This is a genomic window from Aquibium pacificum, assembly GCF_040839445.1.
In the GTDB taxonomy this organism is placed as follows: domain Bacteria; phylum Pseudomonadota; class Alphaproteobacteria; order Rhizobiales; family Rhizobiaceae; genus Aquibium; species Aquibium pacificus.
Genome location: NZ_JBDPGJ010000001.1, coordinates 164,047 through 279,389, shown reverse-complemented (window position 1 = coordinate 279,389; position 115,343 = coordinate 164,047). Strand labels below are relative to the sequence as shown.

The window sequence follows — 115,343 nt, the reverse complement described above, 5'->3', positions numbered from 1 at the left end:
AGGCTTTGGAGATGACGCCGCCCCTGTTGGCAGCCCCCACGACGAGCGTCTGCGCCCCGGCGCCGCGCGCGTCGGCGATCGTCATGTCCGGCAGCTTCACGTCTGCCCTGCAGCCCTCCAGCCTCAACTGGCCGACCGCGAATTCGGGCCGCCAGTCGCGGATGCCCTGCGCCACCTTGGCCGCGAGCTGGTCCGGCGCGTCTCCGAGGAAGAGCAGATAGGGGGTCTTGAGCATGATGACATCCGCGCGATTTTTCGGATCGAATAGGAGCGGTGTCGGTCCGCTGGTGTCAAGGCCGGCCCCGTCGCGGAATGAACTCGGGCTGGCCCGTCACCCCCGCGACCGTTCCCGCCAGGCGATGACGAGCGAGCCGCCGATGATCAGAATCGCTCCGATCACGGTGTTGATGCCGGGGCGCTCGCCGAAGACCGCGTAGTCGTAGAGTCCGGCAAAGACCAGCGCCGAGTAGAACAACGGTATCACGAAACTGGCGTCGCCCCGCTTCAGCGCCTGCAGCAGCAGCGCCTGCGCCGCGACCATGGCAAAGCCGATGCCCGCGAGCAGCATCCACTGCATGGGCGTCGGCCAGATCCACACGAAACTGGCGGCGCCGACCGCCAGGACCCCGCCGATCATGTTTCCGATGGCGAGGATCCTCAGTGGCGTCTCGATGTTGGTGAGCCGCTTCACGAGCACGACTTCCAGCCCGACCAGCAGGGCCGCCAGCAGCGCGAGCAGGGCAGCCGGCTGGAACGCGTCCGTCCCCGGCCGGACGAGCACCACCGCCCCGATGAAGGCCACGAAGGCCGCGCCCCAGCGCCATCGGCCTACGGTCTCGCCGAGGATCGGGATCGCCAGCACCATGGCGACGATCGGATTGAGGAAGCCAATGGCGGTGGCGTCCGCCAGCCGCATGTAGGCGGCGGCGGCAAAGAGACAGGTGACGCCCGACCAGCCTGACGCCACGCGCAGCATGTGATTTCCCCACGCCGCACCCCGCAGGGGCGGCCGGTACCACGCGATCACCGGCGCGAGCGCCACCAGCGCGAAGATGTAGCGGCCCGCCGTCACCTGCAGCGGGTGGATAGGCGGACCGTCGACGGCGCGGCCAAGCATCTTTGCAAAGAGCATCGTCGCGGCGACCAGCGCGCAGGCGAGGATCATCATCGCCACCGGAACCAGGACGGCGCGCCGCCGGTCGCCGGGGCGTGATGCGAGCACGTCGCCGGGGGCGGCGGCGCTGCGTTTTGCCGGGGAGCTATTTGACATGTTCCCGCACTGTCCTGTTCTTTTCCCGCGCGAGCACCCGCGCCCGGCCCGGCCGCCGGCTTGACGCCAACCCGCATTGGGCGGAACCTGCGGGCGTCGTTCGAGCGACGTGTGACCACCATGGGTCTTAACGCGGTCATCGCCTTTGGCACAGAGCGCTATCCCGAAAAGGTGGCGCGCCGGCTGCGCGCCGTGAACATCACCGCCTGGCTCGCCGCTGCCGGCATGGCGCTCTTTGCCATCAAACGCCCGACCGACCCGGACCCGTTCACCATCGTGACTGCCTTCTGCGTCGCGTCGACGCCGCTCTTGCACCGCTTCTCTCCGGTCGCCGCCCCGCTGGCGCTGGTTTGCCTCGGGTTCGTGCACGCGACGCGCCTCATCCTGACCATCGGGACCGGCGACGGCATATTCCTGCTTTTTCTGACAAGCGCACCGCTCAGCCTGCTGCTTTTGGGCGTCGAGCGCTACAGACTCGCCGCAGCGCTGTCCGCGGCCGGGGTCGTGCTGGTCATCGTGCTGAACTTCACCGTGCCGCACGACACTGGCGACATTCCCCCGCTGGCGCTGAAGATCAATTTTTCACTCAACTTTGCGCTGAACATGATGCTCGTCTTCGCGGTCGTCCTGTACGTAGCCCGGCAGGCCGCGCGCGCAGAGGCGGCAGCCGAGCGCGAGTTCGAACGGTCCGAAGGCTTGCTGCGCAACATACTGCCGACAAGCATAGCGGAGCAATTGAAGGACGCTCCGGGTGACGTGATAGCCCGGCGGCACGACGAGGTCTCGGTGCTCTTCGCGGACATGGCGGGCTTCACCGCACGCGCCGGATCGATGTCGCCCGACCGGCTGGTGCGGCTGCTCAACGGCGTCTTTTCCGAATTCGACCGGCTGGCGGAAATCCATGGCGTGGAAAAGATCAAGACCTCCGGCGACGCCTATATGGCGGTCAGCGGCGCACCCGTTGCAAGGCCTAATCACGCAGAGGCGCTTGCCGCGTTGGCGCTCGATATGCTGGAGACGGCGCCGCGGCTGCAAGACGGCGTTCCGATCCGCATCGGCCTCGCCTGCGGTCCGGTCGTTGCCGGCGTCGTGGGCTCGAAGAAATTCTTCTACGACGTCTGGGGCGATGCGGTGAACGTGGCCGCGCGGATGGAATCCACCGGCGTCGCAGGGCGCATCCAGGTTTCGCCCGCTTTCCGGGAACGGATATCGGGGGATTTCCTGTTCGAGCCACGCGGCAAGATAGAAGTCAAGGGCAAGGGGCCGATGGAAACGTGGTTCCTGCTCGGCCGGAAGGACGCTGCGGCCGCGCAATCGGTGGCCGAATAGCGCACCGCTCGCCCCCGGGCGTTCAGGCCTCCAGCTTCCGCCTGGCCGCTTCGTACTCGCCAGCCAGCCGGTCGACCAGTTCCGCCGCCGTCGTGACCGCGTCGACCGCGCCGATGCCTTGCCCGCAGCCCCAGATGTGCTTCCAGGCCTTGGTCTTGTCGCTGCCGAAGTTCATCTTCGAAGGATCGGAGACCGGCAGATCGTCGGGGTCGAGCCCCTGGGCCCGGATCGACCCCTTGAGGTAGTTGCCGTGCACGCCAGTGAAGAGGTTCGAATAGACGATGTCGGCCGCCTTCGAGTCGACGATCATCTGCTTGTAGGCGTCGTCGGCGCGCGCCTCCCGCGTGGCGATGAAGGGTGAACCGATATAGGCCATGTCGGCGCCCATGGCCTGCGCGGCCAGCACCGCGCCACCATTGGCGATGGCGCCCGACAGCAGCAGCGGGCCGTCGAACCACTGCCGGATCTCCTGGACGAGCGCGAAGGGCGACAGCGTGCCGGCATGGCCGCCCGCACCGGCCGCCACCGCGATCAGCCCGTCGGCGCCCTTCTCGATCGCCTTGCGCGCATGGCGGTCGTGGATGATGTCGTGGAGCACGATGCCGCCATAGGAGTGAACCGCCTGGTTCACCTCCTCGACCGCTCCCAGCGACGTGATGACGACCGGCACCTTGTATTTCACGCACATCTGGAGATCGTGCTGCAGGCGGGTGTTGGACTTGTGGACGATCTGGTTCACCGCGAAGGGTGCCGCCGGGCGCGCCGGACCGGACTGGTCATGCGCGGCGAGGTCCTCGGTGATCTGCGCCAGCCATTCGTCGAGCTGGGCTTGGGGCCGCGCATTGAGCGCAGGAAACGATCCGACGATGCCCGCCTTGCACTGCGCGAGCACCAGCGGCGGATGCGAGATGATGAAGAGCGGGGAGCCGACGACGGGTATACGCAGGTTCTTCTTCAGGATTTCAGGCAAGGCCATGCGGACGATTCCCGGCAAGTGTTGACGTTTCCGTAAACGTCGCTTCTAGCAGAATGCGGCTTGGCGGCAACCGCATCGAGCCGATGCTTTCACTCCGCGCAACCGGCTGGCGACCCGCGCGTTTCGGCGAGAGCCCGGCACCGCTGTTGATTGCGCCGACCCGTCCGGCTAACGATGTCGGGCGGGGATGCGAGGAACCTGAATTGAACCCGATCGAAAAGACGATCAGGAGCGCGCTCGAAAAGGGCGACGCGGCTGATCGCGCCTTCCGCGAGAAGGTCTATCGCTCCGTGCATGCGGCGCTGGAGCGAAGCATCGCCAACAACCCGCAACTCGAGGACGAGACGATACGGCAGCGGCGCCAGATGCTGAAGGCGAGCATCAGCACGGTCGAATCCGAATTCGTCCTGGCGACCCTTCCCCCGCAGGACGCCCAACCGGCAGCGCCCGAGAATGTGGAGCCGGAGGAAGACGGAGCCGAACCGGAGGAAGCAGCGGGACCGACGGAACCGGACGACGCTTCGGCTGACGGGAAAGACTCCTCCGAAGCGCCGGCCGCCGAACAGGAAGCGGAAGATGTTCCTTCCGTCGAGGTTTCGGATGACCGGACCTATCGGTCCGTGCGGCAAGACCCGCCCGAAGACGCGGCACAAGATCGGCCCGACGCGGACGTGATGCTCGACATCGAGCCCCGCATCACCGGCGACGACGGGGAACTGCATTCGCAGGGTCCCCGACGCAGTCCAACGCCGGGAAGAACGCGTGCTCAGCGAAGCGAGCCTGTTTTCGAAAGTGACGAAACGGCGGAAATGCTCTCCGCCTCCGCGGAACCGTATTCGTCCGGATTGCAGGGCGAATACCGGGCCGTGCCGAAGCGCCGGCGCGGCCGCGCCTATGCGATGGCCTTCCTGTCGCTGACGCTGCTGGCGGCGGCGGCGATGGGTGTGTGGTGGACGGTGGACCAGGGCCTCTTCCTGTCCGCCGAAGACCGCGACACCAGTGTTCCCAATCCGCCGCTCGCCCTCGAGGCAGAAGAGTTCGCGCCGGAAGGCGCTGCCCCTTCGCCGCCGATCACGGGCGTGGCAGACGATACGGCCGACTGGGTCACGATCTTCGATCCATCGGATCCGACGCGCGTCACGACCCCGCCCGGCGCCGAGGCCGCGGTGATCGATTCCGATGGCGGACCGCTGCTTCGGATACGTACCGCCTCGGCGGAGGAGCCGGTGGTCTTCGACGTCGGCCAGGGCATCCTCGACGGGATCGCCGGGCGGCGGACCGTGTTCAACGTCGTCGCGGCAGCCGAGGAAGGCCAGCCGACTCAGATCTCGGTCACCTGCGACTTCGGCGTTCTGGGCGATTGCGGCCGCAACCGCTACGACGTGACCGCGGAACAGACCGATCTCCTGTTCGACCTCGACATTCCGGCAGGCACTCCCGCCGGCGGAGGCACGATCTCGATCGTCTCCGACGTCGAGGATAAGGGCCGCGCCGTCGACATCCGGGACATCCGCGTATCGGTCCAGGAGTAGGCCTGCCGGTCAGTCGAGAAGTGCCTGCAAGGTTTCGAGCCGGTCCGCTTCCGCGGCCGGCTTGTCCCAACGCAGCCGCGAGACGCGCGGGAACCGCATCGCGACCCCCGATTTATGCCGCTGCGACCGGTTCAGCCCCTCGAATGCGATCTCCAGCACGAGCCCGTGCGTGGTGTCCGCCCTGACGGAGCGGACCGGACCGAAGCGCTCCACCGTGTTGTCGCGGACATACTTGTCGATCTGCCGCAGTTCATCGTCGGTGAAACCGAAATAGGCCTTCCCGACCGGCACCAGTTCCGGCTTCTCTTCCGGACCGGTCCAGACGCCGAACGTGTAGTCCGAATAGAAGCTCGACCGCTTGCCGTGGCCGCGCTGGGCATACATCAGCACGGCATCGACCGTGTGCGGATCGCGCTTCCACTTGAACCACGGTCCTTTGGGCCTGCCCGGCACATAGGCGGAATCCCAGCGCTTCAGCATCACCCCCTCGATGATCGGATGCGGTGGATTGCAGCGCTTCTCCTCCAGCTCGTCCCAGCCTTCGAACGCTACGAAGGGCGACAGGTCGAACTTGTCGCGCGGCAGGCCCGCGACGAAGGCTTCCAGCCGCTGCCGGCGCTCGCGGAACGGTAGGGCGCGCAGATCTTCGCCTCCGGCCTGAAGCAGATCGTAGCACCGGACGAAGACCGGATATTTCTCCCGCATCTTCGCCGAGACCGTCTTCCTGTTCAGCCGCTGCTGCAGGTCGGAGAAGGTGCCGGTGTGCTCGCCCGCGACCCCGACCAGCAGTTCCCCGTCGATCGCGGCCTCGAAGTCGATGGCCTCCGTCAGATCGGGGAAGGCGCCCGAGATATCGTCGCCGGTGCGCGAGTAGAGCCGCACGGTGCCGCCCTCGGCAACTGTCTGCACCCGGATGCCGTCCCACTTCCACTCCGCCGCATAATCTGCCGGATCGAGCTTTTCGAGATCACCCTCGGCGACCGCGTTGGACAGCATGACCGGCCGGAACAGCGCGTAGGCGGCCGCCACCGGTTTTTCGGCGCGCCCTTCCAGCCATGCGAAGAGCTCTTCGTAGGGCGCGTCGAGCCCGTGCCAGAGTTCCTCGATCTCGGAAACGTCGACCTGCCCGACATCGGCAAGCGCCTGTTTGGCCATGCGCGCGGACACGCCGATTCGCATGCCGCCCGTCACCAGCTTGATGAGCGCGAAGCGGGAAGACGCCTCCAGCCGGTCGAGCAGGCCGGCGAACACCGAGGGCCCCTGTACGCGTCCCGCGTTGACGAGTGCCACGACCGCGTCGGACAGCGAGAGTTCCGAGTTGCGGCGCTCCGAGTCGGGCGCGGCGGGCCACACCAGCGACACCGTCTCGGCGAGATCGCCGACATAGTCATAGGAATAGGCAAAAAGCACCGGGTCCATCCGCTCCATGGCGAGCGCGCGAAGCATGGCCGGTTTGACCCCCGGAATGTCGAGGTCTCCCGTGATCGCCGCAAGCGCGATGCCACGGTCAGGATCGGGCGTGGAGCGGAGATAATCCGCGAGCAGCCTCAGCTTCGCATTGCGCGAAGGCGTCAGCACGAGGCGGTCGAGGAGCTCGGCGAAGCGGCGCACCGTCAGCTCCAGATCGCCCGATCGGGCCAAAGCAGCCATGCCAGGATTGCGGCTATGGCGATCCATAGAACAATTACGATAGCAGCGCCGGCTGCGCTGCGCGGGCGCTCCAATCGCTGCGAGGCTTCGCGCCGGAACTCCGCCACAAGCTCATTCGGAATGAGCCTGACCGCCAGGATCATGCCCAGGGGAATCAGGAAAAGGTCGTCGAGATACCCTAGGATGGGTATGAAGTCCGGAATGAGATCGATGGGACTCAGCGCGTAGGCCGCAACGATAGCCGCGACTACTTTGGCGCCGAAAGGCGTGCGGCTATCGCGCGCCGCAATCCACAGCGCGACCACGTCCCGCTCGATCTCACGCGCCCATCTTTTCAGCCGCGAAAAGACCCCGGACATCAATCCCCCTCGTCCTCGTAGCCGACGAGGTGCAGCGGGCGGGCGGCGATGCCGTTGATCTGGCACCAGCGCACGATCGCCTCCTCGCGGCCATGCGTGACCCAGACCTCCCCTGCCCCGGTCTCGGAGATGGTGGCGACCAGTTCGTCCCAGTCGGCGTGGTCGGAGAGGATCAGCGGCAGTTCCACCCCGCGCTGCTTCGCCCGCTGGCGGATGCGCATCCAGCCCGAGGCGAAGGCCGACACCGGATCTACGAAGCGCCGCCCCCAGCGGTCGGAAAACGCCGATGGCGGCCCAACCACGATCCTGCCGGCGAAGTCCGTCTTACCGCCCTTGTCGACGGTCGCGGGCTCCAGAACGCCGAGATCGATCCCCTGCGTGGCATAGTAGTCGCAGAGCCGCTGCAACGCGCCATGAATGAAAATCGGCTCGGAATAGCCGGCGTCGCGCAGGAGCCGGATGACGCGCTGCGCCTTGCCGAGCGAATAGGCCCCGACGAGGTGCGTGCGCTCCGGAAACTGCGCCACCGATTTCAGCAGCGTCGCGATCTCCTCGCGATCATCCGGATGGCGGAAGACCGGAAGGCCGAACGTGGCCTCTGTGATGAAGACGTCGCACGACACCGGCTCGAAGCCGCGACAGGTCGGGTCGGCCCGTCGCTTGTAGTCGCCAGAGGCGACGATACTCTGCCCGCTATGCGCCACCCGTATCTGCGCCGAACCCAGCACATGCCCGGCCGGGTAGAACGTGACGGATACGCCGTTGATCGCGATCTCCTCGCCGAGGGCGGCGGCCTGTGTGGAACCGGCAAAACTCTCGCCGCAGCGGATCGCCATGATGTCCAGCGTCTCGCGCGTCGCAAGCACCGCGCCATGCCCCGCGCGCGCGTGGTCGGAATGGCCATGCGTGATCAGCGCCTTGTCGACCGGCTTCACCGGATCGATGAAGAAGTCGCCGGGCGGACAGTAGAGGCCTTCGGGTCTGGGCTGCAGCAGGTCGGAGGGACGCATGCCGCCAAGATAGTGTTTTCGCCGCACGGGAGAAGATGCCGGCGCATCTGGAACTGGTGCAGGACGCAACCGCCTGATCCGCCCTTCGATAGGCTCGCGATTCGCGTTCGACAGGCTCAGTATGAGGGGTTTGGGGTTTGAGGCGCCAGGTTCCGGTGCACCGGCGCGCGCAAGGCTCTTCATCTTGGTGCGTGGTTCGACAAACTCACCATGAGGGACGTCGGTGATGCGACGAATTCACCGGAGCGTTGCCGGTTGGCTCCCCGCCTGTTCGACACACCGAGGACGCCGAAATGACCGTGCAAGTCAGCGGACTCTCAGTAGCCCTCATGGTGAGCCTGTCGAACCACGAGGGCGCTTGGCCCATTCATGTCATCCACTTCGGAATACGGGCAGCGCTGAGGCAACCTCGTCACCCAGCCCAGGGCAGCCGGTCGAGATCGACGTTGCCGCCCGTGAGGATGACCCCCACCCTTTGCCCGGCGAACAGTTCCCGGTTCTTCAGCACCGCCGCTACCGCCACCGCGCTCGACGGCTCGATGACGATCTTCATGCGCTCCCAGACGAGGCGCATCGCATCGACGATTTCCTGCTCGCTTACCGGAAGGACGGCCTCGACATGCTGGGACACGAAATGGAACGTCAGCGGCTTCAGCGAGGCCTTAAGCCCATCGGCAACCGTCTGCGGCGCGTCGTCCTCGACGATATGACCCGCGCGCTTTGAGCGATAGGCATCGTCGGCCTGTTCCGGTTCGGCGGCGAAGACTTTTGTCGCGGGGGAGAGGCCCGAAGCCGCCAGGCACGTTCCGCTGATCAGCCCGCCGCCACCGACCGGGGCGACGATCGCGTCGAGGGGACCCGCATCCTGCAGGAGTTCCAGCGCCGCGGTCCCCTGCCCGGCAATCACCCGGGCGTCGTCGAACGGATGGAGGAAGGCCGCGCCGGTCCGCTCGAGCACGCCGGCGACCGTCTCCTCCCGCGCCTTCGTCCCAGGCGCGCAGGTGACGACCTCGCCGCCATAGCCGCGAACGCCGTCGAACTTCGGCCTGGCCGCCGTTTCCGGCATGACGATCGTCGCCGCGATGCCGCGGCGCGCGGCGGCATAGGCGATGGCCTGGCCGTGGTTGCCGGAGGAATGGGTCGCGACGCCGCGCTTCGCCTCCTCGTCCGTCAGGCTGAAGACCGCGTTGCAGGCGCCGCGCGCCTTGAACGCGCCGACCTTCTGGAAATTCTCGCACTTGAAGAACAGGCTGGCGCTCGAAAGCCCGTCGAGATGGCCGTTCGTCAGGACCGGCGTGCGGTGCACGTGCGGGCGCACGCGTTCATGCGCGGCGAGAACGTCGTCGAAGGTCGGGATCAACATCGTGGGTTCAGGCCGCCTTCTTCGCCAGCCGCTGCCGTATGCTTTCGACATCTGCGCGCGGCGTCGCCGCGAACAGCGTCCTCGTATAGTCGTGCTTCGGATCGGCGAACACCGCGTCGCGGGAGCCGTATTCCACCGCCTCGCCGAAATACATGACCATCACGTCGTCGGCGATGTATTTCACGACCGACAGGTCGTGGCTGATGAAGACGTAGGTGAGTTTGAACTCGTCCTGCAGGTCGGCAAGGAGGTTCAAGACCTGCGCCTGCACCGAAAGGTCGAGCGCCGAGACGGGCTCGTCGAGCACGAGCAGGCGCGGATTGAGCATCAGCGCCCGCGCGATCGCGATGCGCTGCCTCTGGCCGCCCGAAAACATGTGCGGATAGCGGTTGAAGTGTTCCGGGGCGAGCCCGACCTTCAAGAGCATCTGCATGGCGCGGTCGCGCCGCTCGGCGGCGGGGATGCCGGTGTTGACGAGCAGCGGCTCGCCAAGCACGTCGCCGATCTTCTGGCGAGGATTGAGCGACCCGTAGGGGTTCTGGAACACGATCTGCACCTTGCGGCGCATTTCCGGCGTCATCGACTGCGTGCGGATGTCGACCGGCGCGCCATCGATGAGGAGTTCGCCGGCCGTCTGGGCGTCGATCATCGTGATGATGCGCGCCAGCGTCGATTTTCCGCACCCGGATTCGCCGACGATTGCCAGGGTCTTGCCCTTCTCGACCTTGAACGAGACGCCCTTCACCGCGTGCACCACCCGCTCCTTGGCAAACAGCCCACCGCCGATGCGATAGTCGCGGACGATGTTGCGGCCTTCAACGACGATCTCGCTCATCGGACGTCTCCCGCCGGCTCGAAGCCATCCATGAAGCTCGCGATGGTCGGCAGCCGGTCACCGGTGGCGCGCTCCGGCAGCGCCGAAAGCAGCGCCTTGGTGTAGTTGCTCTTCGGGTTCTCGAACAGCGACAGCACGTCGGCCTCCTCCATCTTGCGCCCCTTGTACTGGACGATGACCCGATCAGCCGTCTCGGCGACCACGCCCATGTTGTGGGTGATCATGATCAGCCCCATTCCGTGTTCGGTCTGCAGCGACATGAGAAGGTCGAGGATCTGCTTCTGGATCGTCACGTCCAGCGCCGTGGTCGGCTCGTCGGCGATAAGGAGCTTGGGATTGCAGGCGAGCGCCATGGCGATCATGACGCGCTGGCACTGGCCGCCCGACATCTGGTGCGGGAACGACGAAAGCCGCTGTTCCGGATCCGGGATGCCGACGTCGCGCAGCAGTTCGACCGCGCGCCGGCGCCGCGCCTTGCGGTCGAGCCCGAGATGGAAGCGCAGCACCTCCTCGATCTGGAAGCCGACCGTGAAGCACGGGTTCAGGCTCGACATCGGCTCCTGGAAGATCATGGCGACGTCCTTGCCGATCAGCTTGCGGCGGTCCGCCTCGCTCATGTTCAGGATGTCGAGCCCCTCGAACTCCATCCGGTCGGCGGTGACCTTGGCCGTCCAGGGCAGAAGCCCCATGACGGCCAGCATCGAGACCGACTTGCCCGACCCGGACTCGCCGACGATCGCCAGCACCTCGCGTTCGTCGACGGTGAGCGAAATGCCGTCGACCGCCCGGAACGGCCCGGTCGCGGTGGCGAATTCGACGACGAGGTTCTCGATGGTCAAAAGGGGCATCGTCAGCTCCTCTTCAGCTTCGGGTCCAGCGCGTCCCGCAATCCGTCGCCCATCAGGTTGATTGCCAGCACGGTTACGAGGATGGCAATGCCGGGCAGCGTAACCACCCACCAGGCGCGCAGGATGAACTCGCGCGCCTCGGCAAGCATGGTCCCCCATTCGGGCGTCGGCGGCTGCGCGCCCATGCCGAGGAAGCCGAGCGCGGCGGCGTCGAGGATCGCGGTCGAAAACGACAGCGTCGCCTGCACGATCAGCGGCGCCATGCAGTTCGGCAGGATGGTCCTGAACATCAGCCTGAGCGGCTTCGCTCCGGCAACGCGCGCCGCAACCACGTAGTCCTTGCCCTTCTCCGTCATGACGGCCGCGCGGGTCAGGCGCACGAAATGCGGCTGCAGCACGAGCGCAATGGCGATCATGGCGTTCATCAGCCCGGGGCCGAGCACCGCGACCAGCACCAGCGCCAGGAGGAGCGACGGGAAGGCCAGGATGATGTCCATCAGCCGCATGATGACCGTGTCCACCCAGCCGCGGAAATAACCGGCGATCACGCCAACGAAGATGCCGCCGGTGAGCGCCAACGTCGTCACGACCACGCCGATGAACAGCGAGTACTGCGCGCCGAAAAGCAGCCTCGAGAGCATGTCGCGGCCGACCTGGTCGGTTCCGAGAAGGAACGCGGCTCGTCCGCCGTCCTGCCAGAAGGGCGGAACCAGGACCGCGTCGCGGAACTGGGCGTTCGGATCATGCGGCGCGATCACGTGTGCCAGCAACGCCAGAACGACGAGAAACACGAACACGACGAGGCCGATGACGGCGCCCTTGTTCTCCGAAAAATAGAACCAGAATTCCGTCAGCATCTGCCGCCGCGAGGCAGCGCCCGCCTTGGCCTGGTCCATTGCCGTGGTTGTCGCCTCAGCCATTTCCGACCTCAGTGCCTGATGCGCGGGTTGATGAGGCCGTACAGGATGTCGACCATGAGATTGACCAGCATGATGATGGCCGCGATCAGCAGAAGCCCGCCCTGGATGACCGGATAATCGCGCCGGAACACCGAATCCACCATCCACTTGCCGATGCCGGGCCACGAGAAGATCGTCTCCGTGAGGATCGCGCCGGCGAGCATCACGCCGACCTGCAATCCGATCGTGGTGACGACGGGGATCATGGCGTTGCGCAGCGAATGGACGGCGATGACGCGGAACGGCGGCATGCCTTTGGCGCGGGCCGTGCGCACATAGTCCTCGCCCAGCACCTCCAGCATGGCCGAGCGCGTCTGGCGCGCGATCACGGCGAGCGGGATCGTGCCGAGCACGATCGTGGGCAGGATCAGGTGGCTCGCGGCCGAGCGGAAGGCTCCCGCCTGCCCCGACAAAAGCGAATCGATCAGCATGAAACCGGTGGTCTGCGGGAAGTAGTAGAGCAGTGATATCCGGCCCGAAACCGGCGTCCATTGCAGGATGCCCGAAAACAGGATGATGAGCAGCAGCCCCCACCAGAAGATCGGCATGGAATATCCCACGAGCGCGGTTCCCATGATCGTCTGGTCGAAGAACGACCCCCGTTTGATCGCCGCGAAGACGCCGGCCGGAATGCCGATCAGCACGGCGAAGATGATGGCGCACAGCGACAGTTCCAGCGTCGCCGGAAAGAGCTCGCCGAACTGGTAGAGCACCGGCTGCTTGGTGACGATCGACGTGCCGAAATCGCCGCTCAGGATACCGCCGAGATAGTCGAGATACTGCACGACCAGCGGCCGGTCGTATCCGAGTTCGCGGGAGATCTGCTCGTAGCGGTCCTGCGACATCACCCGCTCGCCCGACATCAGCATGACGGGGTCGCCGGGAAGCAGCCGGATGAACGAGAATGCGATGATCGAGACCCCGATGAAGGTCGGGATCAGCACGGCCAGCCGGCCGAGGAGGAACCTGAGCATCTGATACCCTTGTTGCCGGAGATCAGCGACACCCGGCTGAGTAGCACAAAAGCAGCGGGGGCGCTCGCACCGCGATCGCCCCCGCCAGCCCGTTCTAGTGCACCTTATTCGGCGAGGTCGACGCCGGAGAAGCTGTGCTGGCCGAGAGGGCTCATGACGTAGCCCTGCACTTCCTTGCGCATCGGCATCACGACCAGGCTGTGGTCGATCGTTGCCCACGGCGCCTCGCGCTTGAAGACCTCCTGCGCCTGCTCGTAGAGCTTCGTGCGCTCGTCCTTGTCGGTGGTGGTCTTGGCCTTGTTCACCAAGCCGTCGAACTCCTCGTTGCACCACTGCGCGCGGTTGTTGCCGCCGACCGCGTCGCAGCCGAGCAGGGTGTGGAGGAAGTTGTCCGGATCGCCGTTGTCGCCGGTCCAGCCGAGCATCACGGCGCCGTCGCGGTCCTTTTCCTTCGAGCGCGAGAGATACTCCGCCCATTCGTAGGAAACGATCTCGGCTTCGACGCCGACCGCCGCGAGGTCGGACTGGATGAGTTCGGCCGCGCGGCGCGCGTTGAGCATGTACGGGCGCGCCACCGGCATGGCCCATACCTTCATCTTGAGGTCCGTGACGCCGGCTTCCTCAAGCATCTTCTTGGCCGCTTCCGGATCGTACGGATCGTCCTGGATGGCATCGTTGTAGGACCACATCGTCGGCGGGATCGGGTTCTTGGCCGGCGTGGCCGCGCCCTGGAACACGGCGTCGACGATGGCCTGCTTGTTGATCGCCATGTTCAGCGCCTTGCGCACCTCGGTCTTGTCAAAGGGCGCCTGGGTGGTGTTGTAGGCGAGGTAGGCGACGTTCAAGCCTTCCTGCTCCATCACCGTCAGGTCCGCATTGGACTTCATGGACTCCACGTCCGCGGCGTTCGGATACGGGAAGATGTGGCACTCGCCGGCTTGCAGCTTCTGCAGGCGTACCGCCGCGTCGGTCGTGATGGCGAAGACGAGATCGTCGATCGCTTCCTTGCCCTTCCAGTAATCCTCATTGGCGCGATAGCGGATCACCGCGTCCTGCTGGTAGTTCACGAACTCAAACGGACCGGTGCCGAGGGGCATCTGGTTCAGCTGATCCATCTTGCCGTCGGCTTCCAGCTTGTCGGCATATTCCTTCGACATGATGGAGGCGAAGTCCATGCCGAGATTGGCCAGGAACGGCGCTTCCGGCTTATTCAGGGTGAACTTCACCGTCATGTCGTCGACCTTCTCGATCGACTTGATCAGATCGGGCATGCCCATGCCGTTGAAGTATTCCCATGCGGCGCCGGCCACGTACTGGTTCCAGGGATTGTCGGCCTTCAACTGACGTTCGAAAGAGTACAGGACGTCATCGGCGTTCATGTCCCGCGACGGCGTGAAGAAGTCCGTCGACTGGAACTTCACCCCGGGACGCAGTTTGAATGTGTACTCCAGCCCGTCGTCGGAGACTTCCCAGCTTTCGGCCAGGCCGGGCTCGATCTGTGTCGTGCCGGGGGTGAATTCGACGAGGCGGTTGTAGACCGGGCGCGAAGAAGCGTCGAAGGTGGTGCCGGCCGTGTAGAGCGCGGGATCGAAGCCCTCGGGCGATCCCTCAGAGCAGTAGACCAGCGTCTTGGCGCTCGCGGCACCGCTCAACACCGTCGCGGCCAGCAGAGCGGCCGCGAAACTAAACCTTTTCATCAATGATACTCCCAGTTCTGTCGTCCGGAACCGTTGTGTCCCGGCCCTTGGAAGGCGGCATATAAGCACCGTTTGATCGCCAAGAAAACTCCCCGAAGCGCTGTCGCCACGGAAGGTCGCCGGACGGACAGAGCATTTCCGGGCCGCATCCATCCTTTGCCACAAAGTGCTGCCCGCTTTGCAATTCCGGCTTCCCTATCCTAACTGGATCGAACGGACGAAGAACGAGATCGGATCGCTCCATGGAATTGGCCCCTGACGAAATCCTGACATTCTGGTTCGTAGAACACGGGCCGGCCGACTGGTTCGCCGGCAGCAAGGAATTCGACGCGGAGATTCGGTCCCGCTTCCTCCCGCTCTGCCGGACGTTGCTGTCGAGCCGGGCTGACGATCACCTCGGCGATCCCCGCACGGCGCTTGCAGCGGTCATCGTTCTCGATCAGTTTCCCCGCCAGGTCTTCCGCGGAACCCCCGACGCGTTCCTGGGAGACCCCGTCGCGATCGCGATCACCCAGGGCGCCATCTCGCGGGGATACGATTCTGATCTCACGCCGGACGAGAAGCAGTTCCTCTACATGCCGCTGATGCACTCCGAGGTCCTGTCGGACCAGGAACTCTGTGTGAAGCTGTTCCATGATCTCGGGAACGAGAACAGCCTGAAATACGCGATCGAACATCGCGACATCATCGCGACCTACGGCCGCTTTCCCCACCGCAACCGCATTCTCGATCGCGACAGCACGTCGGAAGAGCTGAAATTCCTCTCTAACCACGAAGGGTTCGGCCAATAGCGGCACGCGGCGGTTCGCCATGCGGGAAAAGGGATACGCTTACGTTGGGGCAACGCTTGCGCGCTCTTCGGCATTGCTCCTAGATACGGTCAGCTACGCCGGCAGTGGATCGGTGGAGGATGGGCGAAGGGCCAGGTCGTGACTGGCGCCGTCGCCTGCAACGGCTCGGGAGGCAAGGAATGGCCACGAACAACGGGGCGGCTCAGGTCGTCCATCGCCCTTGGCTGAAAAGCTATCCGCAGGGTATTCCCGCCGACATAGCCGGGCTCCCGGCGAATTCGATCGGCGAGCTTCTGGTCCAGTCCTGCCGGAAGTATCCCGATCGCCCCGCCTTCACCTGCATGGACAAGTCGCTGACCTATTCCGAGGTCGAGAAGGCCTCCTCCGGCTTCGGTGCCTTCCTTCAGTCCAAGGGCCTCGCCAAGGGTGCCCGCGTCGCGCTGATGATGCCGAACGTGCTGCAGTATCCGGTCGCGATGATGGGCACGCTGCGCGCTGGCTATACCGTGGTCAACGTCAATCCGCTCTATACGGCCCGCGAACTCGAGCACCAACTCAACGATTCCGGCGCCGAGGCGATCGTGATTCTCGAAAATTTCGCGTCCGTCCTGCAGGCGGTCGTCGCCCGCACCAAGGTCAAGCATGTGATCGTCGCCTCGATGGGCGACATGCTTGGCCTCAAGGGGCTGATCGTCAATCTCGTCGTCCGCCGCGTCAAGAAGATGGTGCCGGCCTGGTCCCTGCCCGGCCATGTCAGGTTCAACGACGCGATGAAGGCCGGTGCCGCCGCGAGCCTGAAGGCCGTCGCGGTCGGTCCCGACGACGTTGCGTTCCTGCAATACACCGGCGGCACGACCGGAGTCTCGAAGGGCGCGACCCTGCTGCATCGCAACGTTCTCGCCAACGTCGCCCAAAACGCGCTGTGGATCGAGGCGGCATATGCAAAGAAGCCGCGGCCGGACCGGCCGGTCTATCTCTGCGCCCTGCCGCTCTACCATATCTACGCGCTCACCGTGAACGCGCTGATGGGCATGGAACAGGGCGCGCAAAACATCCTGGTGCCCAACCCCCGCGACATCCCCGCGCTGGTCAAGGAGTTCCAGAAGTACAGGATCAACATCTTCCCGGGCCTGAACACGCTCTTCAACGCCCTCCTGAACAACGAGGATTTCCAGAAGCTCGATTTCTCGCCCATGGTCCTGACCTTCGGTGGCGGCATGGCCGTGCAGCGTCCGGTGGCGGATCGCTGGAAGAAACTGACGGGGCTGGTGATCGCCGAGGGCTACGGCCTGTCCGAGACCTCGCCCGTTGCCACCGGCAACCGCTTCGACGCGAACGAATTCTCGGGCACGATCGGCCTGCCGATCCCCTCGACCGAGATCGTCATCCGAGACGAGGACGGCAACGACCTGCCGACCGGCGAGGTCGGCGAGATCTGTATCCGCGGACCGCAGGTGATGGCCGGCTACTGGAACCGTCCCGACGAGACCGCCAAGGTCATGACGCCGGACGGCTTCTTCAAGTCCGGCGACATGGGCTTCATGGACGCGGACGGTTTCGTCAAGATCGTGGACCGCAAGAAGGACATGATCCTGGTCTCCGGCTTCAACGTCTATCCCAACGAGATCGAGGACGTCATCGCCGGCCATCCCGGCGTGCTGGAGGTCGCGGCCGTCGGCGTGCCGGACGAGCATTCGGGCGAGGTCCCGAAGGTCTTCATCGTCAAGAAGGACCCGGCGCTGACCGCCGACGATATCCGAACCTGGTGCAAGGACAAGCTGACCGGCTACAAGCGCCCCAAGCAGATCGAGTTCCGCACGGAACTGCCGAAGACCAACGTCGGAAAGATTCTCAGGCGGGAGTTGAGGGGCTGAGCGGGATATTGGAAGCAAGCGCGGTCAGTCGTCAGCCGCCGCATTCCGCCGCCCTGCCGAGCAGGAAATCCCTCTCCCGCTCGTTGCGGGTCAGCGTCGCGGCGTGCTCGAATTCCGGGCGTGCCTCGGCGAGACGACCGGCGCGATAGAGGAAATCGCCGCGCGCCGCGGGCAGCGGCGCATAGTTGCGCAGCACGCCGGTCGGCGAAATCGCGTCGAGCAGCGCGAGGCCCGTCTCGGGGCCGAACGCCATGCTGTGGGCGACCGCCCGGTTGAGTTCGACCACCGGCGACGGAACCACGTCGCGCAGGATGTCATAGAGCGAAGCGATCCTTGCCCAGTCCGTGTCTTCGATGCTTTTCGCACGCGCGTGGCAGGCGGCGAGCGCGGCCTGGAGCGTGTAGGGTTGGCGTCCCCCGCCGAGCCGCTCGGCACGGTCGAGCGCTTCCAGGCCGCGGCGGATCAGGAGCCGGTCCCAGCGCCCGCGGTCCTGCTGAAGGAGGGTGAGCATCGTGCCGTCGGGCGCCGTGCGCGCGGCAAGCCGGGACGCCTGTATCTCCATCAGCGCCAGCAGCCCCGAAACCTCGGCTTCCTGCGGCAGCGCGGCGGCGAGGATACGCCCGAGCCGCTGCGCCTCCGAGCACAGTTGCGGCCGGATCAGATCCTCGCCCGCGGTCGCGGCGTAGCCCTCGTTGAAGATCAGGTAGATGACTTCCAGCACCGAAGGCAGACGCTCGGTCAGTTCCGCCCCTCGCGGGACCGCGAAGGTCAGACCCGCGCCAGCGAGCGCTTTCTTGGCGCGCACGATGCGTTGCGCGATGGTCGGCTCCGCGGCAAGGAACGCACGTGCGATCTCTCCCGTCGTCAGGCCGCCGATCAGCCGCAGCGTCAATGCCGCGCGGGATTCAGGGGCGAGCATCGGATGGCAGGCGGCGAAGATCAGGCCGAGCAGTTCGTCGCCGAGATCATCGTCGAGCGCCGCCTCGATCTCGTCGGCCGACTCGTCGATCTCGTTCTCAAGATCGCGGCCGATTTCGGCATGCTTGCGCTCGAGCATCCTGCGCCGCCGGAATGTGTCGATCGCCTTGCGCCTGGCGGCCGTCATCAGCCAGGCGCCGGGGTTGCGCGGCACACCGCCTTTCGGCCACTCCGCGAGAGCGCTTACCAGCGCGTCCTGCGCAAGTTCCTCAGCAAGATCGACGTCGCGCGTCAGGCGCGCCAGTCCCGCGATGAGGCGGGCCTGTTCCATCCTGAAAACGGTCTCGATCGCCTGGTGGACCTCGGACGACATGCCTCCCGATTAGGACGGTGCGGGAGGCATGGCAAGCCGATGGAGGCAGGCAGGGAGATGCCTCAGAGGCGCTCGTTCTTCCGGATCTTCTCGATCTCCTTGCCAAATTCCGGCTCCAGCAACTCGCCGAAATCGGCCGCTTCGTAGAGCGGACGGATCTCGATCTCGCTCGGGCCGAACATAGGGTTGGGGCAACGCTTCACCCATTCCACCGCCTCGGCCATGTCCTTGACTTCCCAGAGCCAATAGCCGGCGACCAGCTCTCGCGTCTCGGCGAAGGGCCCGTCGATCACGGTCCGGCTCGGCCCGTCAAAGGCGACCCGCTTGCCCTCCGACGATGGCTTCAGCCCGTCGCCGGCCAGAAGAACGCCGGCCTTGATCAGTTCGTCGTTGAACTTGCCCATCGCCTCAAGCATTTCGCGGGTCTCGCGCGGCGGCATCAGGCCGGCTTCGCTGTCTTCCGTGGCCTTGACGAAAACCATCACACGCATCGTACTTCTCCTTGGATCGCGGGAGGCCACCGTGGCCTTCCTGTCTCCACGACGAGCGGGCAGGCTCGGAATCGACAGGCTCCGAAAAAATCCTTCGCACCCGGTTCCGCTCCGGCATCCGGCATCGCCGAGAGCGGGCGCGAAAACGTCACCCGGCAAGATACGCCGGCAAATCCACCACCGAGTTCAGCACGGCGTCGGCCATCGGTTCCAGTCTCTCTCGCGTGCCCGTGCCCGAAAGCACCGCCACCGCCAGCCCCGCTCCGGCGGCGCGCGCCATTTCCAGGTCGTGGCGGTTGTCGCCGACCATCGCGACCTCTCGCGGCTTCAGGCCGGTGAGGTCGCAGAAAGCCTGGACCGTATCCGGCGCCGGCTTCGGCCGGGCCACGGCGTCGTATCCGTAAGCCGCAGCGAACATATGGGAGATGCCCAGCATCAGCAGCGTCTGCGACGCGCCTGCCGTGGAATCGTTGGTGGCGACGGCCATCCTGTAGCCCTTGCCGTGCAGGACGGCGAGCGCGTCGAGAACACCATCGAGCGGCACGGCGCGCAGCGCGCCCTCGTTGGCGGTGAATCGGTCGAAACGCTCGACGAGGCCCTTGCGCAGGCTCGGCGCGATGCCGGGATACCAGAGCGCGACGATGTCGGCATTGGTGCCGGCTGCGAAGACGGAGTCCGGCCGGAACCGGTTGGTCGAATAGTCGAAACCGGCCAGATCCATCAGATTGTCGGCCTTGTCGCGATCGCCGCCCGCCGCCTCGAGCGCCAGACGGTCTCCGATGGCGTGCCATGTCCGGTTGAAGTCGACGAGCGTGCCGTCCTTGTCGAAGAGAATGCCCCTGATGGTCATGCGCGTCCAGTCTCCGCCAGTCCGCGCAGATGGTCGACCAGTCCGGCGGTCGACGCATCGCTGCCGGCGGCATCCTTCCTTCCCTGAACGACGGGCAGTAGCGCGGTCGCAAGTTCCTTGCCGAGTTCCACGCCCCACTGGTCGAACGCGTTGATGCCGAAAAGCTGCGCTTCGACGAACACCCGATGCTCGTAGAGCGCGATCAGCCGCCCGAGCGAAAATGGGTCGAGCTGGCGATGGAGAATGGTGATCGACGGACGGTTGCCGGGGAAGACGCGGTGCGGGGCGGTTGCGTCCACCTTGGCGGCGTCCGTTCCCTTGGCCAGCATCTGCTCGCGCGCTTCCTCGAGCGTGCGGCCCTTCATGAGCGCTTCCGACTGGGCCAGGCAGTTGGCGAGCAGCAACTCGTGCTGGTGCCGCAGGTCCGGCTCGTGGCCGAGCGCAGCGGCGATGAATTCGACCGGAATGACGTCGCTTCCCTGGTGCAGCAGCTGGAAGAAGGCGTGCTGCCCGTTCGTGCCCGGCTCGCCCCAGACCAGCGGCCCGGTCGGGCTCCTGACCGAGCCGCCGTCGATCGTCACCGACTTGCCGTTCGACTCCATGTCGAGCTGCTGCAGATAGGCCGGCAGGCGCGCAAGCCGCTGGTCGTAGGGAATGACGGCCCGTGCCGGATAGCCACGCACGACCCGGTGCCAGAAGCCGACCAGCCCCATCACGACCGGGATGTTTTCGTTGAGCGGCGCAGAGCGGAAATGCTCGTCCATGGCATGCGCGCCGGAGAGGAAGTCGCGAAAGCGCTCCGCCCCGACCGCCAGCATGATCGGCAGCCCGATAGCCGACCAGAGCGAATAGCGCCCGCCGACCCAGTCCCAGAAGCCGAAGACGCGCTCGGAGGCGATGCCGAATTCGCCGACCTTGTCGAGCGCCGTCGACACCGCGGCGAAATGCGCGCCGACCGCATCGCCGCCGAGTGCCGCCTCGATCCACCGGCGCGCCGTAGCGGCATTGGTCATCGTCTCGATGGTCGTGAAGGTCTTGGAAGCCACGATCACCAGCGTCGTCGCCGGATCGAGATTTGCGAGCACGTCGTGGATATGCGCGCCGTCCACGTTCGATACGAAGTGCAGCCGGGGGCCGTCATGGTAAGGCGCGAGCGCGAGCGTCGCCATGGCCGGCCCGAGATCGGAGCCGCCGATGCCGATGTTGACGACGTCCGTGATCGGCTTGCCCGTGGCGCCTTTCGCCTCGCCCGAACGCACCGCCTGCGCGAACGCCGCCATGCGGTCGAGCACGTCGTGCACGTCCTGCATGACATTACGGCCGTCCACCTCGAACCGCGCGCCGCGCGGCGCGCGCAGCGCCACGTGCAGCACGGCACGGCCTTCGGTGGCGTTGATGGGGTCGCCTGCAAACATCGCGTCGCGGCGGGCTTCCACGTCCGCCGCCTTGGCAAGCCTGGCGAGGAGATCCATCGCGCGCGCGTCGACCGAGGTCTTCGACCAGTCGATAAGCAGGTCGTCGAGCCTCAGCGAAAACCGTGCGAAACGGCCCGGATCGGTCGCAAACGCCGAACGCAGATCCTCCGGTGCGAGATGTGCGGCATGTGTGTCGAGTTCCGCAAGCACGCGGGAGAAGGCGGTCCTGTTCACGGCGGTTCCTCTCGGCTGGTGCGTCACGGATAGAGCAATCCGCGCCCGAAAAGAAGTCTGCCTTCGCGACCGCCTGACACCATGCTGACCGCCGCCGTGGCACAATTGCCATGGAGACAAGAATCTGTGGCGCAACCGGTTGGACCAGCCTTGCCGCAGACCGTTCACATGTTTAGTGTTCGTGCTCAGGGAGCGAGAAAATGCCCGCAAGAAGCGATTCAGCCATCTGGTCCGGCCTGTTCACCATCTCGCCGGATTCCGGCCAGACCCTCCAGGCGCAGATCAGGCAGGCGATCGTGGCGGCCATCCTGGACCGGCAGATCGCCGCATCCATGCCCCTGCCCTCCTGTCGCATCCTGGCGGAAAAGCTCGGCGTCGCGCGCGGCACCGTGGTCCTCGCCTTCCAGCAGCTGGTGGATCAGGGTTTTCTCATTGCGCGCGAGCGTCGCGGCCACTTCGTCAATCCCGACGTCCTGACCTCGCCCTCCAAGCCCGCGCCGAAGCAGGACAACAACGCACCGGGCCTGAACTGGAAGGCGCGCCGCCGGATCGCGGCAAGCGACATGCCGCCGCCGATGAAGATGGAGAACTGGATCAAGTCCTCCTATCCCTTCGTCTACGGACAGTTCGATCCGGGCCTGTTCCCGACGGCCGAGTGGCGCGAGTGCAACCGCATGGCGCTGGCGGTGCTCGAGATCCGCAACTGGGCCGCCGACATGGTCGACCGCGACGACCCGCTGCTCATCGAGCAGATCCAGGCCCGGCTGCTGCCGCGCCGCGGCATCTTCGCCAATCCGGACGAGATCATCGTGACGCTGGGCGCCCAGAACGCCATCTACATGCTCGCCATGCTCCTGATGGCGAAGGGCTCGCGCGTGGCGATGGAAGATCCCGGCTATCCCGACGCCCGCTCGATCTTCCGGCTGGCCGGCGCCGAGATCGATCCCGTCAGGGTCGACCAGCACGGCATCGTCACCCGCGATATCCCGGCCGGGAGCGGCTTCGTCTTCGTCACGCCCAGCCACCACTGCCCGACTATGGTACCGCTTTCGGAGGAACGCCGCCGCGAACTTCTGGCTCAGGCCGCGCGCAACGACCAGATCATCATCGAGGACGGCTACGACAGCCAGCTGATCGACGACGCGCCGCAGCAGGCCCTGAAGAGCCTCGACCGCGCCGGCCGCGTCATCCATGTCGGCTCCATGTCGAAGACCCTCGCGCCAGGCCTGAGACTCGGCTACATCGTTGCCTCGGCCGACCTCATCGCCGAACTGAGGGCGTTGCGCCGCTTCATGCTGCGCCATCCGCCGGCCAACAACCAGCGTGCCGTGGCGCTCTTCCTGTCGCTTGGCCACCACGACGCCCTGGTGCGCAAACTGTCGAATGCCTTCGCCGAGAGGCGCAAACGATTGGTCCAGGCGATCTCCGCCTTCCTTCCCGAATGGCGCGCGGCGGATTCGGCCGGCGGCACCTCGGTCTGGCTGGAAGGGCCACAGGGCACCGACGCCGCCAAGCTTGCCGAGCATGCCGCCGCCCGCAGCGTGCTGGTCGAGCCCGGCGCACGCTTCTTCGACGCGGGCGACGCGCCGCGCCGTTTCATGCGCCTCGGCATCTCCTCGATCGCGCTCCAGCACATCGAGCCCGGCATCCGCGAACTCGCCACCGCCGCGGGCAGGCGTCCGGCCGCGGCCTGACAGTCCGGCCGTCCGCCGGCCCGGATCTGGCCCAATTGGATCAGAGCCCGGCCGTGCGTGGCCCAACCGCGCCGCAGCCCGCCGCAGCATAGTTGGACGTGCACCGATGACACCGGAACGAAAGATTCCGGCCTCGGTTGAACGGGGATTGCGGGAGTATCGGAATGCCTGTGCTTGCTGAAGACAGCGGTTCGATCGAGCAGCGCGCGCGCCGCTCCGGCGGGCGCGAGGCGCGCCGCGCGATGCGCGCGGCTCCGCTGGCCGACGACGTGAGGCCGATACGCGCCGGCATGGAGGGCGGGCGTCTCGGCGTCCTGTCCGGGAACGACCTCGAACGCATCCACGAAGCGGTCCTGACGGTGCTGGAGACGGTCGGCTTCGCCAACGCCATTCCCTCCTGCATCGAGGCGCTGACCCGCGTCGGCGCCGACTACGGCGCGGACGGGCGCATCCGCTTCCCGCGCAACCTGGTGCTGGAGACGATCCGCAACGCGCCCCGGCAGTTCACCCTCTACGGGCAGGACCCGAAGCACGACATGCTCGTGCAGGGAAAGAAGGTGCACTACGGCACGGCCGGTGCGGCCGTTCACGTCGTCGACGTCGAGAAGCGTGAGTATCGCGAATCGCTGCTCCAGGACATCTACGACGCGGCGCGCATCGTCGACCTGATGGACAACATTCACTTCTTCCAGCGGCCGATGGTCCCGCGCGACATGGTCGATCCGCTCGACATGGATTTCAACACGCTCTACGCCTGCGTGACCGGCACGACCAAGCATGTCGGCACGTCCTTCACCGTGCGCGAGAACGTCGCCCCCGCGCTGGAAATGCTCTACGCGATCGCCGGTGGCGAGGAGAATTTCCGGGCGCGCCCCTTCGTCTCCAACTCCAACTGCTTCGTCGTCCCGCCGATGAAATTCGCCGAGGATGCCTGCGGCGTGCTCGAAGCCTGCGTGGAAGGCGGCATTCCGATCCTGCTTCTGTCGGCAGGCCAGGCCGGCGCCACCGCGCCCGCCGCCATCGCCGGCGCCGTCGTGCAGGCGGTGGCCGAGGTCCTGGCCGGTCTCGTCTACGTAAACGCGCTGAAACCGGGACACCCGGCGATCTTCGGCACCTGGCCCTTCGTCTCCGACCTTCGGACGGGCGCCATGTCGGGCGGTTCGGGCGAACAGGCCCTCTTGACCTCCGCCTGCGCCCAGATGGCGCAGTTCTACGACCTTCCCGGCGGATCGGCGGCGGGCATGGCGGACTCCAAGATGCCGGACATCCAGGCCGGCTACGAGAAGGGCATCACCAATGTGATGGCGGGTCTGTCGGGGCTCAACCTCGTCTACGAGTCGGCCGGCATGCACGCCTCGTTGCTGGGGTTCTGCCTCGAAAGCCTGATCATCGACAACGACATGCTCGGCCAGTGCCTGCGATGCGTGCGCGGCATCGAGGTCAGCGATGCTGCGCTATCGGTCGACAGCATAACCGACGTCTGCCTCAACGGGCCGGGGCACTATCTCGGCCACGCCCAGACACTGAAACTCATGCAGACCGAATATTTCTACCCCGCCATCGCCGACCGGTTCTCGCCCAAGGAATGGGTCGAGAAGGGCCGTCCGGACATCCTGGAGCGCGCCATCACGGAAAAGCGCCGTATCCTGTCCACCCATTTTCCCCGACATGTGGGCAAGGCTGTCGACGAGAGGCTGCGTGCCCGCTTCGAGAACATCCATCTTCCCCGCGGCGCGATGGGTTACTGAAATCCGGGCCGGCCAAGGGTCCGCCATTTTGCTTTCTTGCTCCTGTCGCGGCGCTCGACAGGCCTGGCTCTCGGCTTGCTGCAATTCCACCGCCCTGCATCGCGTGCGATCCGGGCCACCACGCGGTACCTCGGTGGTCGCCGGATATCGCGGCGCAATCAATGCTCTTCAGCCGATCGTCGGTGTGATCCAAGAGCTTTCGGGAACCGTATTGCCTTCCATTCCCATTTTGCCGTTGCATCAAGTCGATCCGCGTTTTCCGGATTTATGTATTTTTGCTGCCCGTGGGGAAATAGCAGCAATTTAACGAACTTTGTTAACCAGGCCGGACTACGGTCGTTGCAAAGAGGCGGCGACATCCACGAGTCCGATTCGCATCGGGGTCCGGCCAGTGCCGGCGGCTCCCGGACGTCGCGGGAGCGCTTCTTTTAAAACCGGACCAGCGCGACCATAGGGGGATAGATTGGCGAATTTCTTCGGCGGCCTTGGACGTTCCAAGGGCAGCAAGGACCACATCGCGGAGTTGGAGGCGAAAGTCGCCGCGATCTTGCGTTCGCAGGCAGTCATCGAGTTCGATCTCGACGGAACTGTTATTGCCGCGAACCAGAACTTCCTTTCGGCCATGGGCTACACGGAGGCGGAAATCGTCGGCAAGCATCACTCCATGTTCGTGGACCGCAGTTACGCCAACAGCGGCGAATACCGCCAGTTCTGGGAGCGCCTGAACCGCGGCGAGTTCATCGCCCAGAAATTCCAGCGCTTTGGCAAAGGCGGCAAGGAAGTGTGGATCGAGGCCTCGTACAACCCGCTGCTCAAGCCGGATGGCAAGCCCTTCAAAGTGGTGAAGTTTGCCGCCGACGTCAGCGAAGTGGAATTCGAGCGCAGGCGCAACGAGGAGGAACGGGCGGCCCGTACCGCGGAACAGACGCGTGTCGTGGATGCCCTTGCCGCCGGACTGAAGAACCTCGCTGCGGGCAACCTCACGCACGACATTTCCGAGCGTTTCCCCGCCGAGTATGACGCCTTGAGGGTCGACTTCAACCGGACCATCGATGCCCTTCGCAGCGCATTGTCGTCGATTGCAAGCGGCGCCGACGCCGTGCGCGACGGCACCTCCGAGATCACCCGCGCGTCCGACGACCTGTCGAAGCGCACGGAGCAGACGGCGGCGAGCCTGGAGGAGACCGCGGCCGCGCTCAACGAATTGACCGACATGGTCAAGAAGACCGCGGAAGGCGCTCGCACGGCCAATGCGACGGTTTCCGCCACCCGGAGCGAGGCTGAGAAGAGCGGCCAGATCGTCCAGCAGGCGATCGCCGCGATGGAGCAGATCGAGAAGTCCTCCGAGCAGATCAGCCAGATCATCGGCGTGATCGACGAGATCGCATTCCAGACCAACCTGCTCGCGCTCAACGCGGGCGTCGAGGCCGCGCGCGCCGGCGAAGCGGGCCGCGGCTTCGCTGTGGTCGCGCAGGAAGTCCGCGCGCTGGCGCAGCGCTCGGCCGAGGCGGCCAAGGAGATCAAGACGCTGATCTCGACGTCGACCGAACACGTCGAAAGCGGCGTGTCGCTCGTCGGCACCACGGGCACGGCGCTGATGCGCATCGTATCGTCCTTCGGCGGCATCAGCCAGTTGGTCGGGGAGATGGCGGCATCGGCCGAGAACCAGGCCACGGGCATCGCCCAGATCAACGTCGCGGTTGGCCAGATGGACCAGACGACACAGCAGAACGCCGCCATGGTGGAGGAATCGACCGCCGCGGCCCATTCGCTGGCCAGGGAGGCCGATGGCATGGCCGCCCTGGTTGCAAGGTTCGAACTGGGCGACGGATCGCCCGTGCCGGCCGCGCCGCGCCGCACGCCGCCACGGCATGAAGGGAATGTCCGCATCCAGCAGGCGAAGGTTGCCTCCTTCGCCGCGCACCGCTCCTCCGCCGTCCGCAAAGCCGACCCCGTGGACGAGGCGGACGGATGGCAGGAATTCTAGAGAGCCGCGAGATGCCTTCAACGCTTTCGGACCGCGAAGGGATTTCGGAAGCGGAGTGGCTCGACCAGATTGCCGACAAGGCGGAAGCGTTCGTCAGCAACATACTGGAGACCATCAGCGGCCTCCAGGTTCTGCTTCCCGAGGCGGAACGAAGCGAACTGCACCGGCAACGCCTGGCCGAGGTGAAGCAGCGGATCGAAATGCTCGACGCGCTTTTGATCGAGTGCCGGAAACTTTCCGCCGGGGCATCGAGTGGGGAATAGGAGCGCCGGAGCACGGATTTGAGCATCCGTGCTCCGGTAATTCGATACCGAACACCTGCCGAGAGACTGTCGCTGCGGAAGCTGGCGCCGAGTGTACGAGACAACCGGTGCGTGCTAACCATCACCGATGATTCGCGCCGTCCGGCGGCCGGAAACAGTCGGACCTGGATGAAAGACGACTCGGTACTCCTGCTCAAGTTCCAGACCCCGGGAACATCGCCCGAGGCCAGGAAGCGATTGAGCTGGCGCGGCTTTTCGGTGGAGCATACGAGCATATCCGATCCCACGCCTTATTCCTTCGAGGTCAGCGGTGAACGCCACTACCTGGCGCTGCACGACCTGGTCCTCGACGAGGGCGAGATGAAGGTCGATGGCCTCGCGCCGATCGAAGGCAGGGATCTGCGGAACCGTCTGACCTACATGCCGCGGCATTGCCGTGCGACGGGCTTTGCTGTTCCGAGGGCGCGCGAAAACAGCTTCACGACCCTCTACTTCGATCCCGAGATAATCTCGGCCGAAACGGAGCGGCTCTATGGGAACGACGGCGTTCCCATGATCTACTTCGACGATCGCCGGCTGCGGTCCACGCTGCAAAAGCTGCGAACGATCGCGACGGCGCGGGAAAGCGCGGCGAATGACCTCGACGACGTCTACGCCGAGACTCTGGGCCTTCTGGCCGTCATCGAACTTGCACAGCTGCAGGCCAAGGGCGGCCGTTCCGAAGACTCGCCCAGGCCGGGGCTCTCGGACGCGCAACGCAATCGCGTGCTCGACTACATCGAAGCCAACCTGGTCTCGGATCTCAATCTCGATGCGCTGGCTGCCGTGGCAAAGCTCAGCCGTTTCCATTTCGCACGGGAATTCAAGGCATGCGTCGGGGTGCCGCCCTATGCCTATGTCCTGCAACGCAGGATCGAAATGGCCAGACATCTCCTGAAGACGACGCGTCTTCCGATCGCCGAGATCGCCGCCGGGAGCGGCTTCAGGACGGCGAGCCATTTCGTCGGTGCATTCCAGAAGGCGACGGGAACGACGCCCACCGATTTCCGGCGCTCCTGAGCCGCCCGTCTCCACTGTGAAGTGCGGCTCCGCCCGCCGATGATTGCCACCGGCGAGAGGGTGCGGCACATTCAGTGGTTGTTGCGCGGTATGCCCATTTCCTGGGCGATCCGGTGATACTTCACCGCCGGCTTCAGCACCATTCCCTCGGAAAGCTGGTCCACCATCCCGCGCTGGATCTCCTGCCAGGGCGTCTGGTGCGCGGGGAAGCGGTATCCCCCCTCCTCCGAAAGCGCGGATCTGCGTCTTGCCAGTTCCTCCTCGTCGACCAGGATGTCGGCGCGTCCCTTGTTAAGGTCGATCCTCACGCGGTCGCCGTCACGCAGCAGGGAAAGGCCACCGCCCGCGGCAGCCTCCGGCGAGGCGTTCAGGATCGAGGGCGACCCCGAGGTTCCGGACTGCCGCCCGTCGCCGATGCAGGGCAGCGCATGGATCCCCTGCTTCAGGAGGGCGGCCGGCGGCTGCATGTTCACGACCTCCGCTCCGCCGGGATAGCCGATCGGCCCCGTGCCCCGCATGAAGAGGATCGTATGCTCGTCGATGCCGAGCGCGGGGTCCTCGATGCGGGCATGGTAGTCTTCCGGCCCGTCGAATACGGCTGCCACGCCCTCGAAGGCTTCTGGATCGGCCGGGTTGGAGAGGTAGCGGTCGCGGAACTCCTTCGAGATCACGGAGGTCTTCATGATGGCCGAATCGAAGAGATTGCCCTTCAGGTTGATGAAGCCAGCATGTTCCTTCAGCGGCGTCGCGACCGGCCGGATGACGTTCGGATCGAGGTTCTCCGTTCCGCGGCAATTGTCGCCGAGCGATTTGCCGTTCACGGTCTTCGCGTCGGAATGCGGCAGAAGACCCGCCTTCATGAGTTCGGCGATCACCGCCGGCACGCCACCGGCATGGTGATAGTCTTCGCCGAGATATTCGCCCGCGGGCTGCAGGTTGACCAGCAGCGGCACGTGGTGTCCGACCCGCTGCCAGTCGTCGTTATCGAGCGCCACGCCGAGATGACGGGCAATCGCATTGAGATGGATCGGTGCGTTCGTCGATCCGCCGATGGCGGAGTTGACGACGATGGCGTTCTCGAAGGCCTGGCGCGTCATGATGTCGGAGGGCTTCAGATCCTCCCACACCATCTCCACGATGCGCTTGCCGGTCTGATAGGCCATCTGTCCGCGCTCGCGGTAGGGTGCGGGAATGGCCGCCGATCCGGGCAGTTGCATTCCCAGCGCCTCGGCGAGCGAGTTCATGGTGGTGGCCGTGCCCATGGTGTTGCAGTAGCCGACCGACGGGGCCGAGGAAGCGACCATGTCCATGAACTGGCCGACGTCGATCTGGCCCTCCGCCAGCAACTCGCGCGCCTTCCACACGATGGTTCCCGAGCCGGTGCGCTCGCCGCGGTACCAGCCGTTGAGCATCGGGCCGACCGACAGCGCGATCGCAGGAATGTTGACGGTGGCCGCCGCCATCAGGAGGGCCGGCGTGGTCTTGTCGCAGCCGATGGTGAGGACGGCGCCGTCCAGCGGATAGCCGTACAGGATTTCGACCAGGGAGAGATACGCGAGGTTGCGGTCCAGCGCCGCGGTCGGGCGCTTGCCGGTCTCCTGGATCGGGTGGACGGGAAACTCCATCGGGATGCCGCCCGCCGCCTCGATGCCGGCGCGGACCCGCTTGGCGAGTTCGAGATGATGGCGGTTGCAGGGAGACAGGTCGGAGCCCGTCTGGGCGATGCCGATGATCGGCTTGCCCGACTGCAACTCCTCGCGCGTCAGTCCGTAGTTGAGGTAGCGCTCCAGGTAGAGCGCCGTCATGCCGGGATCGTCCGGATTGTCGAACCATTGCTGCGAGCGCAACTTGGTGCCCTGTTTCCTGGAACCGTCCGGATCGCTCATGATTTCCTCCATGCCTGCGCCATAGCGATAGTGCACGGGCGTGACATGGGCAAGCGCAGGGGCCGCCGCCGCGATGGACAACCCCCTGCGCGTGCGCTAATTCCGTCGCGAACACGAGCGGAGGCTGTCACCATGGCGATGAATCTCGGGGGCGAGGAAAAGATCAGCGCGCCGATCGGCAAGGTCTGGGACGCCCTGAACGATCCCGCAATCCTCAGGCAATGCATCCCCGGTTGCGAGACCCTGGAGAAGAAGTCGGATACGGAACTGACGGCGGTCGTATCGCTCAAGGTCGGGCCGATCAAGGCGCGCTTCAACGGCGAAGTCCAGCTCATGAACCTCAACCCGCCGCATTCCTACACGATCCAGGGCGAGGGAAAGGGCGGCGTCGCCGGTTTCGCCAAGGGCGGCGCGGACGTGGAACTGAAGGAAGCCGGTCCCAACGAGACCCTGCTGTCTTACACGGCCAGGGCGGACGTCGGCGGCAAGATGGCCCAGCTCGGCGGCCGACTGATCGAATCCACGTCCAAGAAGTTGGCCGGGCAGTTCTTCTCGAAGTTCAACGAGATCGTCAGCGGAAGCTGAACCGGGACCAGGTCCGGCGCTGGTGGAGCGCCGTTGGCCTCACCGCCTGCGGTAGTTCGGTGCCCGCTTCTGGAGGAACGCCGAGACGCCTTCCTTGTAGTCGTCCGACATGCCGGCCTCGCGCTGCAGCTGACGCTCCAGATCGAGCTGCTCGTCGAGCGAATTGGTCGAGGCGGCGTGGATCGCCCTTTTGGTCAGCCCATAGGAATTCGTTGGACCGGCCGCGAACGTCTCCGCCAGCGCGACCGTCTCTTCCATGAGCTTCTCGTCGTCGACGGCTTTCCAGATCAGGCCCCATGCGGCTGCATCCTCGGCCGGCAGGGGATGGGCCGTCAGCGCCAGCGCCTTGGCGCGCGCCTCGCCGAGAAGCCGCGTGAGCCAGTAGGTCCCGCCGGCATCGGGTACCAGGGCAATCTTGGAGAAGGCCTGGATGAACTTCGCCGAACGCGCCGCCAGCACGATGTCGCAGGCGAAAGCGATGTTTGCGCCCGCCCCCGCGGCGACACCGTTGACCGCGCAGATCACCGGCTTCGGCATGCCCCGGATCATCCGGACCAGAGGGTTATAGTATGTCTCCAGCGTCTTGCCGAGATCCGGCCTCTCGCCGCTGATCGACGGATCGCGGTCGGAGAGATCCTGCCCGGCGCAGAAGCCGCGGCCGGAACCGGTCAGCACGATGGCACGACAGTCGTCGTCGCGCCCGCACGTCTCGAGGGCCGCGCGCAGCTGCCGATGCTGCATTTCGTTAAATGCGTTGAGACGTTCGGGGCGGTTCAGCGAAAGGATGCTGTAGCCGTCCCGCCGCTCGTGCAGTACTGTTTCTTCGCTCATGCGCCTGATCCTCCTTGCGCCGGCCGGTCCGGCAAGGAAGTCGCCGACGATCCTGGCCGAACTCGGTCTCCGGGCCCGGACCGTGCAGAGACGCTGGACTCGGCCGAAAAGTCGGGCCATGAGCGGCACAAAGCATTCATCCGGGGCAGGATGGCGGATACCGGTTGGAGCAGGTCATGGCAAGTCAGATGCTGGAAATGGAAGAGCGGCCGCAACCGAGGGCCATGCTCACGGAAGATCTCTTCGATGCGCTGTTCGCCGGCTGCACGCACGAGCACTATCGCGCTGGGCATCACCTGTTCATGCAGGACGACATCGCTGAGCGGGTCTACGGCGTTATCGAGGGCGCCGTGGAGATCGCGCTCTACTCCGAAGGCGGGCGCAAACTTGTCGCCAATCTCGAGACGGAAAAATGCGTCTTCGGCGAGATCGCGACGCTGGACGGTGGCACCCGCACCGCGACCGCGACCTGCCTGACGGACGCCACCCTGGTCTCGCTCTCGCGCCGGCAGCTCTTCGACCGGATCGAGCAGCACCCGAAGCTGGCGACGACCATGATTGGCCTGTTGTGCGCGCGGCTCCGGTACATCAGCGCCGAACTCGGCGACCAGGCCCTTCTCAAGATCGAGGCGCGGCTGGCGAAGCGCCTTTCGTTCCTGTCCGGCCTCATCAAGGACGAGGGCGGCTGGATCCACATCTCGCAGTCGGACCTGGCCGAATTCCTCGGCGCGACGCGGGAATCCGTTAACAAGACGCTGACCGACCTGCGCAAGTCCAAGCTCATCGACGTCAAGCGGGGCGCGATCAAGATCCTCAACGATCGCGGCCTCGAACGGATCGGCGCCGCGTCGGGCGACTGAGCCGCTATACCGGGCAATCGGGCGGCAGGCTTCTATGCCTCCACCAACTCCGCCTCGACGGGTTCTGCGTCCGCGGCAGGACCGGGCGTCGATGGGGCCACCGCTTTCGCTTCCCCCGCCAGCGCGCGCAGATAGCGCAGCGAGCGCCTGCCCGGCATGAAGAAGTAGCCTCCGCCCTTTACCGTCACGAAGGCTGTCAGCCCCTGCAGCGTGAGCGGCCCGTCCGGCGTCGGGATGGTGTAGCTGCCGGGCGCCGACTGGTTGCCCACGAGCGGGTCCTGCTCTGCGCGAAGTCCGTTGAAGTTCGGGTTCATGACCCAGGTCTGCTGCACGAATTCGAACTGACGCTCGATGTCGGCATTCAGGCACATGAAGAGGATGCCCTTTTCCGGACCGTTTTCCCAGGCGCGGCTGATACGCAGAATGCGGTGGCGCTTCGACAGGCCGATCTGGGTTTCCGCGTCGGTGCCTAGCGAGTCGCGCGGGTTGGAGCGTCGGACGTGCGAACCGAACGGACAGCGCAGGCCCTGCGGATCCTCCTTGCCGAACAGGAAACCATTGTCGCCCGCGCTTCTCCTGCGGTTCGCGCCGGCCTGATCGGAAGCGGACGGATCATCCTTGCGAGCGCTGCCGCGCGGATTGCGGACAAGCGAGGAACCGTCTTTCCAGCGGCCGAACATTTTGGCGGCGATCCATTCCTCGGCGGGCCGGCCATCCATTTCCGGGGATCCGAGCGCGGCTGCCGCTTCCCGGCAGAAATCCTCGAACCGGTCGACATGCTGCACGAGATCGCGCACCACGAGGAAGGATCCGTTGCGCCCGAAATCGCGGCGCGCCTCGTCTTCCGCGGCCGTCGTTGCGGACGGCAGACCGGCGAGATACCCGTCCGGATCGCTGGCGGGATCCACGGTGAGCGACCTCGGCACGTACCCGCTCTGGTCGGCGTAGCCTAGCAGGAACTCGCCCGCGGCGACGCGGTGCTGCTGGTCGCCCGGCGCGCGCGCGCGCGGTGTGCCGTCGATGACCGGCTGCGAAATTCCGTCGCGGAAGCCGAAGTGCTCGATCGGATTGCCGTCGGCGTCCTTCCTGATCGTGAGCGGCTGGCGCGCGACCGGCACGATACGGGCGGATTTCGCGACCCGGGCGATCGCGGCGGTCTTCTTGCGCAGCCGGGCTTTCGTCCGGGCGTAGCAGACGACGACGGCATCGGCGGCCCTGTCGGGTCCGCCCCACAGCCAGTTGGCGGATGCGCTCTCGCCGATGTCGCCCAGCACACGATCCTGGTTGGGAGCAGCCATGCCGCGGACGAACGCCGTCGGAAGCCCGCACACGACGCTCTCGCCATCGAGGCCGAGCTTGCGCAGTCCGCCCGCGGCGAGAGCGATCACCATCGCCTCCTCGTCGGGCAAGCGGTCGCCGAACGTGGCGTTCGCCAGCACATGGTCGAGGAAGCGCCGCTTCTCGTCGTCGCCCAGGTCCTCCGGCATCGACAGCGCCATCATCTCGGCTTCCCCGAGCCTGCCCATGCCGCCGAAGAAGATCGCCTGGATCTCCTCGTTCTCGAGCTTTTCCGCGGGCCGCGGCGAGGACCCGAACTCGGAAAAGAGCGCGGCCGCTTCGCTGTCGGAATCGGCGGACGCAAAGGCGGCGCGGATCGCCGCGTTCTTGCGGACGTGGAAGGTCGTGAGCTTCGGATAGGCGGAATACCAAAACAGCGTCGGGATCTGCTGCTCGCGCGCCCAGTGCTTGAACAGGTCGCCGTTCTCAGCCCCCTTCTGGAACAGGTTGCGGGTCTTCGGGTAGCCGAGCGTGTTGCTCCACACGCCCGTCAGGCCGGCGCTGGCCTTGGTGATGAAGTCCTCGAGATAGCTTCCCCAGCTGCCGCCGTAATTGCTGAAGAAGAGGAGCTTGTCGGTACCGGGCAGCAGCACCCAGCGGGCATAGTGGATCGAGCCGATGTCGGAGAGCCGTCCCGGCGGGAAGGCGTGCGTGGCCGCACCCTTGATCACCGCGAAGGCCAGCCGCAACGTCAGCCGGCGCAAGAGCCCGGGCTTCATCATCGAGATGGCGACCAGGTGATTGTGGGCGTGATGGTTCTCGCGATCGGCGATGGGAGCGAAACGCTCCGGCGGCAGAGGCACGCCTTTCTCGGCGTCGCGATCCTCCTTCTTTCGCAATGCCAGGTATGCCGCCCCAACGATCACCGCGACCACGACGACGATCGACATGAGCGCCAGTACGAGGCTCGCCAGCACCATGAGGACCACACTCGCAAAGCCGGTCGCGGGTCCGAAGGCGTAGCCGAAGAACAGCGCCGCAAGCGCCAGGCAGAGCACGGCCGCCGGACCCCATACCTTCCAGTTCTTCAAGGTGGCCGATAGCGCGTCCGTCAGCGTGCGTTCCGGACCCTCCAGCCCGTGCGGCGCGCGCTGGAAGGCCCATTCGAAGCCGCCGGCGGACAGCACGGTTTCCCGCAGGCGTGCCAGCCGCTGGCCGGCGCTCTCTCCCGGCCGGCGCGGGTCCGTGAACAGGACGTGCCGCAGCGTCTCCTCGAATGCGCACTCGGCCTTGATGCGATGCACGGAATGCCCGGGCGTGCCGGTGAAGCAGAGGCCCGCGGCCTTGTGGATGCCGGGCGCGACATCGACCGCGTGGCCGCGCATGAACTCGGTGAAGTCGGCCCCGGGTCTGAGGGCGCCGGCGGCTTCGAAGATCGGCCGCAGGTCGGCTCCGGCGTGCTCGGCGACGGCCGCGATCGCGGCGTCGCGCTCGCCGTCGGCGGAGAATTCCAGCACCAGGTCGAGACGGTCGCCCGGCTTCTCCGCCACCGGATCGGCGCTGCCGATGACCGATAGGCTAGCGAAGTGAACGATGCCCGTCGCGTCCAGCGCCCGGTTGATTCCGTCCGTCGCCGGATTCCCGAGCCTATCGACCGCATCCCGCAGCATCGGCGCGTCGACACCTTCGCGCACCCTGGCTGCGATGGTGACGAAGGCGTGGCCGACCGTCTTCGACGCCTCGGTCACGTCGAAATCGACGTGCAGCGACTCGGGAAACGCGCCGCGGCGTTTCAGCCTGCCGGCGGGGCCAGGAGCGCGCCGCAGGCCGGGCCGCTCGAACAGTGCCCGCATGCATTCCGCGATCTGCACCTTGGCGATGGCCGAACCGATGCACCAGTGGATGCCGTGGCCATAGACCATGTAGTCCTTCGCCGGCCGGTCGGGGTTGAACCGTTCCGGGTCGGCGACGGTCTCCTCGTCGAACATTGCCGACAGAATGGACGGCATGATCGTCATGCCCGCCTTCAGTTTTCTCTCGCGCCAGGTGCCCTGCGCGATGACTGTGTCGCGCGCGACATACCGGAAGGGGCCGATGAAGATCGGCTTGAAGCGCATGGTCTCCAGGATCGCCCGGTCAAGCGCCGCGTCGTCGTTGGACCGCACCGCGTTGCGGACGGCCGCATAGGCGTCCTTGCGCGACAGCAGCACGTCCAGGCCGTTCGCTGCAGCCAGCAGGTTTGTCGGCGCGAAGCCGGAGATCATGCCCATCATCACGGACTTGATGTCGTCACGGCCGAGCGCCTCCGGCTTGGCCTGATGGATGGCGACCAGCCGGGCCAGCGGCGTATGCGGCGGACAGTCGCCGGCAATCGCCCGATCGATGGAGCGGTCGATCTCCCGGCGCATGTGATGGGCGGCGACGACGGCCAGTTCGCGCGTCGTGGCATCGCCAGACGGATCGGAGAAGAAGAGCGCGCTGAGCGCGATCGACCAGTCGGCGAATTCCTCCTCGTCCTCGATGATCATGCCGAAATACTCCCGGCAGATGCGGACGGGAACGAGCTTCAGGAGGCCGCCGACGGCGTCGAAGCCCGGCATCGCACCACGCATGATCGCCTGCGCGTGGTTCCGGGCGACCGGCCGAACGCGGCTTTCGACTTCGTCCGGCGGAAATGCGGAGAGCACGGACGATTTGAGCGTGCGGTAGGCACAACCGTCCTGCATGCCGAGTATGAAGTTGGCCCCCCCGGCCATCTCCGCCATCTCCGGCCCGAACGGGGTCTGGAACACGTCCTGGCGCTCGAAGACCTCGCGCACGTCGGCGGCTTTGGTGACGAGCGCGAAATTGCCGATGCGCGGGATTGGCCGGTAGCGCCGGAGCAGCGCCAGCCACCACCGCGGGCTCTCGACCAGGGAGCCGATCGCGCGCGAGGCCAGCCCCTTGCTTCGCATCCGCTCCGCGTCGAACGGCGGCAGTTCGGCCACCGGCTTCTGCGCGGCCTGCGCGCGCTTCACGCCATCGAAGAACTTGGTCGTGAACATCCGTGTCCCCGCTATTGGTCCCGCATGCCAGCTACGGCCGCCCGGGCCGAGGTGTAAGTGAGGCGCTTCACAGAACCGGTGTTCTTTTTCCACCCTGGCGGGAAACGGGTGTTCAGTCCCTATCGGCCATCAGGAATCCCTCGATCAGGAAGCGGTTGAGTTCGGGCCGGGCGAAAGGGATGACCTCGGCCCGTTCGACTCGGAAGTCCGGGTCGCGAGCGAGGAGAAGGGAACGTTCGTGCCTCGCCTCTTCACACCGGCCCATCCGGGCGAGCGCGCCGATCTTGAGGAAGCGGGCGTACCAGTAGGACGGCGCGAGCGCGAGCGAACGATCCGCGACCGCGGCGGCGGCTGGCCAGTCCTCCACGTGGCTGTAGGCGGAGGCGAGTTCGCCGAGATTGTGGAACCGGTAGAGATCGAAGGGGCTCAGCCGTTCCGCGTCCTGGAACAGGGGGATGGCGCGGGAGGACTCCCCGAGCAGATTGTGCGCGCTGCCCATCGCCGAGCGTGCGAAGGCGAAGCTAGGATTGATCCGCAGCGCCTCCGCCAGATGTTCGAGCGCGTTTGCCGGACGCTTCAGCATGATGTCGGTGATGCCCAGGTGCGCGTGCGGACGCGCATCCTGGCTGTCCATGTAGAGCGCCTTGCGCGAGTAGTGCACGACCTTTTCCAGGTCCTTGTGGTACTCGCCCGAACCGCCGAAATTCACCCACGCGCGCCAGAAGTGCCACCAGGCGAGTTCGTCCAGCACCGTGCTCGAATTGGGGTCGCGATCGAAGGCGGCGAGGAAGAAGTCGAGCGCCATCTGCGTATCCTCGCGGGTACGGCGCTGCATGTGCCACCGGCCGCGCCGCACGAGTTGCCATGTCTCGAGGCTTTCCCACGGCACGCGGAAGGTGCGCGCCTGCTCCATGCGGTCGACTTCCTTTTCGAGCGTCGCCACGATCTCGGTGCCGATCTCGCCCTGCATCTCGGTCATCTCGCTGGCGTCGCGGTCGTAGCGGCGGGACCAGATGTTGCGATTGGTCGAGGCGTCGTCCAGCGCGGCGCGCAGGCGCAGGGTGCCGCCGCTGCGCGAGAGGGTTCCGGTGACCACGTAGCGCGCGCCCAGCGCGCGGCCTGCCGCCTCCGGCATCAGCGCCTCGTCGGAGAGCTGCCGGCTGGAATTCATCGCGATGACGGGCAGCCAGCGGGTGTTCGAGAGCCCGGCAATGATGTCCTCGGCGATGCCCTCGCCCATGTAGCGGATCTCGGGGTCGTCAGCGTCGATCCTGAAGGGAAGGACGGCGACCGCTGGGGGCCCGCCCTTGCCGTCGGCGCGGAAGAAGGAGAAGGCCGGAGCGACGTCCTGGGTCTCCGCGCGTGCGGTCAGGCCGCGCTCGACGCGATAGGCGCGCACCGGCAGGAGGATGTTGTGGAACTCCCGTTCCCCAAGATCGACGAAACTGACGGCCGCACGGCCGCGCAGATGATGCCAGCTGGTCTCGGAGATCACGACCCCGCCGTCCGGGGCGATCTCCTGCAGCCGGGCGGCGATGTTGACGTCGTCGCCGTACCGGCTCTCGTCGCGGACGATCACCTGGCCGGTATTGATCCCGGCCCGGAACGCCATGCGCCGCTCGGGCGGCAGGCTCTCGTTCGCCGACCGGATCTGGTCCTGGAAATCCAGCACCGCGAGCAGGGCGTCGATCGGCGCGCCGAACTCGGCCATCATGCTGTCGCCAGCCGGGCCGAACATGCGGCCGCCGAACTTGCTGCAGGCGGCGTCGATGAGGTCGCGCCGCTCCTCGAAGATCGCGACCGCCGCCTCGTCGTCGAGGCCCATCAGGCGAGAGAACCCGACCGCATCGATCGAAACGATCGTCGCCACGTGCCGTATGAACTCACGGCCGGCCATCCAAGCCCCATCTCAATCGAGCCGCCACGATTGCGATGTGTTCCCACCGCAGGTCGTCCAAATGCGCTCGGCGTCACAGTTTCGTTGGCGCGACGCCGCAGGGGCACTCGATCAATGCACTTGCGGCGCGACCGCGCGCACAAGCATTAGCAAATATAGGTTAAGAGTTCTAACGGAAATGCCGGTGACGCGTATCTGGGTCGAGACTATTCGAACACGATAGCGGGAGCGGCATCGCGAGATTTCTCCTCTCCGAGCCGCTCGATCACACGCAGCGCGATATCCCGGTAGATCTTCGCGTGAGGACCTTCCGGCTGCGAGACTACCACGGGCGTGCCGCTGTCGGAGGTTTCCCGGATGGCCATCTCCAGCGGCACCTCTCCAAGGAAGGGCACGTCCAGCCGTTCCGCCTCTTTCCTGGCGCCGCCATGGCCGAAGATGTCGTATCGCCTGCCGGTGTCGGGCGCGATGAAATAGCTCATGTTCTCCACGATGCCGAGCAGCGGCACGTCGACCTTGCGGAACATGTTCAGGCCCTTGCGCGCGTCGATCAACGCCAGGTCCTGCGGGGTCGACACGATGACGGCGCCGGCGAGCGGCACCTGCTGCGCCATGGTCAGCTGCGCGTCGCCGGTGCCCGGAGGCATATCGACGACCATGACGTCGAGTTCGCCCCATTCGACTTCGCGGAGCATCTGCGTCAGGGCCGACATCACCATCGGCCCGCGCCAGATCATCGGCGTCTCCTCGTCGACGAGGAAGCCCATGGACATGACCTTGAGGCCGAACTTCTGCATCGGCCTCAGGATCTTGCCGTCGACTGTCTCCGGCCGGCCGGAGAGCCCGAGCAACCTCGGCATGGAGGGACCGTAGATGTCGGCGTCGAGAACGCCGACCTTCAGCCCGTGCGTCTGCAGCCCGAGCGCGAGGTTGAGCGCGGTCGTCGACTTGCCCACGCCTCCCTTGCCCGATGCCACCGCGATGATCGATGCCACGCCGGGTACCCCGCGCTTGCCGGACTGCCGCGATGCCGGCGCCAGCTGCGGAGCGGGTTTCGCAGCCGTGGGAGCAGGCCGCGGCGGCGGCGTGGCGCGTTCCATGCCGCCGCCCTTCTTCTCCGCCGTCAGGGCGACCACGGCGCCCGAGACGCCGGGCATCGCCTTCACGGCACGCTCGGCTGCGGTGCGCAGCGGTTCCAGTTCCTGCGCACGGGCCGCCGGAACGGTGATGGAGAAGAAGACCTTTCCGTCGGCGATGAAGATGTCGGAGACCAGCCCGAGCGAGACGATGTCGCCTTCGAAGTCAGGCCCCTTGATGGTGCGCAATGTTTCGAGGACGGATTCTCGGGAGACGGGCATGGGCGGTTCCGGTTCGTTTCGCGCCCTGAGATAATGCAGTTGCCTCCACGGGCCAAGGGCAAGGCCGGAACTACTCGGCCAATGCAGCGATGCTGTGCACGAATGCGTTCGGGACCGTCTCGTCGATGGCAGACGTTCCCGACTGGTCGCTCGCGATCAGGTAGAGATTGCCGGAGCCGTGCCGGAAGGCCACGTAGTCGCGGTAGGTCTCGTAGACGTCGCCGTCCTTGCACGCGGTGAAGGCGGTCGAGATTGCCGGATCCTCCTCCGCCGGTTTCTTGCCCGACGCGAAGGCGCCGCGGCATTTGCGGGCGTCTTCGGCGATGGCTTCGGCGATCACGCCGTCGAGTCGCGCGGAACCAGGATCATAGACCCTCAGCGCGCCGTCGCCCGACGGAGACGTCCAGGCGATGGCGGCGGAGCGGTCGAATTCCGAGCCGTCCGACCCGGAAGCCGTGTGGTCCGTGAACCGGTACTGCGCGAAAGCGTCGGACCGGAAGACGCGGAACATGAACCGCACCGCGTCGAGCGTCGGCTCGGGCGTGTCGAGCAGGACGGGACCGGCGCTGGCCGTCGTCGCGCGCTGTCCGTCGGCGCCGCCCCCGGGCAGATCGAGGGCGGCCGTCTGCGGCAGATCCCCTTGCCTGTTCGAAGAGTCCGCCGAAGTCGACACGGCCGCCGTGGTTGGCGCTTGCGGGTCGCTGTTTGCGTCGGCGCGCGTGGCTTCGGGCGCAAACGCCGGAATGAGGGTCGGCATGGCCCCCTCGACCGTTCTGTTGGCCGATGGATCGCCCGCGTAGGTCGGCGCCTGCGGCCCGCTGCTCGCCTCGCGCCGCGTCGCTTCCGGCGCGTGGGTCGGAATGGCGGTTGGCATTGCCCCGTCGAGGCTCATGGAGGCCGAAGGAACGCCCGGCGCCCCGGGAGCCGGCTGGTCGCGATAGTTGATGTTGCGTTCCACGCATTTGAGCGTGCGCGACAGGGCGCGCGAGGTGCCCGTCAGCACGAAGGAATAGCTCTGGCTGCCCGCGTCGATCCTGAGCATCTTGCCGCGGCGGAACTGGTTGAAGACGCGGTCGGTCGCGACGAGTTCGGCAAGAAGGAAGTCCTTCGAGATGACCCGCGCATCCGAAGCATTCGCGCCGCTGCGGTCGACCTCATAGGTGATCGGGATGCTCTCGCCCGGCGTCATGGCCCACTCGGGATGCGACATGCCCAGCCGCCAGTGATAGGTCTTGTCGATGGCGAAGTGCAGCCGTATCCCCGACTGGTAGTCGGTCGCCATTGCGCAATGGCTGAAGGCGCCCTGGTCGGTGTAGGCGCCGCCCGACCATTTTCCGGAACTGAAGCCGCTGCCGGCGATCTCGTCCGCCATTGCGGAAACGGCCGTTGCAATCATCACGGCGCACGTTGCTACGATGCGAATTACCATGCCTGACCTCCGACCCGAGGGCGTTCATGTGGCAGTGGCGCGGCGGGAAATGCCGCTCCGTCAATCGCGTCAGCCCCATCATAGCGTCAATTCGGCGTTGCGCCAATCTGCGACGTCATCGCCGGAAATCTCCATTGATAGTTACAAACGCAACAGTCACGATTGTAACTGGAAACGGAGGTATCGCCATGAAGATCGAGAAGATCCACCACGTCGCCTATCGCTGCAAGGACGCGAAGGAGACGGTCGACTGGTACGTGAAGAACCTGAACATGGACTTCGTGCTCGCGATCGCCGAGGACCACGTCCCGTCGACGCACGAGCCCGACCCATACATGCATGTCTTCCTCGACGCCGGCGGCGGCAACGTGCTCGCCTTCTTCGAGCTGCCGACGAAGCCTCAGATGGGCCGCGACGAGAACACGCCGCGCTGGGTCCAGCACTTCGCCTTCAAGGTAAAGGACCGCGACGCGCTGCTGGAATACAAGGCGCATCTGGAGGCGAACGGCATCGACGTGCTCGGCGTCACCGACCACTCGATCTTCCATTCGATCTACTTCTTCGACCCCAACGGCCACCGGATCGAACTCGCCTGCCCCGACCCGGAGGAAGAGGCGCTGGTCAAGCGGCTGGATGCGGTGAAGTGGGACATGCTGGAAGAATGGTCGCGCACGAAGCGCGCCCCGAAGCATGCCGACTGGCTGCACGCGAAGGAACTGGCGGAGGTGGGGTAACGGGGGAGTGATCTTCCCTCACCGCGCATGACAGTCCGCATTCCACCCTGGCGGTGAAAGGAAGCACCCCCTCACCGTCTCGCTTCGCGAGCCACCTCTCCCCCTGCCCGGGGGAGAGGAAAGGCGCGGCGCCGATCTCGCTCGTCCGCCTTGGTACTGGCACGAAGCCGAAGCTGCGTTTCCTCTTCCCCGGGCAGGGGGAGAGGTGGATCGGGCGAAGCCCGAGACGGTGAGGGGGTGCTACTAACCGCCGCGAACCGCATGAACGTCGATCGACGGTTCCGCCGGTCCCTGATCGCAGCTACCCGTGCGCAACCATCACGTGCCGCACCGCCGTATAGTCCTCCAGCGCATAGAGCGACATGTCCTTGCCGTAGCCGGACTGCTTCAGCCCGCCATGCGGCATCTCGTTGGTCAGCATGAAGTGGGTGTTGATCCAGGTGCAGCCGTATTGCAGCCGCGCCGCCGTCGCCATGGCGCGGCCGACGTCCTTGGTCCAGACCGACGAGGCCAGCCCGTAGTCGCTGTCGTTGGCCCAGGTCACCGCCTCGTCGACGTCGGAGAAGCGCGTCACCGAGACGACCGGCCCGAACACCTCGCGTTGCACGATCTCGTCCTTCTGCTGCGCGTTCGCGACGACGGTCGGCTGGTAGTAGAAGCCGCCGGTGTCGCCGGCCTTGCCGCCGGTGGTGATTTCGATGTGCTTGAGTTCGGCCGCGCGCTCGACGAAGGAGGCGACGCGGTCGCGCTGGCGCTTCGAGATCAGCGGCCCGATCTCGTTCTGCGTGTCGTCCTCCTGGCCGTATTTGATGGTCGAGACCGCCGAGGAGAGGTCGGCCACGAGCTTGTCGTAAATCTTCCCGCCCGCATAGATGCGGCAGGCGGCGGTGCAGTCCTGGCCGGCATTGTAGTAGCCGAAGGCGCGCAGGCCGTTGACCACCGCGTCGATATCGGCGTCGTCGAAGACGATGACGGGCGCCTTGCCGCCGAGTTCCAGATGTGTGCGCTTGACCGACTTGGCCGCAGCCTGCAGCACCTTCTTGCCGGTGGCAACGTCGCCGGTGATGGAGATCATGTTGACCTTGGGATGGTTGATTAGCGCGTTGCCGACGCTCTCGCCGCGCCCGAGCACGACGTTGACGACGCCCTCCGGCAGGATCTCGGAGAGGATCTTCGCCAGTTTCAGCGCCGTCAGCGGCGTCTGCTCGGACGGCTTGAAGACCACCGTGTTGCCGCCGGCGATCGCCGGCGCCAGCTTCCAGGCCATCATCATCAGCGGGTAGTTCCAGGGCGCGATGGAGGCGACGACCCCGATCGGATCGCGCCGCACCATCGAGGTGTGGCCCGGCAGGTACTCGCCCGCCACGACGCCCGGCATGGTGCGCACCGCGCCGGCGAAGAACCGGTAGCAGTCGACGATGGCGGGGATCTCGTCGTTCTTCACCGCGTTGATCGGCTTGCCGCAGTTGAGCGCTTCCAGCGCGGAGAAGCCGTCGGCCTCCGCCTCGATGCGCTCGGCGATCTTGAGCAGGTAGCCCGAGCGCTGTGCCGGCGTGGTGCGCGACCATGTGACAAGGGCCTTCTCGGCCGCCGCGACCGCCGCCTCGATCTGCCCCTGGCTGGCCTCGGGCAGGTTGAGGATCGTCGCGCCGGTCCTCGGGTTGAGGATCGCCTCCTCGGTCTCGGTTCCGGCCTCGAACTTCGAGCCGATCAGCATTGCGGTGTCCATGGTGTGTCTCCCTTGTTCAATCGGCAGTAGGCAGTCGGCAGTCGGCAGTCGGGAAAGCTCTTCGTCCCGACTGCCGACTGCCCACTGCCGACTGCCTCGGTTTCACTTGCCCGCCCCGGCGATCTGGTCGCCGTCCCGGGTCAGATAGAAGGCAGCGAGGATGGGCAGGAAGGTGACGAGCACCACCACCATCGCCACGACGTTGGTGACCGGGCGCTGCCGCGGCCTGACCAGTTCCTCGAGCATCCAGATCGGCAGGGTCTGCTGCTGCCCGGCGGTGAAGGTGGTAACGATCACCTCATCGAAGGACAGCGCGAAGGCCAGCATGCCGCCCGCCAGCAGAGCGGTGCCGATGTTGGGCAGGATCACGTAGCGAAAGGTCTGGAAGCCGTCGGCGCCGAGATCCATCGACGCCTCGATCAGCGAGCCCGACGTGCGCCGGAAGCGGGCGACCGCGTTGTTGTAGACCACGACGACGCAGAAGGTCGCGTGACCAAGAACGATCGTCCAGGTCGAGAACGGGATTTCGGCGAGGTTGAACGCCGAACGCAGTGCGATGCCGGTGATGATGCCGGGCAGCGCGATCGGCAGGATGACGAGCAGCGAGATCGTCTCGCGTCCGAAGAACTTCGTCCGGCTGACGGCGGCAGCGCACAGCGTGCCGAGCACCAGCGCGATCGCCGTCGAGATCGCCGCGACCTGCACCGACAGCGACAGCGCCTGCCAGACGTCGGTCCGGTTCCACGTGACCTCCAGCCAGCGCAGGGTGAACCCCGGCGGCGGCCACTGGTAGCTCTTCTCCTCGGTCGTGAAGGCGTAGACGAAGATCAGCAGGATCGGCAGGTGCAGGAAGGCGAGCCCCGCCGCGGCGGCGAGCTTCAGGGCGAGCGGAGCCGACTGGCCGCGATCAGAGAGCATTGAACGCCCCCAGCCGCTTGGCGCCCCACAGGTAAAAACCCATCACCACGATCGGCACCACGGTGAAGGCGGCGGCAAGCGGGATGTTGCCGGCCGTGCCCTGGTGCACGTAGACCGCCTGCCCGAGGAAGAGATGCGACGTGCCGACGATCTGGGGGATGATGTAGTCGCCCAGCGTCAGCGAGAAGGTGAAGATCGAGCCCGCGACCATGCCGGGCAGCGCCAGCGGGAAGATCACGTTGCGGAAGGTCTGGCCGGGCGAGGCGCCGAGATCCGAGGAGGCTTCGACCAGGTTTCCCGGCACGCGCTCGAGCGCGGCCTGGAGCGGCAGGATCATGAAGGGCAGCCAGACGTAGAGGAATACGAGGAACGTGCCGGTGTAGCTGAAGGACAGCGAACTGCCGCCCACTATCGGCAGCGACAGCCAGGCGTCGAGCAGCCAGGCGAGGTGCAGCTTCGTAAGCAGCCAGGTGAGAATGCCCTCCTTGGCCAAGATCAGCTTCCAGGCATAGACCTTGACGAGATAACTCGACCACAGCGGCAGCATCACCGCCAGGTAGAAGAACGCCTTCCATTTTCCGCGCGCGTATCGCGCTGCGAAGTAGGCGATCGGAAACGCGACGACCGCCGCTGCGAGCGTCACCGTCGCGGCCATCCCGACGGTCCGGAAGATGATGTCGAGGTTCTGGGGGCGGAACAGTTCGCCATAGGTCTTGAGCGTGAACTCGTAGCGGATCATTCCCGAGAATTCGTCGATCGAGAAGAAACTCTGCGCGAGCAGCGCGAACAGCGACCCGAGATAGACGATGCCCAGCCACAGCACCGGCGGCGTCAGCATCAGAAAGAGAAGCAGCCCCGGATGCCGCCAGAACGTATCCGACAAGGCGCCGAACGCCCCGCCCCGTCCCGGCAGGACGGCGGGGTTGTGCCTCGAACCGGAGGATAGGACGGCGTCGCTCACCCCTCGCCCTCCATCACGTGCAGATGCTCGCGGTTGAAGGTGAGCACGACCGCTTCGCCTTCGGTCGGCAGCCTGGCGCCGGCGGGCACGATGGCGTGGAGGCGCAGGCCTTCGGCGTCGAGGGCGATGCGGGTGGCGGCGCCGAGATAGTTCTTCGCCACTACCCGTGCCCGCACGCCGTCGCCGGAGGCGGCGAGCTGGATTCGGATGGCTTCGGGCCTGAGGCTGCCCCAGGCCTTCCGGCCGTCGTAGCGCTGCACGAACTCTGGCGGCAGCACGTTGGAAGACCCGACGAAATCGGCCACGAAACGCGAGGCCGGGCGCTGGTAGATGTCTTCCGGCGAGCCGACCTGCATGACGCGGCCGTCGTTGAAGACGGCGACCCGGTCGGCCATGGACAGCGCCTCGCCCTGGTCGTGGGTGACGAAGATGAAGGTGATGCTGAGCTGGCGCTGCAAGGTCTTCAGCTCTTCCTGCATCTGTTCGCGCAGCTTCAGGTCGAGCGCGCCGAGCGGCTCGTCGAGCAGGAGCACCTTGGGCCGGTTGACGAGTGCACGGGCGAGCGCGACGCGCTGCCGCTGGCCGCCGGAGAGCTGGCCCGGGCGGCGCTGGCCATAGCCGGGAAGCTGCACCAGCGCCAGCGCCTCCTCCGCCGCCTTCATGCGCTCGGCCTTCGCCACGCCGCGCACCGTCAGCCCGTAGGCGACGTTGTCGACGACGTTGAGATGCGGGAACAGCGCGTAGTCCTGGAACACTGTGTTGACGTTGCGCCGGTACGGCGGCACGCCTTCCGCGGTCTCGCCGAAAATCTCGATGTGCCCGGCGGTCGGCTGCTCGAAGCCGGCGATGAGGCGCAGGCACGTGGTCTTGCCGGAGCCCGAGGGACCCAGCATCGCGAAGAACTCGCCGGCCGCGACGTCGAGATCGACCCGGTCCACGGCGCGCACGGGGCCGTAGTGGCGCGAGACGGACTGGAAGGAGACGGCTGTGGTCATGGGTTGGGATCGAGCCTGGTGCAGAATCACCCCTCATCCGTCTCGGCGCTTCGCGCCGAGCCACCTTCTCCCACAAGGGGAGAAGGTCGGCGCCCTTCCTTCTCCCCTTGTGGGAGAAGGTGGCCTCGCGAAGCGAGGTCGGATGAGGGGTAGCTTCGCTGGCCCGACCGTCTCCTCAGCGCCCGCCGATCACGCCGACATAGTCCGAGACCCAGCGGTAGTAGGGCACGCATTGGTCGTTCTGGCTGGCGCATTTCGAGGTCGGGGTGGTCCAGAAGCGGACCTGGTCGAAATTGTCCATGCCGTTGGCCGTGCAGCCTTCCGCCGTCTGCATGCCGGAGCCGTCGGTGCAGGCAGCCGGCACCGAGGGGTTGGCGCCGAACCAGACGGCCAGGTCGCTCTGCAGGTTGGACGACAGCGTGTGTTCCATCCACTTGTAGGCGCAGTTGGGATTCTCGGCGTCGGCATGCATCATGGTCGTGTCGGCCCACCCCGTGACGCCCTCCTTCGGGAACACGGAGGCGACCGGCTGGTTGTCGGCCTTCAGGAGGTTGACCTGGAACGGCCAGGAGCCCGACGCCACCACGCCCTCGTTCTTGAAGTCGTCGATCTGGATGAAGGCGTCGTGCCAGTAGCGGCCGACCAGTTGGCGCTGCTGGCGCAGAAGCTCCAGCGCCGCCTTGTACTGGTCCTCGTTGAGTTCGTAGGGGCTCTTGATGCCGAGGTCCGGCTTGTGCGTCATCAGGTAGAGCGCGGCATCGGCGACGTGGATCGGCCCATCATAGGCCTGCACGCGGCCCTTGTTGGACTTGCCGTCGCCCAGCGTCATCTCCTCGAAGACGACGTTCCAGGAGTCCGGCGCCTCCTTGAAGACCTCGGTGTTGTACATGAGTACGTTCGGGCCCCACATGTAGGGCACGCCGTAGTGGGTGCCGTCGACCGTGTGCCAGGGCGCGTCCTTCAGCCGGTCGTCGACCGTCGACCAGCTCGGGATCAGGTCCACGTTGACCGGCTGGACGCGCTTGCCGGCGACGAGGCGCAGCGAGGCGTCGCCGCTGGCCGTCACGAGATCGAACCCGCCCTCGTTCATCAGCGCCACCATCTCGTCCGACGTGTTGGCGGTCTTGACGTTGACCTTGCAGCCGCTCGCCTCCTCGAACTTGGTCACCCAGTCGAAGGCCTTGTCGGTCTCGCCGCGCTCGATGTAGCCCGGCCAGGCGACGATGTTGACCTGGCCCTCGCTTTCGCCGACTTCGGTCATCTGGGCCAGCGCCTGGCCCGAGACGGACAGCGCGAGCGCGAGCGCAGTGCAGGAATGCAGAAGCTTCTTCGTCATGACTGATCTCCCGTTGAAAGGGCCCGCTCTCTTGTGGCGGGATGATCCCTGCGGCCACAGTGACAGGATTGCAGCCATTCGCAATTTCATTTGTCAGAAAGGCGATATCGGTTCTTCCGATAGGAGAGCGAACGCGCGTGGCGTCAGAAACGTTCGAGCGTTGCCAGAGTGAGAGACAGCCCCGGAACGGCGGTCGAGACGATCTCCTCCGCGGCCGGGATCTGGCGGATCGAGCGATAGCCTTCCAGCCCCGGCTCGGCGTGGACGTGGATCAACTCCTTCACCGCGTCGATGACCCAGAGTTCCGGGATGCCGAAATGGGCATAGATCAGCGCCTTGCGGCCGAGGTCCCAGCGCAGGCTGGAATCGGCGATTTCCACCGCGAGGAGAGCCGTCCGGGGGTTGAGCGCCGCCAGACCGTCGGCCTTGCGGAAGAAGATGAAGTCGGGCTCGACGAAACTGTCCTCGCTGAGGCGGAAGGTGGTCTCGGTGGCGAAGATGAATTCTCTCGGCCGGACCTCGGCGAAGTACAACGTCAGCGCAACCTTCAGCGCCTCGTGCTGAATGCCCTTCGGGTTCATGGGCACGATCTCCCCCCCGATCAGTTCGAAGCGCTCATGCTCATCGAGGACGCCGGCTTTGACCATCGCCTCGATCTCGGCCACGGTCCACCGCCGCCGCTCCAGCCCCTCGGCGGCCCGTGTGGTGATCGGAAGGTCGGCTGAGCGAAGCTCGGGGTTTCGGAAGAGCTGGTTCATGCCGATGAGAATAGCATCCTCTCCGAGGTCGGCAAACGGGTTTCAAAAACGTGCGGCATCGGCAGGGACCTGACGCGCGGTGGCGCAGGGAACCTCATGCCGCGCGGGACGGACATTGAAACAGAATACTGTGATTCTGTTTCAGATTGACGGTTTTCATGCCGACAAGGAAGCGCGAGCCTGTGCTATTCTGCTTCCTGAAAGTGATTTTCACCGCAACGGACCCATGACCCCACCCGGTCTCGTTTGAAGTTGATATAAGGTCTCTTCGAAACTCCGACTGCGCCGTGCAACGAGGAGAAGAAACATTGCCCGAAATGCAGGAACCCGACACCTTCGCAGCCTTGGAAAGGCGTGAATGGGCTGATGCTGGAGTTGCGCATTCCTACGCTCGGGTCTTTGCGAAAGCGGCGGATATGGTGGTGCCGCACTTGGTTCAAGCTGTCGAGGCTAAACCCGGCATTAAAGCCCTCGACCTGTGCTGCGGACACGGCAACGTGACCTCCGGTCTGGCCAAAGCGGGGGCCCAAACTACTGGCCTCGATTTCTCACCTGCCATGCTGGACATGGCACGCGTTGCTGTACCGGAGGCGCGGTTTGTTGAAGGCGATGCCATGGCCTTGGATTTTGACAATGCGTCTTTTGATGCCATTACAATCGGTTTTGGGATGCCGCATGTGCCTGACCCTCCAAAAGTCATTGCAGAAGCGCGCCGTGTTCTGCGGTCCGGTGGGCGACTAGCGTTTTCGGTCTGGTGTGGGCCGGACGTGGATACTGCCCTTGGCTATGTTTTTGGTGCAATCGGTCGATACGGTGCCCCCGACATTGCATTGCCGCCGGGGCCCGGTGCGAATGACTATGCCGATCCAGCTTTGGCATTTGCGGTTCTGGAGGCCGCCGGATTCGCGGACTGCCGCCAATCCACGGTCGCCTCAGGGTGGCAAGTAAGTGATCCCGGCGCGCCTTATGATTTCTTCCGCGATGGCACGGCAAGGGGTGGTGCGTTGTTACGACCTCAGCCCCCAGAAAACGCCGCTGCCATCCGAGCGGCGGTGGTCGCTAAGGTGTTAGAAAAACACGGGAAAGGACCTTCATGGAACGTTCCAATTCCCGCTGTGGTAACTGTTGCAGTCGCGGTGTAGATGAAAATTGAAACAGAATTCGTAATTCGGTTAAATGGAAAATCCACGGTGATGATATGCGAAAACTTGCAGTTGCGTCCGTCTCATTTAACGCGATAGCGATGTTTATCGTCACAGAAGCTCATGCGGAAACTTATCGCCTGATACAGGCTGTTGGAAACGTAGAGCAAGAATCTGCGAGAGGTCTATCAAAGAGCGAATGCGAGGCACGAAAAAAGGAGCTTAAGATCGTTGCTGAAGCATTGCGAACTTACAACGAGCGTCTCGGGATTGGGTCAATAACCTGCCTGCCGGAGAGCATATTCGCTGATTAGGATCGATCCGACAGGATTGTCAGTAGAGCGCTGCCATTTGAAACAGAATTCACAATTTTGTTTCACCGTTCACTCGCCCGCACCGGCACCAAACACGGCCTCCCTCCCCCTCACCGCCCCCGCATCGTCCTTTGCCCCTGCGCGATGCCGATGAAGTCGCGCGCGGTCTGGGACAGGCTGGAGCCGCGTCGCCACACCATGCCGACCTGCACCGCCGGCAGCGAGCCCGAGACGTCGCGGCTTTCGATGCGGTCGCCTTCCAGCGACCAGGGGCGATAGACGAGGTCGGGCAGCAGGGCGACGCCTGCCCCGGTGGCAACCAGGCTCCGCACCGCCTCGACCGAGCGCGTGCGGAACGCCACGTGCGGGCGGGTGCCGAGCGCCATCAGGAGTTTTCCCGTGTTCTCCTCGATTTCGTCGATGGTCAGCATGATCAGCGGCTCGGTGGCTATGTCGGCGAGCGAGATGATGTCGGCGCCGACCAGCGGATGGCCGAGCGGCAGCCACAGCCGGTAGGGCGAGACTTCGAGGATTTCGGCCTGCAGCGCCATGCGGTCGCGCAGGTTGGAGATGACCATCACCGCGACGTCGAGTTCGCCGCCGACCAGAAGGTGTTCGAGATAGTCGCCATTGTCCTCGATGGCCGACACCTCGACGCCCGGCCAGGCGCGGCGGTAGCGCGCGAGAAGGTCGGAGAGCACGTAGCCGGCGACCAGCGAGGTTACGCCGAGCTGCAGGCTGCCGGTGACGGTCTCCGGGTCGCCGGAGAAGGTGCGCCGCGCGTCCGACACGTCGGCCAGGATCTTCGTCGCATGGCGCAGGAACTGGTGGCCCTTGTGGGTGATGGACAGCCCGCGCGGATGCCGCTCGAACAGCTCCACCCCGAGATCGCCCTCCAGTTCCTTGATGGCTTCGGTCACCGACGACTGCGAGATCGACAGGTTCTGCGCGGCGCGGCTGACGGTCCCCTGCTCGGCGACGGCGACGAAGTACTGGAGCTGACGGAGCGTGAAGGCCATGGCGCATTCATAAGGGCGGCGGGGCGAAAGGGAAGCGGCGTCACACAGGGCCTCTTGTGAGAAATCTGGCGTGCATCATCGCCGCCACGCCCGCCTGAAGCGTCTGGCCATTGATAAAACCCTCCGCTGAGGGAGGCGGTGCGCGCGCTGGCGGACGGTCCGACAGCGCTGTTTTTCTGAAACGATGCCCGGCAGACGCGCACCGCCGACGCTGCTGCCCCCCTCTGTCACACCCTGTGCCCGAAGGCCGTGGATCGACAGCTCCGGAGGGGCCGGGACCGTGGGGCCTTGCCGAGGCAATCCCCGACCCCGCCAACCGGACGAGGCAAATCCCGCACGCCGCCCTTCCCCCTGGTCAGCCCGGCAGCCACCCAGGGCCCGGCGGAAGTGACGAAGGGGAGTATGATGGAGGACCGGAAAGCGTGGACAAAAATGGCGCAGAATTGTCGATCAATCGAATATTTTCGTAATAAAATCAATAATTTGCATTTGTTCAGGTGGCCGCGTGCATCCACGATGACCGTGTGGTTCTTACGGTGCCTAGTCCTCGCAGCCCCTGATTTCGACCGGTTCGCCCGCCTTCGCGCCGAGCGTGAGACACTCATCGTCGACGCACAGCCTCCACCCGCCGACCGTCGCGCCGGAACTGGCCAGATGTAACGCCTCCTGCGGCGGCAGATTGGGGCGGTAGGTCCACACGCCGTCCTTCAGCACAGCGCCGTCGGGGATCTCCATGCCCGCCCCCGTCCCTTCGACGCGGGCGGCGGCGAGTTCGAGGCCGGCGGGCGTCACCCGCCAGTCCTCCTCCCAGCGGGTCTTTTCGACCGAATGCGTCCAGGACAGGGTGAAGGCGGTCGCGGCGAGCACGGTGGTCTTGCCGGCGGACAGGATGCAGAGGGTCAGGGCGGGCACGTCACGAGTTCCCGGCGAGCGAGGTCCGAGCGCTACGTTGCCCCCCTCTGTCCTGTCGGACATCTCCCCCACGAGGGGGGAGATCGGCCGTCGCGGCGGCCTCGACCAATCGCCAGCGTTGCAGAAAAGACATGGGCGCCGAAGCTGCCGATCTCCCCCCTCGTGGGGGGTCCGAAGGACGGGGCGAGACCCGTGGCTCGGGCCAGGCAGCCGGCAGGCAGAGGGGGGCGCGACAGAGCGACATGTTGGCAATTGGCCGAACGATCGAAGGCATCACGCCGCCGCTGCCCTGCCCCTTGTCCGCCACCAGTGCAGCCCGATCACGATCGCGGCGAGGGCGAAGCCGATCTCGTCGGTCACCGGCAGCGCGGCGACGAGCGTGAAGGCGGCTGCGGCGGCGAGCAGGCGCTCCCAGGCGGCGAGCGGCGTGCGCAGGTAGCCGATGACGGCCGCGCCCCACAGGCAGATCGCCAGCCCCGCCTTGACCACGATGTAGGCGACGGCCGGCCAGTAGCCGATGGTTTCGGCCAGCGGTCCGCCATCCTGCAGCATCAGCGCCGGCGTGTAGACGGCCATGTAGGGGATGACGAAGCCGGCGGCCGCGACCTTCACCGCCTCGATCGATATCTTGAGGCCGCCTTCCTTGGCGATCGGCGCGGCGGCGAAGCACGCGAGCGCCACCGGCGGCGTCAGGTCGGCCAGGATGCCGAAATAGAAGACGAACATGTGGGAAACGATGAGCGGCACGCCGAGTTCCAGCAATGCCGGGCCGGCGATCGTGGAGGTGATGATGTAGTTCGGGATGGTCGGGATGCCCATGCCGAGCACGATGCAGGTGATCATGGTCAGTACCAGCGACAGGAACAGCGAGTTCTGCCCGACCGAGACGATGTATTGCCCGAAGGTGTTGGCGACGCCGGTCAGCGTCATGGTGCCGATGATGATGCCGACGATCGCGCAGGCGATGCCGACGGGAAGCGCGGTGCGGGCGCCATCCGCGAGGGAGTCGCGGCAGACCGCGAGCGTCTTGCGGCCGCCTTCCACGAAGATGTTGGCGAGGATGAGCAGCGCGACGGCAATCAGCACGACGTTGATGCCAAAACGGAAGAAGCTCGCGGCGACGAGGCCGAGGCCGATCCAGAAGATGACGCGGATGACCTGCCCGGGCAGGCCGAGCGCCACCGAGCCGCCGAGGATCAAGAGCACGGTGAAGGACAGGCCGACCGTGCCGGCAAAGAGCGGCGTGTAGCCGGTGAAGAGCAGGTAGACGAGCACGCCGAGCGGCAAAAGCAGGTACCATCCGCGCGTGAGCGCGCCCCAGGCAGAGGGGAGTTCGGATTTCGGCAGGCCGTGCAGCCCGCGCTTGCCGGCTTCCAGGTGCACCATCCAGAAGGTTGAGGCGAAGTAGAGGATGGCCGGCACGATCGCCGCCTTGACGACCTCGTAATATTCGATGCCGAGCGTCTCGGCCATGATGAAGGCGACGGCGCCCATGACCGGCGGCATGATCTGGCCGCCCATCGAGGCGGTGGCCTCGACGCCGCCGGCAAAGGCCGGGCGGTAGCCGAAGCGCTTCATCAGCGGGATGGTGAACTGCCCGGTGGTGACGACATTGGCGACACCCGAGCCGGAGATCGTTCCCATCAATCCGGACGAGATGACCGACACCTTGGCCGCGCCGCCCCGGGCATGTCCGACGAGGCCGAGCGAGATGTCGGTGAAGAGCTTGATCATGCCGGCCTTTTCGAGGAAGGCGCCGAACAGGATGAACAGGAAGATGTAGGTCGACGAGACATAGACCGGGATGCCGTAGATGCCCTCCGTCCCGTAGGTCATGTGGTCGATCACCTGCGCGAAATCGTAGCCGCGGTGGTTCAGCGGCGCCGGCAAGTATTCGCCGAACAGGCAGTAGGCGAGGAAGGTGCCGGAGATGATCGGCAGCGCCGGCCCCATGATCAGCCAGGCAGCGAGAAAGATGGTGGCGAGCGCGACGACGCCGAAGACGATGTCGAGCGGCAGCGGATCGCCGGCGCGCAGGATCAGCGGCTTGTACTCGATCCACTGGTATGCGGCGACCGCCATGCCGGCGAGGCCGAGCGCCCAGGCGAGTGTCTTCCACGGAATCCGCCAGCCGGCCGCCGCCGCGACCAGCGGGAAGGTGAGCAGCAGGAGAAACCCGACATGGACCGCGCGCACGATCTGGCTCGGCAGGGTGACGACATGCGCGGCGGTGGCGAGCTGGAAGACAGAGAAGGCGACCGCGATCCAGAACAGGACGCGGCCCTCGCGCGACAGCGGAAAGCCGCCGCCCGTCGGATCGTGGAAGGTGGCGGAGGAACCGACGTCGCTGGCGGCCGGATTGCTCATGTCATTCCCCGGAAAGTAGTGCCGGGCGCCGCCCGGCGGCCCCGGAAAGTGGTGCCGGGCGCCGCCCGGCCGGCCGCGGGTTCCCCGACGAGCCATCCTGGCCGGGCGGGGAAGGTCGCGGAGCGCCCGCGGAGAATCCGCCGGCGCCGACACTGGAAGCGACCGCCCCGGCAGGGCGGCCGCGATTTCACGAAGGAATCAGGAACGGGCGCCCGATCAGAGCAGGCCCTTTTCCTTGTAGTAGCGCTCGGCACCCGGATGCAGCGGGATCGGCAGGCCCTTGGCGCCGGCCTCGGCGCTGATCGCCTTGGCGGCGGCATGAGCGGAGACCATCTCGGGCAGGTTTTCGAAGAGCTGCTTGGTCATCTGGTAGGCGGTCTCGTCCGAGACGTCCGAATGGGTGACCAGGATGTTGGTGATGGCGAGCGTCGGCACGTCTTCGGTCTGGCCTTCGTAGGTGCCGGCGGGGATCGTCTCGGCGAGGAACGGCGCGCCGAGCGTCTCGGCGACCGAAGCCGGCACGGCGACCATGGTGATCGGCAGCGACGTGGCGAGATCCTTGATGGAGGCGACGCCGAGGCCGGCCGACTGCAGCGTGGCGTCGAGCTGGCGGTTCTTGATCAGTTCGACGGATTCGCCGAACGGCAGGTACTCGGTCTGGCCGAGATCCTCGTAGCTCATGCCCATCGCCTCGAAGATGCGCCGCGCGTTGAGCTCGGTGCCGGACTTCGGCGCGCCGACCGACAGGCTCTTGCCCTTCAGGTCTTCGAAGGTCTTGATGCCGCTGTCCTGCGCGGCGACGATCTGGATGAAGTTGGGATAGATGGCGGCGATGCCGCGCAGCTTGTCGAGCTTGCCGGGGAAGCCGGCCTCCTCGTCGCCTTCCCAGGCCGACTTGACGGAATCACCCAGCGCGAAACCGAGTTCGCCCTTGCCCTGCTGGAGGAGGTTCAGGTTCTCGACGGATGCCTTGGTCGACTGCACCTGGGTACGCGCGCCCTCGATCTTCTCGCCGTAGATCTTGGCCAGCGCCGCGCCGAGCGGATAGTAGACGCCCGACGTGCCACCGGTGAGCACGTTGATGAATTCCTCCGCCTTCGCGGACGTCATGCCGATGGCGAGGCCGAGCGCGACGGCGCCGGCGGCAAAAAGTTTCTTCTTGTGGATCGTCATGCATTCCTCCCGAGGGAATTCGTTGGATTGGGCCAACACAGGCGAAGCCCGCGCGGCAGCGAGGGGCAATCCTAGTGGAAGTGGCGGGAATGCAAAGTCCTAATGTGCCCGCGTCCGGGGAATCCGGCGCGTCCGCTGCGCGCGACGATATTCAGAACAGGTCGCAGTGGCCGTGATCGACCTCGTCGTGCTGGTGCGGAACGTAGATGCTCGCCCCGATCTTGCGCACCAGTTCGGTGAGCTTGAGGCTGCGCGTCGCGCCGCCGGTCTCGATCTCCCAGTCGGCGGGCATGATGTCCACCAGCGTGCGCAGGAAGCCGGCGATGCCCTCGACCTTCTGGTAGAGGAGGTCCGCCTCCTGCATGGCGCGCACGAAGGCCGGTTCGCCATTGCCGCTTTCGCCGACGGCGACGGCGATGTGCGCGTGATTGGCATCGATCGCGTGGGCGATCTTCTCGAGTTCTGCCTCGATGCGGGCGATGACGTCGCGCACCGGCTCGTGATGCGGGTCGTGCGCGAAGGCGGTGGCTGTAGCGGGCATGCGAAGACGCTCCTAGAACAACTCGAGTTCGCCGCCTGCCGGAACCTTCGGCACGCGCGGCTCGGCAGGCGGCAACGGCGCGACCGCCTGCGGCAGCAGGAACTGGCGGGCGCGTCCCGAGGACGGCTGGTACTCGAGCCGCCGCCCCTGGTTTCCGCCGACGCTGCCGCCGTGGTAGGCGATGCCTTCGTTTTCCAGGAAACGTCGCGCGAAATCGATGTTCTTCGCCCCGATGTCGGTGAAGCCCTGCACGGTGCGCGCACCCCCGAAGAGCTTGGCTTCGAGATTCTCGCGCCGCGCGCCGCGCCTCAGGAGCCCGTTGACGAGCAGTTCCATCAGATAGACGCCGAACCTCTCCGCCTCGTTGAGACGCGACCGTTCACCCTCGCCGGGAAGGAGGAAATGGTTCATGCCGCCGATCTTGAGGACCGGATCGCGCATGCAGGCGGCCACGCACGACCCCAGCACCGTCGTCAGCACCGTCTCCGGTTCGTCCGTTACAGCGCACTCACCCTGGATGACATGGATACGCCCGGGGCGGCGGCTGTCTATCAATGAAGCCTCCCCACGATGGCCTCGAGGGCCTTCTTGAGATCCGGAGCGGTGAAGGGCTTGTTGAGATAGTTGTTGAGCCCGAGCTTGCGGCCTTCGATCAGCACGTTCTTGTCGGCATTGCCGGTGAGGATCATGAACGGGACCTTGGATGTCGGCTTGTAGCTGCGCACGGCGTGCAGGAGCTGCAGCCCGTTCATCTTGGGCATGTTCATGTCGGAGATGATGAGGTGCGAGGGCTGCGACATCATCAGCTGCATTGCCTGCTCGCCGTCGGCCGCGACCGCGATGTTGCGGAAGCCGATGGTTTCGAGCGCATCGCGCAGGAGCATCCTGCTCGTGGTGGTATCGTCGACCACGAGTATCTTCAACTGGGCTAGGAGTGACAAAGGACGGCCCCTTCTCTAGTCGACCGCGCACCCGAAAAGATCTCGCGCGCGATGCGATTCAATGGCAATTGCTTCTGCACCGCGCCGACCTCGCTGGCGACACGGGGCATTCCGTAGATCAGCGACGACTGCTCGTCCTGACCGATGGTCCTGGCGCCGCACTGGCGCATCTTCAGCAGACCCTGCGCACCGTCCTTTCCCATGCCCGTCAGGATCACTCCCACGGCGTCGTGGCCCACGGCAGCCGCGACCGATCCCATCAGGACGTCGACCGACGGCCGATGTCCCGAAACGGTCTCGCCTTCGCGCAGCCGGGTTTCCAGGCCGTCGCCGCGCCGGGCGATCTCCAGGTGGCGTTCGCCGCCGGGCGCGATGTAGATGTTGCCGCGGGCGAGCTGGCAGCGGTCGTCCGCCTCCTGCACCGTCGGCCGACACATCCGGTCGAGGCGCTCCGCGAAGGAGCGCGTGAAGTTGGCCGGCATGTGCTGTGTGATGACGGTCGGCGGGCAGTCCGCCGGGAATTCGGACAAGAGCGCGATGAGCGCCTCGACGCCGCCGGTGGACGCGCCGATGGCGACCACCTTCTCGCGCACACTGGCCTGACCGGCGCCGAGCGGCGCGGGATCGTGACGTTCCGCCGACGGCCGGCTCGGCCGGGCACGGTTGCGCCCCGCGCCCGCTGCGATGACCTTCTCCACGAGATCGCGGAAGGAGCGGTCGTCCTTGAGCGTCGGCTTGGCCACGCAGTCGAACGCGCCGAGCGCCAGCGCCTCGATGGTCACCGCCGCGCCGCTGACCGTCAGCGTCGACACCATGATGACCGGCCGCGGCCTGTGCTTCATGACGCGGCGCAGGAAATCGATGCCGTTCATCTTCGGCATCTCGATGTCGAGCGTGATGACGTCGGGATCGAGCGAATCCACGAGACGGAACGCCTCCGTGGGGTCGGGCGCCTCGCCCACGACCTCGATGGCCGGGTTGCTCGCGAGGGCGAAGCCGATGATCTTGCGCATGGTCGCGCTGTCATCGATGATCAGGACACGGACAGGCCTCACCGCACACTCCCCTTGATGTGGTGCCAGGTGGTGATTCCCTCGCACGTGAAGTGGTCCGTCGCCGGACCCGAAATCCTCTCCGAATGGCCGATGTACAGCCAGCCATCGGGCTTGAGCACGCCGGAGAAGCGTCCCCACAGGTCGGCCTGCTTGCCCTTGTCGAAATAGATCACGACGTTCCGGCAGAAGACGATGTCGAACTTCTTCTGCATCGGCCATTTGGCGAACAGGTTGAGTTCGCGGAAGGAGACGAGGTCCTTCACTTCGTCGGCCACCTGCCAGTCGTCGGCGCTGCCGGGCGCGCGGCGGAACCAGCGCTTGCGCAGTTCGGGCGGAACGTCCGTCAGCGCCTGCCCCGGATACTGTCCGATGCGGCCTTCCTGGATCATGTTGGGATCGATGTCGGAGGCGAGAATGCGCACGTCGCGCTTTGCCGCGTCCGGCATCATCGACAGAATGACGAGGGCGATCGAATAGGCTTCCTGCCCGTTCGAACACCCGGCCGACCAGATCCGCACCTCGGCCCCGCGCTTCGCCCGCTCGAGAAGTTCGGGAAACACCGTCCGCTTCAGATGCTCGAAATGGTGCGCCTCGCGAAAGAACTTGGTCACGTTCGTGGTGAGAGCCGCCACCATGCGCTGGCGTTCGTCCAGTCCCTCGGACTTCGCCACGAAGGAGCAGTAGTCGCGGAAATTCTCCAGCCCGAGCGCCCGCAGGCGCTTTGCCAGCCGCGCATAGACGAGCGCCGCCTTCGTCTCCGACAGCTGGATGCCAGCATGGTCGTGGAGGATGGCTGCGATCTGGCGGAAGTCGTCCGCGGTGAGCAGGTACTCGCCCGGAACGATCCCTCCCGTCTTCGACGCGGCAGTCTGGCTCAATTGAGCGTTCCCGAGCTTTCGCGCGTGGACTGGAGAACGCTGTCGAGCCCGATGAGGCTGATCATGCGGCCCTCGATCGCCAGCACGCCCTTCATGAAGGCGCGGGCCAGTTCGGACGCGACATCCGGCGTGGGCTGGATGGTTTCCGCGTTGATCGTGAGGATATCGGACACCGCGTCGACCAGGAGCCCGACGGACTGGCTACCGACCTGCGTGACGATGATGACGTGGCGCGCGGTCGGTTCCGTCGATCGGAAGCCGAGACGCGCGGCGAGGTCGATGACCGGCAGCACGGATCCGCGCAGGTTGATGACACCCTTCACGTATTCGGGCGAATGCGGCAGCGGCGTGGTCTGCGTCCAGCCGCGGATGTCGCGCACCGACATGATGTCGACGCAGAACTCCTGTCCGCCGAGCCTGAAGGCGATGAGCTCGCTCGCCTTCGATACATCGTGTTCCTTGACGTGCATCATGCTGCATTCCTCTTGCGGTTGGCGACGTCGGCCTTGGCCGTATCGGATCGGTTGCCGGCGACGATGGCGTCGACGTCCAGAATGACGGCGACCCGGCCGTCGCCGAGAATGGTTGCCGCGGCGACCCCGAACACTTGCCCGTAGTTCGTCTCCAGGCTCTTAATGACGACCTGCTGCTGGCCGATAATTCCGTCCACCATCAGCGCGCTTTGGGCCCGGTTCTCGGACTCCACCATGATGGCGACGCTGTTGATGGGATCGGCTTCCTCTTCGCGGTAGCCGAGCTTGTTGCCGACGTCGATGAGCGGGATGAACGAGCCGCGGATGGCGATCACCTTGGCGCGTTCGCCCAGACCGTGGACGTCCGAGGCTTTCGGCTGCAGCGTCTCCACGATCGCCGTCAGCGGCACGACCAGCGTCTGGCCCGCGACGGTCACCACCATGCCGTCGAGGACGGCCAGGGTCAGCGGAAGGCTGAGCGTGAACACCGTGCCCTTGCCAGGTTTGGACGAGATGCTGATGCGGCCGCCGAGCGCCTGGATGGAGCGCTTGACGACGTCCATGCCGACGCCGCGGCCGGAAACGTCCGAGACGGTGCTTGCGGTCGAGAACCCCGGCGCGAAGATGAGGTCGTCGATCTCGCCGTCCGAAAGCTGTACGCCGGCCTCGATCACGCCCTTCTTGATCGCGATCTCCTTGACGCGGGCGCGGTTGATGCCGGCACCGTCGTCTGAAACCTCGATGATGACCCGCCCGGATCGGTGGGCGGCCGACATGCGCACGACACCCTGTTCGGGCTTGCCGGCCTTGACGCGCTCTTCCGGTTTTTCGAGCCCATGATCTATGGCGTTGCGGATCATGTGCGTCAGCGGGTCGGCCAGCCGCTCGATGACCGTCTTGTCCACCTCGCAGTTCTCGCCCTCCGTCACCAGACGCACCGACTTGCCGGTCATGTCGGCGACTTCGCGCACGACGCGCGACATGCGCTGGAAGATCGGGCGGACCGGCTGGGCGCGGATCGCCATGACCGAGTCCTGGATCTCGCGGGTCAACTGCTCGAGGTCGTCGAGCCCCACGGCGACATCCGACAGCCGCGCGATGCCCGCTTCGGTCACGCGCTGAGTGAGCATCGACTGGTTGATGACGAGTTCGCCGACGAGGTCGATCAGGCGGTCGACGCGGTCGAGGTCGACGCGGATCGTCGTCTGCGCCGCCGCCTGTGCAGGCTGCGCCTGGGAGTTCGCCGCCGTCATCGCCTTGGCAGGTTCGGCCGACGCGATCTCCGCGATCTTGGCCAGGACGGCATCGGGGATCAGCGGCCCCTCGCCCGCCTCGTCCGCCCTCTGGTCGACGGGGACGATCGGTTCGGGAACGAACTCGAAATCCGGGTCCGGCGTCGGTTCCGCCTCGACCGTCAAGTCGCAGTCGAACTCGACGAATTCGAAGACTTCGCGGATCTTGGCCTCCGGCTCGGTGGTGGCGAGACGGATGTTCCAGGAAAGATAGGCGCCTTCGGGATCGAGCTCGCCCAGGAGCGGCACCTCGGAAATGTCGCAGGCGATGTCGGCATCGCCGAGCGCGGAGATCTCGCGCAGCAGCTTTATGGCGTCGTTGGCCTTCGCGTAGAGTTCCGGCTTCGGCTTGAACCAGATCTTGTAGACCTGCTGGCCGTCGTCTTGCGTTTCGCCGCCGCCCCCGCCCAAAAGGTCGTCGAAGGAGATGGTGATCGGGACGAAATCGTCCTCCGGGGAGGTTTCCGGCTCCTCGACGGGTTCGGGCTCGGGCTGGGGCACCCTGGCCGCATTCTTCGGCTGCTTCTTCGCGGGCTTCGTCTCCGCGGCCACGGCATTCGGGTCGGCGGCGCGGGTAAGCTCGTCATGGAGCTGCGAAACCCGCGCGTCGTCCTTGTCGCCGCCGTCACGCGAATAGCGCACCAGGTCGGCGAGCGTGTCGGAGGACCGCAGCATCAGCTTGATCAATCCGGCATCGGGCTGGATCTGACCGCTGCGGACGAGGTCCAGCGTCGTCTCGAAGGTGTGGGCGAAACGGACGAGGTCCTCCAGTCCGAAGGCGCCGGCGCCGCCCTTGATCGAATGCACCGCGCGGAACACGGCATTGACCGTATCCTCGTCGGTTTCCCCGCTCTCGATCGCAAGAAGTCCGGTTTCGAGCTCGGCAAGCTGTTCTTCGCATTCCTGGAAGAACGTCTGCTTGATTGCCGCCATCGTATCCACTGGCAAGATCCCCCGCTCTTATGTGCTTCAGGCCGCGACGCGGTTGATGGCGCTCACCAGCTTGACGGGATCGAAGGGCTTCACGATCCACCCGGTGGCGCCGAGACGGCGCGCACGGTCCTTCTTGTCGTCCACGCTTTCGGTGGTCAGCACCAGGATCGGGATCGCCCGGTGACGCTCGCTCCCGCGCACCGCCTCGATGAAGCCGAAACCGTCCATGCGCGGCATGTTGATGTCCGTGACGATCACGTCCGGCATGGAGCCGTCCAGCACCTCCAGCCCCTGCACGCCGTCCTCGGCCTGCAATACTTCCATGCCGGCGTCGAGCAGCGCCGCGCGCAGCATCTGCCGTATCGTCCTTGAGTCGTCTACCGTCAGAACAGTCTTCTTCATCTCAAGCATTCCTCGCAGAAAAATTGGCCGGCTCGAGCCCGGCGATCCCAAGACGCTCGACCAGCACTGGTGACGGTCGAGCCAGCTCAAACTCCATGCCGTCATGCCCCCAGGTCGAGACGGCGGACAGAAGAACCTGGATGCACTGGGCGCCGATCTTCTCGACCTTCGACCCGTCGACGGAGATGTCCTTGCCCCTGGCGACCATAAGCTCGGCGGCGAGCGGCGCGGCTGCCGTGATGTCGAGTACGGGCGGAAGTTTAACGGTCGCGGCCATGTCTGATCAGCTTCCCATTGCCTCTAGAATTCTTCCCAGCCGTCTTCCTCGACGGCCGGCTTCAGCGCGGTGTTGCCGCGTACGGGCGACGCGGCGGCGGCCGGACGCGATGCGGACTTCGCGGCGGCGGACGGAGCGCGCGACGGCGCCCGAGGGTTCTGGCCGGAGACCGAAAAGCTGGCGATCGCCTTGACGAGCTCGCCTGCCTCGCTGCGCAGCGAATGAACGGCCGCCGTGGTCTGCTCGACCATGGCCGCGTTCTGCTGCGTCGCCTGATCCATGTGCGAGATGGCGGTGTTGATCTCGGCGAGGCCGGTGGACTGTTCCTTGGACGAGGACGCCATCCCGGCGACGAGCTGGTCGATCTCGATGACCTGGCTGATGATGCGCTCCGACACTCTGCCGGTCTGGTCCATCAGCTTCACGCCGTTCTCGACGTGGGTGGTGCTGTTTTGGATCAGGGACTTGATCTCCTTGGCGGCCTCCGCCGAACGCTGCGCCAGAGCCCGCACCTCCTGGGCGACCACCGCGAAGCCGCGGCCGGCCTCGCCGGCACGCGCTGCCTCGACGCCCGCGTTGAGGGCGAGGAGATTGGTCTGGAACGCGATCTCGTCGATGACGCCGATGATCTGCGAAATCTCGTGCGCCGACTTCTCGATGCTGGCCATCGCGGCGACCGCGTCGGCCATGATCTTGCCGGACCTGTCCGCGTCCTGACGAGCCGCGACCACCTTCTCGGCCGCCGCATGGGCGCCTTCGGCGGATCGCTTGACGCTGGCGGTCAGTTCCTCGACCGCCGCGGCCGTTTCTTCGAGGCTCGCCGCCTGCTGCTCGGTGCGGCGGGAGAGGTCGTCGGATGCCTGCCCGATCTCGTCGCAGCTGCCGCCGATGCTGATGGAGACCCGGGAAACGTTGCCGATCGCGGTCTCGAGTCCGTTTGCCATCAGGTTGAAGTCGGCCCGCAGCGTCTCGAACTCGGCACCCAGCGGCGTATCGATGCGCGCGCGAAGATCTCCGGTCGCCAACGCGGCGAGCGCCTGTCGGATCGCCTGCAGCGCCGATTCCTGCCGGTGCTGCGCTTCCTGCCTTTCGGCGTCGGCCTTCGCTTTCTCCTGCTCAAGCGCCAAGAGATATGTCGAGATGGCGAGGTCCATGTCGAGGAGCACCGCCTTCATGAGACTGGAGACAGATGCGGCCATGGCCGCATGCCCACCGCTGCGCATGCTGAACTTCGGCCAGTGCTCGGCCACCACGGCGGTCAACAGGCGTTCCGCGATCAGCGCGTAACCGCCGATGTACCAGCGCGGCTCGAGGCCGAGGCGGGCGTGGGTTCGCCCGATCGTGGTAACCGCGTCGGCATAGGCGGAACCGAACTGCGCGTCGGCGATGACGTTCCAGTGCTTCTCCTGCCGGGTCTTGGCGCTCTCAACGTGCGAATCGCCGGCGAAGAATTTCGATGTCGCCGGATTGGCGCGTGCCTTGGCGTAGAAGGCATCGAGCGCGGAACCGATCGACTTTGCGATGACGGGCTTCAACTTCTGCAGGTTCGCCCGGGCAGCGGCATCGAGGTCCATGAATTCCAGACGCTCGGCGACATGCTGGTCGTTGCTGCGAGACGGACTCGTCATTCGCATTTTCCTGGAAATGACTGAAATGGAACATGCCGGCACAACCGGCGGTAGAGCGCGGCTTCATGCCTTTGGCGTCAAAAACGTCCAAGCCCCCGATAGGAAGCTTTGACACGTATTGGTTTAACTCCTGTTAACAAAATTCCGCCGCCGATAGCCGTCCAACGGGGCGTATGCTTCCGATACGCTGGCGCCGCCGCGCGCTCCTTAAAGGAAAAACCCCGGCGCGGAGGCCGGGGTTCGGATGCCGTATCGGTCCCGCTTCTCAGAGGGCGACTAGCCCTGGAAGAGCGAGAGGATGCCCTGGACGCTGGCGTTGGCGATCGACAGCCCCTGGATACCGAGCTGCTGCTGGACCTGCAGTGCCTGGAGGCGGGTGGATTCCTCGTTCATGTCCGCATCCACCAGCGCGCCGACGCCGCGGTCGATCGCGTCCATGAGATTGTTGACGAAGTCCACCTGGAGATCGACGCGCTTCTTGGCAGCGCCGAGATCGCTGGCCGCGATGGTCATGCGCGAGATCGAATCGTCGACACCGGCGATGTAGTTGTCGAGCAAGGTGAGATCGGCGGCGTTGTTGGTCAGGGTAGAGATATCGAGCGTCGAGACGGTGAAGGTCGTGATCGAAGTGTTGGTCATCCGCCCGCCGGTGTCGGCATCGTAGTTGGCGTCGAGGATGCCGACTCCCGTCTCGACATCGCCCACGCCGGCCGGTGCAACATCTACCGCCGCGTCGTAGAGCTTGATGGAGTCGGTGTTGATCGTGATGGTGGAGACCGAAACCGTGCCGTCGGACGCTCTCGTGAAGGAGGCGACCATCGACTTGCTGGAATTGTAGTCGACCGAGTCCGAATCGACCGAAAGCCAGTTCTCTCCCGCGAAGGAGGAGGTTGCCGCGTTTCCGACGAGCTGGCCCTGCAGGGCGGTGATTTCCGCCTGGATCTTGGCGCGGTCGACGCCGGGCTCGCGGGCGGCCACCAGCTTGGCCTTGATCTCGTCCACGACCTTGATGGTTTCGTTCACGCCGGTATAGGCGATGTCGATCTTGGCGGCGCCGAGGCCGAGGGCGTCCTGGACGGTGAGCAGCGCCTTGTTGTCGGAACGCATCGTGGTGGCGATGGACCAGTAGGCCGCGTTGTCGGAGGCGGAGCCGACCCGGTACCCGGTGGAGATGCGAGCCTGCGTCGTTTCCAGCATCTTGTTGGTCGCCTGAAGGCTCTTAAGCGCGGTCATCGCAGCGGCGTTGGTCAGAATACTGGACACGCTATGCCCCTCTTGTGATCGGTCCCGTCATTGCCGGACCATTTCCCGTCTTCCGCGCGGCTGAGGCTCACCGATTCGCCGGCCAACCTCCTGACGCGTCTTAATCTTTGTGAACGAACGTACTTAACAAAACGTAAACCGGCTGCTGACCGGGAGATGGCGGCGGCAACGGAAACGGGGGGATGACCTCCCGACAGCCGAAAAAGCTTCAAGAACAGGATGTTGCGGCGGGATGGCGCTGAAGAAGGGCCGCTTCCAGAATTAAGACATCGGCAAGCTTGGTAAACCGGTCGGGCAGGCGCGAGCGCCCGCAGATGTTCGCGCGTGAACCGGTCCGAGAATGCATCGAGGGAATGCTGATTCGCGCTGACGCCGCCTTGAGCGTCTGCAAGAGGAGCGGCGTCCGCCCCCCCGGTCATCCGGTGGATGTGGTCAGTGACCCGCGGTCATGCAGTCGGATCGGCTGGTGCGTCGCGGTGCCTTCGCGCACGCGAAAACGGCGCGCCTGTCAGCCGACAGCGGCGCGCCGGTGGCGAGACTATTTTCGGGGGAAACGTGGCGCCGGCCATCCAGCGCCGGAACGGCGTCAGGCTATGCGAGCGGCGCCCGCCGAGCGGCTTCGATCAGCCGACGGTTTCGCTGGCCTCGAAGAACATCACTTCGAGTTCGAGCTCGACCTGATGGAAGAATGCGCCGACCAGCTCGTCCTGCTCGTCCTCGCCCAGGCCAAACCCCGCCAGTTCGGCGAAGAACCGCCGTGCCAGGGCATGGCGATAATCATCGGCCTCGTCGGTGTCTGCGATGACGGCGAGCGTCATGGCGGCACGGCGCACCTCGGCCGTGCGGCGCCAGAGCGGGAAGATGTTTATCCGGCATTCGACGGTTTCCGTTTCGGCGACGTTCGGTTCAACGCTCACGACACTTCTCTCCATACATCGACGCCGCACGAGCCGGTGGTCCGGCGGTGTGGTTCATGCGACCGGCCCGGCACCTCATGGCGACCGGCCGGGCAATCCAGTGCCGAATCGCTCTGCGACCGGCGATTGCGAGAGTGCTTGGAGAATGTTGATGGAAGGTTAGCGCGAGCGGCCGCGAGTACGACCGTTCAGGTCTTCAACTTGTAGCCGGTGCGGAAGATCCAGGCGACGATGGCGAGACAGGCGGCGAGGAACGCCAGCGTCATGCCGAGGCTGACGACGACGTTGACGTCGGAATGGCCGTAGAAGCTCCAGCGGAACCCGCTGACCAGATAGACCACCGGGTTGAAGAGCGTCACCGTGCGCCAGAACGGCGGCAGCATGTCGATGGAATAGAAGCTGCCGCCCAGGAAGGTGAGCGGCGTGACGATCAAGAGCGGCACGAGCTGCAGCTTCTCGAAGCCGTCGGCCCAGATGCCGATGATGAAGCCGAACAGGCTGAAGGTGAACGCGGTGAGCACCAGGAAGAGCAGCATGATCCCCGGATGCATGATCTGCATGGGCACGAAGAGATGCGCCGTCGCCAGGATGATCACCCCCAGCATGACCGACTTGGTCGCCGCCGCGCCGACGAAGGCTATGACGATCTCGAAGTAGGAGATGGGGGCGGAGAGGAGTTCGTAGATCGTGCCGACGAATTTGGGGAAGTAGATGCCGAAGGCGGCGTTCGAGATGCTCTGCGTGAGCAACGTCAGCATGATGAGGCCGGGCACGATGAAGGCACCGTAGCTGATGCCGTCGATTTCCTCGATGCGCGAGCCGATCGCGGCGCCGAACACCACGAAATAGAGCGACGTGGAGATGACCGGCGAGACGATGCTCTGGAGCAGCGTCCGGCGCGTGCGGGCCATTTCCTGCCGGTAGATGGCCCAGACGGCGTGACCGTTCATTGCCGTTCCCTCACGAGGCTGACGAATATCTGTTCCAGCGTGCTCTGCCGCGTCTCCAGGTCGCGGAACCGGATGCCGGCGGCGTCGAGGTCGCGCAGGAGCCGCGTGATGCCCGTGCGGTCGGCGCGCGTGTCGTAGGTATAGGTCAGCGCCTCGCCGTCGTCAGAGAGTTCGAGGTCGTAGTCCGCGAGGCTTTCGGGAATGGCGGCAAGCGGCTCCTTGAGCTGGACCGTGAGTTCCTTGCCGCCGAGCTTGCGCATCAGTTCGGCCTTTTCCTCGATCAGGAAGATCTCGCCCTTCGAGATGACGCCGACCCGGTCGGCCATCTCCTCGGCTTCCTCGATGTAGTGCGTGGTGAGGATGATGGTGACGCCGGAGGCTTTCAGTCCGCGCACCATCTCCCACATGTCGCGCCTCAGTTCGACATCGACGCCGGCCGTCGGCTCGTCGAGGAACAGGATGCGCGGCTCGTGCGACAGCGCCTTGGCGATAAGCAGCCGGCGCTTCATGCCGCCCGACAGCGTGACGATCTTCTCGTCCTTCTTGTCCCACAGCGACAGGTCGCGCAGCACCTTTTCCAGGTGCGCCGGGTTGGGCCCCTTTCCGAAGAGGCCGCGGCTGTAGTTGATCGTCGCCCACACCGTCTCGAAGGCGTCAGTGGTGAGTTCCTGCGGCACCAGCCCGATCATCGCGCGCGCCTTGCGGTACTCGGCGACGTTGTCGTGACCGTCGACCAGGATGGTTCCCGACGACTTGTTGACGATGCCGCAGATGATGGAGATCAGCGTCGTCTTGCCGGCGCCGTTAGGCCCCAGCAGCGCAAAGATCTCGCCCTCGCGGATCTCCAGGTCGACGCCTTTGAGCGCCTGAAAGCCGGTTGCGTAGTGTTTGGAGACGTTCTGGACGGAGATGACGGGATTCATGGCGCCCATGTAGGAGACCTGCGGCGTTTTGTCAGCAGCGAGGGCGTTGGACCAGTGAGAGATGCTGACAATTCATGAAAACAGACACCGGTGTCTCGACGCGTCAACCGCAGCGCGCGGAGTCTCACCGCATTGCAGTCGCCGTCTTGTGAGGTAGCGCCTTCCGGGATGAGGCAGCCAGAGATTGAAACAGAATATGATTCCGTTCCCAAAGCGCCGTAACGCCTCTGGACATCATCCCGGCGATTCGGCGAATTGACCATCCCAATAGAGAGGGTGCCTATCTAGACTGTGTGTGGTACGCTCCCCCTTTGGAGCGGTGGCCGTATCTGACGGCGTTCCTGCCGAGCAATGGCTCGCTCCGCGAGTCTCCGGATCATGAAAGCCTCCCACGTCAATGGAACCCATCGCGCATTTTGAAGCCGCGAGCACGCTTGCCATCGTGGTCTCATCGAACGAACCGCTGCTTTTCCTTTCCGAAGATCAGAAGGTCATCGCAGCGAGCGCATCTTTCTGCCGGGCCTTCGAGATCGACCCGGCGACAGTGTCCGGCCGGGGATTGAGCGAACTCGGCGAGGGCGAATGGGCTATGCCGAAGCTTGCCTCATTGCTGAAGGCGACCGCCTCGGGAGCGGCGCAAATCGAAGCCTACGAAATAGACCTCAAGCGGCCGAACTGCGAAATGCGCAACCTGATCGTCAATGCGCGTACACTTGATGATGGTGACAAGGATCGCATCCGGCTGCTGTTGGCGGTGACTGATGTAACCGACGCTCGTGCCGAGGCTCGGATAAAAGATGACCTGGTTCGAGATAAGGCGATCCTTCTGCAGGAGGTCCAGCATCGGGTGGCCAACAGCCTCCAGATCATTGCAAGCGTTCTCATGCAAAGCGCACGTCGGGTTCAGTCCGAAGAAGCGCGCGGGCACATCCAAAATGCCCACCACAGGGTCATGTCGATTGCAGCCTTGCAACGCCAGCTCTCCACCTCCAGAGGCGGCAACGTCGGGCTGCGCAACTATTTCACGCAGCTGAGCCAGAGCCTTGGCGCGTCGATGATCGAAGACCCGAACCGCCTCTCGATATCGGTGACGGTCGATGACAGCGCCGTGGACGCGGACATTTCCGTCAGTCTGGGGCTTGTCGTTACCGAACTCGTCATCAATGCGCCAAAGCACGCCTTCCCCCATGAACGAACGGGCACGATCACCATCGACTATCGCTCGGCGGGCAAGGACTGGTCCCTTTCGGTCACCGATGACGGTATCGGTATGCAAAAGGGAAGCGATGCACCCAAGGCGGGCCTCGGCACCGGCATCGTCGAAGCGCTGGCAAAAAATCTACAGAGCGCGATTCAGTTAAGCGATGCCGACCCGGGTACCGCCATAACGATAAGCCATCAGGAAAACACCGGTCTCCGGGCCGACCTTCCAGAAGCCGCGTAGGAACCTAATCTCCTCCGAAGCACTACGTCTAGAGCCGAGCCCGGCCTGGAATCTACGCAACCTGAGTGGCCAATGAACAACGGCAAAAAGGTCGTCCTCGTCGTCGAAGACAGCACCATCATCCGCATGGGTGCAGTCGATCTGGTCATATCGGCAGGTTACGAAGCGCTGGAGGCGCGCGACGCGGATGAGGCAATCCGCATTCTGGAGTCGCGCGCCGACATAGATCTGGTGTTCACCGATGTTCAAATGCCCGGCACCATGGACGGCATCAAGCTATCCCACTACATCCGCGAGCGATGGCCTCCTGTGAAGCTCCTCGTCGCATCCGGCAACGCAATTCTCGAAGAAAGCAGTCTACCCACTGGGAGCAGGTTCTTCGCAAAACCGTACGATGATCACGCCATCGCGGACGCCATGGCCCGCCTGCTTGCGTAGCGAACTACCGGCCGGTCGATGGTCAAGCGGCACACGATGAAACAGAATTTGCAATTCGTTTCATCCGGCATCCCTTCGGGTAGAGCACCATTGGAATTGCGGATACCGGAGCGTCCGGTTCCCCCTCAAAACAGCGAAAAATATTCCCGCTGCTCCCATTCCGAGACCGTCATGAGATAGCGGTCCCATTCGGCGCGCTTGATGCGGGTGAGCCAGGAGACTGTGTCGGCGCCGAGCTTGTCCTTGTAGAATTCGCTCGTCTCGAAGCGCTCGATCGCGGCAACCAGGCTCTTGGGCAGGAGCGTCGCGCCGCTGTCGTAGGGGCTCTCGACCGGCGGCGGGGCGGAGAGCCCGCGCTCGATGCCGTCGAGGCCGCAGAGGATCTGCGAGGCGAAGTAGAGATAGGGGTTGGCGGCCGGCTCGGCGACGCGGTTTTCGATGCGGCTGGCGCGATCACCCGGCTCCATCAAACCGCGGATCATCGCGCCCTTGTTGTCGCGGCCCCACTGAATGCGGTCGGGCGCGAGCTGGAACGGCTGGTAGCGCTTGTAGCCGTTGACCGTCGGCGTGGTCAGAAGGCAGGTCTCCGCGGCGTGGTCGAGCAGGCCGGCGATCCAGCCACTCGCGGTGTCCGACAGCGTGCCATCGGCGTGCGGCATGAAGAGGTTTGCGCCGGTCGCGGCGTCAACCACCGACTGGTGCAGGTGCCAGCCGCTCGCCATGCCGTGGTCGACCTTGGGCCGGCACATGAACGTGGCGTGCAGGCCCTTGCGCGCGCAGACCTGCTTCACCAGCGACCGGAACAGCATCATCGCGTCGGCATGCGCCATCGGCCCGTCCGGCTCGAAGGTGAACTCGCACTGGCTCGGGCCGAACTCGGCCTCCATGGAGCGCACCGGCAGGCCGACCCGCTGGCAGGCGCGGCGCAGATCGTCCATCACTTCCTCCAGCGCATCGTAGCGGGCGTCGGTGAGGAGCTGATAGCCATGCGAAAGCAGGCTCGTCTCGGGCGGCGAGGCCGGCATGCCGCCATCGGTGTGCGCGAGCTTCGGATCGGCGAGGCGGTAGACGTGGAACTCCACCTCGAGGCCGCAGACCAGGCGCCTGCCCGTGGCGGCGAGACGCTCGATCGCCTTTCGCAGGATGGCGCGGGAGGAGATGGGGATCGGTGCGCCGTCCTTGTGGTAGAGGTCGCAGAGCAGCCAGCCGGAATGCGGAGACCAGGGCAGCACGCGGAAGGTCGCCGGGTCCGGCACCATGAGGATGTCGCTGGCCCCCGTCAGCGTTCCCTCCCCGAACCCGATGTCGCCGCTCCAGACCGGAAAGGCGGTCCGGTGCGAGGTGTCCTTCAGGAGCAGCGTCGACGTGATCGCCACGCCGTTCTTGAAGGCCGAGGCGAGGCCGGAAGCGACCACGGTTTTGCCGCGCAGGACGCCATGCTGATCGGCGAAGAGGATGCGGACCGTCTCGAGGTTTTCCGAGGCGACGCGGGCAAGGATGTCTTCGGCGAAGCGGAGCTGGTCGGGCGACAGGAGGGCGTGGGTGGTCGTGAAGCCGCCGGAGAGATTGTTTCCGGTGCTCATGACAGGGGCTCCGGATGGATCGATCCAAGGCAAGGACTGGTGAGATCGCGCTCTGTCGCGCGCGCCTCTGCCCTCTCGGGCATCTCCCCCACGAGGGGGGAGATCAGCGGCCTCGCTCTCTGCGTTTCTCTTCGACGATCGGAGATTGGCAAAACCCGACGCGACGCCTGATCTCCCCCCTCGTGGGGGAGATGTCGGCGCAGCCGACAGAGGGGGGCAACGTAGGGCGGGTTCATCTCCGCGAATTCAAATCACAGCCGGCCATGCGCACGCCGCGCGGCGGGTGCGGTCGGCTTGCGGCCAGAGATCTTCCCACCCGTCCGTCGGGCCGATCGCGTCGATGGAGACCGGGCCGCGCACCGCTTCGACCGCGGCGGCCTCGCCGCGCATCGGCAGGGTGGAGAGATTGCCATCCTGCACGCTCTTGATCGCCGCCAAGAGCTTGCGGCGGTTCCTCATGATGGCGACGTCGGTGCGGCCGAGATGCTCGTCGGTGCGATCCTGGATGCGGCCCATGGATTCCACCGCCCACTGGTCGTGCACGTTGATGTCGAGCCCCATGCCGGTATAGGTCAGGCTCGCCTGCTCGTCGGGATTGTAGCCGTAATTGTTGCGCTTGTTCTTGAGCGGCGCGTAGTCCGGCAGGCGGTGTTCCTTCATGCGTTGCTCGCGCATCAGCGTCTTGTTCACCGGTTTTCCGAAGCTCGTGAACATGGAGTACCAGTAGCAGGTCTCGTCGTCGACGGGCACGTGCCACTGGGTGATCGTCATCTCGCTGGACATCGGGATGCAGATCGCCTCCGGAAAGATCTGGTTGGTGACCCGAACGTGGCTGCGCCCGTCCTTCATGTGGCGCAGGGAGATCAGCCGCAGCCCGAAATCGGTCTCCTCGACGCGGATGTCGGGGCGGGGATATTCGCGCAACAGCTGCGTCATCGGCATCTCGGTATTGCCCGCCTTGTCGCGGAACTGCTTGCCGTAGCCTTCCGACGGGTCCTCGTCCTGCAGGAAACGGTGCAGGAAGGAGGCATGCGCGGGATCGATGCCGACCTCCATGGCCTGCAGCCAGTTGCATTCCCACAGGCCCTTGAAGGCGAAGACATGGCTGTCGGGCGCGGCGAAACAGTCGAGCGCCGGGAACGGCGGCGGGTCGCCGGGGCCCATGTAGGCGAAGACGATGCCGTTCCTTTCCACCACCGGATAGGAGACGGCGCGGATGTTCTCGTGCATGCGGCTGCCTTCCGGCTCGCCCGGTTGTTCGACGCACTGGCCGGTGCGGTCGAAGTGCCAGCCGTGGAAGGGACAGCGCAAGCCGTTGTCCTCGCGCCGCCCGTAGCAGAGGTCGGCGCCGCGATGCGGGCAGTGGCGGCCGATGAGGCCGAGCGCGCCCTCGTTGTCGCGGAAGAGCACGAGGTCTTCGCCGAGCAGGCGCACCGGCACGACGGGTCGTGCCGACATCAGTTCTTCGGAAAGCGCGGCGGGCTGCCAGTAGAGCCTCAGCACCGATCCGGCGCCCGTCTTCGGCCCCACCCGCGTGAGAAGGTCGTTCTGTTCCTGGCTCATCATGGCTGGGGTTCCCCTGGCTCTCCGATGGCGAGAGGAAGGCCGGAACGCCTTGCCCTACGGCCAACTATCGTGCGATTATCGCACAACAGGCATATTATCGCCCGAGCGTAGTGTGGGCGGCCGAGATGTGTCAAGCGATGCGGAAGGAGCGACATGCAGCGGGACCGGGCCGAACCGATCGCCGAGAAGGACATCTCCCTGACCTTCGCAAAGGGCATGGCGGTGCTGAAGGCCTTCGATGCCGAACACACACACCTCACCTTGCCGCAGATCGCGCGAATGACCGGCTACGACCGCGCCACGACGCGGCGGCTGGTGCTGACGCTGGTGCATCTGGGCTACGTGCGGCAGCGGGATCGAGCCTTTTCGCTGACACCGCGGATTCTCGTCCTGGCCGGCGGGTTCCTGCAGGGCCGGCAGTTCGGCAAGACCATCCAGCCGGTGATGCGCGCGTTTGCGCAAAGGATAGGCGAGACGATCTCGATGGCCATGCTCGACGGCATGGAAGCGGTCTACGTCGCGCACTCGGGAAGCGAGGCCGGCATGGCGCGCATCGGTTTCACGATCGGCAGCCGCGTGCCGCTGCTGTCGACGGCGATCGGGCGAGTGCTGGTCGCCGCGAGCGATGCGGAAACGGCGCGCGAGGCGATCGGCGCGGCACCCCTCGTCGCACACACGCCGCTGACGCTGACGGACCGACAGGCGGTGGCAAGGGAGGTCGAGGCGATAGCCCTGAGCGGCCACGCCTTCGTCGACGGCGAGTTCGAGCCTGGGGTCGCGGGGCTGGCCGTGCCGATCAGGACGCAGAGCGGCACCGTCGCCGGCCTCGGCCTGTCGGCGCCGCGCGAACGCTTCGCGGACGAAAGTTTCCTGCGCGAAGCGGTCGAGTGCCTGCGCGAATGCGCGGATGCGGTTTCGGGGTTGTTGTAGGGCAGGCTGCCAGGGAAATACGTTCGCGGTAGGCCCGAAAGCGCCCGGCCTCCTGTTGTCCCAATACCGACGCCTGACGTGAAACGGATTTGCCAGTTTTGTTTCGAAGTGCGTCTTCAACCCAGTTCCACAAACCCCATCAAGGCGACAGGAAGGGGATCCCTGTCCTGGTAGGTTCGCAAATCAACGAATGTAGATTGCAATCGCGTTTGTTGGGTCCCTCGTTGCCGCGACAACGCGTCTTATCGCGACCGAACGGCGAGTGAGTTCCTGCTCTATCGCATCATTGGAAACGATCGCGGTCTGCACCATCGCCCAACCGTCTTCAGTGCCACGGAGGGCAGTCTCGAGCGCCTGATAGTCGTCACTGGACTCGAAGGCGCTCAAGTCAACGACATCGAGACGAACAAAGGAATCGATCGCACGAATCTCGTTCGCGCTTAGATCGGTAGCCTCAAGCGCGGCAATGATCTTCTGGATATCCGCTCCGCTGCCGGCCAGGTCGTCGCCGTGCACCGAGATCGGCCAGATTCCGAGAACGATCAATGCGAGCCAGACAAGAGGCGGTTTCATTGCAATCCATCCCGACCATGACGCTACAGCAGCGAAATGATCGCACGCGGCTCTCGCTCTGTCACTGGTACGCGCGTTCGAGTGCCGCGCGGGTTTGTTTGCCCCGCGAAAAAATGGATACGGCAACGCGGCGTTTCGCACAGCGCTGACGGCCAGGGAACAGCATTCCCGCGCCACCTGTCCTCTCATGGGACCGGACGGCAAACTCGTCGCCGTCCAGCAGCCACGACGCTGTCTAGCCGTCGGTGGTCGGTATGACGCCGGGAGCGGTATCCGACCCCAAAGTTCGGGCCGGAAGTGCTTCCATCGCTACGAGTTGTTCGGCGCAAAGATCAGCCGCCCCGGTCACCTGCTCGTCGATAGCTGTGACATTGCTCCATCCGCCATCTTCGATGAAGTCATCTTGCTGATAGCTGCTTTCTTCCTTCAAAGCGACCAAGTTGGCCGCGGCGTCAGCATCGGCTACGAAATTCTCGACACAGATCGACGCTACAAGTTGTTCGCGCGCATTCTGCGAAGCTTGCTCCGCCATGGTCTGAGCCGAGCCGCCCGTGACCCATCCGCCCCACGCGAAGCCCACCACCATCGTCAGGATGCTGGCGCCGGCCGCAGCCCAGATGAGTCCAGCCTTTGTCGGCCTGTAATCGTTCCATCCACTCGTGATGCTCATCATCTGCTCCCGGTTTGTTTCGAATTGATAAACAGCGTGAGCCGAATGGCGGTGGATGTCAAATTTTCATGGGAAGAAGTACATTTTACAATGCAACTGCAGAAAAAATGCAGCATCGATAAGCAAAATCGGCTTGCTAAATCTCATTTATAAGATGTATTTCTCCTATTTCAGTTTTATTCAATTTAACAAAATTCATCACTGGCCAGTTTTATATCATACAAGAATAAAAATATGTACTGAAGTAGATTAGCGGTATTCCGTCTCATCTCCAGCCGCCTATGCCGGTGCAGACGCTCGGCCAAAACGCCGGCGCGCCTGGACAACAGGCGGTCCCCGTGCCTTGCCGCCATCCCCGTCGACTTCCCTCCCCTCGCCGTGCATGAATGCGCGTGACGCATTCCTCCGCGAGACCGGTCATGCTCAAGCATCACATTCCCGACGGCGTCCGCAAACCCTTTGCGGCCTACAGCCATTCCGTCGAGGTTGCCGCCGGCACGCGGCTGGTCTTCTGCTCGGGCCAGCTCGGCATCTCGCCGGACGACGAAGTGCCGGAAGGCGCCGAAGCGCAGGCGGAGCTCTGCTTCGGTGCGGTGAAAACGATCCTCGCGGCGTCCGGCCTGACGCTCGAAAACGTCGTGCGCATAAATGCCTTCGTGACCGCGCGCGAGCACATGAAGCCGTACATGGCGGTGCGCGACCGGCTGTTTCCGGCCCCCTCGCCCGCCTCCACGCTGATGATCGTGACCGGTTTCACGCGCGAGGAATTCAAGGTCGAGGTCGAGGTGATCGCTGCAGGGTGAACGCTATGTCCGTCTCTCTGTCAGACGCCTGACATCGAATCCGGACAAGTTGCCCGCGAACTCACCGGGCGGGCGGCGTACGCCGGGCCACCAAAGGAAAGGGACTTTCATGCTTCCGAACGGCGCGACGGGCACGGGCATTTCGGCGTACAAGCGCAGCCACGATCTTTCGGATTTTTCCGCGGAACTCGACATGATCGAGGCGCTCGGCGTCGATGCGATCGAACTGCCGACCTACGACATGGACATCGTCGTCGGAGGCAGGATACGCCGGCCGCAGATGGAGGCGCTGAAGCGCGCCTGTGCCGGGCGGTCGGTGGAGTTTTCCGTGCACGGGCCGCTCGCCATCAACCTGATGGACGAGCCCTACCGGCTACAACGCCACATGGACGTGCTTTCGGCGTCGCTCGAAGTGGCGGCCGAGGTCGGTGCAAAGCACTACGTCCTCCATTCCGGCATGGCGCCGGTGCAGCAGGGAGACGGGCTGGAGGCAGCCTATGAACGGCAGCGCGAATGCCTGGCGCGGGCCGGCGACATCGCGCGCCGGCTCGACCTCGTGATCTGCGTGGAGACGCTGTTCGCCGGCTTCGACGGGCGGGCGCATGCCTCGTCTCCGAGGCGGCTTGCCGCGGAACTCGCCGCCATCAACCATTCGAACGTGATGGCGACGATCGACTTCAGCCATTCCTACCTGAAGCTCGACTATGACGGCCGGCGTGGCGATTTCCTCGACGAGATCAAGGCCCTTGCACCATGGGGCCGCCACCTGCACGTTCACGACAGCTTCGGACGGCAGGACGACATCTGGATGTACACGGACGGCGAGCGGATCGCCTATGGCCACGGCGATCTCCATTTGCCGGTCGGCTGGGGCGACATTCCCTGGGAGACGATCATCGCCGAATGCGAATTCCCGGAAGGCGTGCTGTTCAACATCGAACTCGAGGCGCGCCACTGGTATGCCGCGCAGGAGACGGTGGACGCGACCAAGTCGCTCGCTGAACGGGCGAGGACGCTCAAGACGGCACGGGCGGCCTGACCGATGCTCCAGCGCACCGTCCGGTTCGTCCACCTGACCGATATCCACGTCTCGCCCCCGCCGGCGGGCGGGACGTCGAAAAACGACGAACCGGTTGCGCGGCTGGACACGGCGCTGGAGATGATCCGCGGGATCGACCCTGCACCCGATTTCGCCATCGTCAGCGGCGACGTCACCGACAAGGGCGACGAGGAAAGCTACCGGATCGTGAGGCAGAGGCTGGAAGCGCTGGCGATGCCCGTCGTCTACGCGCTCGGCAACCACGACAGCCGCCCGGGCTTTTACGCCGGTATGCTCGACCGGACACAGGATACCGAGGCGCAGTACCGCTACGAGCGGAGCATCGCGGGCGTGCACGTCATCGTTCTCGACACCAGCGTGCCCGGCCGCACCAGCGGCGAAGTCGGCGAAGCCCAGTTCGACTTTCTCGAGGCAGCACTTCGCCGGGAGCCGGATCGGCCGAAGATCGTCGTCATGCACCATGCGCCGCGCATCGACGAGGAGTCGCCCTTCGCGTGGGAGAGCCTGAGCGTGGCGGAGACGGAGCGGTTTCGCCAGATCGTGGGCGGCGGCAACGTCGCCGGCATCCTGACGGGCCACATCCATCACGACCGCGTCTCGACCTGGCATGGCGTCCCAGTCATCGTCGGAACGGGACTGCAGGCCTTCATCGATCCGCTTTTCAGGAAGGGCCTGCGCATTCTTTCGGGCGCATCCTTCGGGCTCTGCACGCTGCGGCCGTCGGGGCTCACCATCTCCTTCGTCCCGCTCGCCTGCGACCGGCGGCCGCTGGGTTTCCTGGACGAGGACAAGGTCCGCTCGCTGAAATAGTCCCGCACAAGCGACTTGCCTTTGCGAAAGTTTCGCGCGGGCCGGTCCCGCCGCATGGCTTCTTGCTATCCGCACGAAGGAACCACTTGCCTCTTGTCCGCGCTATCGGAAGGTGAAGAATGGCGCGATCGCCCGACGCAGCGGCATCAACCCGCGCGGGCGCTCTGGGGAGAGAGACGAGACATGGCCGAAACCGCTCCGCTTCGCCTCAACGTTCCGGAACCCGAGGTCAGGCCCGGCGGCAAGCCGGATTTCTCCAACGTCAAGATACCCAAGGCCGGTTCGGTCGACCGACCGCCGGTCGACGTCGCGCCGGAAGCCATCCGCGACATGGCCTATTCGATCATCCGGGTGCTGAACCGCAAGGGCGAGGCGGTGGGCCCATGGGCCGGCACGCTGAGCCCGGAGGAGGCGCTTTCGGGTCTGCGCGACATGATGCGCGTGCGCGCCTTCGACCGTCGCATGCTGATGGCGCAGCGTCAGGGCAAGACATCGTTCTACATGCAGTGCCTAGGCGAGGAGGCGATCGCCTGCGCCTTTCGCAAGGCAATGGAAGACGGCGACATGAACTTCCCGACCTATCGGCAGCAGGGGCTGCTGATCGCCGGCGGCTACCCGATGGTCGACATGATGAACCAGATCTATTCCAACACGCACGACCCGATCAAGGGCCGGCAGCTGCCGGTGATGTACTCGTCGAAGAAGCACGGCTTCTTCACGATCTCCGGCAATCTCGCCACCCAGTTCGTGCAGGCGGTGGGCTGGGCGATGGCCTCGGCGATCATGCACGACACCAGGATCGCGGCGGCGTGGATCGGCGACGGCTCGACCGCCGAGAGCGACTTCCACGCCGGTCTGGTCTTCGCCTCGACCTACAAGGCGCCGGTGGTTCTGAACATCGTCAACAACCAGTGGGCCATCTCGACCTTCCAGGGCATCGCGCGCGGTGGCTCGGGCACGTTCGCCGCGCGCGGCCACGGCTTCGGCATTCCCTCGCTTAGGGTCGACGGCAACGACTATCTGGCCGTCCACGCGGTGGCGAAATGGGCGACCGAGCGGGCGCGCAAGAATCTCGGGCCGGTTCTGGTCGAATACGTCACCTACCGCGCCGCCGCGCACTCGACCTCGGACGATCCCTCGGCATACCGGCCGAAGGAGGAAAGCGACGCCTGGCCGCTGGGCGACCCGGTCGAGCGGCTGAAGAACCATCTGGTCGCGATCGGCGCCTGGTCGCCAGAGCGCCAAAAGCAGGCCGAGGCCGAGATCGACGCCGAGGTGCTCGCCGCCCAGAAGGAGGCCGAATCCTTCGGCACGCTGCATTCCGGCCCCAAGGCCTCGCCGCGCGACATCTTCGAGGACGTCTACGACGCCATGACGCCGAACCTGCGGCGGCAGCGGCAGGAGGCGGGGTACTGACATGCCGCGCATGACGATGATCGAGGCGATCCGCGACGCCCATGTGGTGGCGATGGAGCGCGACCGGAACGTGGTGGTGTTCGGCGAGGACGTCGGCTATTTCGGCGGCGTCTTCCGCTGCACGCAGGGGCTCCAGGAGAAGTTCGGCAAGGACCGCTGCTTCGACAGCCCGATCAACGAGGCCGGCATCGTCGGCACGGCGATCGGCATGGCCGCCTACGGCCTGCGGCCCTGCGTGGAGATCCAGTTCGCCGACTACGTCTATCCCGCCTACGACCAGATCGTCTCGGAAGCCGCGCGCATCCGCCACCGCTCGGCCGGCGACTTCACCTGTCCTTTGACGGTGCGCATGCCCACCGGCGGCGGCATTTTCGGCGGCCAGACGCACAGCCAGAGCCCGGAAGCACTGTTCACCCATGTCTCGGGTTTGAAGGTGGTGGTGCCGTCGAACCCGCACGACGCCAAGGGGCTCTTGATCGCATCCATCGAGGACGAGAATCCGGTGATCTTCCTCGAGCCGAAGCGGCTCTACAACGGCCCCTTCGACGGCCATCACGACAAGCCGATCATCCCCTGGTCGAAACATCCGCTGGGCGAGGTGCCGGCCGGGCACTACACCGTGCCGCTCGGCAAGGCGGTGGTGCGGCGCGAGGGAAGCGCGGTCACCGTGCTCGCCTACGGGACAATGGTATACGTCGCGGAAGCCGCGGCCGAGGAGAGCGGCGTGGATGCCGAAGTGATCGATCTCAGGACCCTGCATCCGCTCGATCTCGACACGATCATTGCGTCGGTGAAGAAGACCGGGCGCTGCGTGGTCGTGCACGAGGCGACGCTGACGTCGGGCTTCGGCGCGGAACTGGCCGCACTGGTTCAGGAGCACTGCTTCTATCATCTGGAAGCGCCGATCCGACGGGTGGCGGGCTGGGACACGCCCTATCCGCATGCGCAGGAATGGACCTATTTTCCCGGTCCCGCGCGGTTGGCCACGGCACTTACCGACGTGATGGAGGGCTGACATGGGAACCTTCGTCATCAAGATGCCGGATGTCGGCGAAGGCATCGCCGAGGCCGAACTGGTGGAATGGCACGTGAAGGTCGGCGATCCCGTCACCGAGGACATGGTGCTCGCCGCCGTCATGACCGACAAGGCGACGGTGGAGATCCCCTCCCCCGTCGAAGGCACGGTGGAATGGATCGGCGGCGAGGTCGGCGAGCAGATCGCCGTCGGCGCACCGCTGCTGAAGCTCGAAGTTTCCGGCGAAGGCAATGTCTCCGCCGACAAGGGTGCACCTGCGAAGGCCAAGCCGGCCAAGGAGGCGATGCCCGAGGCAAGCACGGCAAAGCGGAAAGACGAAGACGCAGGCCTAGAAGGGGAGGAAGAGGCCGAGGAGCGCGCGCCCGAGCCGGCAGCGCGGCCGAAAAAGGCCTCCGAGCCAAGACGTGCGCTGCCCGCGCACTCCCGCAAGGAAGGCGAGAAGCCGCTTGCCGCTCCATCCGTGCGCCTGAAGGCGCGCGAGCGCGGCATCGACCTGCGCTTCGTTCCGGGCACCGGGCCGGCGGGTCGCATCACGCACGAGGATCTCGACCTTTATCTCGAACAGGGCGCCCGGCCCGGCGCGCCGACGGGTCGCATGCCCGACAGCCGGGTCACGGAACTGAAGGTCGTGGGCCTGCGGCGCAAGATCGCCGAGAAGATGGCGCTGTCGAAGTCACGCATCGCCCATATCACCTATGTCGAGGAGATCGACATGGAGGCGCTGGAACAGTTGCGCGCGAGCCTCAATGCCACGCGCAGGGACGACCGGCCGAAGCTGACGCTGCTGCCCTTCCTGCTGATGGCCATGGTCAAGGCGATCAGGGACCAGCCGAACATCAATGCCCATTACGACGACGAGGCCGGCCTGGTGCGCCAGTTCGGCGGCGTGCATTGCGGCATCGCCGCGCAGACGCGCAACGGGCTGGTCGTGCCGGTGGTGCGCCACGCCGAGGCGCTCGACCTGTGGGGCGCGGCGGGCGAGATCAACCGGCTGGCGGAGGCCGCCAAGAATGGCACCGCGAAGCGCGAGGAACTGTCGGGCTCGACGATCACCATCACCTCGCTCGGCGCGCTGGGCGGCATCGCGACGACCCCTGTCATCAACCATCCGGAGGTGGCGATCGTCGGGGTGAACAAGATGCAGGTGCGGCCGATGTGGGACGGTACGCAGTTCGTGCCGAAGAAGATGATGAACCTGTCCTCGAGCTTCGACCACCGGGTCGTCGACGGCTGGGACGCGGCGGTATTCGTGCAGCGGGTGAAGGCCCTGCTGGAGACGCCGGCGTCGATCTTCATCGAGGAGTGAGATCATGAGAGACATGAAGTGCCAGGTCCTCGTGATCGGTGCCGGTCCGGGAGGATATGTCTGCGCCATCCGCGCCGGTCAGCTCGGGCTCGACACGGTGATCGTGGAGGCGAAGAGGCCGGGCGGGACGTGCCTCAATGTCGGTTGCATCCCGTCCAAGGCGCTGATCCACGCCGCCGACGAATATTTCAAGCTGCACGAGTTTTCAGGCGGCAGGTCGCCGCTCGGCATCAGCGCCGCCGAGCCGGCGATCGATTTTACGAAAACCATCGAATGGAAGGACGGCATCGTGCGCCGGCTGACCAACGGCGTCAGCGGGCTCCTGAAGAAGGCGAACGTCAAGCATGTCGACGGATGGGCGAAATTCCGCGACGGCAAGACGGTGGTGGTCGAGACCTCCACCGGGCCGCAGGCGATCGAAGCCGAGACCATTGTAATCGCTACCGGATCCGTTTCGGTCGAACTGCCCGGCCTTCCCTTCGGCGAGAACGTGATCTCCTCGACCGAGGCGCTGGCCTTGACGGAAATTCCCGAACGGCTGGCGGTGGTCGGCGCGGGTTACATCGGCCTGGAGATGGGCACGGCCTTCGCCAAGCTCGGGGCCAAGGTGACGGTGCTGGAGGCGATGGACCGCATCCTGCCGCTCTACGACGCCGAACTGACGAAGCCGGTGGCGCGGCGGCTGGAGAAGCTCGGCGTGACCGTGATGACCGGCGCCAAGGCGGACCGGTACTCCGCCAGTTCCCGTGCCCTCGCCTTCACCGACGCGGACGGCAAGGACGCCACGGTCGAGGCCGACAAGGTGCTGGTCACCGTCGGGCGCAGGCCGGCGACGCAAGGCTGGGGGCTGGAAGAACTCGACCTCTCCATGGATGGCCGCTCGATCGCGATCGACGAGCATTGCCGCACCTCCATGCGCGGCGTCTACGCCATCGGCGACGTGACCGGCGAGCCGATGCTGGCGCACCGCGCCATGGCGCAGGGCGAGATGGTGGCCGAGATCGTCGCCGGCAACCGGCGCGCCTGGGACCGCCGGTGCATCCCCTCCGTGTGCTTCACCGATCCGGAGATCGTCTCGGCCGGGCTGTCGCCCGAGGAGGCGCAGAAGGCCGGCCACGACGTGCGCACCGGCATCTTCCCCTTCCAGGCGAACGGGCGGGCCATGACGCTGGAACGCGACGACGGATTCGTGCGTGTGGTGGCGCGTGCCGACGACAATGTGGTGCTGGGCATCCAGGCGGTGGGAACGCAGATATCGGACCTCTCCTCCTATTTCGCGAGCGTCATCGAGATGGGCGGCCGGCTGGAGGACGTCGCCCAGACCATCCATGCCCATCCGACCATGGGCGAGGCTTTTCAGGAGGCCGCGATGCGCGCGTTGGGTCACGCGCTGCACATCTGATCTTCGCGCAACGGTCGAAATGATGACCCATGATCGGAATGGGTTGCGCCCCGCCCCGCTTTTCTGAATAGTGCGGGTTCGAGGCATGACGGACCGCACCAAAGACGGCCGGTGCCCGGCAACGGGAGACCAATCGATGTACGACGGATTGAAAATCCAGCCCCTTTTCGCGCGTGGACGACGCACCGCCATCGCGGCGGCCGCGGCCAGCCTGCTGATGGGTTCCGCCGCGCATGCCGAAACGCTGCGCTTCGCCTTTCAGGGCACGCTGAACGCGCTCGACCCGTACACGCTGAACGAGACCTTCTCGCTCGGCATGTTCGGCAACGTCTACGAAGGACTGACCAAGCGCGACAAGGACCTCCAGATCATCCCCGGCCTCGCGGAAAGCTGGGAGGTCGTAGACCCGCTGACCTGGCGCTTCAAACTGCGCGAGGGCGTCAAGTTCGCCAACGGCAACGACTTCAACGCCGATGACGTGATCTTCTCCGCCGAGCGCGTGCGCGCCGAGAGCTCCGACCTGAAGACCCGGATACCGGCGGATTCGGAGTGGGTGAAGGTCGACGACTATACCGTCGACGTGAAGCTCAAGACGCCGAACCCGATCCTGCACTACGAGTGGGATACCTGGTACATGATGGACAAGGAGTGGGCCGAGGCGGAAGGTGCCGTGACGCCGGTCTCCGCCAAGGACACCAGCCCCGGACAGGCGGCCTACAAGGCCAACGGCACGGGACCCTTCGTCTTCGAGAGCCACGAGCCTGGCGTCAAGACGGTCTTCAAGCCGAACCCGAACTGGTGGGGCACGCCGGAGCACAACCTGACCGAAGTGATCTTCACGCCGATCGCCGCCGACGGCACGCGCGTGGCCGCACTTCTGGCCGGCGACGTCGACCTGATCGACCCGGTTCCCGTGCAGGATATTCCGCGCGTCAATGCGGACCCGAACACCGAGGCGCTGACCGGACCGGAACTGCGCGTCATCCATCTCGGCTTCAACCAGATGGACGACGAACTGACGACCTCCGACGTCAAGGGCAAGAACCCGTTCAAGGACCCGAACGTGCGCAAGGCCTTCTACCAGGCCATCGACATCGAGGCGATCAAGGCGCGCGTCATGCGCGATCTCGCGACGCCGGTTCCGCTGCTGATCGCCAACGAACTCTACTCCGGCTCGGGCGACTTCCAGCGCTGGCCCTTCGATCCGGAAGCGGGCAAGAAGCTGCTCGCCGACGCCGGATATCCTGACGGCTTCTCGGTCGGCATGGACTGCCCGAACGACCGCTACGTCAACGACGAGGCGATCTGCCAGGCAGCCGTCTCGATGCTCGCCAAGATCGGCGTGACGGTGAACCTGAACGCCCAGCCGAAGTCGCAGTACTTCGCCAAGGTGCTGGCGCCCGGCGGCTACGACACCGACTTCTTCCTGCTCGGCTGGACGCCCGGGTCGTTCGATTCCTGGAACGTCATCGCCAACCTCGCCGGCTGCCGTGACGCCACCGGCAAGGGCGGTCCGTTCAATCTCGGCGGCTACTGCAACAAGGAGGTCGATGCACTGGCGGCCAAGATCGTCGAGGAGACCGATGTCACCAAGCGCGACGAGCTGATCAAGCAGGCCTTCACGATCATGACCGACGAGACCTCGCACATCCCGCTGCACCAGCAGTCCCTGGCCTGGGGCAAGCGCAAGAACATCGACATCGTCCAGCGCCCGGACAACCAGGTGCTGTTCTACTGGGCAAAGGTGAACTGAGCCCCTCGATCGACACCCACGGCCCGCGCGACCACGCGCGGGCCGCAGGCATGCCCGCGAGAGGCGGTAGTTCATGATTGCTTTCGCCATCCGGCGACTGGTCCAGGCGATCGGCGTGATGCTGGTCGTCGCGCTGATCTCCTTCCTGATGTTCCGCTTCGTCGGCGACCCGGTGAACCAGCTCGTCGGTGTCGACACCTCGCCCGCCGAGCGTGAGGCGCTCCGTCAGGCGCTCGGGCTGAACGATCCGGTTTTCGTGCAGTTCGGTCGTTTCATCGTCAGGGCCGCGCAGCTCGATTTCGGCATCTCCTACCAGTTCAAGCAGCCGGTCGCCTCGCTGATCGCTTCCAGGCTACCCGCCACGCTCGAACTGTCCTTCGTCTCCGCCGTCTTCGCGCTCGCGATCGGCATCCCGATGGGCATCTTCACCGGGCTCTATCCGTATTCGTGGCTGTCGCGCGGCTTCCTGGCGATCTCGCTGATCGGGGTTTCGCTGCCGACCTTCCTGATCGGCATCCTCCTGATCTTCATCGTCTCGGTGAACCTCGGCTGGCTGCCCTCCTTCGGGCGCGGGGATACCGTCAGGATCTTCGGCGGGTGGACGACCGGTCTTCTCACGAAATCCGGCCTGCAGTCGCTGATCCTGCCGGCGATCACACTCGGGCTGTTCCAGATGACGCTGATCATGCGGCTGGTGCGCGGCGAGATGCTGGAGGTGCTGCGCACCGACTACATCAAGTTCGCCCGCGCCCGCGGCCTCTCCCGCCGCGTCATCAACTTCGGCCACGCGCTGAAGAACACGCTGGTGCCGGTGATCACCATCACCGGCCTTCAGGTCGGCTCGATCATCGCCTTCGCGATCATCACCGAGACCGTCTTCCAGTGGCCGGGCATGGGGCTGATGTTCCTGCAGGCGGTACAGAGCGTCGATATCCCGATCATGGCGGCCTATCTGCTCCTGATCGCCTTCCTGTTCGTGATGATCAACTTCATCGTCGACATGCTCTACGTCGCCGTCGATCCGCGCATCCGTATCGGCGGGGCGCGCGGATAAATGGCAACCGTGGCGGATCGCAAGAGCGAGACCGGAACGGCGGACGGCGACGTGCCCGCGCGTGCCCCCGGCTTCCTCGAAAGGGCCCGCGACAGCGACGTCTGGTACTCGTTCACGCGTTCGCCGCTCACCATCGTTTCGGCGATCGTGGCGCTCGCGCTGGTGCTCTCGGCGCTGCTGGCGCCACTGATCGCGCCGCACAATCCGTTCGACCCGGCGACGTTGTCGATCATGGACTCCTTCTATCCGCCAAGCTGGACCGGCGAAGGCGACCCGCGTTTCCTGCTCGGAACCGACGACCAGGGCCGAGACATCCTCTCCACCATCCTCTACGGCATGCGTATCTCGCTGGCGGTCGGCTTCGCCAGCGTCATCTTCGCAATGGTCATCGGCGTGACGCTCGGGCTGGTTGCCGGCTATGTCGGCGGCGCCACCGATTCCATCATCATGCGCATCGCCGACGTGCAGCTGACCTTCCCGGCGATCCTCACCGCGCTTCTGATCGACGGTGTCGCGCGCGGGCTCGCAGGACCTCGCTCCTACGAGGACATCGTCTTCGGCGTTCTGGTGCTTTCGATCGGGCTGTCCTTCTGGGTCCAGTACGCCCGCACCGTGCGCGGCTCCGTTCTGGTCGAGAAGAACAAGGAATACGTGCTGGCGGCGCGGCTGATCGGGCTGCGTCCCTGGACGATCATGTTCAAGCACGTGCTGCCGAACGTGCTGGGACCCGTCCTGGTGATCGCGACCATCAACCTGGCGCTTGCCATCATCACCGAGGCGACGCTGTCCTTCCTCGGCGTCGGCGTGCCGCCGACCCAGCCCTCGCTCGGAACGCTGATCAGGATCGGCAACGACTTCCTGTTCTCCGGCGAATGGTGGATCACGATCTTCCCCGGAATAACCCTCGCGGTGCTGGCCCTGTCGGTGAACCTGCTCGGCGACTGGCTGCGCGACGCGCTGAACCCGAAGCTCAGATGACCCCGATCCTCTCCGTCCGCAACCTGAGGGTGGAAATCCCGACCCGCCAGGGCGTTCTGACCGCCATCGACGACCTGTCCTTCGACATCGCGCCCGGCGACGTCCTGGGCGTGGTGGGGGAATCCGGCGCCGGAAAATCGATCACCGGATCGGCCATCATCGGCCTGCTCGAGCCCCCCGCGCGCGTCGCGGGCGGCGAGATCCTGCTGGCCGGCGAGCGGATCGACCACCTGCCACCCGACCGGATGCGCGGGATTCGGGGCCGACGCATCGGCATGATCTTCCAGGACCCCCTGACCAGCCTCAATCCGCTCTACCGCATCGGCGACCAGCTCGTCGAAACCATCCTGACGCATGAGCGCATCCCGCAGCGGGCCGCGCGCGACAAGGCGCAGCGCCTCCTGGAGGAGGTCGGTATCCCCGCGGCCGGCGCCCGGATGTCGGCGTATCCGCACCAATTTTCCGGCGGCATGCGCCAGCGCGTGGTCATCGCACTGGCGCTGGCAGCCGATCCGGAACTCGTCATCGCCGACGAGCCGACAACAGCGCTCGACGTTTCCGTGCAGGCGCAGATCATCGCGCTCCTGAAGAAGCTCTGTGCGGAACGGGGAACGTCCGTCATGCTGATCACCCACGACATGGGCGTGATCGCCGAGACGGCCGACCGCGTCTGCGTGCTCTATGCCGGACGTCTGGCCGAGATCGGTCCCGTTCGCGACGTGGTGAAGCACCCGCAACACCCCTATACGCAGGGACTGATGGCGGCGATCCCCTCGCTCGCCGGCGACCCGGATGAGAAGCTGGCGCAGATTCCCGGCTCGATGCCCAGGCTGGGCGCCATCCCGCCCGGCTGCGCTTTCAACCCGCGCTGCCCCTATGTCTTCGATCGCTGCACCGGCGAACGGCCGGGCATCTACCCGGCCGGGGCGAGCGAGGCCTCCTGCTACCTCCACGATCCGGCGGGCAGCGCCCCCGCGGATGCGGCCGAGCGTGCCGCGGCGTCCGGCATCCACGTCGCCGCACGCACCACGGAGGCGGCGCGATGAGCGTGCTGGAAAAGCCTTCCGCGGGAGCGGGCGCGAGGACGGGGCCCCTGGTCGAGGTGAAGGGGCTGCGGCGCGTCTTCGACCTGTCGAAGCCGCTGCTCAACCGGCTGATCGAAGGCGGCGGTCGCGTCAAGCTGACGGCAGTGGACGGCGTCGACTTCTCGATCAACCAGGGCGAGACCTACGCGCTGGTCGGCGAATCCGGCTCCGGCAAGTCGACGATCGCCAAGATCATGGTCGGGCTGCTGCCCCCGTCGGTCGGCTCGATCTCGATCGAGGGAACCGACGTCTGGAGCGAACGCTCCGGCGATGTGCGGCGGCGCATGCAGCGCCGCATCCAGATGATCTTCCAGGACCCGTTCGCCAGCCTCAACCCGCGCTGGCGCGTCCATGCGATCATAGAGGAGCCGATCAAGGCCTTCGACCTGATCCCGGACGCACGCGACCGCACGGCGCGCGTCGGCGAACTCCTGTCGCTCGTCGGGCTCGATCCGCGCGACGGTCAGAAGTTCCCGCACGAGTTTTCCGGCGGACAGCGCCAGCGCATCGCCATCGCCCGCGCGCTCGCCTCCAACCCACGCTTCATCGTCTGCGACGAGCCGACCTCGGCGCTCGACGTGTCGGTGCAGGCGCAGGTCCTGAACCTCTTGCGCGACCTGCAGGAGCGGTTCGGCCTCACCTACCTCTTCATCAGCCACAACCTGGCGGTCGTGCGCCACGTCGCGACCCGCGTCGGCGTCCTCTACCTGGGGCGGCTGGTGGAGGAGGCGCCGGCGCGCGAACTCTTCGCCGACCCGAAGCACCCCTACACGCGGATGCTGCTCGACGCGGTTCCCGACATCGAGATGGCGGGCAAGGAGCGGCTGGCGATCGCGGGCGAGATCCCGAACCCGGTCAACCCGCCGCCCGGCTGCCATTTTCACCCGCGCTGCCCGTTCGTCATGCCGCATTGCCGCACGGTAGTCCCGCCCCCCTTCGAGGTCGGGCAGGCAAGCGTGCGGTGCCACCTCTTCGCGCCGGACCGGCAGCCGGCAGCCGACTAGCATACGCGCCGGCGTCCCATACGACGATGTGAGTGGCGGAAAACGCAAACTGCGCTATCATGACGCGTGTATCGGTCGCGGACAGGCGTGACCGCTTGCGGGCGAACGGCGCCTCCATGACGCGGCCAGGACACCTTGGTCCAGGAGGAATTTCCATGGCCGCCTTCCATGTCTACGCCGACGCGCACGGGGTGACGACCCGCCTCGAAGTGCGCCATATCACCACCGACGACGTCTTCGACGCGCTCAGGCGCGGCCTCGAGGATTTCCGCGAGAAGCCGTCGCACTACGCTTTCGTCGGCCTGATCTATCCGATCATGGGCTTCGTACTCATCACGTGGAGTTCCGGCGGCAACGCGGTGGAGCTGATCTATCCGCTGATAACCGGCTTCGCGTTGCTCGGACCGCTCGCAGCGATCGGTCTCTACGAGATCAGCAGGCGGCGCGAGTACGGTCTGGACACGTCCTGGCGACATGCCTTCGACGTGCGGTTCTCGCCGGCGCTGCCGTCGATCCTCGCCGTCGCATTCATCCTTCTGGCGCTGTTCCTGGCCTGGGTGATGACGGCGCAGGCGATCCATGCCTCGCTCTACGGCGATGCCGGGCCCGGGACGCTCGGCGGCTTCGTGGCCGACGTGCTGTCCACCGAGCGCGGCTGGATGCTGATCCTGGTCGGAAACGCGGTCGGGTTCGTCTTCGCGCTCGTCGTACTGCTGACGGTGATCGCCCTGCCGCTGCTGCTCGACCGGGATGTCGGCGCCTATTCGGCGCTCGAGACCTCGGCCCGCGCCGTGCTTTCCAATCCTGGTCCGATGCTGCTTTGGGGCGTCATCGTGGCGGCTTGCCTGGCGATCGGCTCACTGCCGCTACTGGCGGGGCTGATCGTCGTGGTCCCGATCCTCGGGCACGCGACCTGGCACCTGTACCGCAAGCTCGTGGAGGCGCCCGACGCGAGCCTTCGTCAGCTGCCGGTCGCGCCGAAACCCGGAGATGCTCAGCCGGCCACGTAGACGGCACGCAGTTGCGGGGCGGACTGGTCTTCCCAGGCGAGCTCGCCCTTCCGCAGCATGTAGTTCACATGCGCATGCACCTCCGAGAAGGCGAAGGAGAGCTGGTGCGGGTCGAGCTTGCGCGTGAAGATGAACGGCACGAGTTCCGCCACAGATTTCGGGCCTTGCGCGCAGGCTTCCGCGATCATCGCGCAGCGCTCCTCGTGATGCTCGATCAGTTCCGAGCACCGCGTGTGCACTCCGTAGAACGGCAGCTGATGGCCCGGCAGGACCAGCGCATCGGCCGGAATGCGGTCGCGGATGGCGTTGAGCGAGCGGATGTAGAGGCCGAGCGGATCCCCCTCCGGGTCGACCGCCCACACGCTGACGTTAGGCGTGATCTTGGCGAGCACCTGGTCGGCGGCGAGGAAGACCTTGTCCTCCGGCCTGTAGAGCATGATCTGTTCCGGCGCATGGCCGTCGCCCGAAAGCACCTCGAAGCGGCGGCCGCCGATCATGAGCACGTCGCCCGCAACGAGCCGGTTGAACGTCATCGGCAAGGGCGTGACCATGCGCAGATAGCCATGACCGTGCGTGCTCACCAGCGTTGCCGTCTCCTCGCTCATGCCATGGCGGAGATAGAACTCGCGGAAGGGCTTTGCCTCCAGAGAACCGGGACTGAGCGAGATGGTGAGGCAGCCGAGGTAGGCCGTCTGGCTGGTCGAGAGAGGCACGCCGAAGCGCTCGCACAACCAGCCGGCCAGTCCGATGTGGTCCGGATGATAGTGGGTAACGATCAGGCGGGTGAGCTTACGTCCGGCGAGCGGTCCGTCGAAGAGCTGCTCCCATACGGCCCGCGTCGGCTTGTCGGAAATGCCGGTGTCGAGCACCGCCCAGCCCTCGCCGTCCTCGATCAGGTAGATGTTGACGTGGTCGAGCTTGAAGGGCAGCGGGATGCGGGTCCAGAGGATCCCCGGCGCAACCTCCACGACTTCGCCAGTGGCGGGGGGGTGATCGAAAGGGTATTCTAGGGTCTCGGCCGGCCCGGCGCCCGCCTGCCCTGTCGTCGTCTTCAGCAATCGTTTCTCGCTCCTCGGCGGGGAAAGCCTGGCTCCGGGGATGCACGGAGCGGCATGTTCCCCCGTCGGCAATTCCGGTTCGGCTCGTGCCTGTGGTCCGGCTTAGCGGCTGCGAAGACCTAAGGCAAGCAAGGCGGGAGTCCGTGCCGGTGGCATGCCCTCGCAGCCCGGATCGCGGTCCATTCATTGCGCTGTCGCATGATATGGCCTACATCCATCCTTCTAGCTTGGTTTTGCCGAACGTATCAGGCGCGCATGGACCCGGTCTTCAAGTTCTCTGTACTCATGTACAGTCACGATACGTTCGGTCTGGGGCACCTGCGGCGCAGCCGCACGATCGCGCATGCCCTGGTGTCCCATTTTCCCGGCGCGACGGTGTCGATCGTATCGGGATCCCCGGTGGTGGACGCCTTTCCGTTCGAGGATCGCGTCGAATACATCCAGATCCCGCCGGCGCAGAAACTGGCGAACGGTAACTATGTCTCGGGCAGCGGCGAGAAATCCTTCGAGCAGACGATGGCCGCGCGCGAATCCGTGATCCGGGCCGCCGCCGAGCGCATCCGTCCGGACATGGTGATCGTCGACAAGGAACCGCTCGGGCTGGCTCGCGAGATGCTGTCGACGCTCGAATGGCTGAAGTCGCAGGGTACGATCGCCGTCCTGGGACTGCGCGACGTGCTCGATGCGCCCGAACTGCTGCGCGAGGAGTGGCAGCGCAAGCACATCGTCGAGCATCTCGACCTCTATGACGAGATCTGGATCTACGGTCCCGGCAGCTTCTACAATCCGCTGGCGGGCATCGACCTGCCGGAATGGGTTCTGTCGCAGACCCGGTACACCGGGTTCCTGCCGCGCTCGATCCAGGAAGACGACGTGACCGAGAAATATGGCCGCGACTACGTGCTGGTGACGGCCGGCGGCGGCGGGGACGGCTACGAACTCATGTCGGCAGCGCTGAACGCCGTGCGCCGCGACCGCACGCCGGGACGGGAATTCCTGTTCGTGCTCGGGCCGTTCATGACCGAGCGCGAGCGCTTCGAGATCGCCGCCCGCGCGGCGAGCCTGGCCAACGTGCAGGTGGTGGATTTCGATGCCAACCTCGAAGCGGTGGTGGCAAATGCCCGCGCCGTCATCGGCATGTGCGGCTACAACACCTTCTGCGAGGTCATCTCCTTCGACAAGCGGGCGCTCTTCGTGCCGCGCACCGCGCCCCGGCGCGAACAGTCGATCCGGGCCAAGCGCGCGGAGGAATTCGGCTGGGTCGATTCCATCGACATCGAGGACGCCAAGAACCCGCTCAGTTTCCTCGCCGCGATCAGCCAAGTGCTGCGCCGTCCGCCTCCCTCCTTCGCCGTGGCGCGGCCCGATCTCGACGGGCTGAACCGCATCTGCGCGCTGACCGAGATCCTCTTCGACCGCAAGACCGAAGAGGCCGCATCGGAGACGGTGCTGCTCAAGACCGCGAATTCATGAAGCCCACCATAGCCGTCGTCCTCAAGTGCTACCCGCGCTTGTCGGAAACCTTCATTGCGCAGGAACTGCTGGAGCTGGAGCGCTCCGGCTACGAACTGTGCCTGGTCTCGCTGCGCCATCCGACCGACAGGAAGACGCATCCCATCAACGACGAGATCCGCGCGCCGGTGATCTACCTGCCGGAATATCTCCATCAGGAGCCGATGCGCGTCTTCCGTTCATGGTTGAACGTGCGCGCGCTCCCCGGCTACCGCGCGGCATGGCGCCACTGGCTGACGGATCTGCGCCGGGATTTCACGATGAACCGCATCCGGCGTTTCGGCCAGGCGCTGGTCTTCGCCGCCGAGTTCCCCCCGCAGGCGCGGTGGATCTACAGCCACTTCATCCACACGCCCTCCTCCGTGGCGGGGTACGCGAGCGAGATGGTCGGCATTCCCTGGAGCGCATCGGCGCATGCCAAGGACATCTGGACCTCGCCGGACTGGGAGCTTTCGGAGAAGCTGGACGCCGCGGCGTGGACCGTGACCTGCACGGCGGGGGGAAGCCGGCACCTGAAGGATCTTGCACCTCACCCGGACAAGGTTTCGCTCGTCTACCACGGTATCGATCTTTCCCGTTTTCCCCGGCCCGACCGGCCAACGGGCAACCGGGATGGTAGCGATCCGTCCAACCCGGTGCAGTTCCTTTCGGTCGGCCGTGCGGTCGCGAAGAAGGGTCTCGACACGCTGGCCGACGCGCTGGCGCGGTTGCCGAAAGACCTGCACTGGCGCTGGACGCACATCGGCGGCGGAGAACTGGCCGGCGCCCTGAAGGAGCAGGTGGAGCGGTTGGGAATTTCCGACCGGGTGGACCTGCGCGGCTCGATGTCGCAGCGCGAGGTGCTCGACGCCTACAAGGCGTCCGACATGTTCGTGCTGCCCTGCCGGATCGCGGCAAGTGGCGACCGCGACGGCCTGCCCAACGTGCTCGTGGAAGCGCAGAGCCAGGGTGTTCTCTGCATCTCGACGCCGATCTCGGGCATCCCCGAACTGATCGAGGACGGGCGCACCGGTATACTGGTCGAGCCGGACGATCCGGACGCGTTGTCGGCGGCGATCGGGAGGGCGGCGCGAGACCCGCAATTGCGTGCACGATATGGACAGGCCGGAATGGAGCGGGTGCATTCGAGCTTCGACCATCTCGGCACGATCGGTCGGCTGATCGAACTGTTCGAGGCGGAAGGCCTGGTCGCCCGGCCGCAACGCGAAAAGGTGGCGTCGTGAGCGCGCGCGTCCTGTTCTATGTCCAGCACCTGATGGGTGTCGGCCACGTCTTCCGGGCAAGCCGCATCGTCCGGGCGCTGCGGCGCGAGGGGCTAGAGGTGGACCTCGCCTTCGGCGGAATGCCGATCCCCGGCCTCGACATCGCCGACGCCCGCATCCACTACCTGCCGCCTGTGCGCGCCGGAAAGGAAGCCTTCAACAAGCTCGAGGACCCAAACGGCAATCCCGTTTCCGACGCCTACAAGGAGGATCGCCGCGACAGGCTGCTGGCGCTCTTCGAGGAGACATCGCCCGACGTCATCGTGACGGAGGCATTTCCGTTCGGGCGCCGCCAGATGCGCTTCGAACTGTTGCCGCTGATGGAGGCTGCGCATGCGCGGCCGCGCCGGCCGGTCATCGTATCGTCGGTGCGCGACATCATTCAGCAGAACAGCAAGCCGGAGCGCGACCGCGAGGTGGTCGATCTCCTGAACACATGGTTCGACCGGGTGCTGGTGCATGGCGATCCGGCGTTCATCCGCATCGACGAGACCTTTCCGCATGCGGCCGAGATCGCCGGCAAGGTCACCTATACCGGCATCGTGGCGCCGGCCGCGCCGGCAGAGCGAGGCAGTGGCCCCGACGTGGTCGTCTCGGTCGGCGGCGGAGCGTTCGGTCACCGGCTGCTGGTGGCGGCGCTCGAGGCGCGCCGGATTTCCTCGATGCGCGACGCGCGGTGGCTGGTGCTGAGCGGCCTGTTCACGACGGACGAACAGAAGGCGGATTTGCAGCGTTTCGCCGACGAAGGGATAGAATTCCAGTCCTTCGTGCCCGACCTCTGCGCACTGCTGGCCGGCGCGAAGCTCTCGATCTCGCGCGCCGGCTACAACACCACCGCCGACATCTTCGCCGCCGGCTGCCGCGCCGTCATCTCGCCGCTGTTCGACGGCATCGAGACGGAGCAGATCACGCGCGCCGAAGTGCTGGCGCGCAAGGGGCTGGTGCAGGCGGTGCCGCCGAACGAGGAGACGCCCGAGATGCTCGCGGCGGCTATCGACCGGGCAATGAGCGGCCCGGCGCCCGACCTTTCCGCGATCGACATCGGCGGAGCGACGAAGTCGGCGCAACTGATCGCGGCGCTCGCACGCAGCGAGACTCCGGCCGCCTGAGGCACCCCCGGTATGAAGCCGAAGATCGCCTTCTACGCGCCGCTCAAATCGCCGAACCATCCGATTCCGTCCGGCGACCGCGAGATCGCAAGAAACCTCCTGAAGGCGCTCGACCTCGCCGGCTTCGACGCCTTTCTGGCGAGCGAGGCCATCTCCTACCAGAAGCGGCCTTCGCGGGAACTTTTCGCCGAACGCAGGCAGGCGTGCGACCGGGAAGCCGGGCGGCTTCTCGATCTGTGGCGCGGCGACCCGGCCAGCGCTCCCGACCTGTGGATGACCTACCATCCCTACTGCAAGTCGCCCGACTGGATCGGACCCGCGATCTGCGCGGCGCTCGGCATTCCCTATGTCACGGTCGAGGCCTGTCGGACCCGGCAGAACACCGACGCCGACTGGGCCGAGGGGCGGGGGCAGGTACAGGCAGCCGTTAAGGGCGCGGCGGCGAATTTCTGCATGAAGCCGTCCGACAGGGCCTATCTCGAAAGTTTTCTGCCGAACACGGACCGGATCGTGCCGCTGCTGCCCTTCATCGATCTGAATGCGCTGGACGGAACAGGGGCGACGATCGAACCGACATTCACCGCACCGCATCCCGTCATGCTTGCGGTGGGCATGATGCGGCCTGGCGCGAAGATCGAGTCCTACCGGCTGCTGGCCGAGGCGCTGTGTGGCCTCGATACGCCGGAATGGAACCTCGCCGTCATCGGCGACGGCCCGGGCCGCGCCGAGGTCGAAGACATGTTCGGCTTCGCGCGAGAACGGATCCACTTTGCCGGCGCCCTCCCACGCGAAGAGGTGGGCGCCTGGATGCGGGCGGCGGACGTCTTCGTATGGCCGGGGGTGCGCGAGGCGATCGGCATCGTGTACCTCGAGGCGCAGGCGGCGGGGCTGCCGGTGGCGGCCTTCGCGACGGCCGGCGTTCCGATCGTGGTGGCGGACAGCGAAAGCGGCCTGCTCGCGCCGGAGTCGGACGTGGCAGGCTTGCGGGACCGGATCCTCCGGTTGCTCGGATCGCGCGAACTGCGCGAGACGATGGGCGCGGCGGGCCGTGCGCGCGTCCAGCGGCATCACGGGATTTCGGCTGCCTCCGAGACGCTGAGAGCCACTCTCGCGCCTCTGATTGCGGGCACCGGTGCGCAGAGCCGGGGAACGGCGTCGTGACCGCCGATCCCGCCCTCGATGAGGAGTTCGCGCGCTGGAGGAATGCCGGCCAGGAACCGCGCTTCTGGCTGCGCGACGACGATGCCGGCGAGCCAGGCCCGGCGCTCGACCGCCTGATCGCGCTTTGCGAGAAATTCGAGGTCCCCCTGCTGCTGGCGGTCGTTCCCGAACGCGCCGGACCAGCGCTCGGCGAGCGGCTCCGCGACGTTCGGCTCGTGCGCCCTTGCGTGCATGGCATCGCGCACCGCGACAACGCGCGGGAAGGCGAACGGAAGATCGAACTCGGCGGCCGCATGGCGACGGCGGACATTCTGGACGGCCTGAGGGCAAGCCGGGAGAAGCTCGAAGGCCTCTTCGGCGCGCGCCTTTCCGGCATCCTCGTACCACCCTGGAACCGCATCGCTCCGGACATCGCCGCGCGGGCGCACGAATGCGGGTTCACCGCGCTTTCGACGTGGTCGTGGGAGCCGAGGGGAACCCTCCTTCCCGAAATCAACACCCATGTCGACCTGATGGACTGGACGACACGGCAAGGCCGCCCACCGGAGTGGATCAGGGGCGAACTGCTGCGCCGGCTTTCACAGGCGCGCGCGCGGGGCGGAGCGCCGATCGGCATCCTCTCCCACCATCTCGACCATGACGATCGGGCCTGGCGGACGCTGGAAGGCCTGCTGCGGCACCTGACGGTCGAGCGCGGGTTCGCGTTCCACCATGCCGACGATCTCGCCGCCGGCATGCAGCCGCGGCCTCAGTGATACGGGTCGGCGGCGTCGCGCAGACCGTCTCCGAGGAAGTTGAACGCCAGGATGACGAGGATCACCGGGACGACCGGCAGGATGAGCCAGGGATAGAGCGCCACCACGTTGATGTTTTGCGCCTCGTTTAGCAGCACGCCCCAACTGGTGACGGGCGGACGCAGGCCGAGCCCGAGGAAGGAGAGCGCGGTCTCGCCCAGGATCATGGTCGGAATGGTGATCGTCGCCGAGGCGATCAGATGGCTCATGAACCCGGGAATGAGGTGGCGGAAGATGACGCGCGGCGGGCTCGCGCCCATCAGTTCGGCCGCCATCACATACTCCTCCTCGCGCAGCGACAGAAGTTTCGACCGCACGGCGCGCGCCAGCCCCGTCCAGTCGATGAGCCCGAGGATGATGGTGATGCCGAAATAGACGAGGATCGGGCTCCACGTCACCGGCATGACGGCGGCCAGCGCCAGCCACAGCGGAATGCTCGGGATGCTCTGAAGCACCTCGATGACGCGCTGGACGACGTGGTCGATCCAGCCGCCGTAGTAGCCCGCGACACCGCCGATCGTGATGCCGAGGATGAAGCTGACCGTGATGCCGATGAGGCCGATGGTCAGCGAGATGCGCGTGCCGTAGATGATGCGCGAGAGCACGTCGCGGCCGAGCCGGTCGGTCCCGAGCAGGTAGGCGTATCCCTTCTCGGCCGGGCAGAACAGATGCAGGTTGCCCTCGATCAAGCCCCAGAACTCGTAGGAATCGCCCCTGCAGAAGAAGCGCAGCGGCTGAACGTCGCTCCTATCGGGTGTGTACTCCCGCTTCAGCGTGTCCATGTTGAGCTTGAAGTCGTAGCCGTAGACGAACGGCCCGACGAAATCGCCCTCGTGGAACAGGTGGATCGACTGAGGCGGCATGTAGATCGACCGGACGTCGCGGTTCTCGAGATTGTAGGGGGCAAGGAATTCGCAGACCAGGATCGAGGCGTAGAGCACCAGGAGGAACACGCCGGAGATAACGGCGGCCTTGTGCCGGCGGAACTTCCACCACATCAGCCTGAGCTGGGAGGCGAGGTAGATCTTCTCCTGCTCGGGCGTGAGGACTTCCACGCTCTGCGGGTCGAATGGCGTCGTCGCGACGAAATGCCCGATCGCCTCCCCGTCCGGCGGCAGCGACGAACTCATCGCCTGCGCCCTCCCTGGAGCCGGATGCGCGGATCGAGCAGCGCCAGCGCGATGTCGGAGATGAGCACGCCGATCACCGTCAGGGTCGCGAGGAACATGAGGAACGAACCGGCGAGATACATGTCCTGGCTCTGCAGGGCGCGGATGAGCAGCGGCCCGGTCGTCTCCAGCGACAGGACGATGGCCACCACCTCGGCACCGGAGATCACCGCCGGCAGGATGGACCCGATGTCGGCAATGAAGAAGTTGAGCGACATGCGCAGCGGGTACTTGAGCAGCGCCTTCATCGGCGGCACGCCCTTCGCGCGCGCGGTGACGACGTACTGCTTCTGCAACTCGTCGAGCAGGTTGGCGCGCAGGCGTCGGATCATGCCGGCCGTTCCGGCCGTGCCGATCACGATGACGGGGATGACCATGTGCTCCGCCATCGAGGCGAACTTCGCCCAGCTCATGGGCTGGTCGATGAACTGCGCGTCCATCAGGTGGCCGATCGAGGTGCCGAACCAGACGTTGGCGAGGTAGAGCAGGATCAGGGCCAGCAGGAAGTTCGGCGTCGCGAGGCCGAGCAGACCGAGGAAGGTGAGGCCGTAGTCACTCCAGGAATACTGGTGCGTGGCCGAGTAGATGCCGATCGGGAACGCGATCACCCAGGTGAAGATGATCGTTACCGTGGAGACGAGGATCGTCAGCCAGAGCCGATTGCCGACGACGTCGCTGACGGGCAGTTCGTATTCGAACGAATAGCCGAAGTCGCCCTGGAGCATGCCGCCGATCCAGGTGAAGTAGCGCTCGATCAGCGGCTTGTCGAAGCCGTATTCCTGCTTGAGATACTCGATCTTCTGCGGATCGACGGTCTCTCCCTGCGCCTGGAGCTCCGCCACGTACGTCTCGAAATAGTCGCCGGGCGGCAGTTCGATGATGAAGAAGACGAGCGCGCTGATCAGGAGCAGCGTGGGAATGGCGGCCAGCAATCGGTAGGCGACGTAGCGCAGCAAGGCCGGCTACTCCCCTTCGAACCAGAAGGTGTCGGGCAGGTAGACCCCGAAATACGCCACCGGAGCGAAGGCGTAAATGCCTTCCTCGGGCACGTTCTTCAGCGCGGTGCGGACGACGACGGGTTGCAGCACGCCGTTGACCGTGCCGATCGTGAAGACCTGATCGGTGAAGATGCCGAGCATCTCCGTCCAGATTTGTGCGCGTTCCTCGGTGGTCGAGGAAACGCGCCATTGCTGGTAGAGCTCGCCCAGCCGTACGACCTCCGGCAGCTCGGACTTCTCGCCCGCCATCCCCGAGGTTTCCAGGTACTGGCCCCATATGGGCCAGCTGCCCTGGACGGAGGAGACCGGCGCCAGTTCCTCGGGCGGCATGTCGGGTGTCGCCAGACCGATGTTGAGGCCGGACCAGACCGACATCATCGTATCGCCGGCAAGGAAACGCCGCCGCATGTTGTCGAGCTGCATTGCCCGGGGGAATACCTTGATCCCGAGATCGCCCCAGTATTCGGACACGAGCTGGGTGACGTCGGTCTCCTCGGTGCCGCCCGCCATCTCGATGACGATTTCGGCTGGCCGCCCGTCCGGAAGCCGGCGCACGCCGTCGCTGCCGCGCTCCAGCCCGATCTCGTCGAGAAGCGCGTTCGCACGGTCGGGATCGTATTCCGCCCAGGCCGAGGCGTATTCCGGCTTGTAGAGCGGAGAGCCCTCCAGCACCGAATTGGCGGCAGGGTTTGCGAGACCGAAGTAGAACTGCTGGTTGATCTCCTCGCGATGGATTCCGAGGGACAAGGCCCGGCGGAACCGGACGTCCTGGAAGAGCGCGCGCCAGACCGCGTCGTTCACGTTGAGGTTCGGCAGGTAGGCGACCTGGGAGCCGGTCCCGTCCTTCCAGAGGCGGACGTCGTAGCGGTGCTGTTCGGCCGCTTCCTTGAGGAAGGTGTAGTTGTCGAAGCGGAGATAACGGGCCTGCAGGTCGCTGTCGCCGGTCCCGGTCTTTGCCGGGATGATGTCCGCGGAGCTGATGCCGAGGAAGACGCGGTCGATGTACGGCAGCTGCTGTCCCGAGGCGTCCACGCGGTGGAAATAGGGGTTGCGGACGAAAACGAAGCGTTCGGCCGGCGGAGGCGTCGTGTTCATCCACGGTTCGAGCGTGGGCAGCTCCGGGTTCTCCGGCCGGTATGCCCGCGACTTCACCGTGTGCAGCGCAACCCAGTCGCGCGAGCCGGCCGCTTTTACCTTGGCGTCGAGTTCGGCCTGATCGGCATATTTCATGTGGAACTGCTTCAGATAATGCGCGGGCTGGGCGATGTAGTTGGGACTGGCGCCGGCCAGCGAGGGCAGAAACTGCGGGTTCGGCTTGGCCCAGCTGTAGCGCACCGTGAGCTCGTCGATCACCTCGAAGACCGGAGGCTTCCCGTCGACGAGCATGACGGCCGAAGCGCCACCGCGCGAGAGTTCCGCATTGTTCTCGACGTCCTCCCACGAATAGCGGAAATCCTCGGCCGTGAACGGATGTCCGTCCGACCAGCGATGGCCGGGCCGAAGGTGGAAGGTGAAGACACGTCCCTCCTCCACATCGAAGCTCTCCAGGATGTCCGGCATGAGTTCCAGCTTTTCATTGAAGGCAACGAGGCGGGAGTAGCCGTAGATGGTCATCATGCGGATGTCCTTCGCATCCGCCATGAGCATGTTCAGCGTGCCGCCGTAACGGCCCTCTTCCTTACCGAGGGCCGCCATGTCGACCACCCGCGGCACGTCCGGCAGGCGCTCGGCCATCGGCGGGAGCTTGCCGCTTTCGACTGCCTGGCGCAGTTCCGGCGGCTCCTCGGCGTTAGCGGGACCGCCGGCGACGGCCCAAGCGATCGCCAGCGCCACGAGCGGGGTGACGCACCGAGTGATGGACCTCATGCTGGTATCCTTTCGCGGATCGGCATTTCACGGGCAAGGACGAGGTGACCGGAGCCGACCGGGACGAGGGAAAGGTCGCGACCGTCCTCCTGCGTGCTCCTGAACTCGGGCGCCCACAATTCGCTCGGATCGCAGTCCTCGCCCAACTGGTCCGAGAAGTCGAGCTTGCGATCGAGGCTGGCGCTCGGCACGGCACTCAGGAGCCGCTGCGTGTACGGGTGGACGGGCCGGGCAAACAGCGTCTCGCAATCGGCGATCTCGACGATGCGCCCTCGCCGCATCACCGCGATCCGGTCGGCGATGTATTTCACCACCGCGAGGTTGTGGGAGATGAAGATCATCGTCAGCGACAATTCGCTCTGGAGCGACTTCAAAAGGTTCAGGATCTGCGCCTGCACGGAGACGTCGAGCGCCGAGACCGGCTCGTCGCAGATCAGGAGGTCGGGCGACAGGGCGAGCGCGCGGGCGATGCCGATGCGCTGGCGCTGCCCGCCCGAGAAGCTGTGCGGATAGCGGTTGAGCTGGCTGCGGTTGAGCCCGACGAGTTCCATCAGGTCGGATGCCATCTTCGTGATCTCGCTGGCGGACGCCTGTCTGTGGATCTCGAGCGGCTCGCGCAGCGTGTTCAGGATGGTCGACCTCGGACTGAGCGAACCGAACGGATCCTGGAACACGATCTGGATGCGCTTTCGGAACTCCTTCAGCGCCCTTCCTTCGAGCTTTCGCACGTCGCAGGCGACATGGCCGTTGTCGAAGTGGATCGAACCTTCGTCCACGGACGTGGCCCGCATGATCAGCTTGCTGATCGTCGACTTGCCGCAACCGCTCTCGCCGACGATGCCGAAGCATTCCCCACGCCGCACGTCGAAGGAGACGTCGTTGACCGCGTGAATCTGCCGATGTTCGCCGCCGAACCAGCTTCCGGACTTGATCGTGAATATCTTCGACAGATGGCGCACGGACAGAAGCGGCTTGTCGGAAGCGGTGCGGCCGCTTCCCGCCTTGCGCATCGCCTCGGGGATAACCTTCTCCGCCTCGCGCAGCGCCACGAGCTTTTCGCCACGCTTCATGTCGAGGTCTGGAACCGCCTTCATCAGCGCCTTCGTGTAGGCATGGCTCGGCTTGCCGAAGATGTCGGCAAGCGGACCCGCTTCCATGATCTCGCCGCTGTAGATCACGACGACCTCGTCGGCCATGTTCGCCACGACGCCGAGATCATGCGTGATGAGCAGGAGGGACATGCCGAGCCTTGCCTGCAGCGACTTCAGGAGCCCCAGCACCTGCGCCTGCACGGTCACGTCGAGTGCCGTGGTCGGCTCGTCGGCGATCAGGAGGGCCGGACGGCAGATCAGGGCCATGGCGATCATGGCGCGCTGGCGCAGACCCCCCGACAATTCCATCGGGTACATGTCGTAGGCGCGGTGCGGCTCGGGGAAGCCGACCAGGTTGAGCATGTCCTCGGTGAGCTTGCGCGCCTCTCCGGACGCCACGTCGCGATGCAGGACGAGAGCCTCCTCGACCTGGTCGCCGATCTTGTGCAGCGGCGAGAGCGATGTCATCGGCTCCTGGAAGATCATCGCGATCCGGCCGCCGCGCAGCGAGCGCATCTCCGGCGTCGAGGGATCGATCGCCGCGATGTCTGTCTCCGACCCGGGATGCAACGGATCGCGGAACCTGATCCGTCCGCCGGTTATGGACGCGACGCGCGGCAGGATGCCGAGTATCGCCTGCGCGATGATCGACTTGCCCGAGCCGGACTCGCCGACGAGCGCCACGGTCTTGCCGGCGGGAACGCGGAAGCTCACGCCCTTGACGACATGGAGACTGGCACGCTGAATAGCGATCGAGATCCGCAGATCCTCGATGCGCAACAAGTCTCGCACCTCACCCAACGCGTTCGTTCCCATACCACGCAGCGCTGTGTCGGCCACTGCCCCACTCCCCAGACTTCGATGACGGGCAGCCAAGCCGCCGGCCGTCGAATTGGAGCGGAGTTTTGCAATTCCCCAACGTCGCGGCAAGGGGCAGAAGAAGCGGAAGATGCATTTGTTTTCCTGTCGTTCCGCCTCGCGTCCGCCGCCCTCAGATCGCCTGGAGCCGCTCCCCGTCCCATGCGAAAACACGATCGTGCGGCACCGGAATGCGCATGGCTTCGGCTTCGTCCAGTCGCTGTAGCATGGCGAACATGACGCGCAGATTGCCGCTGTGTGAAACGAAAATGAAGCCCCGACCGACGGGCAGGCCTTCAACCAGCGAGCGCATGTCCGCCGCCGTCTGCTCGTGGCTCGTCCCGCCCTGCGGGGTGAAACGCCAGCGGTCCGCCTTGCGAAGCCGGCGTTCCTCCGGGAACCGCGCCTTGACGTCGTGCGTGGTCAGCCCTTCCCAGCGGCCGAACCCGGCCTCGATCAGCCTCGGATCGATCCTGCGCGCCGTTTCCGGAAGGCCGAGTTCATCGGCCATGACACGCATGGTCTCTGTGCAGCGCGCCAGAGGAGAACTCAGGATTTCGATGCCAGGCGCGACCGCCGGGTCGGCTTCGAGGTGCGCGCGAAGCCGCCGTGCGTTCCCGAGCGCCTGCCGGCGTCCCTCCGGGCTCAGGGGAATGTCGCTGCGGCCCTGGAAACGGCCCTCCTCGTTCCACCGGGTCTGGCCGTGTCTCACGAGGTAGAACGTGTTTTTGATCATGATTTATCGTAGGATTGGCCCCAACCGTGCGATGGGTAGCGGCGGATGCGCGCGAAGACAACGGCGGAGGTGGGATAGCTGCGGATGTTCCTGTCGGTGAGTGGGTTCCGAATGCCTCGTGTGCTGCTGCTGGCCATGCTGGCGTTCGCGGCGATTGCGACGATGTCCTGGACCGGCGGACCCGCCGCCTACGCCCAGGAGGCGGCAGCGAGCGGCCAGACCGCCGGGCTCGACGCGCTGCTCGAACAGGCGCGCAAGGACGGCTCCACGGTCATTGTCGTGCAGCCGAATTCGGCGGCCGCGCCCGCCGAGGAGATGCCGATGGCGATGACGCTGTCGCCCGACAGCCTGCTGCAGGCGCGCGAGAACCTGAAGCGGATGGTGGCGAACTCCATCATCTACCTGAAGTACATGCCGGAATCGCTGCGCGCGGCGAGCCCGGACGGCCAGCCGCACTGGCTGCTCATCGCCGTCGTGACCGCGGTCGCCGGTCTCATCGCGGGGCGGCTGGCCTTCAAGCTTATGACCGGCTGGGGACGCGACCACTTCCGTTACCTCTATCGGCCGGACGACCCGCGGCTGTCGGCGAAGCTCGGTTACATCCTGGCGCGGGCCGGCTGGACGCTGCTGAGTTCCGCCGTCATGCTGGTGACCGCCATCCTCGTGGCGGTGATCTTCGACACCGGCCACGAACCTTCGCGCGCGACGATCTTCGTCATCGTCTCGACCTACGTCGCCTATCGCATCCTGCGAACCGTCATCTTCTGGAACTTCTTTGCCCCCGGGGCATCGGCCCATAGGCTGATCAATCTTTCCGACGAAGCGGCCGAGCGGCTGTTCCGGGACTGGGTGATCATTCTCGCGGTCGGCGCGACGATCATCGCATTGTGCCGCTGGATCCTCATCCTGCCCGCGCCGGACGGCACGTCCGGCATCTCGATGGTCGCGATCAACCACGACGCCCAGAACCTCGCCTTCATCCTGGGCATGTTCATCTGCGCGGCGATGATGGCCGGCATGGCGATCAGGCACAACAACCAGCTGAACGGCATCGTGCTCGGCCGGGAGGAGGCCACGCGAAGCGCACCGCTGCGCCGGGCAATCGCCTTTCTCGCCCTCCCGGTCACACTGATCTATCTCATCCTGGCCTGGCTCGTGAGTTCGGTGCGGTTGGCCCTTGGTCATCCAGGGGGCTACGTCCCGGTCCTGGCGCCGATCCTGGTCTTCGTCGCCGGCGTCTTCGCCTATGCGATCGCCGCCTTCCTCCTCGAGATCATCTACGAGCGCCGCGCTGCCTCCCACCGCAGACGCCAGCTCCTGAAAATACAGGCGGAGCGGCGCGCGTGGCGCCGCGCCGAGGCGGCCAAGGAGATGATGGCCGAGATGAACGAGGACGTCCGCGAAATGCTGGAGGACGGCGACGAGATGACGGTCATGGCTCCGCTGTCGCGCCCTGCCGCGACGGTCCAGCCCTACTTCCCGGCATTCAAGGAGTTTTTCCAGAACGCCATCCAGGCCACCATCCTCGTGGTCTGCGTCGGCGAACTGGCCCGCTTGTGGGGCGCCGACCTCGGCCGGGAGGGCGGGCACTGGTTCGCCTCATCACTCGACATTCTTCTGGTCATCATCATCGCCGCCTCGCTCTACCGCGCGGTCAACCGCTTCATCGACCACAAAATCATCGAGGAGGGCGGCACGCTGGATGACCGAGCGGTAAATCCCGGCGAAGGCGAGGGAGAGAGCGGAAAGGGGCAGTCGCGCATCGCGACGCTGCTGCCGATCTTCCGCAACGTGATCGTCACCCTCCTGGTGGCAATCGGCGCCATGGTGGTGCTCGCCAATCTCGGCGTCGACATCGGCCCGCTCTTCGCCGGCGCCGGCGTGGTCGGCATCGCGGTCGGTTTCGGCGCGCAGACGCTGATCCGCGACATCTTCTCCGGCGCATTCTTCCTGCTCGACGATGCGTTCCGGAAGGGCGAGTACATCGAGATCGGCACCGTGAAGGGCGTGGTAGAGAAGATATCCATGCGCTCCTTCCAGCTGCGTCACCACCTCGGCGCGGTTCACACGGTACCGTTCGGAGAGATCCACCAGCTCACCAACTATTCGCGCGACTGGGTGATGATGAAGCTGCCGCTGCGCCTCACCTACGACACCGACATCGAGAAGGTACGCAAGCTGGTCAAGAAGATCGGCCAGCGGCTGCTCGAAGACCCCGTGGTCGGACACCTCTTTCTGCAGCCGCTGAAATCGCAGGGCGTCTATTCGATGGAGGATTCGGCCATGATCGTGCGGGTCAAGTTCATGACCCGTCCCGGCGACCAGTTCGTGACCCGAAAGGTCGTCTACGCCGCCATCCGGGAGGTCTTCGCCAGGGAGGGCATCCGCTTCGCGCATCGCGAGGTGACGGTTCGGCTGGCAGACGGACAGAAGGCCGACGACCTGACCGAAGAACAGAAGCGGGCGATCGCCGGCTCGGTGCGCTCGGTGGTCGACGATTCCCAGGCGGCGGCGAACGATAGCGGAAAGGCGGCTGCCGCCGCGCTCTGACATCATCCATCAGGACGAATGCTTCATGGCGCACCCGCCGGCTCCGCTCGACACGACCACTGAATTCGGCCGGCTGCAGGCGGGATGGTACGTCAGGATGCTCTGGCGGCTCACGGTGATGTCGGCCTTCCCCACCCGCTGGCGCAAACGGCTTCGGAAAGTCCTCGCCAGGCGCTGGCCCGGACCGTTCGACGTTACTGTCGAGGGCGTGAACGTGCGGGTCTATCCGGCGGAAAACCGGGACGACCGGGTGCTTCTGGGTCTTGGCCGGCTCCCCGAGGCGGATGAACATGCGCTCATCCGGCCCTTCGTCGGTCCCGGCAAGATGTTCGTGGACATCGGTGCGAACATCGGCACCTACTCGCTCTGGGTGGCGCGAACGGCTGCCCCGGGCACCCGCGTCGTCGCCTTCGAGCCCCATCCGCGCACTTTCGGCAAGCTCGCCTTCAACCTCCAGGCCAACGGCGCCGGCAACGTCGCCGCGCGGAATCTCGCAATTGCTGGCGAAGCCGGTTCGATGAACCTCTTCAGCGACGGCGGCGGCAACATCGGCCACGCGTCGCTCCTTCGGGAGGGCGCCGGGGCGGTGCGAAGCATCGAAACGGTTGGGGTCGCCCCGTTGGGCCAGGCGCTGGCGGACCTAGGGATCGCGAGGATCGAGCTCCTGAAGATCGACGTCGAGGGCTTTGAGGATCGCGCGCTGATGCCGCTGTTCGACCAGGCGCCGGAAGCCCTCTGGCCGAAGGCGATGCTCATCGAAACCGTGCTCTCGCACCTCTGGGAGCGCGATTGCCTCGCCGAACTCGCGGCGAAGGGCTATCATCGACAGGCCGCAACGTCGGAGAACGTGCTTATGGTCCGTGGTCGTGCCGGAAAGCACTGAACCCGCAGCGGTTGCAGCACGCTCATTGCCGCAAAGATGCGGATCGACTATATTCGGAGGTGGAGAGCGAGCTTTCGCCCGCCCCCCGTTCGCCTACGAGAAAAGGCGGACTCGGACGATGACTTGCCAGCCAGTCCGGGTCCACCTGTTCTCGGAGCTGACGCTCAACGGTTTTTGCCGCATGATCGTCACCTCCGTTCGAGAGCAAGGCTGTTGCCGCAGCCGGGGAAGCCCATCTTCCCCGGTTGCGCCGGCTGGCTTCGGCGCGATCTGCTTCTGCCCTCGACGGCAACGACCTTAGCGGGTTTTCCGGATTTTCTGCAACCGACGACACGGGCCGGTTGCGGCAAGCGGCTGATCAAGTGCGGCGGTAGAACATGTCGCCGACGACGAAGCCGTCCAGACCGGTCTGCCTCGCGTAGCGCACGAGATCGCTCATGCGATTGATGAAGCCCTTGCCGGAGAAGTTGAGCGAGGTGTTGCACAGGACGCCGTAGCCCGTGGCGCGCTTGAATTCGGTGAGAAGCGCATGGATTTGGGGGTTCTGCTCGCGCGTCACGGTCTGCGCACGCGCGGAGCCGTCCACATGCGTCACGGCCTTGATGGCGTCGGTCTTCACGCGCTGGAAATAGAGCATATGCGGGCTCGGCCCGTGGTTCTCGAACAATCGGTCCATCTCGTCCTCGAGCAGGATCGGCGCGATCGGCCGGAAGCCCTCCCGCTTCTTGATGGCATTGAGGCGCGTGTGCATTTCGCTGGTGAAGGGAGCGGCGATCAGCGAGCGGTTTCCGAGCGCCCGCGGGCCGATCTCGTAGCGGCCCTGCACCCAGGCGAGCACCGCGCCGTCCGCGAGCCTTTCGGCGATCTCGGCCTCCCGCATCGGCACGGGCTCGAAACCGGACAGGTCGGCCTCGTCGTGGACGAAGGCCTCGCCGGCATAGGCGGTCCATTCGATCTTGGCGTCGCCGGTGAGGCGGAACTGCGCGTCGGCCGCCGTGCCGATCGCCGAGCCGGAATCGTTGGTGCAGGGCTGGACGAAGACGTCTGCGAACAGGCCTGACCCCTTCCACTCGCTGTTCCAGTCGCAGTTCAGACCGCAACCACCGGAGACCAGCAGCGGCAGGCCGTCGGGCATCTCGGCCTTCGCGAAATCGAGGAAACGCGCGAAGACCGCGTCCTGGAAACGGCGGGCGAGGTTGCGGAACTCCGGTGTCTCCAGCCCGATGTTGCAGAAAGGCGTGTCGGTGAAATCCGCCTTGCGCAACGGGGCAGTTACGGCGTCCCACGCGATCAGCCGCTCGATCAGGGCGCGCTCCTGCGGCGTCTCGGCCGACGGTTGCCCGTAGCCGGCGATCGCCATCAGCTTGCCGGCATCCTCGCGGCGGCTTTTGCGCGCGTCAATCGGGTACGACGGGTCGGCCAGGCCATAGAGGAAACCGTATTTGTGGCCCGGCCCGCTCACCGGCGTGCCGAGCTTCGTAACCTGCAAATCCTCGTCGATGCGGTAGAAGCTGCCGAGCACGCCTTCCCACACCAGCGCATAACAGGGCTGCCTCTGGGGGAAGGGCGACATCGCGTAGCTGCCGACGATGTGGGAACGCTCGTGCGAGGAGGAGAAATAGCGAATGTCGCGGCCCATGAAGCGGTGCGGCCGGTCGATGATGTTTTCCTCGTCATGGCCGAAATAGCCCGCACCGATCGGGTCGCCCGTCGGGCGGAAGGAGCCCATCCAGCCGGAGACGGCGAGAACGTCGGGAACGCCGCCGCAAAGCCCGAGGCCATGCAGAAGGAGTTCGGGCGTGATCGGTCCGTAGCGCGGGCCGGAATCCTTTTCCGCCTCGATCGAGAAAGCGAGCCCGCCGTCCTCCAGCATGGCGACATGGCCGTCATGACCGGGCTTGTAGGCGAAGATCTTCATGCGGGCTCCGGACTGGATTGGCTCGGCGATCCGTAGTCAGGCGTCAAGCGTCTGTCCATAGTGCCGCGCCCGATCCGTCCAGGTCGATGGTCCCAAGGCGATTGCGACGACGGATTTCGTTTCCAGTCGGAAGTGGTCTAGGATTTTGGAATGCACCGGATGATCATGTTCATCTTCATGGCCTCCTTCGCTTCGATCTGGCAGCCGGCCTTCGTGACACCGGAGAAACAGCCGGTGAGTACGCCCGCGACCAAACCGCCTGCCGCGAAGAAGAAACCTCGCCCGGAACCGATCGGTCCTGTCGTCCTTCCGCAGGGCCCTGCAGCACCTCCTGGAGTGCCGATCCCCTATCCGAACTAACGGAATTACTCCGCTGCCTCGGCGAAGGCCGTGGGCACGTAGTTGAGGATGGGCCCGAGCCAGCGCTCGACCTCTTCCACCGCCATGCCTTTGCGGCGCGCATAGTCCGCGACCTGGTCGCGCTCGACCTTGGCGACGCCGAAATAATAGCTTTCGGGATGCGAGAGGTAGAGGCCCGAGACGGAGGAGCCTGGCCACATGGCGTAGCTTTCGGTGAGCTTCACGCCAATCTGCGCCTCCGCGTCGAGCAGCCGGAAGAGCGTTTCCTTCTCGGTGTGGTCGGGTTGTGCGGGATAGCCGGGCGCGGGGCGGATGCCGCGGTAGGGTTCGCCGACCAGTTCTTCCGGCGCCAGCGCCTCGTCGGGCGCGTAACCCCAGAGCTCCCTGCGAACGACCTCGTGCATGCGTTCGGCGAAAGCCTCGGCGAAACGGTCGGCCAACGCCTTCACCATGATCGAGGAATAGTCGTCGTTTGCGCGTTCGAAGCGCTCGGCGATGGCAATCTCTTCGAAGCCGGCGGTGACGACGAAGCCGCCGACATAGTCGGGCTTGCCGCTCGCCTCCGGCGCGACGAAGTCGGCCAGCGCCATGTTGGCCTTGCCGTCACGCTTCGTCAGTTGCTGGCGCAGGGTGAAGAGCGTTGCGAGTTCGGCCGAGCGCTCGTCGTCGGCGAAAAGGCGGACGTCGTCACCGACCGCGTTGGCCGGCCAGAATCCGACGATCGCCTTGGGAGCGAACCACTTCTCCCCGATGATCTTGGCAAGCATGTCCTGCGCGTCCGCGAAGAGCTGGCGCGCGGCGGCGCCCTGTTTCTCGTCCTCGAGGATCTTCGGGTAGCGGCCCTTCATCTCCCAGGTCTGGAAGAAGGGCGTCCAGTCGATGTAGCGCGAGAGTTCAGCGAGATCCCAGCCGTCGAAGACACGGGTGCCGAGGAACGACGGCTTCGGCGGCTCGTAGCCCGTCCAGTCGATCCGGTGTGCATTGGCGCGCGCCCTGGCCAGCGGCAGCCGCTGCTTTTCGGCCTCCGAACGCGCATGAGCGTCCGCGACCTTGCGGTACTCGGCCCGCACCGTTTCGACATAGCCCGCCTTCGCATCCGGCGAGAGCAGGCTGGAGACCACGCCGACCGCGCGGCTGGCGTCGGTCACGTAGATGGCCTGGCCGCGATCGTAGCGGGGGTGGATCTTCACCGCGGTGTGGACCCGGCTGGTGGTCGCGCCGCCGATGAGCAGCGGGATGTCGAAGCCCTCGCGCTCCATTTCGGCCGCGACATGCGCCATCTCGTCGAGCGAGGGCGTGATGAGGCCCGACAGCCCGATGATGTCGACGTTCTGCTCCCGCGCCGTCTGCAGGATCTTCGTCGACGGCACCATGACGCCGAGGTCGATGATCTCGTAGTTGTTGCAGGCAAGCACGACCCCGACGATGTTCTTGCCGATGTCGTGGACGTCGCCCTTGACGGTCGCCATAAGTACCTTGCCGGCGCTCTGGCGCTCGCCGCTGCCGCCATTGGCGAGCTTCTCCGCCTCCATGTAGGGCAGGAGCACAGCCACCGCCTGCTTCATGACGCGAGCCGACTTCACCACCTGCGGCAGGAACATCTTGCCCGAGCCGAAGAGGTCGCCGACCACGTTCATGCCGGCCATCAGAGGTCCCTCGATGACGTGCAGCGGGCGCTCGGCGTTCAGCCGCGCCTCCTCGGTGTCGGCCTCGATGTATTCTGTGATGCCGTTGACCAGCGCATGTTCCAGCCGCTTCTCGACCGGCCACTCGCGCCAGCGCAGGTCCTTTTCGCGGGCTTCCTTGCCGGCGGAGCCCTTGTAGCGTTCCGCGAGTTCCAGCAGGTTTTCCGTCGCCGTTCCGCCAGCCTTCGGCGTGCGGTTCAGCACCACGTCCTCGCAGGCCTCGCGCAGCTCCGGATCGATGGTCTCGTAGACGGCGAGCTGGCCCGCGTTGACGATGCCCATGTCCATGCCCGCCTGGATGGCATGGTACAGGAAGACGGCGTGCATGGCCTCGCGGACAGGCTCGTTGCCGCGGAAGGAGAAGGAGAGGTTCGAGACACCGCCCGAGATGTGGACGCCGGGCAGGCAGGCAGTGATCTCGCGCGCGGCCTCGATGAAGTCGTGGCCGTAATTGTCGTGCTCCTCGATGCCGGTCGCAACCGCGAAGACGTTGGGGTCGAAGATGATGTCTTCGGCCGCCATGCCCGCCGTCTCGGTCAGCAGCTTGTAGGCACGCTTCGAGATTTCGACCTTGCGTTCCTTCGTGTCGGCCTGGCCCTTCTCGTCGAAGGCCATGACGACGACTGCGGCGCCATAGGCGCGGCAGAGCTTCGCCTGCCTGAGGAACGCCTCCTCGCCTTCCTTCATGGAGATCGAATTGACGACGGGCTTGCCCTGCACGCATTTCAGGCCGGCCTCGATGATCTCCCATTTGGAGCTGTCGATCATCACCGGCACCTTGGCGATGTCGGGCTCGGCGGCGATCAGGTTCAGGAACTCGACCATCGCCTTCTGCGAATCGATCAGGCCCTCGTCCATGTTGACGTCGATGATCTGGGCGCCGTTCTCGACCTGGTCGCGCGCCACGTCGAGCGCAGCCGCATAGTCGCCGGCGGTGATCAGCTTGCGGAATTTCGCCGAGCCGGTGACGTTGGTACGCTCACCGACGTTGACGAAGGGGATGTCGTCCGTAAGCGTGAACGGCTCGAGGCCGGAGAGCCGCATCAACGGCGCGACCTGCGGGATCGCGCGCGGCGGATACTTCGAGACCGCCTCGGCGATCGCGCGGATGTGTTCCGGCGTGGACCCGCAGCAGCCGCCGACGATGTTGACCAGCCCCTCGCGCGCGAAACCCTCGATCTGCTCGGCCATGAATTCTGGGCTCTCGTCGTACTGGCCGAACTCGTTCGGCAGTCCTGCATTCGGGTATGCGCAGGTGAGCGTGTCGGCGACACCGGAAATCTCGGCCAGGTGCGGCCGCATGGCGGCGGCGCCCAGCGCACAGTTCAGGCCGATGGACACGGGGCGTGCATGGCGCACGGAGTGCCAGAAGGCGGTCGGCGTCTGGCCCGAAAGTGTACGGCCGGACAGGTCGGTGATCGTCCCGGAGATCATGACGGGCAAGTCGACGCCCTTCTCCTCGAACACTTCGCTGCAGGCGAAGATCGCCGCCTTGGCGTTCAACGTGTCGAAGATGGTCTCGATCAGGATGAGATCCGCGCCGCCGTCGATCAGGCCGCGAAGCTGTTCGCCGTAGGCGAGGCGCAGGTCGTCGAAAGTGACCGCGCGGTAGCCCGGATTGTTCACGTCCGGTGAGATGGACGCGGTGCGGTTGGTCGGCCCGAGCGCGCCGGCGACGAAGCGGCGCCGGCCGTCTTCCTGCTCGGCGCGGATCGCCGCGCGCTTGGCGAGCCGCGCGCCGTCGCGGTTCAGATCGTAGACCACCTCCTCCATGCCGTAGTCTTTCTGCGCGATGCGCGTGGAGGAAAAGGTGTTGGTCTCGATGATGTCGGCGCCGGCGATGGCGTAGCGGTAGTGGATCTCCTCGATCGCCGCCGGCTGGCTGAGGATCAGGAGGTCGTTGTTGCCTTGCTGATGGCAGGCGCAGCCGTCGAAGCGCTCGCCGCGAAAATGGTCTTCCCCATATTCGAGCGCCTGGATTTCGGTTCCCATCGCGCCGTCGAGAACAAGGATGCGTTCCCGCGCCGCCGCGTTCAGCGCGGCCCGTATTTCGGATCCGTCGGACTTTGGAGCGACGGGGCCGAAGAGCGCGTCGAGGCTGAAGGCCATGGGGCAGATACTCTCATGCTGTTTTCGGAACGGACGGATAGTCACATAAGGATATCTTTATGTCAACATGGAGCGTTTTGCCGGGACAGTCAGGCGCTGCGGCGGCCCTGGGACCGCCGCGCCACCGATCCGCCGACGCGGCGGATCATTTCATCTTCATCTTCGATCCATTCTCGTCGTGGTTCATGGCACCGCCGATGGCTTCGACCGTGAACTCGACCGCGACATCGCCGGCCTTTTCGAAGGTCAGCGTTCCCGCGAAACGCTCATCCGCCTTCGGGAGAGAGTGAAGGTCCATGAACATCAGATGGAACGAGCCGGGCTTCAGTTCGAGGGCGCCACCCGCGGGAATTTCGAGAGCGCCTTCGACGGGACGCATCGTCATCACCCCCTTGTCGTCGACCGACATCTCGTGGATCTCGGTCCGGCCGGCGATCTCGGCGGAGACTGCGAGCAGCCGGTCCGGCTCCGATCCATCGTTGCGGATCACGAAATAGCCCCCCGCGACCTTGGCACCGGACGGTGCGGCGCGTGACCACGGATGCTGGATGACGAGATCGCCGGACTTGAACTCGTGCGCGCTGGCTATCGAGATGAATGCGAACAGCGACAGGGAAGTCGCCGCGACGAAACCGGCCGCGTGCGTGCGGCGGAGGAAGGCAAGCGCGGATGCGCGGATGAAAGCGGACATGATGGGTCTCCGAAACGGGCTGTAATCCCCGCTCGCGCGGGGTGATCGGTCAGGAATGGAACGCTCCGGTTCTACCGGAGCGGACGATTACACTGCGGACGGTGGCGCTCGGGGACTGCCGGGATGCGTCAGGCGGCCGGGAAGCGGATGGCGGGTTTCGGGGAGAAGGACGGCGACACTTGTCACTGGCCGCGGCGCGAGCGCGACCGTGTCGTGCTGCGGAACTGCCGGTGCCGAAGCGGCCTGATTGCAGCCGAAGGTGCAGCATCCGGGGAGGATGCCATGGCCGCCGTCCGGCGCGTCGCCCGGCTCGCCCGAAAGGCAGAGCACGTTGCCAAACGCGTCGAGCTGCGGCGCGGCGGCGTGGCTGGCAGCGGTGAAGCCCGTCGCGAAGAGCTGGACGAGCAGAAGGATGAGCGCGAGATGCGCCGTCCACCCACCCGATGCCTTGCGAAGTGCCGTCACGCCTGCGACCGTCCGATCCTGAGGACGCGCCGCTTCTAGCAGGTCGCACTCCGCCCGCCAACAAGACTGCGCCCGGTGCGGCGATTGGGCCGACCGGGCGCAAGGTGCAGTCGCGGGAGGATGGACGGCGCGACGCTCAGGCCGCGGCGCGCGCGACCTTCTGGGGTTTCTGCGCCAGCAGGGCGCGGGCTTCCTTCGGCGGCAGCGCTTCCGGACGCTCGCAGGTCGTCTTCATCTCGATGAACTTGCCCGTCTCGCCCGACTTCAGGATCGATGTCATCACCTCGATGGCGTGCAGCGATGCTTCGAGCGAGCAACGGTGCGGCCGTCCCTCGCGGATCGCGACCGCCATGTCGGCCAGTCCCGAGGTCCGGTAGTTGGCGAGCGGCCCCCGCGGGTGTTCCTGATTGTGCACCGAGAAGGGATGCTCCCACTTGGGCGCCTTCTTCACCGGCTTGTCCTTGGTGGTGTAGCGGACCTCGCCGCCGAAGAAGTTCGGATCGGGCACGAAGAGCGAGCCTTCCTCGCCGTAGAGTTCGATCGGGGAATGGTTGTGCACCCAGACGTCCCAGCTGGCGTTGAGGCTGATCACCGCGCCGTTCTCGAAGTGCAAGAGCGCGAGAATCGTCGTGGGTGTCTCCACCGAAAT

The 115,343-nt window shown here is 65.6% G+C and carries 97 protein-coding genes (2 of these 97 only partly in view); 36 read left to right on the top strand and 61 right to left on the bottom strand.

Annotated features, from left to right (window positions below):
- Both dgcN and ABGN05_RS01380 read right to left on the bottom strand, forming a co-directional pair.
- A protein-coding gene (dgcN, locus tag ABGN05_RS01385; protein WP_367952198.1) for an N-acetyltransferase DgcN crosses the window boundary here: on the bottom strand, window positions 1-235 show its 5' portion. Its footprint begins 791 nt before the window's first position; 235 of the gene's 1,026 nt are visible here — the first part of the coding sequence; its start codon is at window positions 233-235; the stop codon falls past the left edge of the window.
- 96 nt (window positions 236-331) lie between these two features.
- Complete coding sequence (locus ABGN05_RS01380) at window positions 332-1,270, bottom strand: DMT family transporter (RefSeq protein ID WP_367952197.1); 939 nt, start codon at window positions 1,268-1,270, stop codon at window positions 332-334.
- 120 nt (window positions 1,271-1,390) lie between these two features.
- Between ABGN05_RS01380 and ABGN05_RS01375 the strand changes: the two genes are divergently transcribed.
- Window positions 1,391-2,599 (top strand): adenylate/guanylate cyclase domain-containing protein, encoded by a 1,209-nt coding sequence (locus ABGN05_RS01375; protein WP_367953120.1) that lies wholly within the window; start codon window positions 1,391-1,393, stop codon window positions 2,597-2,599.
- A gap of 22 nt (window positions 2,600-2,621) precedes the next feature.
- Here ABGN05_RS01375 and ABGN05_RS01370 read toward each other — a convergent pair whose 3' ends face one another.
- Window positions 2,622-3,575: an NAD(P)H-dependent flavin oxidoreductase gene (locus tag ABGN05_RS01370; RefSeq protein WP_367952196.1), complete on the bottom strand. Its 954-nt coding sequence runs from the start codon at window positions 3,573-3,575 to the stop codon at window positions 2,622-2,624.
- Window positions 3,576-3,778: 203 nt separating this feature from the next.
- Here ABGN05_RS01370 and ABGN05_RS01365 point away from each other — a divergent pair, with 203 nt between their 5' ends.
- Window positions 3,779-5,107 carry a hypothetical protein gene (locus ABGN05_RS01365; RefSeq protein WP_367952195.1) on the top strand — a complete coding sequence of 443 codons (1,329 nt, stop codon included), beginning with the start codon at window positions 3,779-3,781 and terminating at the stop codon, window positions 5,105-5,107.
- A 9-nt stretch (window positions 5,108-5,116) separates the two neighbouring features.
- Here the strand turns inward: ABGN05_RS01365 and ABGN05_RS01360 are convergent, their stop codons facing one another.
- From ABGN05_RS01360 to ABGN05_RS01320, 9 genes are all read right to left on the bottom strand, one after another.
- Window positions 5,117-6,718, bottom strand: coding sequence for a cisplatin damage response ATP-dependent DNA ligase (locus tag ABGN05_RS01360; protein WP_367953119.1), 1,602 nt, complete (start codon window positions 6,716-6,718; stop codon window positions 5,117-5,119).
- Window positions 6,719-6,720: 2 nt separating this feature from the next.
- Complete coding sequence (locus ABGN05_RS01355; RefSeq protein ID WP_367952194.1) at window positions 6,721-7,116, bottom strand: YkvA family protein; 396 nt, start codon at window positions 7,114-7,116, stop codon at window positions 6,721-6,723.
- The gene (locus tag ABGN05_RS01350) at window positions 7,116-8,126 is read right to left on the bottom strand and encodes a ligase-associated DNA damage response exonuclease (protein ID WP_367953118.1); all 1,011 of its coding nucleotides are present in this window, start codon (window positions 8,124-8,126) and stop codon (window positions 7,116-7,118) included. The genes ABGN05_RS01355 and ABGN05_RS01350 overlap by 1 nt, the downstream gene beginning before the upstream one ends.
- A gap of 412 nt (window positions 8,127-8,538) precedes the next feature.
- On the bottom strand, window positions 8,539-9,489 hold the full coding sequence (gene bhcB, locus ABGN05_RS01345) for a beta-hydroxyaspartate dehydratase BhcB (RefSeq protein WP_367952193.1): 951 nt from the start codon (window positions 9,487-9,489) through the stop codon (window positions 8,539-8,541).
- A gap of 7 nt (window positions 9,490-9,496) precedes the next feature.
- Window positions 9,497-10,324 carry an ABC transporter ATP-binding protein gene (locus tag ABGN05_RS01340; RefSeq protein WP_367952192.1) on the bottom strand — a complete coding sequence of 276 codons (828 nt, stop codon included), beginning with the start codon at window positions 10,322-10,324 and terminating at the stop codon, window positions 9,497-9,499.
- Entirely contained in the window at window positions 10,321-11,172 is an 852-nt protein-coding gene (locus tag ABGN05_RS01335; protein WP_367952191.1) for an ABC transporter ATP-binding protein, read from the bottom strand. Before ABGN05_RS01335 ends, ABGN05_RS01340 begins: the two co-directional genes overlap by 4 nt.
- Window positions 11,173-11,174: 2 nt before the next feature.
- Window positions 11,175-12,092 carry an ABC transporter permease subunit gene (locus tag ABGN05_RS01330; RefSeq protein ID WP_367952190.1) on the bottom strand — a complete coding sequence of 306 codons (918 nt, stop codon included), beginning with the start codon at window positions 12,090-12,092 and terminating at the stop codon, window positions 11,175-11,177.
- A gap of 8 nt (window positions 12,093-12,100) precedes the next feature.
- Window positions 12,101-13,105 (bottom strand): ABC transporter permease subunit, encoded by a 1,005-nt coding sequence (locus ABGN05_RS01325; protein ID WP_367952189.1) that lies wholly within the window; start codon window positions 13,103-13,105, stop codon window positions 12,101-12,103.
- 104 nt (window positions 13,106-13,209) lie between these two features.
- Complete coding sequence (locus tag ABGN05_RS01320; protein WP_367952188.1) at window positions 13,210-14,802, bottom strand: ABC transporter substrate-binding protein; 1,593 nt, start codon at window positions 14,800-14,802, stop codon at window positions 13,210-13,212.
- A 242-nt stretch (window positions 14,803-15,044) separates the two neighbouring features.
- On the opposite strand from ABGN05_RS01320, the gene ABGN05_RS01315 reads away from it, so the two are divergent.
- Together ABGN05_RS01315 and ABGN05_RS01310 are read left to right on the top strand one after the other, a co-directional pair.
- Complete coding sequence (locus ABGN05_RS01315; protein WP_367952187.1) at window positions 15,045-15,593, top strand: DUF924 family protein; 549 nt, start codon at window positions 15,045-15,047, stop codon at window positions 15,591-15,593.
- A gap of 179 nt (window positions 15,594-15,772) precedes the next feature.
- A complete protein-coding gene (locus tag ABGN05_RS01310; protein WP_367952186.1) occupies window positions 15,773-17,467 on the top strand; it encodes a long-chain fatty acid--CoA ligase in 1,695 nt (564 codons plus the stop codon).
- 31 nt (window positions 17,468-17,498) lie between these two features.
- On the opposite strand, the gene ABGN05_RS01305 is transcribed toward ABGN05_RS01310, so the two are convergent.
- The 4 genes from ABGN05_RS01305 to pgi all read right to left on the bottom strand — a co-directional run bounded on the left by ABGN05_RS01305 (window position 17,499) and on the right by pgi (window position 21,748).
- A complete protein-coding gene (locus ABGN05_RS01305; protein WP_367952185.1) occupies window positions 17,499-18,758 on the bottom strand; it encodes an RNA polymerase sigma factor in 1,260 nt (419 codons plus the stop codon).
- A gap of 62 nt (window positions 18,759-18,820) precedes the next feature.
- Window positions 18,821-19,249 (bottom strand): YciI family protein, encoded by a 429-nt coding sequence (locus ABGN05_RS01300; protein WP_367952184.1) that lies wholly within the window; start codon window positions 19,247-19,249, stop codon window positions 18,821-18,823.
- 148 nt (window positions 19,250-19,397) lie between these two features.
- On the bottom strand, window positions 19,398-20,099 hold the full coding sequence (locus ABGN05_RS01295) for an HAD family hydrolase (protein WP_367952183.1): 702 nt from the start codon (window positions 20,097-20,099) through the stop codon (window positions 19,398-19,400).
- Window positions 20,096-21,748 (bottom strand): glucose-6-phosphate isomerase, encoded by a 1,653-nt coding sequence (gene pgi / locus ABGN05_RS01290; RefSeq protein ID WP_367952182.1) that lies wholly within the window; start codon window positions 21,746-21,748, stop codon window positions 20,096-20,098. Before pgi ends, ABGN05_RS01295 begins: the two co-directional genes overlap by 4 nt.
- A 200-nt stretch (window positions 21,749-21,948) precedes the next feature.
- On the opposite strand from pgi, the gene ABGN05_RS01285 reads away from it, so the two are divergent.
- The 5 genes from ABGN05_RS01285 to ABGN05_RS01265 all read left to right on the top strand — a co-directional run bounded on the left by ABGN05_RS01285 (window position 21,949) and on the right by ABGN05_RS01265 (window position 28,499).
- Window positions 21,949-23,442 (top strand): aminotransferase-like domain-containing protein, encoded by a 1,494-nt coding sequence (locus ABGN05_RS01285; RefSeq protein WP_367952181.1) that lies wholly within the window; start codon window positions 21,949-21,951, stop codon window positions 23,440-23,442.
- A 164-nt stretch (window positions 23,443-23,606) separates the two neighbouring features.
- A complete protein-coding gene (locus ABGN05_RS01280) occupies window positions 23,607-25,190 on the top strand; it encodes a trimethylamine methyltransferase family protein (RefSeq protein ID WP_367952180.1) in 1,584 nt (527 codons plus the stop codon).
- 463 nt (window positions 25,191-25,653) lie between these two features.
- Window positions 25,654-27,177 (top strand): methyl-accepting chemotaxis protein, encoded by a 1,524-nt coding sequence (locus ABGN05_RS01275; RefSeq protein ID WP_367952179.1) that lies wholly within the window; start codon window positions 25,654-25,656, stop codon window positions 27,175-27,177.
- The gene (locus ABGN05_RS01270) at window positions 27,162-27,440 is read left to right on the top strand and encodes a hypothetical protein (protein ID WP_367952178.1); all 279 of its coding nucleotides are present in this window, start codon (window positions 27,162-27,164) and stop codon (window positions 27,438-27,440) included. Before ABGN05_RS01275 ends, ABGN05_RS01270 begins: the two co-directional genes overlap by 16 nt.
- A gap of 168 nt (window positions 27,441-27,608) precedes the next feature.
- Window positions 27,609-28,499, top strand: a complete 891-nt coding sequence (locus ABGN05_RS01265) for a helix-turn-helix domain-containing protein (RefSeq protein WP_367952177.1) — start codon at window positions 27,609-27,611, stop codon at window positions 28,497-28,499.
- Between the two features lie 71 nt (window positions 28,500-28,570).
- Here ABGN05_RS01265 and ABGN05_RS01260 read toward each other — a convergent pair whose 3' ends face one another.
- Window positions 28,571-30,385, bottom strand: coding sequence for an IlvD/Edd family dehydratase (locus ABGN05_RS01260; protein WP_367952176.1), 1,815 nt, complete (start codon window positions 30,383-30,385; stop codon window positions 28,571-28,573).
- A gap of 132 nt (window positions 30,386-30,517) precedes the next feature.
- Between ABGN05_RS01260 and ABGN05_RS01255 the strand changes: the two genes are divergently transcribed.
- Entirely contained in the window at window positions 30,518-30,970 is a 453-nt protein-coding gene (locus ABGN05_RS01255) for an SRPBCC family protein (RefSeq protein ID WP_367952175.1), read from the top strand.
- Window positions 30,971-31,009: 39 nt separating this feature from the next.
- On the opposite strand, the gene paaG is transcribed toward ABGN05_RS01255, so the two are convergent.
- A complete protein-coding gene (gene paaG / locus ABGN05_RS01250; protein WP_367952174.1) occupies window positions 31,010-31,801 on the bottom strand; it encodes a 2-(1,2-epoxy-1,2-dihydrophenyl)acetyl-CoA isomerase PaaG in 792 nt (263 codons plus the stop codon).
- Window positions 31,802-31,977: 176 nt separating this feature from the next.
- Here paaG and ABGN05_RS01245 point away from each other — a divergent pair, with 176 nt between their 5' ends.
- On the top strand, window positions 31,978-32,661 hold the full coding sequence (locus ABGN05_RS01245) for a Crp/Fnr family transcriptional regulator (RefSeq protein ID WP_367952173.1): 684 nt from the start codon (window positions 31,978-31,980) through the stop codon (window positions 32,659-32,661).
- Window positions 32,662-32,693: 32 nt separating this feature from the next.
- Here the strand turns inward: ABGN05_RS01245 and ABGN05_RS01240 are convergent, their stop codons facing one another.
- The 4 genes from ABGN05_RS01240 to ABGN05_RS01225 all read right to left on the bottom strand — a co-directional run bounded on the left by ABGN05_RS01240 (window position 32,694) and on the right by ABGN05_RS01225 (window position 41,667).
- Window positions 32,694-36,983, bottom strand: coding sequence for a cytochrome P450 (locus tag ABGN05_RS01240; protein ID WP_367952172.1), 4,290 nt, complete (start codon window positions 36,981-36,983; stop codon window positions 32,694-32,696).
- Between the two features lie 112 nt (window positions 36,984-37,095).
- Window positions 37,096-38,880 carry an adenylate/guanylate cyclase domain-containing protein gene (locus tag ABGN05_RS01235; RefSeq protein ID WP_367952171.1) on the bottom strand — a complete coding sequence of 595 codons (1,785 nt, stop codon included), beginning with the start codon at window positions 38,878-38,880 and terminating at the stop codon, window positions 37,096-37,098.
- 206 nt (window positions 38,881-39,086) lie between these two features.
- Window positions 39,087-40,238, bottom strand: a complete 1,152-nt coding sequence (locus ABGN05_RS01230; RefSeq protein ID WP_367952170.1) for an Mrp/NBP35 family ATP-binding protein — start codon at window positions 40,236-40,238, stop codon at window positions 39,087-39,089.
- A 70-nt stretch (window positions 40,239-40,308) separates the two neighbouring features.
- On the bottom strand, window positions 40,309-41,667 hold the full coding sequence (locus ABGN05_RS01225) for a hypothetical protein (protein ID WP_367952169.1): 1,359 nt from the start codon (window positions 41,665-41,667) through the stop codon (window positions 40,309-40,311).
- A gap of 188 nt (window positions 41,668-41,855) precedes the next feature.
- Here ABGN05_RS01225 and ABGN05_RS01220 point away from each other — a divergent pair, with 188 nt between their 5' ends.
- Window positions 41,856-42,401, top strand: coding sequence for a VOC family protein (locus ABGN05_RS01220; protein ID WP_367952168.1), 546 nt, complete (start codon window positions 41,856-41,858; stop codon window positions 42,399-42,401).
- Between the two features lie 301 nt (window positions 42,402-42,702).
- On the opposite strand, the gene ABGN05_RS01215 is transcribed toward ABGN05_RS01220, so the two are convergent.
- From ABGN05_RS01215 to ABGN05_RS01190, 6 genes are all read right to left on the bottom strand, one after another.
- Window positions 42,703-44,130 (bottom strand): gamma-aminobutyraldehyde dehydrogenase, encoded by a 1,428-nt coding sequence (locus ABGN05_RS01215; protein WP_367952167.1) that lies wholly within the window; start codon window positions 44,128-44,130, stop codon window positions 42,703-42,705.
- A gap of 102 nt (window positions 44,131-44,232) precedes the next feature.
- Entirely contained in the window at window positions 44,233-45,048 is an 816-nt protein-coding gene (locus ABGN05_RS01210) for an ABC transporter permease (RefSeq protein ID WP_367952166.1), read from the bottom strand.
- On the bottom strand, window positions 45,038-46,009 hold the full coding sequence (locus ABGN05_RS01205) for an ABC transporter permease (RefSeq protein ID WP_367952165.1): 972 nt from the start codon (window positions 46,007-46,009) through the stop codon (window positions 45,038-45,040). Before ABGN05_RS01205 ends, ABGN05_RS01210 begins: the two co-directional genes overlap by 11 nt.
- A complete protein-coding gene (locus ABGN05_RS01200) occupies window positions 46,006-47,004 on the bottom strand; it encodes an ABC transporter ATP-binding protein (protein ID WP_367952164.1) in 999 nt (332 codons plus the stop codon). Before ABGN05_RS01200 ends, ABGN05_RS01205 begins: the two co-directional genes overlap by 4 nt.
- 175 nt (window positions 47,005-47,179) lie before the next feature.
- Window positions 47,180-48,340: an ABC transporter substrate-binding protein gene (locus ABGN05_RS01195; protein WP_367952163.1), complete on the bottom strand. Its 1,161-nt coding sequence runs from the start codon at window positions 48,338-48,340 to the stop codon at window positions 47,180-47,182.
- Between the two features lie 143 nt (window positions 48,341-48,483).
- Entirely contained in the window at window positions 48,484-49,098 is a 615-nt protein-coding gene (locus ABGN05_RS01190) for a Uma2 family endonuclease (protein ID WP_367952162.1), read from the bottom strand.
- A 317-nt stretch (window positions 49,099-49,415) separates the two neighbouring features.
- On the opposite strand from ABGN05_RS01190, the gene ABGN05_RS01185 reads away from it, so the two are divergent.
- Complete coding sequence (locus tag ABGN05_RS01185; protein WP_367953117.1) at window positions 49,416-50,240, top strand: class I SAM-dependent methyltransferase; 825 nt, start codon at window positions 49,416-49,418, stop codon at window positions 50,238-50,240.
- A 424-nt stretch (window positions 50,241-50,664) separates the two neighbouring features.
- On the opposite strand, the gene ABGN05_RS01180 is transcribed toward ABGN05_RS01185, so the two are convergent.
- The 18 genes from ABGN05_RS01180 to ABGN05_RS01095 all read right to left on the bottom strand — a co-directional run bounded on the left by ABGN05_RS01180 (window position 50,665) and on the right by ABGN05_RS01095 (window position 68,498).
- Window positions 50,665-51,573: a LysR family transcriptional regulator gene (locus ABGN05_RS01180; protein ID WP_367952161.1), complete on the bottom strand. Its 909-nt coding sequence runs from the start codon at window positions 51,571-51,573 to the stop codon at window positions 50,665-50,667.
- A 540-nt stretch (window positions 51,574-52,113) separates the two neighbouring features.
- Complete coding sequence (locus ABGN05_RS01175; RefSeq protein ID WP_367953116.1) at window positions 52,114-52,476, bottom strand: DUF1850 domain-containing protein; 363 nt, start codon at window positions 52,474-52,476, stop codon at window positions 52,114-52,116.
- A gap of 282 nt (window positions 52,477-52,758) precedes the next feature.
- A complete protein-coding gene (locus tag ABGN05_RS01170) occupies window positions 52,759-54,852 on the bottom strand; it encodes a TRAP transporter permease (RefSeq protein WP_367952160.1) in 2,094 nt (697 codons plus the stop codon).
- Window positions 54,853-55,068: 216 nt separating this feature from the next.
- A complete protein-coding gene (locus ABGN05_RS01165) occupies window positions 55,069-56,025 on the bottom strand; it encodes a TAXI family TRAP transporter solute-binding subunit (RefSeq protein WP_367952159.1) in 957 nt (318 codons plus the stop codon).
- A gap of 151 nt (window positions 56,026-56,176) precedes the next feature.
- Window positions 56,177-56,566, bottom strand: a complete 390-nt coding sequence (locus tag ABGN05_RS01160) for a DUF8776 family protein (RefSeq protein ID WP_367952158.1) — start codon at window positions 56,564-56,566, stop codon at window positions 56,177-56,179.
- A 12-nt stretch (window positions 56,567-56,578) separates the two neighbouring features.
- Entirely contained in the window at window positions 56,579-57,121 is a 543-nt protein-coding gene (locus ABGN05_RS01155; RefSeq protein ID WP_367952157.1) for a chemotaxis protein CheD, read from the bottom strand.
- Window positions 57,118-57,507, bottom strand: a complete 390-nt coding sequence (locus ABGN05_RS01150) for a response regulator (RefSeq protein WP_072607024.1) — start codon at window positions 57,505-57,507, stop codon at window positions 57,118-57,120. Before ABGN05_RS01150 ends, ABGN05_RS01155 begins: the two co-directional genes overlap by 4 nt.
- Window positions 57,495-58,562: a protein-glutamate methylesterase/protein-glutamine glutaminase gene (locus ABGN05_RS01145; protein ID WP_367952156.1), complete on the bottom strand. Its 1,068-nt coding sequence runs from the start codon at window positions 58,560-58,562 to the stop codon at window positions 57,495-57,497. Before ABGN05_RS01145 ends, ABGN05_RS01150 begins: the two co-directional genes overlap by 13 nt.
- On the bottom strand, window positions 58,559-59,440 hold the full coding sequence (locus ABGN05_RS01140) for a CheR family methyltransferase (RefSeq protein ID WP_367952155.1): 882 nt from the start codon (window positions 59,438-59,440) through the stop codon (window positions 58,559-58,561). The genes ABGN05_RS01145 and ABGN05_RS01140 overlap by 4 nt, the downstream gene beginning before the upstream one ends.
- On the bottom strand, window positions 59,437-59,913 hold the full coding sequence (locus tag ABGN05_RS01135; protein WP_367952154.1) for a chemotaxis protein CheW: 477 nt from the start codon (window positions 59,911-59,913) through the stop codon (window positions 59,437-59,439). The genes ABGN05_RS01140 and ABGN05_RS01135 overlap by 4 nt, the downstream gene beginning before the upstream one ends.
- A complete protein-coding gene (locus ABGN05_RS01130) occupies window positions 59,910-62,138 on the bottom strand; it encodes a chemotaxis protein CheA (protein ID WP_367952153.1) in 2,229 nt (742 codons plus the stop codon). The genes ABGN05_RS01135 and ABGN05_RS01130 overlap by 4 nt, the downstream gene beginning before the upstream one ends.
- Before the next feature lie 36 nt (window positions 62,139-62,174).
- Window positions 62,175-62,540, bottom strand: a complete 366-nt coding sequence (locus ABGN05_RS01125) for a response regulator (protein WP_367952152.1) — start codon at window positions 62,538-62,540, stop codon at window positions 62,175-62,177.
- 1 nt (window position 62,541) lies between these two features.
- Window positions 62,542-62,817, bottom strand: a complete 276-nt coding sequence (locus tag ABGN05_RS01120) for an STAS domain-containing protein (RefSeq protein WP_367952151.1) — start codon at window positions 62,815-62,817, stop codon at window positions 62,542-62,544.
- A 23-nt stretch (window positions 62,818-62,840) separates the two neighbouring features.
- Window positions 62,841-64,445: a methyl-accepting chemotaxis protein gene (locus ABGN05_RS01115; RefSeq protein ID WP_367952150.1), complete on the bottom strand. Its 1,605-nt coding sequence runs from the start codon at window positions 64,443-64,445 to the stop codon at window positions 62,841-62,843.
- Between the two features lie 276 nt (window positions 64,446-64,721).
- A complete protein-coding gene (locus ABGN05_RS01110; RefSeq protein ID WP_367952149.1) occupies window positions 64,722-65,708 on the bottom strand; it encodes a flagellin N-terminal helical domain-containing protein in 987 nt (328 codons plus the stop codon).
- Between the two features lie 623 nt (window positions 65,709-66,331).
- The gene (locus ABGN05_RS01105; RefSeq protein WP_367952148.1) at window positions 66,332-66,625 is read right to left on the bottom strand and encodes a DUF6074 family protein; all 294 of its coding nucleotides are present in this window, start codon (window positions 66,623-66,625) and stop codon (window positions 66,332-66,334) included.
- Window positions 66,626-66,813: 188 nt separating this feature from the next.
- Window positions 66,814-67,575: an ABC transporter permease gene (locus ABGN05_RS01100; RefSeq protein WP_367952147.1), complete on the bottom strand. Its 762-nt coding sequence runs from the start codon at window positions 67,573-67,575 to the stop codon at window positions 66,814-66,816.
- Window positions 67,572-68,498, bottom strand: coding sequence for an ABC transporter ATP-binding protein (locus ABGN05_RS01095; protein ID WP_367953115.1), 927 nt, complete (start codon window positions 68,496-68,498; stop codon window positions 67,572-67,574). Before ABGN05_RS01095 ends, ABGN05_RS01100 begins: the two co-directional genes overlap by 4 nt.
- A 397-nt stretch (window positions 68,499-68,895) precedes the next feature.
- On the opposite strand from ABGN05_RS01095, the gene ABGN05_RS01090 reads away from it, so the two are divergent.
- Both ABGN05_RS01090 and ABGN05_RS01085 read left to right on the top strand, forming a co-directional pair.
- Window positions 68,896-69,942 carry a sensor histidine kinase gene (locus tag ABGN05_RS01090; RefSeq protein ID WP_367952146.1) on the top strand — a complete coding sequence of 349 codons (1,047 nt, stop codon included), beginning with the start codon at window positions 68,896-68,898 and terminating at the stop codon, window positions 69,940-69,942.
- A 72-nt stretch (window positions 69,943-70,014) separates the two neighbouring features.
- Window positions 70,015-70,380 (top strand): response regulator, encoded by a 366-nt coding sequence (locus tag ABGN05_RS01085; protein ID WP_367952145.1) that lies wholly within the window; start codon window positions 70,015-70,017, stop codon window positions 70,378-70,380.
- 125 nt (window positions 70,381-70,505) lie between these two features.
- Here ABGN05_RS01085 and ABGN05_RS01080 read toward each other — a convergent pair whose 3' ends face one another.
- Window positions 70,506-71,963, bottom strand: coding sequence for a glutamine synthetase family protein (locus ABGN05_RS01080; RefSeq protein ID WP_367952144.1), 1,458 nt, complete (start codon window positions 71,961-71,963; stop codon window positions 70,506-70,508).
- Window positions 71,964-72,209: 246 nt separating this feature from the next.
- A complete protein-coding gene (locus ABGN05_RS01075) occupies window positions 72,210-73,529 on the bottom strand; it encodes a Rieske 2Fe-2S domain-containing protein (protein ID WP_367952143.1) in 1,320 nt (439 codons plus the stop codon).
- Window positions 73,530-73,682: 153 nt separating this feature from the next.
- Here ABGN05_RS01075 and ABGN05_RS01070 point away from each other — a divergent pair, with 153 nt between their 5' ends.
- A complete protein-coding gene (locus ABGN05_RS01070; protein ID WP_367952142.1) occupies window positions 73,683-74,459 on the top strand; it encodes an IclR family transcriptional regulator domain-containing protein in 777 nt (258 codons plus the stop codon).
- A gap of 183 nt (window positions 74,460-74,642) precedes the next feature.
- Here the strand turns inward: ABGN05_RS01070 and ABGN05_RS01065 are convergent, their stop codons facing one another.
- Together ABGN05_RS01065 and ABGN05_RS01060 are read right to left on the bottom strand one after the other, a co-directional pair.
- Entirely contained in the window at window positions 74,643-75,032 is a 390-nt protein-coding gene (locus tag ABGN05_RS01065; protein WP_367952141.1) for a hypothetical protein, read from the bottom strand.
- 235 nt (window positions 75,033-75,267) lie between these two features.
- The gene (locus ABGN05_RS01060; RefSeq protein WP_367952140.1) at window positions 75,268-75,705 is read right to left on the bottom strand and encodes a hypothetical protein; all 438 of its coding nucleotides are present in this window, start codon (window positions 75,703-75,705) and stop codon (window positions 75,268-75,270) included.
- Between the two features lie 416 nt (window positions 75,706-76,121).
- On the opposite strand from ABGN05_RS01060, the gene ABGN05_RS01055 reads away from it, so the two are divergent.
- From ABGN05_RS01055 to ABGN05_RS00995, 13 genes are all read left to right on the top strand, one after another.
- Window positions 76,122-76,505 (top strand): RidA family protein, encoded by a 384-nt coding sequence (locus ABGN05_RS01055; RefSeq protein ID WP_367952139.1) that lies wholly within the window; start codon window positions 76,122-76,124, stop codon window positions 76,503-76,505.
- Window positions 76,506-76,614: 109 nt separating this feature from the next.
- On the top strand, window positions 76,615-77,544 hold the full coding sequence (locus ABGN05_RS01050) for a sugar phosphate isomerase/epimerase family protein (RefSeq protein ID WP_367952138.1): 930 nt from the start codon (window positions 76,615-76,617) through the stop codon (window positions 77,542-77,544).
- 3 nt (window positions 77,545-77,547) lie between these two features.
- The gene (locus tag ABGN05_RS01045) at window positions 77,548-78,375 is read left to right on the top strand and encodes a metallophosphoesterase family protein (RefSeq protein ID WP_367952137.1); all 828 of its coding nucleotides are present in this window, start codon (window positions 77,548-77,550) and stop codon (window positions 78,373-78,375) included.
- A 183-nt stretch (window positions 78,376-78,558) separates the two neighbouring features.
- Window positions 78,559-79,791, top strand: coding sequence for a 3-methyl-2-oxobutanoate dehydrogenase (2-methylpropanoyl-transferring) subunit alpha (locus ABGN05_RS01040; protein WP_367952136.1), 1,233 nt, complete (start codon window positions 78,559-78,561; stop codon window positions 79,789-79,791).
- Between the two features lies 1 nt (window position 79,792).
- Entirely contained in the window at window positions 79,793-80,806 is a 1,014-nt protein-coding gene (locus ABGN05_RS01035; RefSeq protein ID WP_367952135.1) for an alpha-ketoacid dehydrogenase subunit beta, read from the top strand.
- Between the two features lies 1 nt (window position 80,807).
- Window positions 80,808-82,133, top strand: a complete 1,326-nt coding sequence (locus ABGN05_RS01030) for a dihydrolipoamide acetyltransferase family protein (RefSeq protein WP_367952134.1) — start codon at window positions 80,808-80,810, stop codon at window positions 82,131-82,133.
- 4 nt (window positions 82,134-82,137) lie between these two features.
- Window positions 82,138-83,535, top strand: a complete 1,398-nt coding sequence (gene lpdA / locus ABGN05_RS01025; protein ID WP_367952133.1) for a dihydrolipoyl dehydrogenase — start codon at window positions 82,138-82,140, stop codon at window positions 83,533-83,535.
- A 136-nt stretch (window positions 83,536-83,671) separates the two neighbouring features.
- Window positions 83,672-85,288: an ABC transporter substrate-binding protein gene (locus ABGN05_RS01020; protein ID WP_367952132.1), complete on the top strand. Its 1,617-nt coding sequence runs from the start codon at window positions 83,672-83,674 to the stop codon at window positions 85,286-85,288.
- Window positions 85,289-85,361: 73 nt separating this feature from the next.
- Complete coding sequence (locus ABGN05_RS01015; RefSeq protein WP_367952131.1) at window positions 85,362-86,342, top strand: ABC transporter permease; 981 nt, start codon at window positions 85,362-85,364, stop codon at window positions 86,340-86,342.
- Window positions 86,343-87,320, top strand: a complete 978-nt coding sequence (locus ABGN05_RS01010; RefSeq protein ID WP_373695874.1) for an ABC transporter permease — start codon at window positions 86,343-86,345, stop codon at window positions 87,318-87,320. It begins immediately after the preceding gene.
- Window positions 87,317-88,366 carry an ABC transporter ATP-binding protein gene (locus ABGN05_RS01005; protein ID WP_367952130.1) on the top strand — a complete coding sequence of 350 codons (1,050 nt, stop codon included), beginning with the start codon at window positions 87,317-87,319 and terminating at the stop codon, window positions 88,364-88,366. Before ABGN05_RS01010 ends, ABGN05_RS01005 begins: the two co-directional genes overlap by 4 nt.
- Window positions 88,363-89,409, top strand: a complete 1,047-nt coding sequence (locus tag ABGN05_RS01000) for an ABC transporter ATP-binding protein (RefSeq protein ID WP_367952129.1) — start codon at window positions 88,363-88,365, stop codon at window positions 89,407-89,409. The genes ABGN05_RS01005 and ABGN05_RS01000 overlap by 4 nt, the downstream gene beginning before the upstream one ends.
- Before the next feature lie 155 nt (window positions 89,410-89,564).
- Window positions 89,565-90,419, top strand: coding sequence for a DUF2189 domain-containing protein (locus tag ABGN05_RS00995; protein WP_367952128.1), 855 nt, complete (start codon window positions 89,565-89,567; stop codon window positions 90,417-90,419).
- Here ABGN05_RS00995 and ABGN05_RS00990 read toward each other — a convergent pair.
- Window positions 90,404-91,474: an MBL fold metallo-hydrolase gene (locus tag ABGN05_RS00990; protein ID WP_373695886.1), complete on the bottom strand. Its 1,071-nt coding sequence runs from the start codon at window positions 91,472-91,474 to the stop codon at window positions 90,404-90,406. The two genes, ABGN05_RS00995 and ABGN05_RS00990, sit on opposite strands and share 16 nt — an antisense overlap.
- A 258-nt stretch (window positions 91,475-91,732) precedes the next feature.
- On the opposite strand from ABGN05_RS00990, the gene ABGN05_RS00985 reads away from it, so the two are divergent.
- Genes ABGN05_RS00985 through ABGN05_RS00965 form a run of 5 tightly spaced genes read left to right on the top strand, consistent with a single transcriptional unit; the run spans window position 91,733 to window position 97,276 of the window.
- Window positions 91,733-92,950, top strand: a complete 1,218-nt coding sequence (locus ABGN05_RS00985; RefSeq protein ID WP_367952126.1) for a glycosyltransferase family protein — start codon at window positions 91,733-91,735, stop codon at window positions 92,948-92,950.
- Complete coding sequence (locus tag ABGN05_RS00980; RefSeq protein ID WP_367952125.1) at window positions 92,947-94,212, top strand: glycosyltransferase family 4 protein; 1,266 nt, start codon at window positions 92,947-92,949, stop codon at window positions 94,210-94,212. The genes ABGN05_RS00985 and ABGN05_RS00980 overlap by 4 nt, the downstream gene beginning before the upstream one ends.
- On the top strand, window positions 94,209-95,360 hold the full coding sequence (locus ABGN05_RS00975; RefSeq protein WP_367952124.1) for a glycosyltransferase family protein: 1,152 nt from the start codon (window positions 94,209-94,211) through the stop codon (window positions 95,358-95,360). The genes ABGN05_RS00980 and ABGN05_RS00975 overlap by 4 nt, the downstream gene beginning before the upstream one ends.
- Before the next feature lie 12 nt (window positions 95,361-95,372).
- Window positions 95,373-96,521, top strand: a complete 1,149-nt coding sequence (locus ABGN05_RS00970) for a glycosyltransferase family 4 protein (protein ID WP_367952123.1) — start codon at window positions 95,373-95,375, stop codon at window positions 96,519-96,521.
- Window positions 96,518-97,276 carry a polysaccharide deacetylase family protein gene (locus tag ABGN05_RS00965; RefSeq protein WP_367952122.1) on the top strand — a complete coding sequence of 253 codons (759 nt, stop codon included), beginning with the start codon at window positions 96,518-96,520 and terminating at the stop codon, window positions 97,274-97,276. The genes ABGN05_RS00970 and ABGN05_RS00965 overlap by 4 nt, the downstream gene beginning before the upstream one ends.
- Here the strand turns inward: ABGN05_RS00965 and ABGN05_RS00960 are convergent.
- From ABGN05_RS00960 to ABGN05_RS00940, 5 genes are all read right to left on the bottom strand, one after another.
- Window positions 97,270-98,445, bottom strand: a complete 1,176-nt coding sequence (locus ABGN05_RS00960) for an ABC transporter permease (RefSeq protein ID WP_367952121.1) — start codon at window positions 98,443-98,445, stop codon at window positions 97,270-97,272. The genes ABGN05_RS00965 and ABGN05_RS00960 overlap by 7 nt on opposite strands.
- Entirely contained in the window at window positions 98,442-99,440 is a 999-nt protein-coding gene (locus ABGN05_RS00955) for an ABC transporter permease (protein ID WP_367952120.1), read from the bottom strand. The genes ABGN05_RS00960 and ABGN05_RS00955 overlap by 4 nt, the downstream gene beginning before the upstream one ends.
- A gap of 6 nt (window positions 99,441-99,446) precedes the next feature.
- Window positions 99,447-101,348, bottom strand: a complete 1,902-nt coding sequence (locus ABGN05_RS00950) for an ABC transporter substrate-binding protein (RefSeq protein ID WP_367952119.1) — start codon at window positions 101,346-101,348, stop codon at window positions 99,447-99,449.
- A complete protein-coding gene (locus ABGN05_RS00945) occupies window positions 101,345-103,255 on the bottom strand; it encodes an ABC transporter ATP-binding protein (protein WP_367953113.1) in 1,911 nt (636 codons plus the stop codon). The genes ABGN05_RS00950 and ABGN05_RS00945 overlap by 4 nt, the downstream gene beginning before the upstream one ends.
- 175 nt (window positions 103,256-103,430) lie before the next feature.
- Window positions 103,431-104,033: a histidine phosphatase family protein gene (locus ABGN05_RS00940; RefSeq protein ID WP_367952118.1), complete on the bottom strand. Its 603-nt coding sequence runs from the start codon at window positions 104,031-104,033 to the stop codon at window positions 103,431-103,433.
- 111 nt (window positions 104,034-104,144) lie between these two features.
- On the opposite strand from ABGN05_RS00940, the gene ABGN05_RS00935 reads away from it, so the two are divergent.
- Window positions 104,145-106,583 carry a mechanosensitive ion channel family protein gene (locus tag ABGN05_RS00935; RefSeq protein ID WP_367952117.1) on the top strand — a complete coding sequence of 813 codons (2,439 nt, stop codon included), beginning with the start codon at window positions 104,145-104,147 and terminating at the stop codon, window positions 106,581-106,583.
- A 25-nt stretch (window positions 106,584-106,608) separates the two neighbouring features.
- Window positions 106,609-107,466: an FkbM family methyltransferase gene (locus ABGN05_RS00930; RefSeq protein WP_367952116.1), complete on the top strand. Its 858-nt coding sequence runs from the start codon at window positions 106,609-106,611 to the stop codon at window positions 107,464-107,466.
- 358 nt (window positions 107,467-107,824) lie between these two features.
- Here the strand turns inward: ABGN05_RS00930 and ABGN05_RS00925 are convergent, their stop codons facing one another.
- The 5 genes from ABGN05_RS00925 to ABGN05_RS00905 all read right to left on the bottom strand — a co-directional run.
- Entirely contained in the window at window positions 107,825-109,384 is a 1,560-nt protein-coding gene (locus ABGN05_RS00925) for a carbamoyltransferase C-terminal domain-containing protein (RefSeq protein ID WP_367952115.1), read from the bottom strand.
- A gap of 365 nt (window positions 109,385-109,749) precedes the next feature.
- A complete protein-coding gene (gene metH, locus ABGN05_RS00920; RefSeq protein ID WP_367952114.1) occupies window positions 109,750-113,538 on the bottom strand; it encodes a methionine synthase in 3,789 nt (1,262 codons plus the stop codon).
- A 145-nt stretch (window positions 113,539-113,683) separates the two neighbouring features.
- Window positions 113,684-114,229 carry a copper chaperone PCu(A)C gene (locus tag ABGN05_RS00915; RefSeq protein ID WP_367952113.1) on the bottom strand — a complete coding sequence of 182 codons (546 nt, stop codon included), beginning with the start codon at window positions 114,227-114,229 and terminating at the stop codon, window positions 113,684-113,686.
- Between the two features lie 87 nt (window positions 114,230-114,316).
- Window positions 114,317-114,694 carry a DUF2946 family protein gene (locus ABGN05_RS00910; RefSeq protein WP_367952112.1) on the bottom strand — a complete coding sequence of 126 codons (378 nt, stop codon included), beginning with the start codon at window positions 114,692-114,694 and terminating at the stop codon, window positions 114,317-114,319.
- A 136-nt stretch (window positions 114,695-114,830) separates the two neighbouring features.
- On the bottom strand, window positions 114,831-115,343 hold the 3' portion of the coding sequence (locus ABGN05_RS00905) for a Gfo/Idh/MocA family protein (protein ID WP_367952111.1). The gene runs 654 nt beyond the window's last position; 513 of the gene's 1,167 nt are visible here — the last part of the coding sequence; its start codon lies beyond the right edge, outside the window; the stop codon is at window positions 114,831-114,833.

Excerpts from the sequence above, each read along its gene's own strand:
- ABGN05_RS01380 (WP_367952197.1), bottom strand. The coding sequence starts at position 1,270 with ATGTCAAATAGCTCCCCGGCAAAACGCAGCGCCGCCGCCCCCGGCGAC.
- ABGN05_RS01375 (WP_367953120.1), top strand. The coding sequence starts at position 1,391 with ATGGGTCTTAACGCGGTCATCGCCTTTGGCACAGAGCGCTATCCCGAA.
- ABGN05_RS01370 (WP_367952196.1), bottom strand. The coding sequence starts at position 3,575 with ATGGCCTTGCCTGAAATCCTGAAGAAGAACCTGCGTATACCCGTCGTC.
- ABGN05_RS01355 (WP_367952194.1), bottom strand. The coding sequence starts at position 7,116 with ATGTCCGGGGTCTTTTCGCGGCTGAAAAGATGGGCGCGTGAGATCGAG.
- ABGN05_RS01350 (WP_367953118.1), bottom strand. The coding sequence starts at position 8,126 with ATGCGTCCCTCCGACCTGCTGCAGCCCAGACCCGAAGGCCTCTACTGT.
- bhcB (WP_367952193.1), bottom strand. The coding sequence starts at position 9,489 with ATGTTGATCCCGACCTTCGACGACGTTCTCGCCGCGCATGAACGCGTG.
- ABGN05_RS01340 (WP_367952192.1), bottom strand. The coding sequence starts at position 10,324 with ATGAGCGAGATCGTCGTTGAAGGCCGCAACATCGTCCGCGACTATCGC.
- ABGN05_RS01335 (WP_367952191.1), bottom strand. The coding sequence starts at position 11,172 with ATGCCCCTTTTGACCATCGAGAACCTCGTCGTCGAATTCGCCACCGCG.
- ABGN05_RS01330 (WP_367952190.1), bottom strand. The coding sequence starts at position 12,092 with ATGGCTGAGGCGACAACCACGGCAATGGACCAGGCCAAGGCGGGCGCT.
- ABGN05_RS01325 (WP_367952189.1), bottom strand. The coding sequence starts at position 13,105 with ATGCTCAGGTTCCTCCTCGGCCGGCTGGCCGTGCTGATCCCGACCTTC.
- ABGN05_RS01320 (WP_367952188.1), bottom strand. The coding sequence starts at position 14,802 with ATGAAAAGGTTTAGTTTCGCGGCCGCTCTGCTGGCCGCGACGGTGTTG.
- ABGN05_RS01315 (WP_367952187.1), top strand. The coding sequence starts at position 15,045 with ATGGAATTGGCCCCTGACGAAATCCTGACATTCTGGTTCGTAGAACAC.
- ABGN05_RS01310 (WP_367952186.1), top strand. The coding sequence starts at position 15,773 with ATGGCCACGAACAACGGGGCGGCTCAGGTCGTCCATCGCCCTTGGCTG.
- ABGN05_RS01305 (WP_367952185.1), bottom strand. The coding sequence starts at position 18,758 with ATGTCGTCCGAGGTCCACCAGGCGATCGAGACCGTTTTCAGGATGGAA.
- ABGN05_RS01300 (WP_367952184.1), bottom strand. The coding sequence starts at position 19,249 with ATGCGTGTGATGGTTTTCGTCAAGGCCACGGAAGACAGCGAAGCCGGC.
- ABGN05_RS01295 (WP_367952183.1), bottom strand. The coding sequence starts at position 20,099 with ATGACCATCAGGGGCATTCTCTTCGACAAGGACGGCACGCTCGTCGAC.
- ABGN05_RS01285 (WP_367952181.1), top strand. The coding sequence starts at position 21,949 with ATGCCCGCAAGAAGCGATTCAGCCATCTGGTCCGGCCTGTTCACCATC.
- ABGN05_RS01280 (WP_367952180.1), top strand. The coding sequence starts at position 23,607 with ATGCCTGTGCTTGCTGAAGACAGCGGTTCGATCGAGCAGCGCGCGCGC.
- ABGN05_RS01270 (WP_367952178.1), top strand. The coding sequence starts at position 27,162 with ATGGCAGGAATTCTAGAGAGCCGCGAGATGCCTTCAACGCTTTCGGAC.
- ABGN05_RS01265 (WP_367952177.1), top strand. The coding sequence starts at position 27,609 with ATGAAAGACGACTCGGTACTCCTGCTCAAGTTCCAGACCCCGGGAACA.
- ABGN05_RS01260 (WP_367952176.1), bottom strand. The coding sequence starts at position 30,385 with ATGAGCGATCCGGACGGTTCCAGGAAACAGGGCACCAAGTTGCGCTCG.
- ABGN05_RS01255 (WP_367952175.1), top strand. The coding sequence starts at position 30,518 with ATGGCGATGAATCTCGGGGGCGAGGAAAAGATCAGCGCGCCGATCGGC.
- paaG (WP_367952174.1), bottom strand. The coding sequence starts at position 31,801 with ATGAGCGAAGAAACAGTACTGCACGAGCGGCGGGACGGCTACAGCATC.
- ABGN05_RS01245 (WP_367952173.1), top strand. The coding sequence starts at position 31,978 with ATGGCAAGTCAGATGCTGGAAATGGAAGAGCGGCCGCAACCGAGGGCC.
- ABGN05_RS01240 (WP_367952172.1), bottom strand. The coding sequence starts at position 36,983 with ATGTTCACGACCAAGTTCTTCGATGGCGTGAAGCGCGCGCAGGCCGCG.
- ABGN05_RS01235 (WP_367952171.1), bottom strand. The coding sequence starts at position 38,880 with ATGGCCGGCCGTGAGTTCATACGGCACGTGGCGACGATCGTTTCGATC.
- ABGN05_RS01230 (WP_367952170.1), bottom strand. The coding sequence starts at position 40,238 with ATGCCCGTCTCCCGAGAATCCGTCCTCGAAACATTGCGCACCATCAAG.
- ABGN05_RS01225 (WP_367952169.1), bottom strand. The coding sequence starts at position 41,667 with ATGGTAATTCGCATCGTAGCAACGTGCGCCGTGATGATTGCAACGGCC.
- ABGN05_RS01220 (WP_367952168.1), top strand. The coding sequence starts at position 41,856 with ATGAAGATCGAGAAGATCCACCACGTCGCCTATCGCTGCAAGGACGCG.
- ABGN05_RS01215 (WP_367952167.1), bottom strand. The coding sequence starts at position 44,130 with ATGGACACCGCAATGCTGATCGGCTCGAAGTTCGAGGCCGGAACCGAG.
- ABGN05_RS01210 (WP_367952166.1), bottom strand. The coding sequence starts at position 45,048 with ATGCTCTCTGATCGCGGCCAGTCGGCTCCGCTCGCCCTGAAGCTCGCC.
- ABGN05_RS01200 (WP_367952164.1), bottom strand. The coding sequence starts at position 47,004 with ATGACCACAGCCGTCTCCTTCCAGTCCGTCTCGCGCCACTACGGCCCC.
- ABGN05_RS01195 (WP_367952163.1), bottom strand. The coding sequence starts at position 48,340 with ATGACGAAGAAGCTTCTGCATTCCTGCACTGCGCTCGCGCTCGCGCTG.
- ABGN05_RS01190 (WP_367952162.1), bottom strand. The coding sequence starts at position 49,098 with ATGAACCAGCTCTTCCGAAACCCCGAGCTTCGCTCAGCCGACCTTCCG.
- ABGN05_RS01185 (WP_367953117.1), top strand. The coding sequence starts at position 49,416 with ATGCAGGAACCCGACACCTTCGCAGCCTTGGAAAGGCGTGAATGGGCT.
- ABGN05_RS01180 (WP_367952161.1), bottom strand. The coding sequence starts at position 51,573 with ATGGCCTTCACGCTCCGTCAGCTCCAGTACTTCGTCGCCGTCGCCGAG.
- ABGN05_RS01170 (WP_367952160.1), bottom strand. The coding sequence starts at position 54,852 with ATGAGCAATCCGGCCGCCAGCGACGTCGGTTCCTCCGCCACCTTCCAC.
- ABGN05_RS01165 (WP_367952159.1), bottom strand. The coding sequence starts at position 56,025 with ATGACGATCCACAAGAAGAAACTTTTTGCCGCCGGCGCCGTCGCGCTC.
- ABGN05_RS01160 (WP_367952158.1), bottom strand. The coding sequence starts at position 56,566 with ATGCCCGCTACAGCCACCGCCTTCGCGCACGACCCGCATCACGAGCCG.
- ABGN05_RS01135 (WP_367952154.1), bottom strand. The coding sequence starts at position 59,913 with ATGATGCACGTCAAGGAACACGATGTATCGAAGGCGAGCGAGCTCATC.
- ABGN05_RS01130 (WP_367952153.1), bottom strand. The coding sequence starts at position 62,138 with ATGGCGGCAATCAAGCAGACGTTCTTCCAGGAATGCGAAGAACAGCTT.
- ABGN05_RS01125 (WP_367952152.1), bottom strand. The coding sequence starts at position 62,540 with ATGAAGAAGACTGTTCTGACGGTAGACGACTCAAGGACGATACGGCAG.
- ABGN05_RS01120 (WP_367952151.1), bottom strand. The coding sequence starts at position 62,817 with ATGGCCGCGACCGTTAAACTTCCGCCCGTACTCGACATCACGGCAGCC.
- ABGN05_RS01115 (WP_367952150.1), bottom strand. The coding sequence starts at position 64,445 with ATGACGAGTCCGTCTCGCAGCAACGACCAGCATGTCGCCGAGCGTCTG.
- ABGN05_RS01100 (WP_367952147.1), bottom strand. The coding sequence starts at position 67,575 with ATGAACGGTCACGCCGTCTGGGCCATCTACCGGCAGGAAATGGCCCGC.
- ABGN05_RS01095 (WP_367953115.1), bottom strand. The coding sequence starts at position 68,498 with ATGAATCCCGTCATCTCCGTCCAGAACGTCTCCAAACACTACGCAACC.
- ABGN05_RS01090 (WP_367952146.1), top strand. The coding sequence starts at position 68,896 with ATGGAACCCATCGCGCATTTTGAAGCCGCGAGCACGCTTGCCATCGTG.
- ABGN05_RS01085 (WP_367952145.1), top strand. The coding sequence starts at position 70,015 with ATGAACAACGGCAAAAAGGTCGTCCTCGTCGTCGAAGACAGCACCATC.
- ABGN05_RS01080 (WP_367952144.1), bottom strand. The coding sequence starts at position 71,963 with ATGAGCACCGGAAACAATCTCTCCGGCGGCTTCACGACCACCCACGCC.
- ABGN05_RS01075 (WP_367952143.1), bottom strand. The coding sequence starts at position 73,529 with ATGATGAGCCAGGAACAGAACGACCTTCTCACGCGGGTGGGGCCGAAG.
- ABGN05_RS01070 (WP_367952142.1), top strand. The coding sequence starts at position 73,683 with ATGCAGCGGGACCGGGCCGAACCGATCGCCGAGAAGGACATCTCCCTG.
- ABGN05_RS01065 (WP_367952141.1), bottom strand. The coding sequence starts at position 75,032 with ATGAAACCGCCTCTTGTCTGGCTCGCATTGATCGTTCTCGGAATCTGG.
- ABGN05_RS01060 (WP_367952140.1), bottom strand. The coding sequence starts at position 75,705 with ATGATGAGCATCACGAGTGGATGGAACGATTACAGGCCGACAAAGGCT.
- ABGN05_RS01055 (WP_367952139.1), top strand. The coding sequence starts at position 76,122 with ATGCTCAAGCATCACATTCCCGACGGCGTCCGCAAACCCTTTGCGGCC.
- ABGN05_RS01050 (WP_367952138.1), top strand. The coding sequence starts at position 76,615 with ATGCTTCCGAACGGCGCGACGGGCACGGGCATTTCGGCGTACAAGCGC.
- ABGN05_RS01045 (WP_367952137.1), top strand. The coding sequence starts at position 77,548 with ATGCTCCAGCGCACCGTCCGGTTCGTCCACCTGACCGATATCCACGTC.
- ABGN05_RS01040 (WP_367952136.1), top strand. The coding sequence starts at position 78,559 with ATGGCCGAAACCGCTCCGCTTCGCCTCAACGTTCCGGAACCCGAGGTC.
- ABGN05_RS01035 (WP_367952135.1), top strand. The coding sequence starts at position 79,793 with ATGCCGCGCATGACGATGATCGAGGCGATCCGCGACGCCCATGTGGTG.
- ABGN05_RS01030 (WP_367952134.1), top strand. The coding sequence starts at position 80,808 with ATGGGAACCTTCGTCATCAAGATGCCGGATGTCGGCGAAGGCATCGCC.
- lpdA (WP_367952133.1), top strand. The coding sequence starts at position 82,138 with ATGAGAGACATGAAGTGCCAGGTCCTCGTGATCGGTGCCGGTCCGGGA.
- ABGN05_RS01020 (WP_367952132.1), top strand. The coding sequence starts at position 83,672 with ATGTACGACGGATTGAAAATCCAGCCCCTTTTCGCGCGTGGACGACGC.
- ABGN05_RS01015 (WP_367952131.1), top strand. The coding sequence starts at position 85,362 with ATGATTGCTTTCGCCATCCGGCGACTGGTCCAGGCGATCGGCGTGATG.
- ABGN05_RS01010 (WP_373695874.1), top strand. The coding sequence starts at position 86,343 with ATGGCAACCGTGGCGGATCGCAAGAGCGAGACCGGAACGGCGGACGGC.
- ABGN05_RS01005 (WP_367952130.1), top strand. The coding sequence starts at position 87,317 with ATGACCCCGATCCTCTCCGTCCGCAACCTGAGGGTGGAAATCCCGACC.
- ABGN05_RS01000 (WP_367952129.1), top strand. The coding sequence starts at position 88,363 with ATGAGCGTGCTGGAAAAGCCTTCCGCGGGAGCGGGCGCGAGGACGGGG.
- ABGN05_RS00995 (WP_367952128.1), top strand. The coding sequence starts at position 89,565 with ATGGCCGCCTTCCATGTCTACGCCGACGCGCACGGGGTGACGACCCGC.
- ABGN05_RS00985 (WP_367952126.1), top strand. The coding sequence starts at position 91,733 with ATGGACCCGGTCTTCAAGTTCTCTGTACTCATGTACAGTCACGATACG.
- ABGN05_RS00980 (WP_367952125.1), top strand. The coding sequence starts at position 92,947 with ATGAAGCCCACCATAGCCGTCGTCCTCAAGTGCTACCCGCGCTTGTCG.
- ABGN05_RS00970 (WP_367952123.1), top strand. The coding sequence starts at position 95,373 with ATGAAGCCGAAGATCGCCTTCTACGCGCCGCTCAAATCGCCGAACCAT.
- ABGN05_RS00960 (WP_367952121.1), bottom strand. The coding sequence starts at position 98,445 with ATGAGTTCGTCGCTGCCGCCGGACGGGGAGGCGATCGGGCATTTCGTC.
- ABGN05_RS00950 (WP_367952119.1), bottom strand. The coding sequence starts at position 101,348 with ATGAGGTCCATCACTCGGTGCGTCACCCCGCTCGTGGCGCTGGCGATC.
- ABGN05_RS00945 (WP_367953113.1), bottom strand. The coding sequence starts at position 103,255 with ATGGGAACGAACGCGTTGGGTGAGGTGCGAGACTTGTTGCGCATCGAG.
- ABGN05_RS00940 (WP_367952118.1), bottom strand. The coding sequence starts at position 104,033 with ATGATCAAAAACACGTTCTACCTCGTGAGACACGGCCAGACCCGGTGG.
- ABGN05_RS00935 (WP_367952117.1), top strand. The coding sequence starts at position 104,145 with ATGCCTCGTGTGCTGCTGCTGGCCATGCTGGCGTTCGCGGCGATTGCG.
- ABGN05_RS00930 (WP_367952116.1), top strand. The coding sequence starts at position 106,609 with ATGGCGCACCCGCCGGCTCCGCTCGACACGACCACTGAATTCGGCCGG.
- ABGN05_RS00925 (WP_367952115.1), bottom strand. The coding sequence starts at position 109,384 with ATGAAGATCTTCGCCTACAAGCCCGGTCATGACGGCCATGTCGCCATG.
- metH (WP_367952114.1), bottom strand. The coding sequence starts at position 113,538 with ATGGCCTTCAGCCTCGACGCGCTCTTCGGCCCCGTCGCTCCAAAGTCC.
- ABGN05_RS00915 (WP_367952113.1), bottom strand. The coding sequence starts at position 114,229 with ATGTCCGCTTTCATCCGCGCATCCGCGCTTGCCTTCCTCCGCCGCACG.